Source organism: Pseudomonas sp. R9.37 (assembly GCF_963878885.1).
Classification (GTDB): Bacteria; Pseudomonadota; Gammaproteobacteria; order Pseudomonadales; family Pseudomonadaceae; genus Aquipseudomonas.
This window is the reverse complement of record NZ_CAWNZA010000011.1, coordinates 283,890-396,817: the sequence shown is the minus strand read 5'-3', so window position 1 is coordinate 396,817 and position 112,928 is coordinate 283,890. Positions and strand designations below refer to the sequence as shown.

The following is a 112,928-nucleotide window of genomic DNA, read 5'->3' as shown; positions in this document are numbered from 1 at the left end:
TCGCATAACATCCACGTGCGATCGATCATCGGGCGCTTCCTGGAGCACACGCGGGTGTTCTACTTCCTCAACGGCGGCGAAGAGCAGATGTTCCTCTCCAGTGCCGACTGGATGGAGCGAAACCTCGATAAGCGTGTAGAGACCTGCTTCCCGGTGGAAGGCAAGAAGCTGATCATGCGCGTCAAGAAAGAGCTGGAAAGCTACCTCACTGACAACACCCACAGCTGGAGCCTGCAGTCGGACGGCCGCTACGTGCGCAACACGCCGACCGGCAACCAGAACCCACGCAGTGCGCAGGCGACGTTGCTGGAAAAGCTGGGTAGCCCGATTCTTGCGGTGAACTAAAGCCAACGCGCTCTGAAAATGTGGGAGGGGGCTTGCCCCCGATGAAGGAGTGTCAGTCAACAGATTCATTGACTGGTCCACCGCCATCGGGGGCAAGCCCCCTCCCACATGTGTTTGTGCAGTGTTCTTTAGATCGGCTCAGCGCAGGTTCAGGCTGAACCCCACCCGCGTCAGCCATTCCGCTTCCTGGGCAAAATCCGCCTGGGTCAGCTGGTTTTCATCCAGCCAGCCTTTGGGGAACACCACATCCAGGCTGTCGCCGTGGGCGCGCAGGGTAACCTGGGGCATTTCCTGGGTGCCGCGAATGTGGTGGAACAGGATCGCAAAGCGCAGCAGCACGCACAGGCGAATCAGCTTGCTGCCTTCGCTGCCGAAGTCGGCAAACTTGTCCTTGGGAATGTTGCGGCGATGGCCACGCACCAGCAGGGCGAGCATCTGTTGGTCTTCGCGCGAGAAACCGGCGAGGTCCGAGTGCTCGATCAGGTAGGCGCCATGCTTGTGGTAATGGTAGTGGGCGATGTCCAGGCCCACTTCATGCACCTTGGCAGCCCAGCCGAGCAGCTCGCGCCACACGCCGTCTGCCAGGTCCCAGTCCTCGGCCACCTGGTCGAAGGCATGCAGGGCCTTGCGCTCCACGCGCGCGGCTTGTTCCAGGTCGACGTGATAACGCTCCATCAACGAGCTGAGGGTGCGCTCGCGCACGTCTTCATGGTGATGGCGGCCCAGCAGGTCATAGAGCACGCCTTCGCGCAGCGCGCCGTCGCAGTGGTCCATGCGTTGCAGTTCGAGGGCGTCGAAAATCGCCTCGAGAATCGCCAGGCCGGCCGGGAAAATGGTGCGCCGATCAGGCTTGATGCCGTCAAAGTCGATTTTCTCTGCGTCGCCCAGCTTGAACAGTTTGCGCTTGAGCCAGGCCAGGCCTTCGGCGTTGACCTCACCGGTGCCATGGCCGCCGGCTTTGAGGGCCAGGCCGATCGCGCGGATGGTGCCGGACGAGCCGATGGCTTCATCCCAGGTCAAGCGATGCAGGGCGTGTTCGATGCTCATGATTTCCAGACGCGCCGCGGTGTAGGCCTGGGCATAGCGCGCCGGGGTGATCTTGCCGTCCTTGAAATAACGCTGGGTATAACTGACGCAACCCATCTGCAGGCTTTCGCGCAGCAGCGGTTCGAAACGCTGGCCGATGATGAATTCGGTACTGCCGCCGCCGATGTCCGCCACCAGGCGTTTGCCCGGGGTGTCGGCCAGGGTGTGGGAGACGCCGAGGTAGATCAGGCGCGCTTCTTCGCGGCCCGAAATGACCTCTACCGGATGCCCGAGGATTGCTTCGGCGCGGCGGATGAACTCGCCGCGGTTGCGGGCTTCACGCAAGGCGTTGGTGCCAACGATTCGCACAGCGCCCAGGGGCATGCCGTTGATCAGTTGGGCAAAGCGCTTGAGGCAATCGAGCCCGCGCTGCATGGATTCTTCATTGAGCTGGCGCTCGTCGTCGATCCCGGCAGCCAGTTGCACTTTTTCGCCGAGCCGCTCAAGGATGCGGATTTCGCCGTTCTGGGCCTTGGCCACGACCATGTGAAAGCTGTTGGAGCCCAGGTCGATAGCGGCGATCAAGGACAGATTCTTGGCTTGGGATTGCGGCATGGTTTGGGGGTCTCGGTCGATAACCTGACCATCGTGCCACGATCGAACGCTGGCGCCAACGCGTTGTGCTTCAGTAATTTGCGTGATGCTGTCTGTGGGGAATTCATGTGGGAAATGTAGGCCGGCTTCGTAAGCATGCGACGAATAAGCCATTCAATGATGTAGGCATTTTGACGTTTGTGGTTTTCAAGGCGGATTCTGAATTTGCCTACAATGATTGAGTCGCTGTTCTCTTAGTTTGTTTTGTTATGGACTACCTTGTTATTAACTGAGAGCCACTATTTATTTTCATCACTCCGACAATAACTGATGTGTTGTCCGATTTTTTAATGAGGTACCAAAGCAGCAGACTGTCACTCGGCAATGTTGCCTGGGTGTTATTTATTTATCGTTATGTATGTCCGGGAAGATAAGTGGTTGGGCGATGGATTCGCCAGGACGCGAATAAACAATGCCTGTTAACTTCGTAGTGACAGGACAAAAATGAAAACAATTGTTGGTTTGACTCTCGGTATCGCCTGCCTGGCTGCAACCCTCAACGCTCAGGCGACCACCAGTGCCCAATTGGTCGTCAGGGGCACGATTACTCCCGCTGCCTGTAACCTCAGCCTCGCCGGCAGCGGCATCATCGACTACGGCACGATTCGCTCCGGCGAATTATCCCAGACCGCGTTCAACACCCGCGAAGAGAAGACCACTTCCCTGGTGGTCAATTGCGGCACGACGCCGGCGAGGTTCGGAATCTCCTTCACCGACCTGCAGGCGGGCAGCAAAGTGCCGGGTGTCCTGGGTCCAGGCTTTACCGAGGCGCAGAATTTTGGTCTGGGTTCTGTAGGGACTCGGCGAACCGGTGGCTATTCGGTCACGCTCAGGGACCTACGTTCTGCCGGCGTGGCGCTGTACCCCATCCTGCGTAATGGCACCGGCGTTTGGCTCACCAGCGATGGCAAAGTTGCTCAATCACCTGCCCAGTATTCGTGGCGCAATAGCACCACCTTTACGCCGGCCTCTATCAACCAGTTGACCGGCACTCTTGCGGTGAAGGCGGTCATCAACCGGGCGCAGGATCTGGACTTGAGTCGCGATGTCTCCCTTGATGGGCGCGCCACACTGGTATTGAGTTACATCTAAACAGCGCAAAACAGCCAATCAAGAAACTGACACTTTCTGGTTGGCTGTTTTTTTGTGGGCGTTTAACTGCCCAGGGTCAACTTTGTCGGTTGCGGGGAACGTCGAGTGCGTGGGTTTTCAATAATAAGTTTTATGTTGTTTTGGAGTGCAGGTGCCTGTGGTTTTTTTACCGATGTTGCCCTGGCGGACGGCATGCTGCCGGAAACAACGGTCGTGGTGCTTTATGAGGAAGAGGGCGAGGCCACAATAAACATCAAGAACACCGATGCCGGGCCGGCGTTGCTTCACTCGGTGGTGGAGAACGTGCCCGAGGACCCGCAACTGCTGTTGATCGTTACACCGCCCATCACACGAGTGGAGGCGGGCGACACGCAGTTGGTGCGTTTTATCAGCACCCAGGGTGAGCCGCTCAAGACCCAACGCCTCAAGCGTGTGTCGTTCGAGGGCATCCCCCAGGCGCGCACGGCGGGCGGTGCGACCATCGGTATCACCCTTCGGCAGAATTTGCCGCTGATCCTGCACCCCAAAGGTTTGCCTCGGCACACAACCCCCTGGGAGTTGTTGAAGTGGAAGCGGACCGGGCAGGGCCTCACGGTCCATAACGACAGTGCCTATGTGGTGCGCCTGGCGCCGGAGGTGCGCCTGCTTCCACAAGGCGCCTCGGCCACGTTGCCGCGCGCTTACCTTTTGCCGGGTGAAGCATTGACCGCAGAGGTCGATGGCCCACTGGACGGTGTGGCCGAGGTCGAGATCCAGCCCGCCACGGTCTATGGGTTTTCGGTAGAAAACTACCGCGCCCCGATCCTTACCGATGAGGGTTGATCGGCCGATGATTAACCCTTCGAGTCACCGCATTGCGGCATTTTTTGGGCCCGGCAGGCCCACCTTGATCATGGGTTTTGCAGCCCTCTGGAGCTTGCCCGGCGTTGTTTCTGCGCTGGAGCTGGGAGAGGGCTTTGACCTCGCGGCACTGACGACCCACGGTATTGACCCCAAGGTCTCCGACTACTTTCGCAGTGCAGCGCGCTTTCGTGAAGGCGTCCACGTGGTGGGCCTGCGGGTCAATGGAAACCCGCTTGGGCTGGTAGATGCACGTTTCGATCACGAGGGTCGATTGTGTTTTACGCCTGGGCTGCTGGAAAAAGCCGGGCTGGTAAAGCCGCGCGACATCCTCCACGAAGGCGCTACACCGGACGCGGCCTGTCATGACTTTCTCGCTGCGTTCCCGACCACAATGCTGAGGTTGCGCCCCGGTACCGAGGAAGTGACGCTGGTTGTGCCGACCCAGTCATTGCGTGCGCCGCAGTGGGAGGCCGGGCCCTTTTCCACGGGCGGCGCAGCCGCGCTGTTCAACTATGACGTGCTGGGTCTGGACAGTCATTCGCGCAGTGGGCCCAGCCGGTTCATCTCGGCCTACACCGAGGCAGGCTTCAACCTTGACGATTGGGTGGTCCGCAGCCGCCAGTTCTATGTGTCCGACAACGGCAAGACCCGCACCGAACACCTTTACGCGTTTGCCCAGCGGGATATTGCTGCGTTGCAGTCGACGTTCCAGGTCGGCCAGATCTCCAGCCATAACCCGTTGTTTGGCGGGGTCCAGTTGTCGGGGCTGCAGTTTTACCCCGATGGCCAATCGCGTGCCGCTGCGGGCGGCAACCATGCGGTGGTTGAAGGGCTCGCCCAGAGCCAGTCGCGGGTTGAAGTGCGCCAGTCCGGTGCGTTGATCTACAGCACGTTGGTGCCTGAAGGCCCGTTCAGGCTTGCGGGGTTGCCGCTGCTCAATGACACCAGTGACCTGGACGTCAGCGTGATCGATGTGCGCGGTGTCAGGCGCAGCTTCGTGGTGCCGGCGGCTTCGTTCGCGGGGGCTGGTCCGGCGGCGCCTGGTTATTATTTCTCGGTTGGCAAGTTGCGCAAAAACACCCTCGAAGAGGGGCCATCACCGCGGGTCGCCATGGCCAGCGGCACATGGGGGCTGGGGCGCGACTCGTCGGCGGGCTTTGGCTTGTTGAGCGCCGATGACTATGGGTCGGCGGGCGGCACCCTGAACAGCGTGTTTGTGCAGCGGGTTTCCGTGGGGGCGCGTCACAACTTGTCGCGAGACAGCAAAAACGCAGTGTCCGGGTCGCGCAGCAGCGTCTCCGTGAGCAGCCCGGTGCTGCCCAATGTTGACGTCAACCTCAGTGCGACCACCCAGACCCAGGGTTATCGTGAGGTCACTGAAGCCGGCCGCGTCTCCCGGCCCGACGAATTGGGTTCGCGCTTCAAGAACCAGTACACGGCAGGCATGAGCTGGGCCGACCCCACGCTGGGGGTGTTCTCGCTGGGTTATACCCGCAGCGCCCAATTTGACGGGCGAACGAGCGAGCATGTGTTCACCTCGTGGAACAAGTCATTCAGCCGCGCCGATGTCGCGTTCATTGCCGACTCGCAAGTGGGCGGCACTCGGTCTGATCGTGACGTCACGCGTGCCGGCAACCGGCGCGAACGGGCGCTGGACAACGATTTGTCCGTGCGGTTGCAGGTCAGCGTGCCATTGGGTGGGGAGCGTCGTGTGCACAGTTACACCAGTCGTCGCGGTGATCAGTTCACCGCCGGCACGTCGCTCAGCGAACGGGTCAACGAGTATGTGAATTACGAAGTGGGCGTCGAGCGCGACCTCAAGGCCCGGCAGGCATCGGTGCGCGGGCAGGTGGACCTGCTGCCTCGTTATACCCGGGTCGGCCTGGGTGTCAGCCGCGACCCGCAGGGCACCAGTTACACCGGGCAGCTGCAAGGCGGCGTGGTGGCTCACGCAGGCGGGCTGACCTTTTCGCCTTACCCCGTGCAGGACACCTTTGGCATCGTCTCTGTCGGGGATATCGGCGCGGCAAAAGTCCAGACCCCCCAAGGCCCGGTGTGGACCGATTTCAGCGGGCAAGCCGTGATCGCAGGCCTGCCGGCTTATACCAACAGCCGGGTCGAGGTGCAGACCCCGTCCTTGCCCAGGCGCGTCGACCTGAAAAACGGCACACAGGTGCTCACGGCGGGCCGTGGATCCTTCAATGCCGTGGATTTCGATGTGGTGAAAGTGCGCCGTATTTTGCTCACCGCAAAGGATCAGCATGGCCGGCCATTGCCTCAAGGTGCCTCGGTGTTCGGCACGGGCGATCGCTTCGTGACCAGCGTGGTGGGCGAGGGCATGGTGTTCCTCAATGACGTCAATGAGGCGCAAAGCCTGCGTGTTTCATTGCCGGACGCTTCTACCTGCCTGCTACGCATTGACCTCAAGAGCCGACCCGACAATGACAAGTTCTATGAAACCACCTCGGCGGTGTGCCATGGCCGTTAAGCTTAAAAGCGTGCCTTTGGTAATGCTCTGCGCACTGCTCGCGACGCCTGATGCCCGGGCTGAAAATTGCCGGTTATCGGTGAGTCAGCCGCGCATAGACTACGGCGCTATTCGCAGAGAGGCGCTTGTTGAAAGCACGTCCATGGCGCTCGGCACTCGCTCGTTGAGCGTGAATGTGCTGTGTGCTGAGCCCGCGGCAATTGCGTTGCGTTTTGTCGGCGTGGCGGCCGATGGCGAGAGCTTTCGTTTCGGGCGCCAGGGGCGTTTGCGCCTGAACCTCAAACACGCGCGTTTAGATGGGCAAGCCGTCGGCTGGGCGCCCGCGCACTCAGCCGGCGAGACGGTCAGCGGGCACTTGTTGCCCGGCCAGACGTTGATAGCGCGAGTGGCCGGGGGGCCGAGGGCGGGGCGTCAATTCACGGCTCAGGTCGATATCGACACCGACCTGGCTGCCGACGCCTTCCAGGTGCGTAGCGAGACGCACCTTGAAGGGCAGGGCAGTTTCGAATTGGTCAGCCCGGTTGTTCCACTGAGCCAATGAAGTTGGCGAATTCCGGCGTTTTTGGGTTGGCGAACAATGTCTTGGGGTCGCCCACCTCATGCACTTTGCCTTGGTGCATGAACACCAGTTTGTCGCCGACTTCCCGGGCGAAGCGCATTTCGTGGGTCACCATGATCAGGGTCATGCCGTCGTTGGCCAGTTGACGCACCACGCTGAGCACTTCATTGACCAGTTCAGGGTCCAGGGCCGAGGTGATTTCGTCGCACAGCAGCACCTTGGGTGACATGGCCAGTGCACGCGCAATGGCGACGCGCTGTTGCTGGCCACCGGACAGGCGATCCGGGAAGGCGTCGAACTTCTCGCCCAGCCCGACGCGCTCCAGCATCTGCCTGGCAAGCTGTGCGGCTTTGGCCTTGGGCACTTTCTGCACCACTTGCGGCGCGAGCATGACGTTTTCGCCCACCGTCAGGTGCGGGAACAGGTTGAACTGCTGGAACACCATGCCGACTTTCTGCCGCAGGCTGCGCAGGTCGGCGCGCGCGGCATCGAGGTATTCGCCATCGACTTCGATCACACCGTCGTTGATCGATTCCAGGCCATTGAGGGTACGCAGCAAGGTGGACTTGCCCGAGCCGCTACGGCCGATGATCGCCACCACCTGGCCCTCTTCCACGGTCAGGTCGATGCCTTTGAGTACGTGGTGATCGCCGTAATACTTATGCAGGGCGGAAATTCTAAGCAGAGGCATGCAGTCTCCTTTCCAGGTAGCGGGCACTGAGGGACAAGGGGTAGCAGAGCAGGAAGTAACCGAGGGCCACCAGTCCGTAGACCATAAAGGGTTCGAAGGTGGCGTTGGCGAGCATGCCGCCGGTCTTGGTCAGTTCGGTAAAGCCGATGATCGACGTCACGGCGGTGCCTTTGACCACCTGCACCGAGAACCCCACGGTGGGTGCCACGGCAATCCGCAGCGCTTGGGGCAGGATCACGTAGCGCAGTTGTTCAAGCGGGTTGAGCGCCAGGCTGGCCGACGCTTCCCATTGCCCATGGGCGATGGATTCGACGCAGCCGCGCCAGATCTCGGCCAGGTAGGCGCTGGTAAACAGGGTCAAGGCGATTGCCGCTGCCAGCCAGGGCGAAATATCCACACCCAGCAGGGCAATGCCGAAAAACACCAGGAACAGCTGCATCAACAGCGGCGTGCCCTGGAACAGTTCGATGTAGGTGCGCGCAACATTGCGCGCGAAGGCTTTGCGGCTGATGCGCATGGTCATCACCAGCAAACCGATCAGGCCGCCGCCGACAAACGCCACCAGCGACAGCAACAGAGTCCATTGCAGGCCAACAGCCAGGTTGCGCACGATGTCCCAGAACGAAAAATCACTCATCGGCTGTTCCTCATCACAAACCGCCGGCCAATCCAGTTGAGCAACTGGCGAATCATCAACGCCATGCACAGGTACACCAGCGTGGTCAGTGCGTAGGTTTCAAAGGCGCGGAAGTTGCGCGACTGAATAAAGTTGGCGGCAAAGCTCAGCTCTTCGGTGGCGATCTGCGAACACACGGCCGAGCCGAGCATCACGATGATGATCTGGCTGCTCAGGGCCGGCCACACCTTGCCCAGCGCCGGCAGCAGCACCACGTGGCGGAACGCTTCGAAACGCGTCATTGCCAGTGCGGCGGCGGCTTCCAGCTGGCCGCGAGGGATGGCCTGGATGCCGGCGCGAATGATCTCGGTCGAGTAGGCCCCCAGGTTGATCACCATCGCCAGCACGGCGGCTTGCCATTCGGTTATTTTCAGCCCCAGCGAGGGCAGGCCAAAGAAGATGAAGAACAGCTGCACCAGAAACGGCGTGTTGCGGATCAACTCGACATACACACCGAAGAACCACGCAAACGGCTGGATCTTCCACGCCCGCACCACGGCGCCGACGGTGCCCAGGGCCACCCCGAGGATCGCGCCGATGGCCGTCAGCTCAAGCGTGAACAGCGCACCGCGCAACAGCAGGTCGGTGTTGGCGAGCACAGGCATAAAGTCAAATTGATACGCCATGAATCAGCTCCGTCGCTTTAAAGGTCGGCGGGCAGCGGCTCTTTAAGCCACTGCATCGCATTTTTCTCCAGGCTGCCGTCGGCTTTGGCCGCTACCAGGATCTGGTTGACCTTCTCCAGCAGCGCCGGCTCGTTCTTGTTCACGCCCACGTAGACCGGCGAGTCCTTGAGTTTCACTTTCAGCGCCGGCACGCGTTTCGGGTTGCGCTCGCTGATGGCCACCATCACCACGTTGCCACTGGCGATCAGGTCGACCTGGCCGGCCAGGTAGGCGGCGATGGTCGAGTTGTTATCTTCGAAGCGCTTGATCGTGGCTTCCTTGGGCGCTACGGCGGTCAACTCGATGTCTTCGATGGCGCCGCGGGTCACGCTGATGGTCTTGCCCTTGAGGTCGTCAGTGGTGCTGATCGGCGCATCAGGCGGACCAAACACTGCCAGGTAGAAGGGCGCATAGGCCTTGGAGAAATCGATGACTTTTTCCCGCTCGGCGTTTTTGCCCAGGCTGGAAATCACCAGGTCGACCTTGCCGGTGGTGAGGAATGGAATGCGGTTGGTGCTGTTGACCGGCGTCAGCTCCAGCTTGACCTTGAGCTGGTCAGCCAGCAGCTTGGCGGTGTCGATGTCCAGGCCGCGGGGCTTCATGTCCGGACCGACCGAGCCGAATGGCGGGAAGTCTTGAGGCACGGCGACCTTGAGGGTGCCACGGGCGACGATGTCGTCCAGACCATTGGCCTGGGCGGGTGCCTGGCTCAGCATCAGGCTGGCAAACAGGGCAGTGAGCAGGGCGCTGTAGCGCTTGGTCATGGCGACTCTCCGAAAAGGGCGAAGGGATTTTCTGATTTTGCTCAGTGCACAGCCCATGCCATCACTGCTGGTATCGCCTGCAAGGCCGGGATTTGTTGAGGTGCGGTGGTCTTACTGGTCTGAACAGTGCGTGAGCTTTTCGCACCTTTTTCGAGCGCCGATAAAAGCCCGCGAGCCCCTTTGGGGCGTGGCTTGCCGCCGGCTGCGAATAGCTTTACAACTAGCCGCTCAGTTGTCTGGAACTATGAGTTTTATATGAATTCCATCGCCCAAGCCGTACCGGAAGCGGCCCTGCAGGCCATCCGCAAACTGATCAAGGAGCAGGGCTTTGCAGCGGGCGATGCGTTGCCCTCACAGCGCGACCTGGCGGTGCAGTTGGGCGTGAGTCGGGCATCGCTGCGCGAGGCGTTGTCGTCCTTGAGTGCGCTGGGCGTGGTCAGCGTGCAGCCGGGCAAGGGTGTGTTCGTGCAAGAGGTGCAGGAGGCGCCGGGTTTTGCCTGGCCCTTTGCCGCTCAGGCCACACCGCTGGATATCTTCCAGTTGCGCTATGCGCTGGAGGGTTTTGCCGCCGGGCTGGCGGCCGTAACGTTGAGCATCGATGAGTTGGACGGCCTGGAAGACAATGTCGAGGCGATGCGCAAGGTGCTCAAGGCCGGCGATTTTGAAGCCGCCGCCCGGCTCGACTTCGAATTTCACCAGCGGATTCTGCTGGCCAGTGGTAATCAGGCGATGGTGAGCATCCTGAGTGCCAGCGCCGAGGTGTTTCTGGAGAGCCAGAAACTACCGTTCATCCGGCCGGAACGGGCCATGGAAACTTGGCAGGAGCACCGCAAGATCCTGCGCGCACTGGCGCGGCGCGCCAGTGCGCAAGCCCAGAGAACCATGCAGGAACACGTACGCAATGCGGCATTGCGCACTGGCATTGCCTTCGTGACTCCCGTGACACCGTAAGTTGAGCTATACCCAAACTCATGCGTCACCATAGCAAGAGTCAATCAGAGGCGGCTTCCTGAACGGGGGAAGGGCGGCTATGATGGGCCACGTTTTTTTTGCTTACAATCCGGAGACATCCATGAGCAACGATCTTATCAAGCACGTCACCGACGCGAACTTTGAGGAACAAGTACTCAAGGCTCAAGGCCCGGTCCTGGTTGACTACTGGGCTGAATGGTGCGGCCCTTGCAAAATGATCGCCCCTGTTCTGGACGACATTGCAACCACCTACGACGGCAAGCTGACCATCGCCAAGCTGAACATCGACGATAACCAGGAGACTCCGGCCAAGCACGGCGTGCGTGGTATTCCGACCCTGATGCTGTTCAAGAACGGCAACGTCGAAGCCACTAAAGTAGGCGCGCTGTCCAAGTCCCAGCTGCAAGCTTTCCTCGACGCGAACATTTAAGCGTCGTCAAAAAAGCCCCGCAAATTGCGGGGCTTTTTCGTGAAACAGGGCTAGACGCTCCGAAACTCAGGTGGTACATTCGGCCCCGCACTGGTTTCTCCACTGCCCCCTGCAAGCCGTCGCCGACGCATTCCTTTTCGATTAGTACGCGATCCTGTCGCCTTCTCTGCGGCGCGGCCTCATTAAGCCAAAAGCTTAATTTCCCCCCTCCATAAATGATTACGTCATTCCTATATGAATCTGACTGAACTCAAGCAAAAGCCGATTACCGACCTGCTCCAATTGGCCGAAGAAATGGGCATAGAAAATATGGCCCGTTCGCGCAAGCAGGACGTGATTTTCTCCCTGCTCAAAAAGCACGCGAAAAGCGGCGAGGAAATCTCCGGTGATGGCGTGCTGGAGATTCTCCAGGACGGCTTCGGCTTCCTCCGCTCTGCAGACGCTTCCTATCTTGCCGGCCCAGACGACATCTATGTCTCGCCGAGCCAGATCCGTCGCTTCAACTTGCGCACCGGTGACACCATCGTTGGCAAGATCCGCCCTCCTAAGGAAGGCGAGCGTTATTTCGCCCTGCTCAAGGTCGACACGATCAACTTCGACCGTCCCGAGAACGCGAAAAACAAGATTCTCTTCGAGAACCTGACCCCGCTGTTCCCGACTGTGCGCATGAAGATGGAAGCCGGTAACGGTTCCACCGAAGACTTGACCGGTCGTGTCATCGACCTGTGCGCCCCGATCGGTAAAGGCCAGCGCGGTCTGATCGTCGCACCGCCGAAAGCCGGTAAGACCATCATGCTGCAGAACATTGCAGCGAACATCGCTCGTAACAACCCGGAAGTTCACCTGATCGTGTTGCTGATCGATGAGCGTCCGGAAGAAGTAACCGAAATGCAGCGCACTGTGCGCGGCGAAGTGGTTGCCTCCACGTTCGACGAGCCGCCAACCCGCCACGTGCAGGTTGCCGAAATGGTGATCGAGAAGGCCAAGCGCCTGGTCGAACACAAGAAAGACGTGGTGATCCTGCTCGACTCCATCACCCGTCTGGCCCGTGCCTACAACACCGTGATCCCAAGCTCCGGCAAAGTGCTCACCGGTGGTGTCGATGCCCACGCCCTGGAGAAACCAAAACGTTTCTTCGGTGCTGCGCGGAACATCGAAGAAGGCGGCTCGCTGACCATTATCGCCACCGCGCTGGTTGAAACCGGCTCGAAGATGGACGAAGTGATCTACGAAGAGTTCAAGGGTACCGGCAACATGGAACTGCCGCTTGACCGTCGTATCGCTGAGAAGCGTGTGTTCCCTGCGATCAACATCAACCGCTCCGGCACCCGCCGCGAAGAGTTGCTGACCGCCGACGACGAACTGCAGCGCATGTGGATCCTGCGCAAGCTGCTGCACCCGATGGACGAAGTCGCCGCCATCGAGTTCCTGATCGACAAGCTGAAAACCACCAAGACCAACGACGAGTTCTTCCTGTCGATGAAGCGTAAGTAACACGACGCTCCAGGTCCGAAAAAATGGCGCCCTTCGGGGCGCCATTTTTTTGTGTTGAGAAAGAGAGCTTTGCAGGACAATAGTGTCAGTTAAGAAACAAAAAAACTGAGTGCGGCTACGCTCATTCCCATTCGAATCAGGCTGACCTACGATTTATGACCGCTCTTGCTTACCGAAGGGACATTGACGGCCTGCGTGCCATCGCTGTCCTGGCTGTTGTGCTGTTCCATTTTGGAGTACCAGGCGTCACTGGCGGCTTTGTTGGCGTTGATGTGTTCTTTGTGATTTCAGGGTTTCTGATCACTTCGATTATCTGGCGCGAGCGTGAAGCCGGGCGTTTCAGTTTTCTCGATTTCTGGGCTCGCCGGGCCCGGCGCATCCTGCCGGCACTGGTCGTCATGATGTTCGTGTCATTGGTGGTTGGCTGGTTTTTGATGGCGCCCAAGGACTATTCAGAGCTGGGACGCTCGATTCACAACCAAGTGATCTTCATCTCCAACCTCTTCTTTATGCGTCAGGACGGCTATTTCGATACAGCCTCCGATATGAAGCCGATGCTGCACACCTGGTCGCTTTCGGTTGAAGAGCAGTTCTACATCGGTTTCCCACTCTTGCTGGCGCTGCTGTCGAGCCGGCTCAAGCAATGGCGTGGTGCCTTGTTTGTGCTGATGCTCGCCTCATTTGCTGCCAGCGTGTGGGCGGTGTCCCGAGAACCGGACAAGGCCTTTTTCCTGCTGCCGATGCGGGCCTGGGAGTTGTTGGCGGGCTCCATGCTGGCGGTAATGCCGGCGCGGGCGCAGCGCGCAAGCCCGATGCTGGCGCAGACCGTCAGCTTGATCGGCCTGGGAATGATTCTGGTGGCGGTACTGGGTTATGACGCCAGCACCGCCTTTCCAGGGGTTGCAGCGCTGTTGCCGGTAGTGGGTGTGGTGGGGCTTATTTGGGCCAACGGTCAGCACAGCACACTGGTAGGCCGGTTGTTGGGTAGCCGTGTGCTGGTGGGTGTAGGGCTGATTTCCTATTCCTGGTACCTGTGGCACTGGCCGGTGCTGGTGTTTGGCAAGTACGCCAGCATTTTCGGCCTGGCACCTGTGGAGGTTGCGGGCCTGTTTTTCCTGAGCCTGTTACTGGGCTATGGGTCCTGGCGATTCGTTGAGGGGCCCTTTCGCGAGCGGCGTCTGTTGGCGGGCAATCGGGCAATCCTGGCCGCGGGCGTCATGGCGCTCGTCAGCCTCGGCCTGATCGGCAAGAGCCTGGTGTGGTCGGATGGTTTTGCGTGGCGGCTGCCGCCTCAGGCGCTGCAATTTGCCCAGGCGTACACCTGGAGTCCCACGCTTATGAACTGTTTGTCGGACGACAAGAAAAACAAGCACCGTGAGTTATGCCATTTTGGTCCGCAGGCGGCCACGGCCAAGGCGCTGGTCTGGGGCGACAGCCATGCCTCGGCGTTGATTCCGGCATTGAGCGATGCTTCAAAACAGTACGACTTCAGCATCACCCAGGCGGGCTACGCCGGTTGCCTGCCGTTCTACCGCAAAGAAAACACCCCAGGGTGCGGGGCGTTCAACGAGCGCGTTACGCAGTTGCTCAAGCGCGAGCCCTTCAGTGATGTGGTGCTGGTGGCGCGCTGGAGCCTCTACGTGTATGGGCAGCGCTCCGGTGATACCGGTGCGTCGATCCATGACCCGGCGACGGGGAAATATGACCGCGCCGTGGCTGAGCAGCTATTCAGCGAGGGTTTGAATACCTTGGTGCAGCAATTACGCGCCGGTGGTCATCGTGTATGGCTGGTCAAGGAAGTGCCGCTGCAGGAATTCAATGTGCCGTACCGGCTTAGCCGTTTGGCCATGTTGGGGCGCCCGACCGACCGCGAAGGCTTGCCCCTGGCCGAACACCTGCAGCGCCAAACCTTCATCAGCGGTGTCTTTGAGCAGATCGCAGCGGCCGATCCAGGTGTTCAACTACTGGACCCGGCGCCGAAGCTGTGCGACACCAATGGGTGGTGTCGCGTCGAACTCGGCGGCCAGTCGCTGTATACCGATGACAACCACCTCTCAAGCGTGGGCACGCGGTATGTGGAAGGGTTCCTGGAGCCGTTCTTCCGCACCCTGCGCCAGGCCTCGGTGCAAACAGATGTAAGCCGCAATGATGTGCAATAAGCTGCCAGCGCTCGTAAGAGCAGGTAGGATGTACGCCTATTTTACGAGTGGCATGGTTAATGAAATTCAAGGATCTTCGGGATTTCGTGCAGCAACTTGAGCAGCGCGGAGAGTTGAAACGTATCCAGGTGCCGATTTCCCCGGTGCTGGAAATGACTGAGATTTGCGACCGTACCCTGCGTAACAAGGGCCCGGCGCTGCTGTTCGAAAACCCGACCGGCTTTGATATTCCGGTGCTCGGCAACCTGTTCGGCACGCCCGACCGTGTTGCCTTTGGCATGGGCGCCGAGTCGGTCAGCGAGCTGCGCGAGATCGGCAAGCTGCTGGCCTTCCTCAAGGAGCCCGAGCCACCCAAGGGCCTCAAGGATGCCTGGTCGAAGCTGCCGATCTTCCGCAAGATCATCGCCATGGCGCCCAAGGTGGTCAAAGACGCCGTGTGCCAGGAAGTGGTCATCGAAGGCGATGACGTCGACCTCGGCATGCTGCCTGTGCAGACCTGCTGGCCGGGCGACGTCGGCCCGCTGATCACATGGGGCCTGACCGTCACCAAAGGCCCGAACAAAGACCGCCAGAACCTCGGCATCTACCGTCAGCAGGTGATCGGCCGCAACAAGGTGATCATGCGCTGGCTGAGCCACCGTGGCGGCGCACTGGACTTTCGTGAGTGGTGCGAAAAACACCCAGGCAAGCCGTTCCCGGTTTCCGTGGCCCTGGGCGCTGACCCGGCGACCATTCTCGGCGCCGTCACGCCAGTGCCCGACAGCCTCTCTGAATATGCCTTCGCCGGCTTGCTGCGCGGTAACCGTACCGAACTGGTGAAGTGCCGCGGCAACGACCTGCAAGTGCCGGCCACCGCCGAAATCATCCTTGAAGGCGTGATTCATCCGGGCGAAATGGCCGATGAAGGCCCTTACGGCGACCATACCGGCTACTACAACGAAGTCGACAGCTTCCCGGTGTTCACCGTCGAGCGCATTACCCATCGGATCAAACCGATCTACCACAGCACCTACACCGGCCGTCCGCCGGATGAGCCGGCCATCCTGGGCGTGGCGCTCAACGAAGTGTTTGTGCCGATCCTGCAGAAGCAATTCCCGGAAATCACCGACTTCTACCTGCCGCCGGAAGGCTGCTCGTACCGCATGGCCATCGTGACGATGAAGAAGTCGTACCCGGGCCACGCCAAGCGGGTAATGCTCGGTGTGTGGTCGTTTTTGCGACAGTTCATGTACACCAAGTTCGTTATTGTCACCGACGACGACATCAATGCCCGGGACTGGAACGACGTGATCTGGGCCATCACCACGCGCATGGACCCCAAGCGCGACACGGTGATGATCGACAACACGCCGATCGACTACCTCGACTTCGCATCGCCAGTGTCAGGCCTGGGCTCGAAAATGGGCCTGGATGCCACCCACAAATGGCCGGGTGAAACGACCCGCGAATGGGGCCGGGTAATCGTCAAGGATGACGCCGTGACCGCGCGTGTCGATGCAATCTGGAAAGAATTGGGAATAGATTGATGCGTGTAACCCTGCAACCTTCCGGCGCTGTACTGGAACTGGTCCCTGGCGAGCGGATCCTCGAAGGTGCGCGCCGCCTGGGCTACGAGTGCCCGCAAGCCTGTCGCAATGGCGTGTGCCATGTGTGCGCGGCGCTGCTGGTAGAAGGGCGGGTACAGCAAGCCGGCGAGGTGCGCGACCATGGTGAGTTCTACACCTGCATCGCCGAGCCGCTGGAAGATTGCGTTGTGTTGTGGGATGGCGTGCTGGCGCCGGGAGAGTTGCCGTTGCGCAAGTTGTCGTGCCAATTGAGTGAGTGCGTGGAAGTCGGTGGCGATGTATGGCGCGTGCGCCTGCGGGCTCCGGCCGGCAAGCCGGTGCGTTACCACGCCGGGCAATACCTGATGATCGAGCGGGAGAATGGCGAGAAGTCGGCGTTTTCTTTGGCCTCGGCGCCCCACGCCGGGCGTGAGCTGGAATTGCATGTGCTGGCCCGTGAGGACAGCGCGCGTAACCTGCTCGAACAGTTGCAGCGTAATCAGATGGCTCGCATCGAATTGCCGTTTGGCGACACCCACCTGGCTGAACTGCCGGACGGGCCGCTGGTATTGATCGCCGCCGGCACCGGCATGGCGCAGATGCACAGCCTGATCGAGCATTGCCGCGCCTCTGGCTTCAAGCACCCGGTGCACCTGTACTGGGGCGTGCGCCGCCCGGAAGACTTCTACGAAATCGAGCACTGGGACCAGTGGCTGAAACTGCCCAACCTGTTCCTGCACAAAGTGGTCAGCGACCTCTGTGGTTGGGAAGGCCGTTGCGGCCTCCTGCATGAAGCGGTGTGTGAAGACATCAGCGACCTTAAAGCCGTGCATGTCTACGCCAGTGGCTCGCCGGCGATGATCTACGGCACGCTGGATGCGCTGGTTGAAGCGGGTATGGATGCGCACCAGATGCGCGCCGATGTGTTCGCCTACGCACCGCGCCCTTAAAAGCGCACGCCGGTGGTGACCATCGCGGCATTAAAGCCCAGTAACACCAGCTCTGCTGCTACCGGCCCATAGTGGGCACCCACGGACGGGATGATCACCGGCGCAACGCCGAAACGGTTCAACGGGATCTTGTCGCGGTACTCGCCGCGATAGCCCTGCAATAACCCGCCCGTGAGTTTCACATACACCGGATAGTCGGCCATGTCATAGCGCTTGCCTGCATAGGCGTAGTAAGCGCGTTGGCTGAACGAATTGCGAAATGTCGCCGCGCCATACACAAAACCTGACGCCTCATTGCGCTCCAGGCCGATCAGGTCCTGGTTGTTGTTGTGCTTAGGGTCGGGCGCGAAATGCCGGGTGTAGACGCTGGTCTGCGCGTACCAGAACCCCTTGTTTTCATCAGCCGGCGGTACTTCGGCCGCCAGTGCGGTGGTGGCCTGGGCCAGGAACAACAGGCTGGGCAATCGAAACTTCTTCATGGGTGCGACCTCGATAGGCGGTTGGACGGCTAAGTGGGTCGTGCTGTGCGCTATTTTGAGGGCTTGGCGCGTTGTCAGGCTGAACCGCGGCTGAAATTACCGGGATTGCTGGCCCCAATCCTGATGAACAGGTGCGGCGCTTATGCTTTTGCTTATGCTTTAAAGGTATTTAATTTGTTACATAAATATCATTAAGCTATATCTCAACGGACTACCGACTATCTGCCAATAACCAATAACTGACCGCCACCGCCCGCCAGCCGGATCGATCGTAGGAACTCAGAGCATGACGTTCTGATGTTTGATTCTGAGGGGAGCGGTATGGGGAGCTACAAGAAACACGCGCTGTACACAGCGATTTTGTCGGCCAATTTGCTGACTGCTGTGGGATTCAATCCCGTCATGGCTGCGCAGACAGCGACCACCGACGCACCAAAACTCGACACCGTCATCGTCACCGGCACTCGCGCCCAAGAGCGCACGGCCAGTGCTTCGCTGTCGCCCATTGATGTGATTTCCGGCGACAGCCTGCGCAGCACCGGCTCCGATGAGCTGGGCGCTGTGTTGGCGCGCCTGATTCCGTCGATCAACTTCCCGCGTCCGAGCCTGGTGGACGGCGCCGAACTGGTGCGCCCTGCGCAACTGCGCGGTCTGTCGCCGGATCAAGTGCTGGTGCTGGTCAATGGCAAACGCCGCCACACCAGCGCCTTCGTCAACCTTGGCGGGGCGGTGGGGCGTGGCTCGGCGCCGGCGGATTTGAATGCGATCCCGTTGTCGGCAGTCGACCACATCGAAGTGCTGCGTGACGGCGCGTCAGCGCGTTATGGCTCTGACGCGATCGCCGGCGTGATCAACGTGATCCTCAAGCACGACGACCACGGCGGTTCGATCTCGACCAAGTTCGGCGAATACAAAAAGGGTGATGGCATCCAGCGCAATGTCAGCGGCAATACCGGGTTTGCCTTGGGCGACAATGGCTTTATCAATGTCTCGGGCGAAAGTGCCGACAACGATTACACCAACCGCGCCGGCGACGACTTCCGTCCAGGCAGCATCGGTTCCACCACGTATGGCCAGCGCGTGTTCCGTCAGGGCGAACCGGCCACCAATGAAGGCAAATTCCAGTTCAACTCGGAATATTCCTTCAACGATGCAGCCGAGTTCTACACCTTCGGCGGCTACAGCAAGCGTCGCGGCGAGACGGCGGCGTTCTACCGGGCGAGCAATGCGTCCAATAACATCCCGGCGCTGAACCCTAATGGTTATCTGCCGTTGATCAAAGGCAACCTGGAAGACACCTCATTGGTCGTCGGCCTGCGCGGCTTGCTGGCTTACGACTGGCATTACGACCTGTCGGCCAACTACGGCAAGAACCAGTACGAGCTGAGCACCGAAACCATCAACACCTCACTGGGCCTGGCCACGCCGCGCAAGTTCGACAACGGCACCCTGAGCAATGACCAGAAGCAAGTCAGCCTGGACCTGTCGCGCGAATTCGACGTGGGCTTCCTGCCGTACCCGGTGTCGGTGGCGTTTGGCGGCGAGTACCTGCGCCAGGGCTATGAAATCGAAGCCGGAGAACCTGCGTCCTACTATCAAAGCGGCAGCTCGGGCCTGGGTGGTTTTCGTGATGCCGACGCCGGCAGCAGCGCGCGGCATAGCTGGGCGCAGTACCTGGACCTGGAAACCAACTTCACCGAAAAACTCAGCGCCTCGGCCGCCGTGCGTCATGAGGACTACAGCGACTTTGGGTCCAACGTCAGCGGTTCGCTGTCGGCCCGTTATGACTTCACCCCGCAAGTGGCCTTGCGTGGCAGCATCTCGAACGGCTTTCGCGCACCTTCCCTGGCCCAGCAGAACTTTGCCTACACCTCGTCCCAGTTGATCGGTAACACCATTCAGGAAGCCGGCACGTTCCCGGCCAACAGCCAGGTGGCCCGCCTGCTTGGCGCCGAAGACCTGAAAGCCGAGAAGTCGCGCAACTACAGCCTTGGCCTGGTGCTGGAGCCTGCCGATGACTTGACCGTGACGCTCGACGTGTACCGGATCGATATCCGCGATCGCATCAGCCTGTCGTCCAACCTCAATCTCAACCCGGCCACCATCGCCTACCTGCAAGCCAATGGGGTAGGCAATATCAACTACACCAGCGCCCGTTACTTCACCAACGCCACCGACACCAGCACCGACGGCGTCGATCTGGTGGCCAACTATCGCTACCCGTTCGATAACGGCATCCGCTGGAACAGCACCGTGGGCTACAACTACAACCACACCAAAGTGACCGACGTGAAGCCTAACCCGGCGATTCTGGACAGCCTGGGCGCCAACCTGGTGCGGGTGGACCGTCGTGAGCGCATCGGTTTGCTCGGCGACACCACGCCTCAGCACAAACTGAGCCTGGGTAACGATTTCACCTATGGCCATTGGGCGCTGCACAGCAACCTGGTTCGCTACGGTGAATTCACCAGTTATCAGGCGGACAAGGTCAACGACCAGACCTTCAAGGCCGCCTGGGTGTTGGACCTGTCGGCGGACTACAAGCTCAAGAACTGGACCTTCACCCTGGGCGGCGACAACGTCACCGATAAATACCCGGAAAAGGTCAACGCTTACGCCAGCAGTGGCGGCAACCTCGCCTATAGCACTTTTTCGCCGTACGGTTACAGCGGCGCGTTTTATTACGGTAAAGTTGCTTACAACTGGTAACAGCTTATTTGAGTGATAAAGGAGACCTAAGCGATCCGCCATGACCGTTATTGAAACCGATCTTTTGCAATTGGCTTACCCTCCGCGGCTCGATCTGGGGCCGCAACTGACTCACGAGCAATTAATGAGTTCGATGCAGGCCACCATGGCCAAGCACAAGGGTGGGCCGGTCTGGCTGTTCGCTTATGGTTCGCTGATCTGGCGCCCCGAATGCTCGTCGACCCAGCGCATGCGCGCACGGGTTCACGGCTATCACCGGGGTTTGTACCTGTGGTCACACGAGCATCGGGGTACGCCGGAGTTGCCGGGGTTGGTGTTCGGACTGGATCGCGGCGGCTCATGCAGCGGGTTTGCCTACCGCTTGCCGGAGGATCAGCTGGAGGCCTCGCTTTACGCCCTGTGGCAGCGCGAGATGCCGTATCCCTCATACCGGCCGCACTGGCTCAGCTGCCGTCTGGAAGATGGCAGTCAGGTACAAGCGTTGGGGTTTGTGTTGGAGCGGCATTTGCCCAGTTATGCCGGCAACTTGCCCGATATCGTGCTCAATCACGTACTGGAAAGCGCTTGCGGGCGTTACGGCACCACGCGCGATTATGTCGAGCAGACCGTTAACGCCCTGCGTAGCCACGCCATGCCAGATAAAAATCTGGAGGCGCGGCTCAAGCGTTGTGCAAGGGATTGCTCAGGCGGTTAACGCGCTGCGCTGACGCTGTTGGTGTGCCACAGCGTTGGGATCAGGAAGGCAATCGCCAACAGACACGCGCCTACCAGCAACACAAAACCGCCGTCCCAGCCGAAATGGTCCACGGTGTAGCCCATGGCCGCACTCGCTGCCACTGAACCGCCCAGGTAACCGAACAAGCCCGTGAAACCCGCAGCGGTGCCCGCAGCTTTTTTCGGCGCCAGTTCCAGCGCCTGCAGGCCGATCAGCATCACCGGGCCGTAAATCAGGAAGCCGATGGAGAACAGCGCGATCATGTCGATCATCGGGTTGCCTGGCGGGTTGAGCCAGTAAACCAGGGTCGCCACGGTGACCAATGCCATGAACACGATGCCGGTCAGGCCGCGGTTGCCACGGAAGATCTTGTCCGACATCCAGCCGCACAGCAGCGTGCCCGGAATACCCGCCCACTCGTAGAAGAAGTATGCCCACGAGGTTTTATCCACGTCGAAGTGCTTGGCTTCCTTGAGGTACGTTGGCGCCCAGTCCAATACGCCGTAGCGCAGCAGGTAGACGAAGACGTTGGCGAAGGCGATGTACCACAGCATTTTGTTGCGCAGCACGTACTTGACGAAGATTTCCTTGGCGCTGAATTCGTCTTCGTGGCTGGCGTCGTAGCCTTCCGGGTAGTCGTTTTTGTATGCCTCGATTGGCGGCAGGCCGACCGATTGCGGGGTGTCACGCATGGTGATGAAGGCAAACGCCGCCACCAGCAATGCCACGGTCGCCGGCACATAGAACGCTGCGTGCCAGTCGTTGAACCAGGCCATGCCCAGCAGGAACAGCGGGCCGATCAGGCCACCGCCGACGTTGTGCGCCACGTTCCATACCGACACCACGCCGCCGCGTTCTTTCTGCGACCACCAGTGCACCATGGTGCGTCCGCTCGGCGGCCAGCCCATGCCCTGAGCCCAGCCGTTGATGAACAGCAAAATGAACATCATGGTCACGCTGGACGTGGCCCAAGGCGCGAAACCGAAAATGAACATCACCCCGGCCGATATCAGCAGCCCGAAGGGCAGGAAATAGCGTGGGTTGGAGCGGTCGGACACCAGGCCCATGAGGAATTTGGACAAGCCGTAGGCAATCGCAATCGCCGACATCGCCAGGCCCAGCTCACCACGGGTGTAACCCTCGTCGATCAGGTACGGCATGGCCAGCGAGAAGTTTTTGCGCAGCAGGTAGTAACCGGCGTAACCAAAGAAAATACCGGCGAAGATCTGCCAGCGCAGCCGTCGGTAGGTACTGTCTATTTTTTCTTCAGGCAGAGGCGCCTGGTGTGCGGCAGGACGAAAGAAAGCAAACATTCAAGAGCTCCAAATTTCTTGTTTTGACTGCGGATGCGAATGTTACAGTTTCGTTACCGAAAATAGCATCGCCTCTTATCTGCAAACACAGGAAATCGGAGCTATTGCATGTTCTCTTATGAACATGTCGCTAATAGGTAAGTGTGGGTCGTGATTGCGTTCTGCAGAACGATGGGAATCCAAATGTGGGAGCGGGCTTGCCCGCGAAAGCGCTGGGTCAGTCAGAACATGTATCGCTGACAGACCGCCTTCGCGAGCAAGCCCGCTCCCACATTGACTGCGTTTCAGATCAGTCAGCGGGTCTGGACGACGACCTTGCCCACCGCCTTGCGCTGCCCCAGATCATTGATCGCCTGGGCAGCCTGCTCCAGCGGATACACCTGCGACACCAGCGGCTTCAACTTGCCCTCGGCGTACCAGGTGAACAGTTGCTGGAAATTCGCCGCATTGTCCTGCGGCTGGCGCTGGGCAAACGAACCCCAGAACACCCCGACCACCGACGCACCTTTGAGCAGCGCCAGGTTCACCGGCAGCTCGGGAATACGCCCACTGGCAAAACCCACCACCAACAGGCGGCCGTTCCAGGCGATGCCGCGAACGGCCTGGTCAAACAGATCGCCGCCCACCGGGTCGTAGATCACATCGACACCGTTGCCGTCGGTCAGGCGCTTGATCTCATCCTTGAGGCTGGCTTCGCTGTAGTTGATCAACTCGTCTGCACCGGCCGCCTTGGCCACGGCGAGTTTGTCGGCGCTGCTGGCGGCGGCGATCACGCGGGCACCCATGGCCTTGCCGATTTCCACGGCGGCCAGGCCCACGCCGCCAGACGCGCCGAGCACCAACAGGGTTTCGCCGGGCTGCAGGTTGGCCCGTTGTTTCAAGGCATGCATCGAGGTGCCGTAAGTCATGCTGAACGCGGCCGCGACGTTGAAATCCATGCTCGGCGGGATCGGCAGCACGTTGTAGCCGGGGACCGCGACCTGCTCGGCAAAGCTGCCCCAGCCGGTCAGCGCCATGACCCGGTCGCCGACTTTCAAATGGCTGACCTTCTCGCCCACTTCACTGATCACGCCCGCCGCTTCGCCACCCGGCGAGAACGGGAAGGGCGGCTTGAACTGGTATTTGCCCTCGATGATCAAGGTGTCCGGGAAATTGACCCCGGCCGCGTGCACGTCCAGCAGGATTTCGTTCTTCTTGATCGTGGGGCTTGCGATCTCTTCCAGCACCAGGGTTTCGGCGGGGCCGAAGGCTTTGCACAGCACAGCTTTCATCGGACTATTCCTTTTGGCGTCATGGCCGATAAGTGTAGGAGGGTACGCCCGTGGGTCAACGAGCATGCCCAGGCCTGATAAGTCGCCATAAGCTTGTGCTCAGCCTTGCTAGCGTTATGCTACCCGGCAACCGAATTTGAGGAATGAACTGTGAAAGCGTGGATCCTGTTGATGCTCGCCCTGACCTTGCCGATGGCAGCCCAGGCCGAAGAAGCGAAAGAAGGCGAGGCACCGAAGGTCAGCTACATCAGCCTGACGCCGCCGTTCGTGGGCAACTATGGCCTGGACGGCTCCGCAAAGCTCAAGGTGTTCAAGGCCGACATTGCCCTGCGCGTGACCGGGCCTGAAGCCGCCGCTGCGGTCAAAGCCAACGATGCGTTGATTCGTAACCAACTGGTGGCGTTGTTCACCCAGCAGACCAACGAGGCCATGAGCACCGTTGAGGGCAAGGAAAAGCTGCGCCAGGAAGCCCTCAAGCAAACCCAGCAAGTGATGAACGACGAGACCGGCAAACCGGTGGTGGAAGACCTGTTGTTCAACAACTTGATCATCCAGTAACGGTTCCATGTGGCGAGCGGGCGTGTCGTGGCAAGCAGGTTTGTCGTGGCGAGCGGGCTTGCCCCGCGTTGGGTGGCGAAGCCGCCCCCAACCATACGACTCGGTACACCTGAACCAATGCGCTGACTTTGAAGGGAGCTGCTGCGCAGCCCAACGCGGGGGCAAGCCCGCTCGCCACAACACGCCCGCTCGCCACAATTAAGAGGCCAGGCTCTTTCTGAACCGTGCCAGTGCCACTGCAAAAAACACTAACCCAATCCCCGCCAGCGCCAGCACATCCGGCCACACCACGCTCACGCCTGCGTCCCTGAACAGAATCGCCGCGCTCAAACTCACAAAGTGTGTCGACGGCGATCCCTGCATCACCCATTGCAACCACTCGGGCATGCTGTCCAACGGCGTACTGCCGCCCGACAGCAACAGCATCGGGATGATCACCGGAATCGCCAGCAGCCCGAACTGCGGCGTCGAACGGGCGAGAGTGGCGAGGAATATCCCCAGCGCGGTGCTCGCAAACAAATACAGCGCCGTCACAAACAGAAACAGGCTCAAGGAGCCGGCCAACGGCACGCCGAGCAGGCCTTTGACCACCAGCTCCAGCGACAGCCACGTGCACAGCACCACCACCAGCATGTTGCTCCAGATTTTTGCCAGCATGATTTCCAGCGCGGTCAGCGGCAGCACCAGCAAATGGTCGAGGGTGCCGTGCTCGCGTTCGCGCAGCAGCGCGGTGCCGGTCAGCACAATCGCGAGGATGGTGATGTTGTTGACGATCTGGATCACCGCCAGAAACCAGCCGCCTTCCAGGTTGGTATTGAAAAGCGCGCGGGTGGTCAGCAGTGCAGGCGCCTTTTGGCTGGCGTCGGTTTGGCCGCTGTAGTTGAGCAATTCGCGCTGAAAAATCCTGCCGATGTAACCTGCGCCCATAAACGCCTGGCTCATCGCCGTGGCATCCACGTTGACCTGCACACCTGGCTGGCGCCCGGCCAGCAGGTCGGCCTGGAAATTGGCCGGCACGTTGATCACGAATGTGTACTCGCCGCTGTCCATGACCTTGTCCAGCTGGTCGTAGGCCAGCGGCGCAGGCGGCTGGAATTCGGGCGGTTGCAACGCCTCGGCCATTCGCCGCGAGAGCGCACTGTGGTCTTCATCGACAAAGGCCACGCTGGCGTTGTGCACGCCAATCACCGAACCGGCGGCGGGCATGTAGATCGCGACTGTAAAGGCGTAGGCCAGAAACAGCAGCAATACGCTGTCATGGCGCAGGCTGGTCAATTCCTTGAAGCCCAGGCGCAGGATATGAGCGAGCTTGTGCATCAGGCCTCCTGCTTCTTGAGCATGATCAGGCTCAGGCCGGTGAACCCGACAAAAAACCCGAACAGCGCCAGGCATTGCGGCCACAACTGGCGCAGGTCGAGGGCCTTGGTGAAGGTGCCCACGGCGATATCCAGAAAGTGCCCGGCCGGAAACAGCATGCCCATCAGCGCGGCCGCGCCCTCCAGGGATGAGCGCGGCACGATCAGCCCGGAGAACTGGATGGTCGGCAGGCTGGTGATGATCATGGTGCCCAGGATTGCCGCGATCTGCGTGCGTGTGAACGCCGAAATCAGCAAGCCCATGCTGGTGGTGGCCAACACATACAACAGGCCGCCGAATGCCAGCGCCAGGCCGCTGCCCTTGAACGGCACGCCGAACAACCAACGGTTCATGGCCACCAGTAACGCCAGGTTGACCAGGCTAACGGCCAGGTACGGCGCCTGCTTGCCCAGCAGAAATTCCAGTCGGGTCAGGGGCGTGGCATAGAAATTGGTGATCGAGCCCAGCTCTTTTTCGCGCACGATGCCCAGCGCGGTGAGCATCGCCGGGATAAACGCCAGGATCAGCGCCATCACGCCGGGGCCAATGGCATTCACGCTGACCACGTCCTGGTTGTAGCGAAAGCGCGTTTCCAGCTTGGCCGCGGCTTGAGTGCTGCGGGGCAGGCTGCTCAGGTCGGCCAGTTGCTGGAGGTTGCCTTGGTGTACCGCTTCCACGTAATTACGGCTGGTTTCCGCGCGAAACGGCATGCCGCCGTCAATCCACGCCGCCACGGTGGGTTGGCGGCCGGCGTAGAGGTCACGGCCAAAGCCGGGCGGGATTTCCAGGGCGAGTTTGATTTCCGAACGTTGCAGGCGCCGATGCAGTTCGTTGGCATCGCGAATGGGCGCCTGTTCGGCGAAATAGCGCGAGCTGCGGAAGGCTTCCAGGTAGGCGCGGCTTTGCGGGGTCTGGTCCTGGTCATAGACGGCGAAGGCGAGGTTTTCCACGTCCAGGGAAATGCCGTAGCCGAAGATCACCATCATGAACATCGCCCCGAGCAGGGCAAAGGCCATGCGCACTTTGTCGCGCAGTAGCTCTTTGCCTTCGCGGCTGGCCACGGCCAACAGCCGAGAAAGACTGAAACCACGTTTGCTCACGGGCGGCGCACTGGTTTCGCTGACGGTGCTGCTGGGTGCTGCGCGTTCGGGAGCGCCTTGAGCTTGCTCCAGACAGGTGACGAACGCGGCTTCCAGGGTGTCGCCGTGAAATTGCTGTTGCAGGGCGTCGGGTGTGTCACATGCCAGCACTTTACCCGCGTGCATCAGAGAGATGCGGTCGCAGCGCTGGGCTTCGTTCATGAAATGGGTGGACAGGAAGATCGTCACGCCTTGTTCGCGGGACAGCTCGATGAGCAGTCGCCAGAAGTCATCCCGCGCCGCCGGGTCGACGCCCGAGGTGGGCTCATCGAGGATCAGCACTTCCGGGCGATGCAGCACCGCCACGGCCAATGACAAGCGCTGGCGCAGGCCAAGGGGCAATTCGCCGGAAGGCTGCTCGGCCACCTCGCCGAGGTCGAAGCGCTGAATCAACTCATCGATACGCGGGCCGCTGTCGGCCTTGGGCAAATCGAATAGCTGCGCGTGCAACACCAGGTTCTGGCGAACGCTGAGTTCGCCGTACAGCGAGAAACTTTGCGACATGAACCCAACGCGCTTGCGGGTCGCCAGGTCCTTGGCATTCACCGGGTTGCCGAGCAGCGTGGCACTGCCCTCGGTGGCCGGCATCAGCCCGGTGAGGACTTTCATGGTGGTGGTCTTGCCGCAGCCGTTGGAGCCGAGAAAGCCGAAAATCTCACCGCGACCAATCGCGAAGCTGACCTTGTTTACCGCCGTGAAATCACCAAAGCGCAGGGTCAGGTCGTGGGCTTCGATGGCGATATCGGTGTTGCCGCTTTCGCGCGGCGGGATCACCAACGGCTGATTGTTGTGGGCGCTGTCGCCCTGGAAATGGGTAAAGGCTTCATCGAGTTTGCCGCTGGGTGTCGCGGCTGCCAGTTCGCGGCTCAGGCCATCGGCGATGAGTTTGCCGCGGTCGAGCATCAGGCAATGTTCGAACTGCTCGGCTTCTTCCATGTAGGCCGTAGCCACCAGCAGCGTCAGTTGCGGGCGCTCGCTGCGCACGCTTTCGACCAGTTCCCAAAAGCGTCGGCGCGACAGCGGGTCGACGCCGGTGGTGGGCTCGTCGAGGATCAACAGGTCCGGGTCGTGGATCAGTGCACAGCACAGGCCGAGTTTCTGTTTCATGCCGCCGGACAACTTGCCGGCCGGGCGCTCGGCGAAGCGTGCAAGGTCGGTGGCCAGCAGCAGGTTGTGCATGCGCTGTTCGCAATCGCCTTTCGACAGGCCGAACAGTGTGGCGAAGAAGCGGATGTTCTCGCTGATGGACAATTCCGGATACAGGTTGCCACCCAGGCCTTGGGGCATGAAGGCAATACGCGGGTACAGGCTGTTGCGGTGGCGGCGATCCTCGATGGAGCCGCCGAGCACTTCGAGCTGCCCGTCTTGAAGTTTTTTAACCCCGGCGATCAACCCCAGCAAGCTCGATTTGCCCGCGCCGTCCGGACCGATCAACCCGCAGCGCGTGCCGGCGGGCAGGCTGAAGGCAATGTCGACCAGTGCCTGTTGCTTGCCGTAGCGATGGTTGATGCCCGTGGCGTGCAGCGCCAGGCCGGTCATTGCAGGTTGGCCGGCCAGTCGATATCCGCCGTGCGCACGTAGCCGGCGCCGGGCATGCCCGGTTTGGCTTGCGGTACGGCACTGGGTTGGGTCAGGCGCAGTTTGACGCGAAACACCAGCTTCTGGCGTTCGTCGCGGGTTTCCACTTCCTTGGGCGTGAACTGCGATTTAGCCGCGACAAAGCTGATTTTGGCCGGCAGCGGTTGTTGGGGCAGGGCGTCGAGCAGAATGCGCGCGTCACTGCCGACGGTCAGGCGACCGGTGACAGAGGCAGGCAGGTAGAGGTTCATGTACTGGTCATTCGGATCGATCAGCAGCAACACGCGACCGCCCGCGCCGAGCACTTCACCTGGCTCGGCCAGGCGCAATTGGATAATGCCGTCGATGGGCGCGCGCAGGCTGCTGTCGTCGATTTCGCTGGTGAGCTGCGCAACCTGGGCCTGTGCGGCGCCGATGGCAGCCTTCACCGAGTTGACCTGGGCTTGCGCGGCGATCACCGCGGCATTACCGGTGTTCTGGCGTGCTTGTTGTTGGTCAATCAACTGGCTGCTGGCGAAGCCGCGCTTGTACAGCTCCTGGGTGCGCTTGAGTTCCTGATTGGCCAGCAGTTGCTCGCTTTGGCGCAACTGCACGTTGGCCTGGGCGGCGGCGAAGTTTTCTTTGGTGCGCAGCACTTCGGCTTCGGCCTGGGCGCGCTGGGCTTCGAGGGTGCGTGTGTCCATGCGCGCGAGCAATTGGCCCTTGAGCACTTTGTCGCCTTCATCCACGCGCACTTCGGCCAGGCGCCCTGGGATCTTGGCGGCGATCTGTACTTCGGTGGACTCCAGGCGGCCATTGCCCATGCTCAAGCCTTCGGGCAGGCGGTCCTGGGTCGATCGCCAGTAACCGAAGCCGCCTGCGCCCAGTAACAGGACGATCAGGGCGATGGCGAAAAGGCGCGACATATGATGGTTCGTAGACATGGCTGCATCCTGCGGCATTAGCATCCTAGTTTGACCGATAGCGCCGGAGCGGCCGTTGATACCGGTCAAATGAAGCGCAAGCCTAACCCGCTTGGCACGCAGATGCATGCGCCAGAAGTGTGACCGCAGGGTTCTGCCCTTTCAGCGCAGCGCCAGCACCGCCGCCCACTGCTCGGCGGTCACCGGCATCACCGACAGTCGGCTGCTTTTTTGCACCAAGGGCAACTCGGCGAGGGCGCTTTGTTGTTTCAGATAGCCCAGGCCCAGCACCTTTGCGAAGGTTTCGACGTGGGCGACGTTGATTGCACTCCACGGATTTTTCTGCGGGCTGGCCTTGGCGTCGAAATAGTGGCTTTGCGGCTCCAGCGCTGTCGGGTCCGGGTAGGCTGCTTCGACGATCTTGCCGATGCCGGCAATGCCGGGCTCGGGGCAGCTGGAGTGGTAAAAGAAAAACTCGTCACCGACGGCCATGGCGCGCAGGAAATTGCGTGCCTGGTAATTGCGCACGCCGTCCCAGCGGGCTTCGCCGAGCGTTTCCAGGCCCTTGATGGAGAGTTCGTCGGGCTCGGATTTCATCAGCCAGTAGGCCATTGTTGGGCTCCTGAAAAAGGCATTGGGCAAGTTGTCGGGCAATCCCATGACAAACCGACAGTCGGTTGGCGCCAAGGTTTGCGTGTTGGTTCACGTTACCGCAGAATGCGCGCTTTTAAGCTTGACGCAGCTGCAACGGACTACTTTGGAACGTTGTTGTCATCGTGTACGAGGTGCCTGAAGGGGGGCAATCGATGCAACGTAAACCGGATTTACTATGGATTTTGGTTATTTTGTTTGGTCTGGGCGTCGTGACCACCGGGTATGCCCAGAGCTTGTGGTCGAACAAGACCGATGCGCCGGTTGAACTGGCTCAGCAGCAGCCACAACCGTTCAAGCGTTAACACCCTTCAAGGCGTCGCTGGTTCCAGCGACGTTTGTGCGACATACCACTGCTTATCCGTGACGGTGCCTGCCAGCGGCACATCCCAGCTTGCCTGCGCCAGGCGCTCGACTTTCTGACATTCATGGGCCAGCCCCAGCAGCGCGGGCGTGCGCCAACTCTGGCGCCTGGCGAGGTAGGCCAGGCTGCGGTCGTAAAACCCACCGCCCATGCCCAGACGCCCACCCACATCATCGAACCCCACCAGCGGCAGCAGCACCAGGTCGAGTGCCCAGACGGGGCGCTGGCGATTGGCATTCACGCGCGGCTCCAGGATACGAAAACGGTTGGGCGACAACTTGTCCCCAGGCCGCACCCGCTGGAACACCATCTTGGTTCGCGGCCAGGCGCTGAGCACTGGCAGGTAGGTGGCCTTGCCCCGGCGCTGAGCGGCGCGCAGCAGCAGGCGCGGATCGATTTCACCGTCCGTCGGTAGATATAAGGAAATATGTTTAGCCCGGCGAAACAGCGGGTGCTGCGCCAGTTGCCGATACAGGCCAAGGGCGGCCTTGCGCTGCTCGCTCGGCGTCAGTTCGCGGCGGGCTTTGCGCAACATGCGTCGAAGTTGCGGACGGGAAAGCGGCGCAGGTTCGGTCATGGTTTTTCGGCTCATAAAACAATGCCAGTCCGAGGACTGGCATTGAGTTTGGAATTCAGGCTCCCCGACAGAGCCGCTGTCGACTTAGCCCTTGAACCCGAAAGTTCAAGGTGGAAGATGCAGTAGGCTTTAAGGCTTTCCGTCTAGCGGACATGCACACCAGCCCAACGTGCAACTTCCAGGGTAGTGCGAATCGGCTCAGGGACATCGCCGACTGGCAAACACGCCAGGGAGTGGGGCGAGTATACCTTAAACAGACTCGGCAATCAGCCCTTGGGTGGCTCTGGATCGGTAGAAAGTACCAGATCAACCCGTTCCAGCAGGTCGCGCACTTGCTCGCGCGTCGAACCGCTGGCCTGCACGTCAGGCCGTTCCTGCTTATGCAGCAAATCGTGGGTAATGTTCAGCGCGGCCATCACGGCGATACGATCGGCGCCGATGACTTTGCCGCTGCTGCGGATTTCACGCATCTTGCCATCCAGGTAGCGGGCAGCACTCACCAGGTTGCTGCGTTCTTCCTGGGGGCAGATGATCGAATATTCTTTGTCGAGGATCTGCACGGTAACGCTATTGCTTGAACTCATGAGTCTTGCTCCAGGGCCTTCAGGCGCGAAATCATCGATTCGACCTTACGCCGGGCGATTTCGTTTTTTTCAATGAGGTGAGCGCGTTCCTCGCGCCAGGTCTTTTCCTGAGCTAATAGGAGTCCGTTTTGACTCTTAAGTTGCTCGACCCGATCAATTAGCAATTCGAGTCTGGCCATCAGCGCTTGCAGGTCGGTGTCTTCCATTGGGTTCCACTGGATTTGTCTGATGAATGGCAACTGCAGGATAAACGATCTGACGCCCTCGATAGTCTTGGTACGTCTGCCGGTGCTAGGATACAGCGCTTCATTCTAGACATTGCGCCGTCTGGCGCCTAGCTCACCATGCCTATTCAGAACTCCCCGTACGACGCTTTTTCCAAACTGCTGAGCACCAGCGGTCATCCTTGCTCGCCTGCCGAACTGCACGGCGTGTTGTTGGGCCGCAGCTGCACCGGTGTTGGCTTTGATGCCGACAATTGGCTGGCTGATGTGGCCGAGCTGCTGGAAACCGAGCCGACCGAGAACGTGCGTAACGCGCTGATCGGCCTGCAAGAGATGGTCAAAGGCGAGCTGACCGGTGATGACGTCACCGTGGTTCTGCTGCTGCCGACCGACGACGCGCCGCTGACCGAGCGCGCTGCCGCACTGGGCCAATGGTGCCAGGGTTTCCTCCACGGTTTCGGCGTGAACGCCGGCGGCCTGGAACTGAGCACCGACGCCAAGGAAGTGCTGCAGGACCTGGCGGCTATTTCCCAGGTGCAAGACGCCCTGGAAGAGTCCGAAGACGGCGAAGGCGATTACATGGAAGTCATGGAATACCTGCGCGTCGCGCCACTGCTGCTGTTCACCGAGACCAAAAAGGCCGCTGAGCCAGCCGCACCCAAGCCGTCGCTGCACTAAGAAAGGAAGCCCATCTGCCCATGATCCATATCCCGAAAGCGGAATACACCCGTCGCCGCAAGGCGCTCATGGCGCAGATGGAACCCAACAGCATCGCAATTCTGCCGGCCGCCGCCGTGGCGATCCGCAACCGTGATGTGGAGCATGTTTACCGCCAGGACAGCGACTTTCAATACCTGAGCGGCTTCCCTGAACCGGAAGCGGTGATCGTGCTGATGCCCGGTCGCCAGCACGGCGAGTACGTGCTGTTCTGCCGCGAGCGCAATGCCGAGCGCGAATTGTGGGACGGCCTGCGCGCTGGCACCGAAGGCGCGATCCGTGACTTTGGCGCCGACGACGCGTTTCCCATCACCGATATCGACGACATCCTGCCCGGCCTGATCGAAGGCCGTGACCGGGTGTATTCGGCCATGGGCAGCAACGCCGAATTCGACCGGCACGTGATGGAATGGATCAACGTGATCCGCTCTAAAGCGCACCTGGGCGCCCAGCCACCGAACGAGTTTGTTGCCCTGGATCACCTGCTTCACGACATGCGCCTGTATAAATCGGCGGCAGAAGTGAAGGTGATGCGCGAGGCCGCGCGAATTTCCTGCGCGGCGCACGTCAAGGCGATGCAGGCCAGCCGCGCCGGGTTATATGAGTTCAGCCTCGAAGCCGAGCTGGATTACGAATTCCGCAAGGGCGGCGCGAAGATGCCGGCCTATGGCTCCATCGTCGCTGCCGGGCGTAACAGCTGCATCCTGCATTACCAGCAGAATGACGCCGTGCTCAAGGACGGCGACCTGGTGCTGATCGACGCCGGTTGCGAGATCGACTGCTACGCCAGCGACATCACCCGCACCTGGCCGGTCAACGGCAGGTTTTCGCCCGAGCAAAAGGCGATCTACGAGATTGTGCTGGCCTCCCAGGAAGCCGCCTTTGCCGAGATCGCGCCGAACAAACATTGGAACCAGGCCCATGAGGCGACGGTGCGCGTCATCACCGCCGGGCTGGTAAAGCTGGGACTGCTGCAAGGCGATGTCGACGAGTTGATCGCCAGCGAAGCCTACCGCGCTTTTTATATGCACCGCGCCGGCCATTGGCTGGGCATGGACGTGCATGATGTGGGCGAATACAAGGTGGGCGGCGAATGGCGGGTGCTGGAAGTCGGCATGGCGTTGACCGTGGAACCCGGCATCTATATTTCGCCGGACAACCAGAACGTGGCGAAGAAATGGCGTGGCATTGGCGTACGCATCGAGGACGACGTGGTAGTGACCAAGCAAGGCTGTGAAATTCTGACCGGCGGCGTGCCCAAGACTGTCGCTGACATCGAAGCGCTGATGGCGGCTGCCCGATGAGCCGGGTCAACCTGGCCATCATCGGCGGCGGACTGGTAGGCGCCAGCCTGGCGTTGGCCTTGCAGGCGGGTGCCAAGGCACGGGGTTGGAAAATCGTGCTGATCGAACCGTTCGCGCCAGGCGACAGTTACCAACCGAGCTACGACGCGCGTTCTTCGGCGTTGTCCTACGGCGCCCGGCAGATTTATCAGCGCTTGGGTGTGTGGCAGGACATCTCCCGCCGCGCCGAGCCGATCAAACAGATTCACGTGTCGGACCGTGGCCGTTTCTCCACCGCACGCTTGTCTGCCATGGAGGAGGGCGTGCCGGCCCTCGGCTACGTGGTGGAAAATGCCTGGCTTGGCCAGTGCCTGTGGCAAGGTTTGGACAAACAAGTGGTCAGTTGGCGCTGCCCGGCGGAAGTCACCCGCATGGAGCCACTGCCCGACGGGTATCGCCTGACGCTCAACGACGAAACCGTGCTCGAATGCGACCTTGCGGTATTGGCCGATGGCGGCCGCTCCGGTTTGCGCGAGCAATTGGGCATCGGCGTGAAAACCCGGCCCTACAACCAGAGCGCGCTGATCGCCAACATCACTCCAAGCGAGGCGCACAATGGCGAGGCGTTCGAGCGCTTTACCGACGAAGGCCCAATGGCCTTGCTGCCGCTGCCGGACAACCGTTGCGCGCTGGTATGGACGCGCATCGGCATGGACGCCCAGCGCCTGGCCAACCTCGATGAGCGCAGTTTCCTGAGTGAATTGCAGGGCGTGTTCGGCTACCGCCTGGGCACGCTGAAACAAGTTGGCGCCCGCCATTTGTACCCGCTGACGCTGGTGGAGGCCGAAGAACAAGTGCGCTCGCACCTGGCGATCCTCGGTAATGCCGCCCACAGCCTGCACCCGATTGCCGGGCAGGGTTTCAACTTGTCCCTGCGCGACGCGAACGCCTTGGCCGAGGCCTTGCTGGCCGGGCCGGCAGTGCCCGGCGACCTGGCAACCTTGCAACGCTATCGCGAGCGCCAGCACCAGGACCAGCAACTGACCGTAGGTTTTTCCGATCAAGTGACCCGACTGTTTGGCAGCGCGCAACCGTTAGTGGCATTGGGCCGTAACATGGGCCTGCTGGGCCTGGATTTGTTGCCGCCCGCCAAACGCTGGTTCGCCCGTCAGGCCATGGGCCTGGGCACACGCCCTGATGCGTAACTGGCTGACCCGACGCCTGGGCAAGGCGCGGCTGTTGCGCTGGGTGCTGTCCCTGTACCCGCCGTACCTGGGCGCGGGAATTCGGGTGCAGGTCCTCAGCGCCGATTTTCGCCATGCCAAGGTGCGCATGGGCCTGGGCTGGTACAACCGCAATTACGTCGGTACGCAATTTGGCGGCAGCCTGTATTCGATGGTCGATCCGTTCTACATGTTGCTGTTGATGGAGAACCTGGGGCGCGACTACATCGTCTGGGATAAAGCTGCGAGCATCGACTTCGTGTCGCCGGGCAAAGGCTCGGTCTACGCTGAGTTTTCCATCGACGAGGCCTTGCTGGACGAGATTCGCCGGCAAACCGAAGGCGGCGAGAAGTATTTGCCCCTCCTCAAAGTACAGATTCATGACGGCTCCGGCACTCTGGTGGCGCGGGTCGACAAAACCCTTTACGTGCGGCGCAAGCCGCCAGCAAAGCAGGCTTAAAGCATGGACATGCGCGCAGATGTGCTGATTGTCGGGGCCGGAATGGTCGGAAGCGCCCTGGCGCTGGCGTTGCAAGGCAGTGGCCTGCAGGTGCTGCTGCTCGATGGCAGCCCGCTGAGCGTCAAACCGTTCGACCAGGATGCGGCCTTCGAGCCCCGCGTGAGTGCCTTGTCGGCCGCCAGCCAGCGCATTCTGGAGCGCCTGGGCGTGTGGGATGGCATTGTCGAACGGCGCGCCAGCCCTTACGGTGAAATGCAGGTATGGGACGGCAGCGGCACCGGGGAGATCCATTTTTCGGCGGCCAGTGTGCATGCCGAAGTGCTCGGGCATATCGTCGAGAACCGGGTGGTTCAGGATGCTTTGCTCGACCGCCTGCACGACTGCGACCTGGGCCTGCTGGCCAACGCGCGCCTGGAGCAGATGCGTCGCTCCGGCGATGACTGGTTGCTGACCCTGGCCGACGGTCGCAAATTGCGTGCGCCGCTGGTGGTGGCCGCCGACGGCGCCAATTCTGCCGTGCGCCGCTTGACCGGCACCGCCACGCGCGAATGGGATTACCTGCACAACGCCATCGTCACCAGCGTGCGCAGCAGCCAGCCGCACCAGCGCACGGCGTGGCAACGCTTTACCGATACCGGCCCGCTGGCATTTTTGCCGCTGGTGCGCGAGGGTCAAGAGGACTGGTGCTCGATCGTGTGGTCGACCACACCCGCTGAGTCCGAGCGCCTGATGGCGTTGGATGATGAACGCTTCTGCCGTGAGCTGGAGCGAGCCTTTGAAGGGCGACTCGGTACGGTCATCAGCGCCGATCCACGGGTCTGTGTGCCGTTGCGCCAGCGCCACGCCAAACGCTATGTGGCCGAAGGCCTGGCGTTGATCGGTGACGCGGCCCACGTCATCCACCCGTTGGCGGGGCAAGGTGTGAACCTGGGCTTTCTTGATGCGGCGGTGCTGGCCGAAGTGCTGTTGTCGGCGACCGAACGCGGCGAGCGCCTGGCGGATGTGAAGGTGCTGAGCCGTTACGAGCGTCGGCGCATGCCGCATAACCTCGCGTTGATGGCGGCAATGGAAGGCTTTGAACGGTTGTTCCAGGCGGACCGGCTGCCGTTGCGTTGGCTGCGTAATGCCGGATTGAAACTGGTCGACCAGATGCCCGAAGCCAAGGCAGTGTTTGTGCGCCAGGCCCTCGGGCTAACGGGCGACCTGCCAGACCTCGCAAAGCCCTGAGTCGAAATATGCCCCCTGTGGGAGGGGGCTTACCCCGATGAGGCCAGCCCATCCATCGCACATCCCAACTATGCAACATCTGGTAACGCCTCCAGCAAGCGCTACTAAATGTGAGTCCTTATCATTTGCCCTCTTTTTGCAAATGAGAGACCGCACCCATGTTGGCACCCAAGCGCCTCCTGACTGCCCTGGCACTCACCCTTATCGGCAGCACCACCGTGCAGGCAGCCGACGAAGTCGTGGTCTACTCCTCGCGCATCGACGAACTGATCAAACCGGTGTTTGACGCCTACACCCAGAAGACCGGCGTGCAGGTGAAGTTCATCACCGACAAGGAAGCCCCCTTGATGCAGCGGATCAAGGCCGAAGGCGAAAACGCCACGGCCGACCTGCTGCTCACCGTCGATGCCGGCAACCTCTGGCAAGCCGAACAGATGGGCATCCTGCAGCCGTTCACTTCTGCAGTGATCGACAAGAATATCCCCCTGCAATACCGCTCTTCCAACCATGCGTGGACCGGCTTGAGCCTGCGCGCGCGGACCATCGCCTATTCCACCGACCGGGTAAAGCCCGGTGACCTGACCACCTACGAAGCGCTGGCCGACAAGCAATGGGAAGGGCGTCTGTGCCTGCGCACGGCGAAGAAGGTCTACAACCAGTCGCTGACCGCTACGCTGATCGAAACCCATGGCGCGGCCAAGACCGAAGAAATCGTCAAGGGTTGGGTCAACAACCTGTCCACCGACGTGTTCTCCGATGACATCGCCGTGCTCGAAGCGATCAACGCCGGGCAGTGCGACGTAGGCATCGTCAACACCTACTACTACGGCCGCTTGCACAAGCAGAAACCGGACCTCGCGGTGAAGCTGTTCTGGCCGAACCAGGGCGACCGTGGGGTGCATGTGAACCTGTCGGGCATCGGGCTGACCAAACATGCGCCGCACCCGCAAGCCGCCAAGGCCTTGGTGGAATGGATGACCACGCCTGAGGCGCAGAAGATCTTTGCCGACGTGAACCAGGAGTTCCCGGCCAACCCCGCTGTGCCGCCATCGGCGGAAGTCGCAACCTGGGGCAAGTTCGTGGCCGATACCTTGCCGGTGGAAGTAGCCGGTAAACGTCAGGCTGAGGCCATTCGCCTGATGGATCGCGCGGGCTGGAACTGAATACCGATCTAAATGTGGGAGCGGCCTTGTGTGGGAGCTGGCTTGCCTGCGATAGCATCACCTCGGTGTGACTGACGCACCGAGGTGCCTGCATCGCGGGCCAGCCCGGCCCCACACAACCCGCTCCCACAGTGTTAGCCGCGACTTCAACACCATCATTTCCAGAGAGTTTTTCCTTGGCCCACCCCGCCCAAAGTCGCTGGTACCTGCCGGTTTTCACCGTCGCCGCACTGGTGCTGTTGCCGCTGAGCGTGTTGTTGTTGTCCTGGCAGAGCATCGATCAACAGATCTGGTCGCACCTGTGGGAAACCCAGATGCCCCGCCTGCTGGGCAACACCCTGACATTGGTGTTGGGCGTTGGCGTTGGCGTGACGCTGTTGGGCGTAAGCCTGGCCTGGCTGACCAGCCTCTGCGAATTTCCGGGGCGGCGCTGGCTCGACTGGGCGTTGATGCTGCCCTTCGCGATTCCGGCCTACGTGTTGGCTTTTGTGTTTGTCGGCCTACTGGATTTCGCGGGGCCGGTGCAAACCCTGCTGCGCGAATGGTTCGGCAACGGCCTGCGCCTGCCACGCGTGCGCTCTACCAGCGGCGTGATCATCGTGCTGGTGCTGGTGTTCTATCCCTACGTCTACCTGTTGGCGCGCACTGCATTTTTGGCGCAGGGCAAAGGCCTGATGGAAGCGGCGCGGGTGCTCGGTCAATCGCCATGGCAAGCGTTCTGGCGTGTCGCATTACCCATGGCGCGGCCGGCGATTGGTGCCGGCGTCGCCTTGGCATTGATGGAAACCCTGGCGGACTTCGGCGCGGTTTCGGTGTTCAACTTCGACACCTTCACTACGGCCATCTACAAGACCTGGTACGGCTTTTTCAGCCTTTCCAGCGCCGCCCAGCTCGCCAGCCTGTTGCTTCTGGTGGTGATGCTGGTGCTGTACGGCGAACGACGTGCCCGAGGCGCCAGCCGCCCGACTAATGAGCGACCCCGTGGCAAGGCGTTGTATCACCTGCGCGGTTTCAAAGCGGCGGCAGCCAGCATGTGGTGCGGCTTGGTGTTCGCCTGCGCTTTTGTCATCCCCATGCTGCAACTGGTCGCCTGGTTCTGGCAACGTGGCCGTTTCGACCTGGATGAGCGTTACAGCGGCTTGATCATCCATACCCTTTACCTGGGTGGCATCGCGGCACTGATTACGGTCAGCGTGGCGTTGATATTGGCCTTTGCCAATCGCCTGGCGCCTACGCGGGCGATTCGCTCCGGGATCAGTCTGGGTAATGTCGGCTATGCCTTGCCGGGCTCGGTGCTTGCGGTGTCGATCATGCTGGCGTTCAGCTACTTGGACCGTGAGCTGGTGGTGCCATTGTCGAGTTGGCTCGGCGGCGCGGGCAAGCCTCTGTTGCTGGGCAGCCTGTCGGCGCTGGTGCTGGCGTATCTGGTGCGTTTCCTGGCAGTGGCCTACGGGCCGTTGGAAAACAGCCTGGCGCGAATCCGCCCTTCGTTGCCGGAAGCAGCGCGCAGCCTCGGCGTGAGCGGACCGCGACTGTTTTGCAAAGTGTATCTGCCGCTGTTGCTGCCGGGGACGTTGAGCGCGGCGCTGCTGGTGTTTGTCGATGTGCTCAAGGAAATGCCTGCGACCCTGCTGATGCGCCCGTTTGGCTGGGACACCCTGGCTGTACGAATTTTTGAAATGACCAGTGAAGGGGAGTGGGCGCGAGCCTCATTACCCGCACTCACGTTGGTGTTGGTGGGCCTGTTGCCGGTGATCGGCCTGATTCGACGCTCCGCCCGGCAAATCGGTTAGGTGCCAGTCCTACGGCTTGCGGCTACAATGCGCGGCATTCGGTGCGCTCCGTCCTTCGGATCGAGTCGCTGTGTGTCGCTGCAGGCCTTGTAGTCAGAGGTATTGAGCGCAAACAGCAGCTCTGTGCATCTTCGCCAATCCCGGAAGGAGAAACCCATGGGACAGCGTACGCCTCTGTATGACCTGCATCTCGCCCTCGGCGCGAAAATGGTCGATTTTGGCGGTTGGGATATGCCTCTGCACTACGGCTCGCAAGTTGAAGAGCACCATCAGGTGCGACGCGACTGCGGGGTGTTTGACGTATCTCATATGACCGTGATCGATGTCACAGGCCTTCAGGCCAAGGAATGGCTCCAGCACCTGCTGGCCAATGATGTCGATCGTTTGCATGGCTGCGGCCGTGCGCTTTATAGCGCCATGCTCAATGAGCAGGGCGGCGTGGTGGACGACATGATCGTTTACCGTACCGAGACCGGTTACCGGCTGGTGGTCAACGCCGCTACGCGTGATCAGGACATGGCCTGGATGCAGGCACAGCTGGGCGACTACGCGGCTCAGCTGCATGAGCGGCCAGAGTTGGCGATGCTCGCCATTCAAGGCCCGCACGCCCGGCAGAAAATCGCCGAGCTGGTCACGCAGGCCCGCGGCACACTTATCCACCAGCTCAAGCCCTTTGAAGGCCAGGCCGATGGCGATTGGTTTATCGCCCGCACGGGTTACACCGGCGAAGACGGCCTGGAAATTGTCCTGCCGGCCGAGCAGGCTCCGGGCTTTTTCAACGATCTGGTAGGGGCCGGTATCTCACCTATCGGCCTTGGCGCCCGCGATACGCTGCGCCTCGAAGCCGGCATGAACCTGTACGGCCAGGATATTCACCAGAATGTATCGCCTCTGGCGGCCAATATGGCCTGGAGCATCGCCTGGGAACCGGCTGAGCGTCAGTTCATCGGCCGCACTGCCCTTGAGGCGGAAAAGGCCGCAGGTGTGCAGTTCAAATTGGTCGGGCTGGTACTGGAAGAGCGTGGTGTTTTACGCGCTCATCAGGTGGTTCGTATCGCCAATGTTGGCGAAGGGGAGATAACCAGTGGTAGTTTCTCTCCTACGCTGAGCAAATCCATTGCCCTGGCGCGCGTACCGACGGCCACCGCCGATCGGGCCGAAGTGGAAATCCGCGGCAAGTGGTACCCGGTTCGAGTGGTCAAACCGACCTTCGTGCGCCATGGCAAAACCTTGATCTAACTATTTCCGGCAGGCCTGAGGCCGCTGACATTTCTTCTTGAGGACACAGACTATGAGCGATATCCCTGCCGACCTGCGTTTTGCCGAAAGTCACGAGTGGGCCCGTCTGGAAGCCGACGGCACCGTGACCGTCGGTATCTCCGACCATGCTCAGGAAGCTTTGGGTGATGTGGTGTTCGTTGAGCTGGCTGAGGTGGGTGCCAACTTTGATGCTCAAGGCCAGGCTGGCGTCGTTGAGTCGGTGAAAGCTGCGTCAGATATCTACTCACCGGTTGCTGGCGAAGTGATCGCCGTCAACGAGGAACTGAGCGGCAGCCCTGAACTGTTGAACTCCGACCCGTATGGCGCCTGGATCTTCAAGCTCAAGCCAAGCAACCCGGCTGACTTGGAAAAACTGCTTGATGCCGCTGGCTACAAAGCGGCCATCGGCGAGTAAACGCAAGCCGTTGGAACAGCAAAAATCAAGGTGGGAGCTGGCTTGCCTGCGATAGCATCACTGCGGTGTGATTGAATCACCGCGGTGCCGGCATCGCAGGCAAGCCAGCTCCCACAGTTGATTGCGGATAGCTGGCAGTTTGTTTTCAGCTCGCTTTCAGTACCGCTTTTACCGCCGCTACAGACCGCTCTACGTCCGCTTCTGTCATCGCCGTGAACATCGGCAACGATACGATCAAACGCCCAACACGCTCCGCTACCGGGAACATGCCTTCCTTGAAACCCTGCGCCCGATACAAGCTCAGCAGGTGGATGGGCGGGTAGTGATAGCCAATGCCGACGCCGTGGGCCTGCATTTGCTCCATGAACGTAGCGCGGGCGGGCAGACCGTCCTGACGCTCCGGCAGTACCAGCTGGAACAGGTGCCAGTTGCTGTTTTCGAAATCAGCTGGCGGCAGTTGTGCGCCATATTGCGCTTCAAAGTCGCTGCCGAAGCACTTGAAGTAATGGCGTGCGAGGTTCTGGCGATGCGCAGTGATTTTCTCGATATGCGCAAACTGGCCCAGGCCGATAGCGGCGGCGATATCGGTCATGTTGAACTTGCCGCCCAGCACATCCACGTCCAGGCCGTCGAAGCCGGTGCGGGTAACACCTTGCAGGCGATACTTTTCAGCCAGACGGGCTTCCTCGGCATTGTTCAACACCAGGCAACCGCCTTCGGAAGACGTGATGTTCTTGTTCGCCTGGAAGCTGAACGACACGAAGTCGCCGGTCGCGCCGATACGCTCGCCATCCCAGCTGGAACCCAATGCCTGGGCGGCGTCTTCGACAATGCGCAGGTTGTACTTGTTGGCCAGCGCGTAGAGCATCGGCATATCCAGGGGCAGGCCTGCCAGGTACACAGGAATGATCGCCTTGGTGCGCGGGGTGATCGCGGCTTCTACCTGAGCCAGGTCGATATTGCGGGTGACCGGGTCGATATCCGCAAATACCGGCGTGGCACCTACTTCCAGAATCACGTTGGCCGTGGCGACCCAGGAAATCGGCGTGGTGATCACTTCATCCCCAGGCCCGATGCCGGCGATGCGCAACGCGATCTCCATGGTGCAGGTGCCGGAATTGAAGGTACGCACCGGACGGCCGCCAAAGTATTCCGAGAGCTGCGCTTCGAACGCCTGCACTTTCGGCCCGCTGGTGATCCAGCCCGAGCGCAGTACATCGCCGACCGCCGAGATGGTCGCTTCGTCAATGGTAGGTTTGGAAAACGGCAGAAAGGGCTGTTGGCTCATAACGACGAAGGCATCCGTTTCAGATAGGCGATGAGTAAGAGAGGTATCAGTACCGCATGGTTGCACGGCTCGACTGAATATAGCCTGTCGTCGGTGAACGAATTGTCATGTGGCGCATAAAAATGCCGCTTGTCAGCGGCATTTTCTGTTGCAGGTCAGAATGAAACGCGAGCTTCAAGAAACACATTCTGCTCCTTGAGTTTGCCCTTGAGCTGTTCATCGCGGGCGTTTATCCGGTTAGCGAAGGTGTTGTAGCCGGTTTCGACCTTGCCCATGTCCACGTAACGCCAGCCTGTGCCCAGAGTGACTTTTTCGCTGACCTTGGCCTCCAGGCCCAAGCCTGCGCTGTAGGCAAAGTTGTAGTGGCGGTTACTGGCGAACTGGCGGGTGGCATTGCTCTGGTACCCCGCGGCATCAATTTGCGCCATGCCGATACCGGCCATGGCGTAGAACGACAGCCAGTCATTGACCGCGATATTTTTATAGCCGTTGAGCATCACGCGCTGGCTGTCGACCTCCAGGCGGTTGACGTTGGCATTGAAGGGCGCCCAATAGGAGTCGAACGTCGAGCTGCTGCGCGTGGTGTATTCCCCTTCCAGGCGCCAGCCATCAGCAAAGGCGTAGCCTAGAGCCAGTGACCCAGTGAACGCCTTGTTACTGTCAGGGGCCTGCACGCGATCAGTGACGCGTGGGCTGGTCAATTGCGCACTGGAGAGGTTCTGACGGGCACTGTTGAGTTTTGCCGACCCGTACCAATTTTCTGCCTGAGCCAAAGGTGCAGCTAACGCAGAGAGCGCCAAAGCGTAAGCAAGTTTTTGCATGGGAGATGATTCACTTTAAATAAGAGAATCTCAGTGTGGCGCTTGGTACTTTTGGGTTCGGCAGGAGTTTTCCGCTTTCAACGGGAAAAAGCAGAAGGCCTGGGCGGCGGCGGAGATCGTAGAGAAACGGGCATAAAAAATGCCGCTTAAAAGCGGCATTTTTTACGGGCAGGTATTACTCGGTCACAGCATTTTTCGCGAGGATGGCGTTGGCCAACTCCATGTCCGTGGCTTGCAGGCCAGGGTTGTCGGCGCGAACTTTTTGCATGGCAGCTTCCAAGTAGGGGCCGCGGATGCCGCCGTCGCTGGCGACAAAGCTACCAGCGTCGTCTTGGGCGGCGACTACCAGCTTGTGGTCCTTGAAGGTCAGGTACGTCGAGCCGGTCGTGGCACCCGACGAGATGACATTGCGCCAGAAGCTGTCGGCCATGGCTGAACCGACAGGTAGGGAAAGCACAGCGAGGGTTGCGACAGCATATTTGAGACGCATGGTGGGTGACTCCGGGTGGGTTATCTGAACAGTTTGATTGTAGATAACCCAGGCGAGTTCCATCACTGACTAAACAGTTTCGACCTGTAAAACCACGCCATCCTGACCAATGACACGTACTTGAGCGCCGACGGGGCTGTCCGGCCCGGTTGCCATCCACACGCCATCGCCGACTTTTATCTTGCCTCGACCATCGACGATGGCTTGATGCACCACAAAGGTGCGGCCTACTAATTCCGAGCCGCGCATGTTCAGCCCCGGCTGGTCGCTCACCTTCGCGCTGCTGCGCTGGCGTTTCCACCAGTACACCGCAGTGAGGATCGACAACACGGCAAACAGCAGCAGTTGCCATTCCAGCCCGAGCGGTGGGATCAAAAACTTGATCACGCCCACAGCAGCGGCAGCGATCCCCATCCACAGCAGGTAGCCACCGGCGCCAAACACTTCAAGAATCAACAGCACCGTACCCAGCGCCAACCAATCCCAGAACGACAGATGCTGCAGGAAATCCCACATGGCGATTGCCTCAGCCTTTCTTATTGTCGAAGGTTGCCTTGACGATCTCGCCGATACCACCGACGGCGCCAATCACCTGGCTGGCCTCCAGCGGCATCAGGATGACCTTGCTGTTGTTGGCCGACGCCAGCTTACCCAGGGCATCGATGTATTTTTGCGCGACAAAGTAGTTGATGGCCTGCACGTTACCGGTGGCGATTGCTTCTGAAACCACCTGGGTTGCACGGGCCTCTGCTTCTGCCTGGCGTTCACGGGCTTCGGATTCGAGGAAGGCTGCCTGGCGTCCGCCTTCGGCCTCAAGGATCTGCGCCTGCTTCTTGCCTTCGGCGGTCAGGATTGCCGATGCCCGCAGGCCTTCGGCTTCCAGGATCTGCGCGCGCTTGATTCGCTCGGCCTTCATCTGGCCGGACATGGCGGCCATCAGGTCGGCGGGCGGGCTGATGTCCTTGATCTCGATACGGGTGATCTTGATGCCCCACGGCGCCGTGGCTTCGTCCACGGTGCGCAGTAGTTTTTCGTTGATGCCGTCACGCTGGCTAAGCATCGCGTCCAGCTCCATGGAGCCGAGCACGGTACGGATATTGGTTTGCAGCAGGTTACGGATGGCATGCTCGAGGTTATTGACCTCGTAGGCGGCCTGGGCGGTGTTGACCACCTGGAAGAAGCACACGGCGTCGATCTGCACGGTGGCGTTGTCGGCGGTGATCACTTCCTGGGGCGGAATATCCAGCACGCTTTCCATCACGTTGATCTTGCGACCGATGCGGTCCATGACCGGGATGATGATGTTGAGGCCGGGTTTAAGGGTGTTGGTGTAGCGGCCGAAACGCTCGACCGTCCACTGGTAACCCTGAGGCACCACCTTGAAACCCATGAAAAGGATGGCCACGGCCAACCCCACGAAAAGAAGCAGTACGGTTCCGATCTGCATAGCGATTCCCTATCTGATGGTGTCAGTGAAGCGACGTGCGGCCGATTGTAACGGTCTGGTCACTGATAAGGACGGTTTCAGGGTGCAACAAGCAAATCATTTGTTTCTGAATCCCCAGGCGTTACCCGTAATACTTCTGCCATCGTTGTCAGCCCGGCATTCACTTTGTCGATGCCACTCATCCGCAGGCTGCGCATGCCTTGGCTGCGCGATGCCCGACGTAAAGCCTGCACGTCGGCGCCGGGTGTAATCAGCGCCTTGAGCTTCTCGTCTATCACCATGATTTCGTAGAGCCCGGCCCGGCCTCGATAACCACTATCACGACAGTCCGCGCAGCCGACCGCTTCATGGGTATTGCCCTGCCCAGTCACCCCACGTTTGCAGTGAGGGCATAAAAGCCGCACCAAGCGCTGCGCCATCACGCCTATCAGCGTAGCTTTGATCAAATAATGAGCAATGCCTAGTTCCTGCAAACGGCTGATAGCGCTGGGTGCGTCGTTGGTGTGCAGGGTCGATAGCACCAGGTGCCCGGTGAGCGCGGCCTGGATGGCCATTTCTGCAGTTTCCTGATCGCGAATCTCGCCGATCATGATGATGTCCGGGTCCTGGCGCAGCAGTGCGCGAACACCGCTGGCGAAGGTCAGGTCGATATTGTGCTGCACTTGCATCTGGTTAAAGGCGGGTTCCACCATTTCTATCGGGTCTTCTACCGTGCACAGGTTGACCTCGCGGGTCGCCAGTTGCTTGAGCGTGGCGTAGAGCGTGCTGGTCTTGCCTGAGCCGGTAGGCCCGGTGACCAGGATGATGCCGTTGGCCTGGCCGGCCATGGCATGCCAGCGTTGCTGATCATCGGCAGACAAACCCAACTGGTCAAAATCCTTGAGCAGGACGTGCGGGTCGAAAATTCGCATCACCAGTTTTTCGCCAAACGCTGTCGGCAGTGTCGAGAGGCGCAACTCCACTTCGATGCCCGCCGGGCTCTTGGTCTTGACCCGGCCGTCCTGGGGTTTGCGTTTTTCCGCCACATTCATTCGGCCCAGACTTTTCAGGCGGCTGACCACCGCCATGGTGACCTGGGGTGGAAACTGATAGACGTCATGCAGCAGCCCGTCGATGCGAAAACGCACGCGGCCCTGATCGCGGCAGGGTTCGATATGGATATCACTGGCTCGCTGGCCGAAGGCGTACTGCAACAGCCAGTCGACGATGTTGACGATATGCGCGTCATTGGCGTCCGGCTCCTGATCATCGGTGCCGAGGTTGAGCAGTTCGAAGTTGCCAGCTACTGCGACTTTTTGATCGGCGCCGCTGACGGACTTGGCCAGCCGGTAAAAGTCACCGATACAGCGCTGAATCTCTCGGGGGTTGGCGACTACGCGCCTGATCGAGCGCTTGAGCACCTGTGCCAAACCGGCCTCCCATCCACGGATATGCGGCTGGGCGCTGGCGACGGTGACGGTCTGCGCATCCACCGCCACCGCAAGGATGGCGTGGCGCTGCGCGAACGCGTGGGACATCAACGGCACCACCGCCGCCACGTCGATCTTCAGCGGGTCGATACGCAGATAAGGTTGCCCGACATGCCCGGCAAGCCATTGAGTCAACGTTTCGAGGCAAGGCCCTTCAGCCGCGATGCTTTCCAACGGATGTTGAGTGGCGGGTGCTGCCGCTGACCTTTGCGCCTCGTGCGCTGTAATCAGCCCCTGCTCGACCAATGCAGGTAACAGTTGATGCAGTTCCAATCGCTGATCGTGCAAGGCGGCGAGCATGAAGATTTCCTGAGTGACGTCGGGCGTAATCTCAGGCTAGCCATCCTTTGAACACTCACCGCTCAGGGTGTGTTGCAGGCTTTTACTGATTGGCTGCCGCCGCCGCTTGGGGCCGCATGGAATCGGCCTGCCACACCTCCAGCGAGCACACGCTGATCAGGTTTCGAATCTTTTCACCGATCACCTGGGCGCGGTGCCAGCTCAGACCGTTCATCACGATATCAATGCTCAGCAGATCGTCGTCACGGCTCACATTGACCTGTTGCGGCGTCAGGAACTGCAGCGCGAAGTGATTGAGTACCCGGCACAGCAGGTCCGGTTCTGCCTCGGCGGTGATCTGATAATGCGCTTGGCAGTGGGCGCTGTTGACGGCCCATGCATCGATACGCGTAGCGGGGCAGGTGGTTTCGACGGCGTGCATGCTGACTCTCCAGATTCGACTGGAGAAATTTTTACATTCGCGTGCGGAGATTTCTTATCTAAGATGCGGCTTATTGGTGAGAAAAAGACTCACGTAATTCAGGCTTAGCGCCTTCAGAGGTGTTTTTATGCACAGTGAGTTGGACGTCTACGACCGCCGCATTCTGGCCCTGCTGCAAGAGGACGCCTCGCTTTCCAGCGCGCAGATCGCCGAGCAGGTGGGTCTCTCGCAGTCGCCATGCTGGCGGCGTATTCAACGGCTTAAAGAGGAGGGTGTTATTCGCGGCCAGGTCACGCTGCTGGACCGCAAGAAGATCGGTCTCAACACGCAGATTTTCGCCGAGGTCAAACTCAATGCTCATGGACGGTCCAACTTCACCGAATTCACCGAAGCGATTCGCGGGTTTCCGGAAGTCCTGGAGTGCTATGTGCTGATGGGGGCGGTGGATTTTCTGCTGCGCATCGTTACCTCTGACATCGAGGCGTATGAGCGGTTTTTCTTCGAGAAGCTGTCGATGGTGCCGGGGATTCAGGAGGTGAATTCGATTGTGGCCCTGTCGGAGATCAAGTCCACCACCAGCCTGCCAGTGCTGCGCTGACGGTGGGAGCGCGCTTGTTCGCGAATGCGGTGTGTCAGCTACTAAAGAAGTCGACTGATCCAGCGCTTTCGCGAGCAAGCCCGCGCCCACATTTGACCCAGCTGCCTGGTATTACAGGCGCAGCAAAGTCTTCCACGCACGGTTCTGATACACCGCAATCGCCTGATGCATACGCGCATCCAGCGACTCGTCGGTAATCGGCTGATTAGCCAGTACCGCCAGCTTGTTCAGCTCACCGTACAAACGGTCCAGTTCCGGAATGTCTACCACCTGACGCGCGTGGTGCAGCCAGGCCTGGATGCGTTCGATGCGCGGCAGCTGCTCGGCCAGGTCTTCCGGTTGTTGCTGGTAACGCGACAGTTGCAGGGCAACGGCGTCGTCAGCCAGCAGGCGCGGCAGCCAGTTGGTGATTTGCGCGGCGCCCTGGCGGTTGCCACGTACGTTACGGTCGGCGGTCCAGGCGCGGGCCAGCAGCCAGCGCGAGGTGTTCAGCGAGAACAAGCCCCAGCGCACGTCTTGCAGCTCTTCAACAAACTGTTCAGGTGCGGCTTTGCGGATGTCTTCATCGTCGTCACCGGCCTGCACCAGTGGGCGCCAGTCTTCCAGCAATGCATCGAGTGCGCTGCGCAGCTCGCTGGTGGATTGACGCGGAGCGGCCTGGCCGAGGCTGCCGATCAGCGCGCGCAGTTCACCGAGGTTTTCGACCCAGTCCTGCAGTAAGCGCCAGTGACCATTGAAGCGATATTGCTCGGCCAGGCGCTGGCTGCTGCCCAACAGGTGCCACATGATCGCGGCGAAGGCGTCGTCCAGCGGCATTTCGGCGTGGGTCTGCGGCGCAGGCAGGCTCAGCGAGTAGCTGCTGGCGTCGTATAGACGGTAGCCGCGCTCGGCCTTGCTGATATCACACGGCATCAGCGCCAGGGTGGCGGCCAGTTCGGCAGCCAGTTCCAGCAGGGCCGCCGGTTCACCTTCGCGCAGTTCCAGTTCCAGCTCGCAGATTTCTTCTTTCTGCTTGCCGACCACCACGTGGCCCAGGTCCAGGGCGGCTTCGATCACGACCTTGGCCTTGCCACGACCCCAGGCGATTTCGGCACGTTCGCGCACAAAATCGGTGGTGAAAATCGGCTTGAGGGTCTTTTTGTCCAACTCGGCCAGTTGCTCGGGCCAGCATTCGCCGTCGAGCTTTTTCACGTCGAGCTTGGCTTTGGGCAGGTCCCAGTTGTACTCATTGCGTTCCGACAAGCCGGCGACGCTTTGGCCACGGGTCTTGAGGGTCTGGATGATTTCGTCACCGTCCTTGCGCAAACGCAGGGCGACTTTGGCCTGGGCCAGGTCGCGCTCGGGGGTGTCGAAATACTGGTTCATCAACTCACGGCGTTCCCAGCCACTTTTGTTGCGTTTTTTCAGTAGCGGGTGCTCACGCAGCGCGGCGAGTGTTTCGCGGCTGACGCGGAGCTTGATTTCGGTTTCTTTCTGCATGGCCGGAAAATCCAGGATCGGGAGCGCAGCCGGGGAAAAGAGTGGCTGCCAAGGTCGTGCAGTGTACAGGACTGAGCCCGGCAACGCGCCGCAACGGTTTATTGTGGCGTGCAGATGGTTCTATAGTGGGGCTCATCCGGGAAGTTGAGAGGCCGCGCATGCCGTTACCGTCCATGAAAGAGCAATTCGCCGCATTGATTGCCGCGCCGTCGGTCAGTTGCACCCAAGCGTCTCTCGACCAGACCAACCGTCCGGTGATCGACCTGCTCGCCGGGTGGCTGGGCGACCTGGGTTTTGCCATCGACATCCAGCAAGTCAGCCCGGGCAAATTCAACCTGCTCGCCAGTTTCGGCAGTGGCCCCGGCGGCCTGGTGTTGGCTGGCCATAGCGATACCGTTCCCTACGACGCCGCGCTGTGGAAGACCGATCCGCTCAAGTTGACGGAAGTTGACGGCCGCTGGGTAGGACTGGGCAGTTGTGACATGAAGGGCTTTTTTGCGCTGGCCATTGAAGCCGTGCTGCCGTTGCTGGACCAGCCGTTCAAACAACCGCTGCTGATCCTCGCGACCTGCGATGAAGAAAGCTCGATGTCCGGTGCCCGCGCACTGGCCGAGGCCGGGCGCCCTCTGGGCCGCGCGGCGGTGATTGGCGAACCGACGGGCCTCAAACCCATCCGCCTGCACAAAGGCGTGATGATGGAACGCATCGACATCCTTGGCCAAAGCGGCCATTCGTCAGACCCAAGCCTGGGCCACAGTGCTCTGGAAGCCATGCACGATGCCATTGGCGAGCTGCGCGGCCTGCGCCTGGCCTGGCAGCGCGAGTACCGCAATCCGCAATTCAGCGTGCCGCAGCCGACGATGAATTTTGGTTGCATCCACGGCGGCGACAACCCCAACCGTATCTGCGGCCAATGTTCCCTGGAGTTCGACCTGCGGCCCCTGCCGGGCATGGACCCCAAGGTGCTGCGCGACGCTATCCGGCAAAAGCTCGAACCCCTGGCCGAGCGCCATAAGGTCAAGATCGACTACGCGCCGTTGTTCCCCGAAGTGCCGCCGTTCGAGCAGGCCGAAGACGCCGAGCTGGTGCGGGTGGCGGAACGATTGACCGGTCATCGTGCCGAAGCAGTAGCGTTCGGCACCGAAGCGCCTTATCTTCAGCGCCTTGGGTGCGAAACCCTGGTGCTCGGCCCTGGCGATATCGCCTGCGCCCACCAGCCGGGCGAGTACCTCGAAATGTCACGCTTGACGCCTACAGTGCGTCTATTGCGGGAACTGATCGACCATTACTGCCTGAAACCTGCATAAATTAACCCCCGCCCATTCGTACATAAGGAGAGCGAGCGTGTCGCCAAGCCTGTTCCGACGATAATCATCAGCCCGCTGTGCGCTTTTATGTTTCATCCTTTTTTGGCTGCTTTTTATTACAGGCCCAGGTTTTATGCCCGAATACGTCAATTGGCTTCGTCACGCTTCGCCCTACATCAACGCCCACCGCGACTGCACCTTTGTGGTCATGCTGCCCGGCGATGGTGTGGAACACCCCAACTTCGGCAATATCGTCCACGACCTGGTGCTGCTCCATAGCCTGGGTGTGCGGCTGGTATTGGTTCATGGGTCGCGCCCACAAATCGAAGCGCGCCTTGAAGCGCGCGGCCTCACCCCGGCTTACCACGACGGCCTGCGCATCACGGATGCCGCGACGCTGGAGTGCGTAATCGACGCGGTCGGCCACCTGCGTATTGCTATCGAAGCACGCCTGTCGATGGACATGGCCTCCTCGCCGATGCAGGGCTCGCGCCTGCGCGTCGCCAGCGGCAACCTGGTTACGGCGCGGCCGATCGGAGTGCTTGAAGGCGTGGATTACCACCACACCGGCGAAGTGCGCCGGGTCGACCGCAAGGGCATCAACCGCCTGCTGGACGAGCGCTCCATCGTGTTGCTGTCGCCGTTGGGTTACTCGCCGACCGGGGAAATCTTCAACCTGGCCTGCGAAGACGTCGCCACCCGCGCCGCCATCGACCTGGGCGCCGACAAGCTGCTGCTGTTTGGCGCCGATCTGGGCCTGATCGACGAACATGGTCGCCTGGTCCGCGAGCTGCGTCCGCAGCAAGTGCCGGCGCACCTGCAGCGCCTGGGCAGCAACTATCAAGCTGAACTGTTGGACGCTGCCGCCGAAGCGTGCCGTGGCGGAGTAGGGCGCAGCCATATCGTCAGCTACGCCGAAGATGGCGCGTTGCTCACCGAGCTGTTCACCCGGGACGGCGGCGGTACGCTGGTGGCCCAGGAGCAATTCGAACAAGTGCGCGAGGCGGCGATTGAGGATGTGGGCGGTCTGCTCGACCTGATCAGCCCGCTGGAAGAGCAGGGCATTCTGGTGCGGCGTTCGCGGGAAGTGCTGGAGCGTGAGATCGAGCAGTTCAGCGTGGTTGAGCGCGAAGGCATGATCATCGCCTGTGCGGCGCTGTATCAGATCGCGGATTCGGATGCAGGGGAGCTGGCGTGTCTGGCGGTCAACCCGGAGTATCGTCACGGCGCACGCGGTGACGTGTTGCTGGAGCGCATCGAGACCCGTGCGCGGGCGCAGGGTTTGAAGACGCTGTTTGTGCTTACCACGCGAACCGCACACTGGTTTCGCGAGCGCGGGTTTGTGCCGAGCAGCGTTGACCGCCTGCCGTCAGCGCGGGCGTCGCTGTACAACTATCAGCGTAACTCGAAGATTTTCGAGAAGGCCCTGTAAGCCCGATTTTGGAACTCAAGCAGGTCCAAGTGTGGGAGCGGACTTGCTCGCGAAGGCGGAGTGTCAGTCACCGAATGTGTTGACTGATCCAGCGCTTTCGCGAGCAAGCCCGCTCCCGTATTTGATCGCGTTCAGTCCTTGATGAATTTGTCGGTCACGAAAGCCGAGTAGTCCGGCAACACCGTTTCAACCTTCCCCTGTTCCTTCAAAAACTTTGCCGTTTCCCCAATCGCCTTCGCCGTGCCCCCTTTAAGCAGGGCATCGGTTTGCTGCGCCTGCGCATCCGGGAAAGTGCTGCCGGCCAACAGCTCGGGAATATCGGCGGCATTCGAACCTGTCAGTTTGGCGATTTTCTGCACCGGTTCCGAATCCACCGTCCAGCTGTCTTTATGGGCGGCGTAGTCGGCGAATGCGTCCAGCGTGACCTTGGCAAACTTGGCCACTGTGTCAGGATGTTTTTCCGCGAAATCCTTGCGTGCCACCCACACCTCAAACGTCGGTGCACCCCACTGACCCACCTGGGCGGCGTCTGTCAGGGTTTCTCCGGTCTTGCGGATTTCCCCCAGCGCCGGTGACCACACGAACGCGCCGTCGATATCGCCACGTTTCCACGCGGCCGCAATTTCGGCGGGCTGCAGGTTCACTACTTTGACTTGTTTGGTGTCCAGCCCCCAATGCTTCAGCGCGCCGAGCAGGCTGTAATGAGAGGTTGAGACGAAGGGCGTAGCGATGGTTTTACCGATCAGGTCCTGCGGTTTGTCGATACCACTGCCATTGCGCACCACCAGGGCTTCAGAAGCATTGATCTGCGCCGATACGATAAAGGCCACGATGGGTAGATTGCGTGAAGCCGCCGCTGCGAGGGGGCTGGAACCGAGGTTGCCGATTTGCACATCGCCCGATGCAATCGCGGTTACGACGTCGGGCCCACTGTTGAAACGGCGCCAGGCAATCTTCTCGCCGAGGGCTTTTTCATAGAGGCCGTCGGCCTGTGGGACTTTGCTGGGGTCGATGCCGGTCTGGTAGCCGATGGTTAAATCGGCCGCTTTGACACCAAAAGAAAGTATTAGTGACACAAAAACTGTAACAAATTGACGGGAGGATGTGCGTTTGGCCATGATGGCGTCGCCTTTTTGATCGTGGGTGACGTATGCAACTGAACGTCCACACTAATCGATCTAAAAAAAGGCTAGTAAATACCCTTTAGGAATTAGCTTATGGAGCGGTTGATCTATGCTGATCGGCTCGCGTCATGAAAGGGCTTATTCCTGGATGGTATGAAAAAGAATGAAACAATTCTTTTTGGGTGTATGAAAAACTCATTACCCTGCAGGGACCAAATTAACTGCGGCTAGACGAAGGTAGTAGACACACAAGGTTACGATTGACTTGTCGGTCACTATCTTGCGCTAATCGCGCATCTGTGGATCGAGGGCGTCAGACCCGAGACCAAAGAAATACAAAAATTAGAAATGAGAGGAGCGGTACATGAAGAAGTCAACATTGGCGTTGGCCGTGGCTGTCGCTGCGATTGCCCAACAGGTAAACGCCGCCGGTTTCATCGACGACAGCAAAGTAACACTGGGTCTGCGTAACTTTTACATCAACACCGACAACCGTGATTTGAAGCCTTCGGCGACCTCGAATACCCGCAGCAAGAACGCTGAATGGGGCCAAGGTTTTGACCTGCGTTTCATCTCCGGCTTCACCGAAGGGACCGTTGGTTTCGGCCTTGATGCGATCGGCCTGTACGGTGTGCGTCTGGATTCCAGCCGTGCCGACCACGGTAACTACACGGGCACCGCGTCTGGCGGCACCGTGTTCCCAAGCGATGGCAACAAAGCTGTCAACGATTTCGCCAGCCTGGGTGTGACCGGTAAGGTCAAGGTTTCCCAGACCGTGCTGAAAATCGGCACCCTGCAGCCAAACAACCCGGTCATCAAGACCAACGACGGTCGTTTGCTGCCGCAAACATTCCAGGGTGGCGAGATCTCCTCGAACGAGATCAAGGACCTGACCCTGACTGCTGGTCAGATCGAGCACTCCAAGGGCCGTAACTCCAGCAACAACGAAGGCCTGTCGCTGGCGGGTGCCAACGGTAGCTCGAACTATGACGCTGGCAACTTCGTCAACAAGTTCTACTACGCCGGTGCTGACTACAAAATCACCAAGGATCTGACCGCTTCGTACTACTACGGCGAGCTGAAAGACTTCTACGCGCAGAACTTCCTGGGCTTGGTCCACAACTGGGCTATCGGTCCTGGTGTGCTGAAAAGTGACCTGCGTTACTACCGCAGCCGCGACAACGGCGCCAACGGCAACGAAGCGGGCTACTACACCTCGGGTTACTACTCGGATCACCCGACCAACGCCACCAAGGTTAAAGGCAAGGTCGACAACGATCTGTACAGCTACCTGGCGTTGTACTCGGTTGCCGGTCACACCTTCGGCGGTGGCTACCAGTACACCAAGGGCGACAGCGACTTCCCTTGGCTGAACCAGGGTGATGGTTCTTCGAACAGCACCACCACCGACATGCAAATCCAGAAGTTTGCCCGTGCTGGCGAACGCACCTGGCAAGCTCGCTACGCGTATGACTTCGCCAAGGTTGGCCTGCCAGGCCTGACTGCGGGTGTTGTGTACCTCAAAGGCAGCAACATCCAGACCACCGCCGGTGATAAAACCGAGTGGGAACGCGACCTGACTCTGGCATACGTTGTTCCAGAAGGTCCGCTGAAAAACCTCGGCGTCGCCTGGAAAAACGCTATGTGGCGTACCGACCTGGTCAATACCCGTGCCCAGGACGAAAACCGTGTAATCGTTAGCTATAGCTACGCGTTCAAGTAAGAGCGTAAAACCTTGCCCGGCGCAACGCCGGGCAGGGTGACTTACTGTTCAAGTCGGGCTCAACCCCCGCAAGCCCTTCCTGAATCCCCTCTTTGTACAGCGTCTCAAGGCCTTCTCGAACCTTGTGATGGATGTTGATCCTCGGCCTTTGCCGCGTCCAATGAATTGATTTTTAATATTCGTTTATCGTCTAAATAAATCGATATTTATTCTTTTTAAATAATCTTCAACCCATGCACAGTGGCTCCATAAGCACTCACCAGGAGCCACACCATGAGCCTAAGACTGGGCGACATCGCCCCCGACTTCGAACAGGATTCCAGCGCCGGCAAGATTCGTTTCCACGAATGGTTGGGCGATAGCTGGGGCGTGCTGTTTTCCCATCCGGCGGACTTCACTCCGGTGTGCACCACCGAGCTTGGCTTTACCGCCAAGCTCAAGGACGAATTCGCCCAGCGCGGCGTCAAGGCCATTGCCCTGTCGGTCGACCCGGTGGACTCGCACCACAAGTGGATCGAAGACATCAATGAAACCCAGAACACCGTCGTCAACTTCCCGATCCTGGCCGATGCCGATCGTAAAGTGTCGGACCTGTATGACCTGATCCACCCGAACGCCAGTGACACCCTCACCGTGCGCTCCTTGTTCGTGATCGACCCGAACAAGAAAATCCGCCTGACAATTACCTACCCGGCCAGCACCGGCCGCAATTTCCACGAAATCCTGCGGGTCATCGACTCGCTGCAGCTGACTGACAACTACAAGGTGGCCACGCCCGCCAACTGGCAGGACGGCGATGAGGTGGTGATTGTGCCGTCGCTCAAGGACGAAGAAGAGATCAAGAAACGCTTTCCCAAGGGCTATCGCGCAGTGAAGCCGTACCTGCGCCTCACCCCACAGCCCAACCGTTAACACGCAACCCAATGTGGGAGCGGGCTTGCCCGCGAATGCTGGCTTTCAGTTAATGCATCTTCGAATGACACACCGCCTTCGCGAGCAAGCCTGCTCCCACATTTGAACGCATTTGCAGTCTCACATAGCAGGGGTTTTCAGGCCGTTTCGACGGCCTTTTTTTTCGCCCCAGGATTTCTAAAGTACATATGCATTTATAGAATAAACAAATGAAAAAATAAGATTTAAAGATATATAAATATGCTGATAGGGTCTGTCCCATCTTGGCGCCATCGCCACACAGCGAACCGCCGACACTTGCTCAAGGAATACCTGCATGCTGGTCGTAACACTTGGAGGCAGTCCCAGCCAGCGTTCCCGCTCCGGGGTCTTGCTGGAAAAAACCCGTCAGTGGCTGCAAGACAAAGGCGTGGAAGTGGTGAGTTATCAGATACGGGACTTCCCGGCCGAAGACTTGCTGCATGCACGCTTCGACAGCCCCAAGGTCATCGACCTGCTGCAACAGGTCGCCAACGCCGACGGCCTGGTCATTGCCACCCCGGTGTACAAAGCCTCGTTCTCCGGCGCGTTGAAAACCGTGCTGGATCTGCTGCCCGAACGCGCCCTGGCCCACAAGATCGTATTGCCCATGGCCACGGGCGGCAGCATCGCGCACATGCTGGCGGTGGACTACGCGCTGAAGCCCGTGCTGTCAGCCCTCAAGGCCCAGGAATTGCTCCACGGCATTTTTGCCGAGGACAGCCAGATCGCTTATGCCGAAGGCAGCGCCCAGGCGCAGCTGGTGCCCGTGCTTGAACAGCGTTTGCACGAGGCCCTGGAGACCTTCTATAGCGCCATGGCCCGTCGCCCCAAACCGCTGGACCCCAATGTGTTGAATGAACGTTTGTTGAGTGCTCGCTGGAGCATTTAAGCCTGACCCGATTGTTGTAGTACTCACCTTACTCAGCCGCCAACGGCCAAGCAGGTGCAGCCAACCCCCTCATCGCATTTTTGGAGAGAGCGCCATGCGCACTGTCATCTTGCGTCGTGGTCTGGTCGCACTGTTTGTTGCGGCTGTGTCCTTCGGCGCCATGGTTCAAGCCCAAGCCGCCGAAACCCTGCGGATCGGCTATCAGAAGTACGGCACGCTGGTGCTGCTCAAAGCCAAGGGCACCCTGGAAAAACGCCTGGCCGCCCAAGGCGTGCAGGTGCAATGGACTGAGTTCCCCGGTGGCCCGCAACTGCTCGAAGGCCTGAACGTCGGCTCCATCGACTTCGGCGTCACCGGCGAAACCCCGCCGGTCTTCGCCCAGGCGGCCGGTGCCGATCTGCTCTACGTGGCTTACGAGCCGCCAGCGCCGACCAGTGAGGCGATACTGGTGCCGAAAGACTCGCCGATCAAATCCGTGGCCGAGCTCAAGGGCAAGAAAATCGTGCTCAATAAAGGCTCCAACGTGCACTACCTGCTGGTGCGTGCGCTGGAAGATGCCGGCCTGAAATACACCGACGTGCAGACCGTGTTCCTGCCGCCCGCCGATGCCCGCGCCGCGTTCGAGCGTGGCAGCGTCGACGCCTGGGTGATCTGGGACCCGTACCAGGCTGCTGCCGAGAAACAACTGCAGGCACGCACCCTGCGTGACGGCACCGGCATTGCCGACAACCACCAGTTCTACCTGGCGACCAAGCCCTATGCCACGCAGCACCCTGAAGTGATCAAGGCGCTGGTGGAGGAAGTGCGCGCAGTGGGCGAATGGTCCAAGGCCAACCCGCAGGAAGTCACCGAACAAGTCGCACCGCTGCTTGGCCTGCCGGCTGAAATCACCCTGACCTCGGTGAAGCGCCAAGGCTACGGCGCGCTGTTCCTGACCCCGGACGTGGTCGCCGCTCAGCAGAAAATCGCCGACAGCTTCTACCAGCTCAAACTGATCCCCAAACCCTTGAACATCAAGGACGTGATCTGGACGCCACCCGCCGCCGTTGCCACAGCGCCGTAATCCGATTTCTTCAGGAGACAACTCCATGAGCCTCAATATTTTCTGGTTCCTGCCTACCCACGGCGACGGCCATTACCTTGGCACCGCCGAAGGCGCTCGCGCCGTCGATCACGGTTATCTGCAGCAAGTGGCCCAGGCCGCTGACCGCCTGGGGTTTGGCGGTGTGCTGATTCCCACCGGTCGTTCCTGCGAAGACTCGTGGCTGGTGGCCGCCTCGCTGATCCCGGTGACCCAGCGTTTGAAATTCCTTGTGGCTCTGCGCCCCGGGATCATTTCTCCGACGGTGGCCGCACGTCAGGCCGCGACCCTGGATCGCCTGTCTGGCGGCCGTGCGCTGTTCAACCTGGTCACCGGTGGTGATCCGGAAGAACTGGCCGGCGACGGCTTGTTCCTCAGCCACGAAGAGCGCTACCAGGCCTCGGTCGAATTCACGCGCATCTGGCGCCGTGTGCTCGAAGGCGAAACCGTGGACTACGACGGCGAGCACATCAGCGTCAAAGGCGCCAAATTGCTCTACCCGCCGATCCAGCAACCGCGTCCGCCGCTGTACTTCGGCGGTTCTTCCGAAGCGGCGCAGGACCTGGCAGCCGAACAGGTGGAAATGGTCCTGACCTGGGGCGAACCGCCGGCTGCGGTCGCGGAAAAAATCGAACAGGTGCGCGCCAAGGCCGCGAAGCTCGGGCGTACCGTGCGCTTTGGCATTCGCCTGCATGTAATCGTGCGCGAGACCAATGACGAAGCGTGGAAGGCCGCGGACAAGCTGATCTCCCATTTGGATGACGACACCATCGCGCGTGCCCAGGCGTCCCTGGCGCGCTTCGATTCCGTCGGCCAGCAACGCATGGCCGCCTTGCACGGCGGCAACCGCGACAACCTCGAGGTCAGCCCCAACCTGTGGGCCGGCGTTGGGCTGGTGCGCGGCGGGGCGGGCACTGCGCTGGTGGGCGATGGCCCAACTGTGGCAGCGCGCGTCAATGAATACGCAGCGCTGGGCATCGACACCTTTATCTTTTCCGGCTACCCACACCTGGAAGAGTCGTATCGCGTGGCTGAGCTGCTGTTCCCGCACTTGGATATCGAACGTCCCGAGCTGCCCAAAAGCGCCGGTTACGTCAGCCCGTTCGGCGAGATGGTTGCCAACGATATCCTTCCCAAAGCGGCGTCGCAGAGCTGAGGCGTAGTCATGAACTATGAAAAATTAAGCCATCGTGTCGCGCCTTGGGTGCTGCCGATCCTGTTGCTGGCGGTGTGGCAGCTGTCGGTGTCGGCGGGCTGGTTGTCGACCCGCATTCTGCCGGCGCCGAGTGCGGTGATCGAGGCTGGGGTCAACCTGGTTCGCACGGGCGAAATCTGGACGCACCTGGCTATCAGCGGCTGGCGTGCCGGCCTGGGTTTTGTGATCGGTGGCAGCATCGGTTTGGCCCTGGGCTTTATCACCGGCCTGTCGAAATGGGGCGAGCGCCTGTTGGACAGTTCGGTGCAGATGATCCGCAACGTGCCGCACCTGGCACTGATTCCGCTGGTGATCCTGTGGTTCGGCATTGACGAGACCGCGAAGATTTTCCTGGTCGCCCTCGGCACACTGTTCCCGATTTACCTGAACACCTATCACGGCATCCGCAACGTCGACCCGGCGCTGGTAGAAATGTCGCGCAGCTACGGCTTGTCCGGCTTCAGCCTGTTCCGTCAGGTGATCCTGCCGGGTGCGCTGCCGTCGATCCTGGTCGGCGTGCGCTTTGCCCTGGGCTTTATGTGGCTGACGCTGATCGTGGCGGAGACCATCTCGGCCAGCTCCGGCATCGGTTACCTGGCGATGAATGCGCGTGAATTTCTGCAAACCGACGTGGTGGTATTGGCCATCGTCATGTACGCCATCCTCGGCAAGCTGGCCGACCTGGCCGCGCGCGGTCTGGAGCGTGTGTGGCTGCGCTGGCACCCGGCGTATCAAGTGAATAAAGGCGGTGCAGCATGACGGCTCAACAACCTCCGCGCCTGCTCAAGGGTATCCCGCTGGCGGTGCGCAAATTGCGCAAGGCCTTTGGTGCGCGGGAAGTCCTCAAAGAGATTGATCTGCACATTCCCGCCGGCCAGTTTGTGGCGGTGGTGGGGCGCAGCGGCTGCGGCAAAAGTACCTTGCTGCGTTTGTTGGCTGGCCTGGACAAAGCCAGCGGCGGCGAGCTGCTGGCGGGCTCTGCGCCGCTTGGCGATGCGATTGAAGACACGCGGTTGATGTTTCAGGAAGCGCGCCTGCTGCCGTGGAAAAAGATCATCGACAACGTGGGTCTGGGTCTGAAGGGCAACTGGCGTCCCAAGGCGCTTGAAGCGCTGGAAGCGGTTGGCCTGGCCGAGCGTGCCAACGAGTGGCCCGCGGCCTTGTCCGGTGGCCAGAAGCAGCGCGTGGCCCTGGCCCGCGCGCTGATTCATCAGCCGCGCCTGCTGCTGCTGGATGAGCCGCTGGGCGCGCTGGATGCCCTGACCCGTATCGAAATGCAGCAACTGATCGAAAACCTCTGGCAGAAGCACGGCTTTACCGTGTTGCTGGTGACCCACGACGTCAGTGAAGCCGTGGCGATTGCCGACCGGGTGATTCTGATCGAGGACGGCGAGATCGGTCTGGACTTGATTGTCGACCTGCCGCGCCCACGCGCCCGGGGCTCACATCGCCTGGCGGCGCTGGAAGCCGAAGTGCTTAACCGCGTGCTGTCGTTGCCCGGCACGCCGCCTGAACCCGAACCTGTTTCACCGCTGCCTACGCAATTGCGTTGGGCTCAATAACTTACTTGTCCCACGAAGGAAAAACACCATGACTATTAAAGCCATCAACGTGCGTAACCAGTTCAAGGGCACCATCAAGGAAATCGTCGAAGGCGACGTGCTTTCCGAAATCGATGTTCAGACAGCGTCTGGCATCGTGACTTCTGTGATCACCACGCGCTCGGTGAAAGAGCTGGAATTGGTGATTGGCAGCGAAGTGATTGCCTTTGTGAAGTCCACTGAGGTGTCGATCGCCAAGTTGTGATTGCCGTCGCCCTGGAGGCCGCCTTCGCGAGCAAGCCCGCTCCCACACTTGACCGAGTTCCAACGCTGGAATGCATTCAAATGTGGGAGCGGGCTTGCTCGCGAAGAGGCCGGCCCAGTCACCACGAGCCTTACCGCTTGGGCAAATACGCCGGCAAATAAAGCCCCACATACGCATCAAACACCCGCATCCCTTCTTCTGCCATGCGCGGCGTGATCTGCCCGTGCTGATGCACCGAGCGTGCGTAAACGCGGTCGCTGAGTTCCAGCGCCAGGGCGAACACATCCACATCAGCGGGCAACGTCGGCACTTCGAAGTGACGATTGAACACCTCCAGCATCAAATCCCCCAGTTCCAGATCATGCTGACGGTCCGCCTGGGTCACTTCGGTCAGCCCATGCTGGGCCAGGATCAATTGGCGTGCGGCGGCGTCACGGTCGTAGATGCTGAGCATGCGTTGCTCGACGACGCAGGACAGGTCACGCCAATGCTTGAGTGGCTCGTGCTCGATGGGCGCCTGGATCGCCGCCCGGAACGCCGCGTGCACATCGGCGGTCAGGGCTTCCAGCAACGCCGGCACACTGGCAAAAAAGTGATACACCGACGACGGTGGAATCTGCGCGCGCTCGGCCACGCTGTAGATCGACAGACTGGCCACGCCTTCGGTTGCCAGCAAGGTGCGGGCGGCGTCGAGGATCGCATCAATCCGGGCCTGGCTGCGGGCACGGGGTTTGCGAGGAGCGGCGGGGCGAGTCGTCATGGAAGTCTCCTACAAGGCAGCGGGCATTGTATGAGCACACAACTGTGTTGTCTGCCGCGCCGCCTTCGCAGGCAAGCCAGCGCCCACATTTGACTGCGTTCCGAAGTGGGAACTCGGTTAAATGTGGGTGCTGGCTTGCCTGCGAATGAACCAACCCGGTCCTCATGAATAAACCCATAAAAAAACGCCACCGACCAAAAGCCTGTGGCGTTTTTTCAATCCAGCAACCGCTTACACGGTATGCAGGTACCAGTTGTACTCAAGGTCGGAGATGGAGTGTTCAAACTCCTCCAGCTCACTTTCCTTACAGGCGACGAAGATATCGATGTACTTAGGATCGATGTACTTGGCCATCACCTCGCTGTCGTCCAACTCGCGCAGGGCATCGCGCAGGTTGTTCGGCAGGCTTTGTTCGTTCTGCTCGTAGCTGTTGCCTTCCACTGGAGCGCCCGGTTCGATCTTGTTGGTCAGACCGTGGTGCACGCCTGCCAGGACCGAAGCCATCAGCAGGTAAGGGTTGGCGTCGGCGCCGGCCACACGGTGTTCGATACGTACGGCATCGGACGAGCCGGTCGGTACGCGAATCGCCACGGTGCGGTTATCCAGGCCCCAGCACGGCGAGTTCGGCACGTAGAACTGTGCGCCGAAACGACGGTAGGAGTTGACGTTGGGGCACAGGAACGCCATTTGGGCGGGTAGGGTCTCGAGCACACCGCCGATCGCGTGACGCAATGCGGCGTTCTGCTCGGGATCCTCGCTGGCAAAGATGTTCTTGCCGTCCTTGTCCAAAATCGAAATGTGTACGTGCAAACCGTTGCCTGCCTGGCCTGGGTAAGGCTTGGCCATGAAGGTGGTGTCCATCTCATGGTCGTAGGCGATGTTCTTGATCAGGCGCTTGAGCAGTACCGCGTAGTCGCAGGCCTTGATCGGGTCGGCCACGTGGTGCAGGTTCACTTCGAACTGCGCCGGGGCACTTTCCTTGACGATGGCGTCGGCAGGGATGCCTTGCTCTTTGGCCCCTTCCAGAATGTCCTGGAGGCAGTCGACGTATTCGTCGAGGTCGTCGATCAGGTAGACCTGTGTCGAGTGCGGGCGTTTGCCGGAGATCGGCGAGCGGGGCGGTTGGGGGCGGCCGTTCACGTTCTCCTGGTCGATCAGGTAGAACTCAAGCTCGAAGGCGGCGCAGATGGTCAGACCGAGGTCGTCGAATTTGCTGACAACTTGGCGGAGCACTTCGCGAGGATCGGCGAAGAAAGGTTCACCTTCAAGTTCGTGCATGGTCATCAGCAGTTGCGCGGTGGGGCGCTTTTGCCAGGGTTCATTGCACAGGGTGTCGGGGATCGGATAACAGATTCGGTCAGCATCACCGATGTCCAGACCCAGGCCGGTGCTTTCCACCGTCGAGCCGTTGATATCCAGGGCAAATAAAGAGGCAGGCAGGTTAATGCCCTTCTCGTAAACCTTGTGGAGGCTGGTGCGTTCGATGCGCTTGCCGCGCACCACACCATTCATATCCGCAATTAGAAGGTCTACGTACAGAACCTCAGGATGATCCTTAAGGAACGCGTTCGCTTCGTTAAGCTGAACGGCACGCGGGGGTACCGACATGATGCAACACCTTTGTTGTTAAAAATATCAATCATTGATCTTTTCTGGTTTCAGTCAACCCGAACGGCATGCCGAAGTCAAGCGAGGCCTTTTTTGCCCTAAAAAAGCGCCTTGAGGCCTTTTTTGGGGCTTTTTGGGGCGGTTTTTTGGGTTTGGAGGGCTTGGGACTAGCAGGCTTGAGCGGGCCGTGTTGTATTTTTTACGGGGGTGTTGTGTAAAAAAATGAACAAGGCTAAGCTCGATTCAAACCCATAACAGCAATAATACCGGGGTGCTTCATGTCTCGCCTGCCGTTAATCGGCGTCACCGCCTGCTCCAAACAGGTCGGTCTGCATGCTTATCACATCAGTGGCGACAAATACGTCCGTGCAGTGGCCACCGCTGCCAAGGGCTTGCCATTGATCATTCCATCCTTGGGCGATCTGCTCGACCCGGCCAATATTTTTGACGGCCTGGATGGCATTCTATTTACCGGCTCTCCTTCCAATATCGAACCCTTCCATTACGACGGTCCGGCCAGCGCGCCCGGGACTGCTCATGATTCTGCACGCGACCAGACCACCTTGCCGTTGCTGCGTGCCGCGATTGCGGCAGGCGTGCCGGTGCTGGGCATCTGCCGTGGCTTCCAGGAAATGAACGTGGCGTTTGGCGGCAGCCTGCACCAGAAGGTTCATGAAGTGCCGGGCATGATGGATCACCGCGAAGACGACACTCAGCCGCTGGAGGTCCAGTACGGCCCGGCGCACGCCGTGGCGATCTCCCCGAATGGGGTATTGGCAAGCCTGGGTTTGCCGCAGACGATCCAGGTCAATTCGATTCACAGCCAGGGCGTTGACCGCCTGGCGCCCGGTTTGCAGGTCGAAGCCACCGCGCCTGATGGGCTGATCGAAGCTTTTTCTTACACCGCGGGCAAGGCTTTTGCTTTAGGAGTGCAATGGCACCCCGAATGGCAGGTAAGCTCTAACCCGCACTACCTCGCGATCTTCCAGGCCTTTGGTTCGGCCTGTCGACAGCGGGCGATGCAACGCGACGCGGATGCTGCGTCAACTTACGCCTGACCTTTAATGGATGTCAGGAAACACAGCCCAGAGGCATTTATGAGTAACAACCTCGACCAGCTCACCGATTGGTTGAAAGACCACAAGATCACAGAAGTCGAATGCATGATTGGCGACCTCACCGGCATCACCCGGGGCAAGATCTCGCCGACCAACAAGTTCATCGCCGAAAAAGGCATGCGCCTGCCCGAGAGCGTTCTGTTGCAGACCGTGACCGGCGACTATGTCGAAGATGACATCTATTACGAATTGCTCGACCCGGCCGACATCGACATGATCTGCCGCCCGGACCAGAACGCCGTATTCCTGGTGCCCTGGGCCATCGAGCCCACCGCCCAGGTGATTCACGACACCTACGACAAGCAAGGCAACCCGATTGAGCTGTCGCCGCGCAACGTGCTCAAGAAAGTCCTCAAGTTGTACTCCGACAGAGGCTGGCAGCCCATCGTGGCGCCGGAGATGGAGTTCTACCTGACCAAACGCTGCGAAGACCCGGACTTCCCGCTGCAACCGCCGATCGGCCGTTCCGGGCGCCCGGAGACCGGTCGCCAATCCTTCTCTATAGAAGCGGCCAACGAATTCGACCCATTGTTCGAAGACGTCTACGACTGGTGCGAGCTGCAGGAGCTGGACCTCGACACGCTGATCCACGAGGACGGCACGGCGCAGATGGAAATCAACTTCCGTCACGGCGATGCCCTGTCCCTGGCCGACCAGATCCTGGTGTTCAAGCGCACCATGCGTGAAGCCGCGCTCAAGCACAACGTGGCCGCCACCTTCATGGCCAAGCCGATGACCGGCGAGCCCGGCAGCGCGATGCACTTGCACCAGAGCATCATCGACATCGCCACTGGCAAGAACGTCTTCTCCAATGAAGACGGGACCATGAGCCAACTGTTCCTCAACCACATTGGCGGCCTGCAGAAATTCATCCCTGAATTGCTGCCGCTGTTTGCCCCCAACGTGAACTCGTTCCGCCGCTTCCTGCCCGACACCTCGGCGCCGGTGAATGTGGAGTGGGGCGAAGAGAACCGCACCGTGGGCCTGCGCGTACCGGATGCCGGCCCGCAGAACCGTCGCGTCGAAAACCGCCTGCCGGGCGCCGACGCCAACCCGTACCTGGCGATTGCCGCCAGCCTGTTGTGCGGCTACATCGGCATGGTCGAAGGCCATAACCCGAGCGCGCCCGTGGTGGGTCGTGGCTACGAGCGGCGCAACCTGCGCCTGCCGTTGACCATCGAAGACGCCCTGGAACGCATGGAAAACAGCAAGACCATCGAGAAATACCTGGGTCAAAAATTCATCACAGGCTACGTCGCGGTCAAGCGGGCCGAGCATGAAAACTTCAAGCGCGTGATCAGTTCATGGGAGCGGGAATTCCTGCTCTTCGCCGTCTGATGCGCCGGGCGCGCCGCAGGATTGGCGCGCCCTCACCTGAAAAAGTCTAGGAGATTGGTATGTCCAGCAACAACCCGCAAACCCGTGAATGGCAAGCCTTGAGCAACGATCACCACCTGGCGCCGTTCAGTGACTTCAAGCAATTGAAAGTGAAAGGCCCACGGATCATCACCAAAGCCCACGGCGTTTACCTGTGGGACAGCGAAGGCAACAAGATCCTCGACGGCATGGCCGGCCTGTGGTGCGTGGCGATCGGTTACGGTCGCGATGAACTGGCTGACGCCGCCGCCAAGCAGATGAAAGAACTGCCGTACTACAACCTGTTTTTCCAGACCGCTCACCCGCCGGTGCTGGAGTTGGCCAAGGTTATTTCCGACATCGCACCGGCCGGCATGAACCACGTGTTCTTCACCGGTTCAGGCTCCGAAGGCAACGACACCATGTTGCGCATGGTCCGCCACTACTGGGCGGTCAAAGGCCAGCCGAACAAGAAAACCATCATCAGCCGCAAGAATGGCTACCACGGCTCTACCGTGGCCGGCGCCAGCCTGGGCGGCATGACCTATATGCATGAACAGGGCGACTTGCCGATCCCGGGCATCACCCACATCGCCCAGCCGTACTGGTATGGCGAAGGCGGCGACATGAGCCCGGAAGAGTTCGGGGTGTGGGCCGCCAACCAGTTGGAAGAGAAGATTCTGGAACTGGGCGTGGACAACGTCGGTGCCTTTATTGCCGAGCCGATCCAGGGCGCCGGTGGTGTGATCGTGCCGCCAGAAACCTACTGGCCGCGCATCAAGGAAATCCTCGCCAAGTACGACATCCTGTTTGTTGCTGATGAAGTGATCTGCGGTTTCGGCCGGACCGGTGAGTGGTTCGGCAGCGACTTCTACGACCTCAAGCCGCACATGATGACCATCGCCAAAGGCCTGACCTCGGGTTACATCCCCATGGGCGGCCTGATCGTGCACGACGACGTGGTCGCCGTGCTCAATGAAGGCGGCGATTTCAACCACGGCTTCACCTATTCCGGTCACCCGGTAGCGGCAGCCGTGGCGCTGGAAAACATCCGCATCCTGCGCGATGAAAAAATCGTTAACCGTGTGCACGACGAAACGGCACCGTATTTGCAGAAACGTCTGAGGGAACTGGCTGATCACCCGTTGGTGGGTGAAGTTCGCGGAGTCGGCATGCTCGGGGCGATTGAGCTGGTGCAGGACAAGGCCACGCGCAAACGTTACGAAGGCCGTGGAGTGGGCATGATCTGCCGCACGTTCTGCTTCGAGAACGGCCTGATCATGCGCGCCGTGGGCGACACCATGATCATTTCGCCGTCGCTGGTGATCAGCAAGGCGGAAATCGACGAGCTGGTGACCAAGGCTCGCCAGTGCCTGGACCTGACTTTGGCGGCATTGCAGGGCTAAGTGCTAGGCTCAGGGCGCAGCGGCTTCGGGTGCTGCGTCCGGGCAGTTACAAAAACGCAGTAATAAGGGCGCTTTGGTTGAAAGCCGGCCCCTGAACTTGCCAGACTGTCGCCCTGTTTTGTTGCCCTTTGGAAGGGCCGCTGAACGTGTAAAAAATGTGGCCCAAAAAAGAAAAATTGGAGCATCACCAAATGAAGGCATTAGGTTTGAAGAACGCTGGCAAGACCCTCCTCGCCTTGTCCCTGTTGGGCGCAATGGCGGGCGCGGCCCAGGCAGACGATAAAGTGCTGCACGTCTATAACTGGTCCGACTACATTGCACCGGACACCATCGCCAACTTTGAAAAAGAGTCGGGCATTAAAGTGGTGTACGACGTTTTCGACAGCAACGAGACGCTGGAAGCCAAGTTGCTGGCAGGCAAGTCCGGTTACGACATTGTCGTACCGTCGAACAACTTCCTCGCCAAGCAGATCAAGGCCGGTGTCTATCAGGAGTTGGACAAGTCCAAGCTGTCCAACTACGACAACCTGAACAAATCCCTGCTCAAGGCCGTGTCGGTCAGCGACCCGGACAACAAGCACGCCTTCCCGTACATGTGGGGCTCGATCGGTATCGGCTACAACCCGGAGAAGGTCAAGGCTGCACTGGGCATCGACAAGATCGAATCCTGGGACACCATCCTCAAGCCGGAAAACCTCGCCAAGCTGAAAGGCTGCGGCGTGAGCTTCCTCGATTCGCCAACCGAAATGCTGCCGGTGGCGCTGCATTACCTGGGGCTGCCGACCGACACCCAGAAAAAGGCCGACCTCAAGCAAGCCGAGGACCTGTTCCTCAAGCTGCGCCCTTCGATCGGCTACTTCCACTCGTCCAAGTACATCTCGGACCTGGCCAACGGCAACATCTGCGTAGCCGTGGGCTACTCGGGTGACATTCAACAGGCCAAATCCCGCGCGGCTGAAGCCGGTGGCAAGGTCAAGGTGGCCTACGACATTCCGAAAGAAGGCGCCGGCAGTTTCTATGACATGGTCGCCATCCCTAAAGATGCCGAAAACGTCGACGCTGCCTACAAGTTCATGAACTACCTGCTGGAGCCGAAAGTCATGGCTGCCATCACCAACAGCGTACGTTTCCCGAACGGTAACGAGAAAGCGACCCCACTGGTCGACAAAGACATCACCAGCGACCCGGGCATCTACCCGTCCGCCGATGTGCAAGCCAAGCTCTACGCCATTGCTGACTTGCCGGCTGCAACTCAGCGTGAAATGACCCGCAGCTGGACCAAAATCAAATCGGGTAAATAAGCCTTAAACCCTGTGGGAACGGGCTTGTGTGGGAGCGGCGGTTCGACGATTCGATTTGCTCGCCAAAGCGGTGTATCAGTTGATGCACCTGCTGGCTGACACATCGCCTTCGCGAGCAAGCCCGCTCCTCCTAAACCGACTCCCACAAATTAAATGACAGAAAGTTTTGCCGGATCGGTTTATCGAGGGTAAGTTGCGCGCCGGTTTTGTTGCCGGGCAACAACTTTAAGGCCCAACTATTTAAGAGGACCTCCACTTGCCAATTTCTTTATTTCGCAAAGCCGTGCTGGTAGGTGCAGGTATCACGCTGGCTGTCAGCGTGCAGGCCGCGCCGACTGTGCATATTTATAACTGGTCGGACTACATCGGCCCCGACACCCTGGCCAACTTCGAAAAGGCCAGCGGCATCAAGCCCGTGTATGACGTGTTTGATTCCAATGAAACCCTGGAAGGCAAATTGCTCGCCGGGCGCACCGGTTACGACGTGGTCGTGCCGTCGAACCACTTCCTCGGCAAGCAGATCAAGGCCGGGGCGTTCCAGAAGCTCGACAAGTCATTGCTGACCCATTATGCAAACCTCGACCCGGCGCTGCTCAAGCGTCTGGAAAAGAACGATCCGGGTAACCAGTACGCCGTGCCGTATCTGTGGGGCACCAACGGGATCGGTTACAACGTCGATAAAGTCAAAGAAGTACTGGGCGTCGACCATATCGATTCCTGGGCCGTGCTGTTCGAGCCGGAGAACATGAAAAAGCTGGCCACCTGTGGCGTCTCGTTCATGGACTCGGCCGATGAAATGCTGCCGGCGGTGCTCAACTACATGGGTCTGAACCCCAACAGCACCAACCCGGCCGACTATAAAAAGGCCGAAGAGAAACTGCTGAAAGTGCGTCCTTACGTGACTTACTTCCACTCGTCCAAGTACATCTCGGACCTGGCCAACGGCAACATCTGCGTGGCGGCAGGCTTCTCTGGTGATGTGTTCCAGGCCAAGGCCCGCGCGGCCGAGGCGGGCAAGGGCGTGAAGATCGCCTACGCGATTCCGAAAGAAGGCGGCAACCTGTGGTTTGACGTGCTGGCGATCCCGGCGGATGCCACCAACGTTAAAGAGGCCCACGCCTACATCAACTATTTACTGCAACCTGAGGTGATCGCTCAGGTCAGTGATTACGTCGGTTACGCCAACCCTAACCCCGGGGCGGACAAACTGATGGAGCAATCGATACGCACCGACGCAGCGGTTTACCCACCGCAGGCGGTTCTCGACCGGACGTTTGTCAACTTCGAGTTACCCCCGAACGTGCAGCGTTTAATGACCCGTAGCTGGACCAAGGTCAAGACGGGCAAGTAAGGCTTAAAGCTCAAACTATCCAAGGTTTCGCCCGTATTGGGTGAACCTCAAATTTTGTTGGGAGTTTCGTAAATGGCAGTTGCCTCCGGCGCCTATAAGAAAGCCCTCGAGGGCGACCAGACACCGAAAAAGGTGTTGGTCAAAATCGACCGGGTCACGAAGAAGTTCGACGAGACGATTGCCGTGGACGATGTGTCCCTGGAAATCAAGAAAGGCGAGATCTTCGCCTTGCTCGGCGGTTCGGGTTCGGGCAAATCCACCTTGCTGCGCATGCTCGCAGGCTTCGAGCGCCCAACCGAAGGTCGCATTTACCTCGACGGTGTGGACATCACCGACATGCCGCCGTATGAGCGGCCGATCAACATGATGTTCCAGTCCTACGCCTTGTTCCCGCACATGACGGTAGCGCAGAACATCGCGTTCGGCCTGCAGCAGGACAAGATTCCCAAGGCTGAAGTCGACGCACGCGTGGCCGAGATGCTCAAGCTGGTGCAGATGAGCCAGTACGCCAAGCGCAAGCCGCATCAACTGTCGGGTGGTCAGCGTCAGCGTGTGGCCCTTGCGCGTTCGCTGGCCAAGCGCCCGAAACTGCTGCTGCTCGATGAGCCGATGGGCGCCCTCGACAAGAAACTGCGTTCGCAAATGCAGCTGGAGCTGGTTGAGATCATCGAGCGCGTGGGCGTGACCTGCGTGATGGTGACCCACGACCAGGAAGAGGCCATGACCATGGCCGAGCGCATCGCGATCATGCACCTGGGCTGGATCGCGCAGATCGGCAGCCCGATCGACATCTACGAAACGCCTACCAGCCGGCTGGTGTGCGAGTTCATCGGCAACGTGAACATCTTCGACACCCAAGTGGTGGACGACGCCGAAGGCCACGCGGTGCTCAAGTGCCCGGACCTGGACCGCGACATCTACGTGGGCTACGGCATCGCCACGGCGGTGGAAGACAAGTCGGTGACCTACGCCATCCGCCCTGAAAAGCTGCTGGTGACCACCGAAATGCCGACCTGTGAGCACAACTGGTCCAGCGGCAAGGTGCACGACATCGCCTACCTGGGCGGCCACTCGGTGTTCTACGTCGAGCTGCCGAGCGGCAAGCTGGTGCAGTCCTTTGTCGCCAACGCCGAACGCCGTGGCCAGCGCCCAACCTGGGGCGACCAGGTGTATGTGTGGTGGGAAGACGACAGCGGCGTGGTGCTTCGCTCATGAATATGAAGAAGTTCAAACGCCAGCTGCAACGAATAACACCCGGTGGCCGGCATGTGGTCATCGGGATCCCTTTCCTCTGGCTGTTCCTGTTTTTCGCGCTGCCGTTCTTCATCGTCTTGAAGATCAGCTTTGCCGAAGCCGACGTAGCGATCCCGCCTTACACCGAGATCTACACCTTCGTTGAGCAAAAGCTGCAATTGGTGCTCAACCTGGGCAACTACGCGATGCTGGGTGACGACGAGTTGTACATCGCCGCGTACCTGGGCTCGCTGAAGATGGCGTTTTTCAGCACGATTTTGTGCCTGTTGATCGGCTATCCGATGGCCTACGCCATTGCCAGCGCACGTAAAGAGATGCAGACCGTGCTGGTGCTGCTGATCATGATGCCGACCTGGACCGCGATTCTGATCCGCGTGTATGCGTGGATGGGCATCCTCAGCAACAACGGTTTGCTCAACGGCTTCCTGATGTCCATCGGGTTGATCAACGAACCGCTGCAGATCCTCAACACCAACATCGCGGTGTACATCGGCGTGGTCTATTCGTACCTGCCGTTCATGATCCTGCCGCTGTACGCCAACCTCGTCAAACACGACCAGAGCCTGCTGGAAGCCGCGTCCGACCTGGGCTCGAGTACCTTCAACAGCTTCTGGAAAATCACCGTGCCGCTGTCCAAGAACGGCATCATCGCCGGCTGCATGCTGGTGTTCATTCCGGTGGTGGGCGAGTTCGTGATCCCGGAACTGCTGGGCGGCCCGGAAACGCTGATGATCGGTAAAGTGCTGTGGCAAGAATTCTTCAACAACCGTGACTGGCCGGTGGCGTCTGCCCTGGCGGTGGTGATGCTGGCGATCCTGATTGTGCCGATCATCCTGTTTAACCGCAGCCAAGCCAAAGAGATGGAGGGCAAGATATGAAGCGCTTCAGTTTCTCGAGTTTCATGCTGGTGGCGGGGTTGCTGTTCATCTACCTGCCGATGCTGATCCTGGTGATCTACTCGTTCAACGAATCCAAGCTGGTGACGGTGTGGGGCGGTTGGTCGATCAAGTGGTACGTGGGCCTGCTGGACAACACCCAGTTGATGGGCTCGGTGGCACGCTCCCTGGAAATCGCCTGCTACACGGCGGTGGCCGCCGTGGCGCTGGGGACGTTGGCGGCGTTCGTGCTGACGCGCATCAGCCACTTCAAGGGCCGCACGCTGTTCGGCGGCCTGGTAACGGCGCCACTGGTCATGCCCGAGGTGATCACCGGTCTGTCGCTGTTGCTGCTGTTCGTGGCCATGGCGCAGATGATCGGTTGGCCCCAGGAGCGTGGCATCGTCACCATCTGGATCGCCCACACCACGTTCTGTGCGGCGTATGTGGCGGTGGTGGTGTCGGCGCGCTTGCGTGAGCTGGACCTGTCGATTGAAGAAGCGGCGATGGACCTGGGCGCGCGGCCGTGGAAGGTGTTCTTCCTGATCACCATCCCGATGATTGCGCCGTCGTTGGCGGCGGGCGGCATGATGTCGTTCGCGCTGTCGCTGGATGACCTGGTACTGGCCAGCTTCGTGTCGGGCCCTGGTTCGACCACCTTGCCGATGGAAGTATTCTCGGCCGTGCGTCTTGGGGTTAAGCCCGAGATCAACGCCGTGGCCAGCCTGATCCTGTTGGCGGTGTCGCTGGTGACCTTCCTGGTGTGGTTCTTCAGCCGCCGTGCCGAAGAGCACCGCAAGAAAGCCATTCAGCAAGCGATTGAAGAAGCGGCTGCGGATGGCTGGCAGCAGCCGGACAAGCGCCGGGCGCCTGCGCCGGTCTAACCCGCGCAGCCTGGCGGAACCGGCTCAAAAATGTGGGAGCGGGCTTGCTCGCGAATGCGGAGTGTCAGTCACCAGATGTACTGACTGATCCACCGCATTCGCGAGCAAGCCCGCTCCCACAGTTGGTTGTGTTTCAAGTCAACTATGCCGCCCAGGGCGACTTGCGAATCACCTCGACAAAGTTCATCGGCTTGAACCCCGGCTCCTGATCGACCAGCACGTCGGTCTTCACGTTGCCAAACGTGGTCTGCGGGCGATGGCGCAAGCCGTCGGCAAACGCGCAGATAATGCATTCCTTGAACCCTTCACCGCGTGGATGCGCATGCACCACGGCTTCGCGCTGCACGCTGGAAAACGCGGCGTAGTCCATGCCCAGCACGTCCATCTCGACACCGGCAGTCACCAGCGCCACGGTCGGGCGCAAATGCTGCGGCACGCCCGGCGTGGTGTGCAGGGCGATGGACAGCCACACCTGCTCGATATCGTCATCGCTCAGACCGTAAGGCTTGAGGAACGCCGCCGCTGCATTGGCGCCGTCCACTTCAAAGCGCTCGTTGTCGCTGCGATGGCCTTCAACCAGGCCGAGGTCATGGAACATGGCGCCGACGTAAAGCAGCTCCGGGTTGTAGGCCAGTTGCTTGCGCTCACCGCTCAGCGCGCCGAACAGGAATACGCGGCGGGAGTGGTGGTAGAGCAGGTCGGATTCGACGTCGCGGATGTACTCGGTGGTGGCCTTGGCCAAGGCGCTGTCCGGGATCTGGATGCCGGCGATGGTGGTGCTCATGGTCGTTCTCCTCAACAAAGCGCCGGGGGTGGCGCCGATGAGTCCAGTCTGGGCGCGCGCCCGCGACGGGGCCATCGCGGCGAGGATGCGATGTCGGCCAATGTGGCGCGATATCGCGCCAGCGGGAATAGTCTCTTGAAGCCTAAGAGGATCAAATGTGGGAGCGGCGGTGCGACGATTCGACTTGCTCGCGAAAGCGGTATGCCAGTTAATGCATGTGTCAACTGAACTACCGCATTCGCGAGCAAGCCCCCTCCCACAGGGGTTTTGCATTTATTCAGTTAGAAAAGGTGTTTGCAGCATGGGCAAAACTGTCGCCATCCTGATCTTCCCCGGCGTCCAGTCACTGGACGTGACCGGTCCCATGGATGTGTTCTGCGAGGCCAACCGTTTTCTGCCGCCGCAAGACCACTACCAGCTTGAAGTGCTTGGCCTGGGCCACGGCACACTGGCCGCCTCCAATGGCTTGTCGCTGCAGGCCCACCGGCATTACAGCGAAGCCCTGCAAGCCTACGACCTGCTGCTGGTTGCCGGTGGCCCGCAATTGCCCTTCGAGGATTTCGGCGCGCCGTTTGATGACTGGCTACGTGCCGCCGCCGCGCGGGCGCAGCGCTTCGGTTCGATCTGCAACGGCGCCTTCATGCTGGCGCGAGCCGGATTGCTGGACGGCAAAACCGTCACCACCCACTGGAACGATGCCGCCGACCTGGCGCGCCTGTGCCCCTCGGCCCAGGTCGACGCCGACCGCCTCTACGTGCAGGACGGCAACCTCTACACCTCGGCCGGGGTCACGGCCGGCATCGACTTGTCGCTGTTTCTGCTGGCCCAGGACCACGGTCCGGAAGTCGCGCTGAGCGTGGCCAAACGCCTGGTGGTGTTTACCCAGCGCTCGGGCGGGCAGTCGCAGTTCAGTCCGTTCCTGACGCCCCACGCCGAAAGCACTTCGGCGGTGGCGTTGGTGCAGTTGTACGTGTTGGCGAACCTGACCGGTGATTTGACCATCGCCGACCTGGCCAAGGCGGCGAATATGAGCGCGCGCAATTTCTCCCGGGTGTTTGCCCGTGAGGCGCGCATCACCCCGGCGGAGTTTGTCGAGCGGGCGCGGGTGGATGCGGCGCGGGTGATGCTCGAAAGCAGCCCTGCGCCGCTCAAGACCGTGGCCTATCAATGCGGGTTTCGCGACGCCCAGCACATGCGCAGCGTATTCAACCGCCGGCTGGGCGTGACGCCGCAGCAGTTCCGGCTTAACTTTGCGGCGCCGGTTTGAGCGTGTCGTAGGCTTCCAGCGCACGCAGCGAGTAGATGTACGCGGCGCCGGCATTCAGCGAGATCGCGGTGGCAAGCGTGGCGGCCACTTCTTCGCGGGTCGCGCCGGCCTTGATCGCCGCGTCGGCATGCACGCCGATGCAGCCGTCGCAGCGTGTGGTGATGGCCACGGCGATGGAAATCAGCTCGCGGGTCTTGGCGTCGAGCACATTGTTTTCCTCGGCAGCCTCGCCCAGCGCCATGTAGGCTTTGACCATCTTCGGGTTGCTCTTGCCCAGCGCGCCAAAGGCTTTCTTCACGGTAGGCAGCAAGTCGGACCAGTTATTGAACATTGCGGTAACTCCTGAACAGGTGGGGTGTGAAGCCAGTTTCTGCTGTTCGGCGTTGGCGTTATTGTTCGATCCGCTCATCTTTTTGACCGATGCTCGCAAATGAATTCGATCGACACGCTTATTGCGCTGGCCAACCTGCGCGGCAGTCTGGATTTGCGTTGCCAGTTCCAGGGCGACTGGGCGCTGGATCATCCGCCTGAAAAATTCGGCGTGGCGCCGTACCACATCGTGCTCAGCGGAACATGCCGTGCGGAGCTCTCGGGTGGGCAGCAGGTGACGCTGGAGGAGGGCGACATCCTGCTGATGCCCGGCGGTGCCACCCATTTATTGCGCAGCCAGGGCGCGCGTATCCGACCGATGCAGCCGCAGGTCATCGAAGGGGGCGTGCTGCCGGTGCATCGCTTGGGCGGCGCGCGGCCAGAGGTCGACATGCTGTGCGGTAGCTTTCACTACAACCGCCAGTCTTTGCTGTTCAGTGCGTTGCCGGAGTATTTGGTGGTGTCCAGCCGGCAGTGGCAGGGCGACGAGCAGTTGGCGGCGCTGATCGCGCTGCTGCGCAGCGAAGCGGACGGCGAGCAACTGGGCGCGCGCTCGTTTATCGATGCGCTGTCGTTGGCGTTATTTACCCTGGTTCTGCGCACCTGGCTGACCCGTCAGGCGCCCGTGGCCGGCACCTTCGCCCTGCTCGCCGACAAGCGCCTGAGCAAGGCCTGGCAGGCGATGCTGGCCGAGCCCGGCCATGAATGGACCATCGACAGCCTGGCCGCTGCGGCGACGATGTCGCGGGCCACCTTCATGCGTGCGTTTGTGAAAGTGGCAGGTGTGTCGCCGTGGGTGCTGCTGACTCAGCTACGCATGGAACTGGCGTTCAACCTGCTGCGCCAGTCGCGCTTGAGCCTGCTGGACATCGCCGCCCAGGTGGGTTACCAGTCCCAGGCGGCGTTCAGCAAGAAGTTCAAGGACACCTATGGCGAGGCGCCGGGGCGAATGCGCACACGATAGTCGCTACAACACAAAGCAAATGTGGGAGCGGGCTTGCTCGCGAATGCAGGGAGTCAGTCGATACATCTGGTGACTGATACTGCGCATTCGCGAGCAGGCCCGCTCCCACATTGAACCGCATGCCTTCAGCGCTATTGCCTGGCTGGCAACAGCTTCAACGTACCCCGGGTATTCGCCGTCACTTCCTCATCGCTGAAATGCGCCTGCTCATACCCGCCTTCGATGTAGGTTTGCGCCTGGTCGTCATAGTGCGAGTCAAACGGCACGCCGCTTTGCCCCACCGGGTTGATGGTCAGGGCGTGGGCGGGGTCGGCGAAGTCGATCAGGCGGCGCGTCGATGGGCCGTATGTCACTGGCCAGGGTGCCGGGCCGATCATGGCGGATTGGTTGTTCGGCACTTCGTGGGTGCCGGGGGCGGGGAAGGGGCCGACGTTGAAGAGCTTGTCCAACGGCTTCTGCATGCCCAGCGGGTGGCCGTGGGTCAGGGTGTGCGCCTTGCCCCACTGCCACTGGGTCGGGTCGTCGCCGAACGTGGCTTTCAGATGCGCCAGGCTGTTGTCCCACGCCAGTTTGACCGTGTTGGCGCGCTTGCCGTCCCACCAGGGCGAGTCCGCCGAGGCGGCCAGGCGCGGCAGCGCCGCATCGATCACCCGCGTGGTGAGCAGGGACTTGAACATCGCGTCGCCCAGTTTGGGGTGAAATGCCGCGTCGGTGAGGTTGAACAGGAACTGGTTGAACAGCGTGGCGCTGGTGGAGTCCAGTGGGTAGTCACCCTTCCAGCTCGCAAGCTGCTCCACCAGTTTCAACTGCGCCGGGTCTTTGACCACCTCACGCAGCACCGGCAACAGCGGCGCCAGCAAGCGTGGGCCATAAGCGGTGGTCGTGCCCAGTTGCAGGGCCTGGCTGTTGTTGACGTCCCACTTGACGCTTTTGTCGCTCAACTGCGTGTTCAACTGCTGGCCACGGTCGGCCAGGTTGTAATAGCCCGGGATTTCCATGCCAGTGGGCGACACCGGCTGGGCATTTGCCGACACCACATAACCACGCGCCGGGTTTTCTTCCTGGGGGTTGGCGCTGAACGGGTAGAAGCCCAGTTTGTCGGCCTGGGCGGTGCTGCCGTCGAGGATAAAGCCGGGGTTGACCCCCGTCGGGCGGATGGGCAACTGCGCCGCCGCCCACCAGCCGATATCACCCTTGGCGTTCGCCCACACGATATTCAGCCCCGGCGCCGACACCATCGCCGCTGCCGCGCGTGCCTTGGCCAGCGTGTCGGCGCGGTTAAGTTGGTAGAAGCCTTCGAGGATCGGGTTTTCGGTGTCGAGGAATGCCCACCACATCGCGATCGGTGTGTTGCCGGCGTTCTCGCCGAGTACGTCATTGATGATCGGGCCGTGGGGCGAGCGACGCAGGGTGAGTATCACCGGGTCTTGGCCCTTGACCGCAATCTGCTGCTCGCTGCTGGTCATGTCGACCCATTGGCCGTGATACCAGACCTGGTTGGGGTTGTCCGGGTTGACCTTTTCGGCGATCAAGTCGAGGTCATCGTTCTGGAACATGGTCAGGCTCCAGCCGAAATCCAGGTTGTGGCCCAGGAACGCCACCGGCACCAGCGCGTTGTGATAACCGTAGAGCTCAAAGCCCGGCGCCGAGAGCTGCGCTTCGTACCATACCGACGGCACCGAGAAGCGGATATGCGGGTCGCCCGCCAGTAACGGCTTGCCACTTTGGGTGCGGCTGCCGCTGATGGCCCAGGCGTTGCTGCCTTCGAACTGCGGCAAACCGTTGTCGGCCAAGGCCTGATCGCTCAGAGAGGCGATGGCACCGAGGGTGTTCCAGTCGCTGGCGGCCAGGTTCAGCGCGCCTTTGGGTTGCCAGTCCAGGTCAAAGACTTTCAGGTAATCGCTGCCCAACTGGTCGCGGACGTACGTCAGCAGCGGCTCGGTACGAAACGCGGCGGCAAAACTGTAGGCCATGTACCCGGCGACGCTGATGGTGTCCTCGGCGGTAAACGGCCGCTTGGGGATGCCCAGTACGTCGAATTCCATGGGGCTGGCGTGGCTGTCCTGATATTGGTTGATGCCGTCCAGATAGGCTTGCAAGGCCTTCCACGCCTTGGAGTCGTGGTCAATGTGTTCCACGTAACTCAAGGCCCGTTCACGGATGCGCAGGCTGCGGAACAGCTTGTCGGTCTCCAGCACTTTTGGCCCCAGCACCTCGGCCAGTTCGCCTCGTGCCAGGCGCCGCATGATCTCCATCTGGAACAGCCGGTCCTGAGCGTGCACGTAGCCTAAGGCGCGATACAGGTCGGTCTCGTTCTCGGCGCGGATGTGCGGCACGCCACGGTCGTCGTAACGCACCGTGACCGTGCCTTGCAGGTTGGCCAGTGTTTCGGTGCCCTGGCGAGTGGGCTGCTTGCTGTAGACATACCAGCCGGCGCCGGCCATGAGGGCGGCAATCAGGATGGCGAGTACGGTCAGGCTGCGTTTCATGGACGGTCCTTGGTCATTCACCTTTCAGGTGAGCGGAGTCTAATAGGTTTGGCGCGGGCTGCGGGAAATGCTGATGTGCCCTGCCGACAGCCGAGGTTCAAGTGGAGAACACCCCGAAGAGGCTATTATTCCACCTGTCATCTTTGAGCTTTTTGTCATGACTTGCGCCACGCAACCACTGCCAGACTCCAGCCGCCCCGAGGCTACGTACGCGTGCTGCCTGGAAGGGCAATCGCTGATCGGGCGCTTTTTGCAGCACCCGCCAGTGGGTTTCGACGTGCGCTTGTCCGAACAGGGCCTGCCGTACTTCTTCACGCCTTTTGACCTGCTGACCACCGCCGACGATGAGTTCGTGAACCGTGTGCGGGGTTGGCCGGGGTATCGTTTCTGGCAGTCGTGGCTGCGTATCGACAGCTGTTTTGTCGGCACCACGGTCAGCGAATACTCACCGTTCCCCCAAGGCGTGTCGCCGCAGAAACTTGCGCAGTGGCTGCAACATGAGTGTGCGCCGCAGCGCAAACTCACCGTGATCAAAGACGTGCCGTGCAATTCCCCGCTGCTCAGCGACGCGGACAACCGCTACGCGCACGACTTGATCGATGACTGCACCCGGCGCGGCTTCATCAGCCTGGAAGGCCAGGCGCTGGCATATGTACCGATCAACTTCACCACCATCGATGAATACCTGGCGCGTTTGTCCCACAGCCGTCGGCGCAATATCCGACGCAAATTGCGCAGTCGTGAAGCGCTGCGCGTGGAAGTCCTGGACACCGGCGATGCGCGCTTCAACGATGAAGCCTGGCTGGCGCACTTATACGCGCTGTACAGGGCGGTCTACGACCAGAGCGAGATCCATTTTGACCTGCTCACGCCGGAGTTTTTCAGCAGCCTATTGAAGGACGCCGCCAGCAACGGGCGGGTGTTCTGCTACTGGCACTGCGACGAACTGATCGGCTACAACCTCTGCTACGTGGAGGGCGACAAGCTGCTCGACAAGTACATCGGCCTCAACTACCCGCAGGCGCTGGAGTTCAACCTGTACTTCGTCAGTTGGTTTGTAAACCTGGAGTACGCAGTCGCCAACGGCCTGAAGTTTTACGTGGCCGGCTGGACCGACCCGCAGGTCAAGGCCAGCCTCGGCGCCGACTTCACCTTCACCCGCCATCTGGTCTGGGTGCGCAACCCGCTGTTGCGCAAGCTGGGTAATCGATTCCGCCATCACTTTGAAAGCGATGCCCAGTGGCAACAGGAGCACACCTCATGAGCCAGGATCGACCACCGCTGATTCTGGATTTCGATGGCGCCGTTAGTGACATACCCGGCGCGATCACCTTGCCGTTGCAGGCCTGGCAGGAAAAAATCCGCTTTGGCTGCCGGTGGGCGCAGTTCAAAGAGCTGGAGACCGCTCTGCACGCGCAGATGCCCGGCGACTACGGCTGTGTGTTTACCGGCAGTGGCGATTATCACCACCTCAGCCAATTACTGTTGAACCGACTGCCCACGCAGCAGAAGTTTCAACTGATCATCTGCGACAACCACCCGGACAACATGCGTTACCCGTTCGGCATCCATTGCGGTTCGTGGGTCTATTGGGCCAGCCGTTTGCCGCAAATCGAGCATGTGCATGTGCTGGGCATCGGCTCGCAGGACATCGGCCTGGGCCACGCCTGGGAGAATCACTGGTCGCCGCTGCTCAAGCGCAAATTGACCTACTGGAACGTCAACGTCGACACGCGCTGGATGAACTGGGTCGGCGCTGGCCGCAGCAATCGCGCGTTCAGCCACCCGGATGAGTTGATGCGCGCATTCCTGGCGCAGTTTGACCGTTCGCTGCCGGTGTACCTGTCCATCGACAAAGACGTGTTGAGCCCCGAGGTGGTGAACACCAACTGGGACCAGGGTGAATTCCTCGAGCAGCATTTGAATGACCTGATCAGCGCCTGCCAGGGCCAGATCATCGGCGCGGACGTCACCGGCGATGTGTCGGCCTACCACTATGAAAGCAAGTTCAAGCGCTGGTTGAGTGCCTCCGATGGCCAGGAAGAACTGCCCGAAGCGCAAGTGCAGATCTGGCAACAGCAGCAGAACGAGCTGAACAGCCGTTTGGTCGCGCGTATCAATCAGGGCTGGCGACGATAGCTTTTAGCTGGGCCAATACGTGCTCGAAGAGAGCGTCCGTCAGCCAGTGGCTGTTGCTGATCGACAGCGTGCGAGTGGCGAAGGCTTGGGCCTGGGTCATGTCGCTGCCAGGCTGTAACAGCGGGGCCACCGCCGGGTAGTCCGGCAAGGTGTGGATAAACAGGCGGGTCACACCCAGCCCTGAGGTCCACAGCTGCGTCATCGCCGCATCACGCATGTGTGCCGACGGCATCATCACCATCAGAAACGGCCAGGTGCCTTGCTGCCCCGGCCGGTCCATCACCACTGATACACCAGGCAAGGCATTCAAGCGTGCGGCGCGGTGCAGTGCCCGGTTACGGCCTTGTTGCAGGTGATCGGGCAAACGAGCCAGCGCGGCGGCGCCGACTTTCTGGCGATAGGCGCCCAGGCGGTGTAGCGGGATGTCATCGACCGAAAAGTCGTCGCCCACGGCGGCCACTTCATCGCCTTGCGCCAGCGCCGCGCGCAACCCTTTGCCGTACACGTAGTACAAACCGCGCGGCTGATAGGCCAGGGCATAACCCCACAGTTCGGCGGTGCGTTGCAGCTCCCAGCGCAGGCTGAACGGCAGGTCCTGCTGGCATTGCCGGTGCAGCGCCTGATGCAGCACCGGGTTGCGGCTGAACAGCACGCCGCCTTCGGCCGTGGTCAGGCCTTTACCCAGCGCCATGCTGAAAAAGCCCACGTCGCCTTTGAGCCCGACGCTGTGGCCATCGTCGAGTGCGCCCATCGCTTGCGCGGCGTCTTCGATGACCGCCGCACCGACTGAGTCAGCAATACGTTTGGCGGTGTCGACATCTGCCACGCGCCCCGCCAAGTGGGTGACCACCACGGCCAGTGTGCTTTCATCGCACAGCTGCTGAAGTTGTTGTTCGTCCAGGTCAATGCCGCCCGGTTGCAAATCACAGGGCACCACCCGCAACGGCGGGCAGTAATGCGCAGCCAGTGCCACCAACGGGCAGGTGTAGGCGGGCACGATGAGCCGGGTGCGGCCGGGCATGCGCTGCTGCAAGGTGCGCAGCGCGATGATCAACGCCGCCGTGCCGGAGCAGGGCAGCGCCGGCTTTGGAATCGAGAATTGGCGGGCCAGCGAATCGGCCAGGTCTGCTGAGCAACCGAGCAAATCCCACCAGCGCAAAGGGAGCCCTGCGGTCGGCGGAATTTCCCATCGGCGTGTCATGACACCGGGGCCTGCACCGGCTCGACCTCGACCGGTTTGCTCTCTTTGTCTTCGCTGCGCGCCAGGCACAGAATGCCCGCAATAATCAGCGCACCGCCGATGATTTTAGGCAGGGTCAAGGTGTCATCGAACAGCCAGACAGAGATCAGCGTCACACTGATCAGCTCCAAGTGCGAGGCCGCAAACGCCGGGCCCACCGGTGCGTATTTGAGCAAGGTCATCCAGGTGAAGAACGCGCCGATATAGCCAACAAAGGCGCCGTAGATCCACGGCGCGCCGAACACACGAACCAGCCAGGCGGCGTCCATGGTCAGCGGCTCGGCATGCACCGAGGCGAACTTGAAGCTGACCTGCGCCAAGGTGTCGAAAATGATCAGCGCGAGAAAACCCAGGATATAAAAGCGTTTCATCATTCAAACCCTACGACTGTCACACCACAGGCGATCAGCATGATGCCGATCAGGCGCCATTTGCTCAGGCTCTCTTTGAACAGGAACCGTCCGGCAATCATGATCACGACAATATTGATCGAGCCCAGCATCACGCCCACCGACAGCGGCACCAGGGTCAGGAACGCCAGCCACAACACGAATTCGAAGACGTAGCAGATCACCCCCAGCCAGATCCACGGCCGCTTGAGCATGTGCTTCCAGTGGGCCATGCCATCATGCTCGGCGCTGGCCGAGGCGGCGGCTTTGAAAGCCAACTGGCCAGACGTATCAACGATAACGTTGAGCATCCAGAGGATGATGGTTAACTGGCTCATGTATTCCTACGCTTACAATCTCACTGAAAACGTACGATACAGCAGCCGATTGATCGGGTGATTGGAGTTTGCTGGTTGAACAGGCTGTGTTCAGTTTGGTGCCTTGCTCCACTCGCAATAGCAGCCCACCGCCAGCGTGTGAGTGGCATCGACCTCGCGCCCGGCCTCGAGGGCTTGCAGGATCGGCTCGATGAAGCTGTTGCTGGAATTGCACGTAAGCCCTTCGCTGTACGGCCCGAAATACGCAAGTTTGCCGCTTCGATCCCAGATTCCGACGGCAGGCGTGGCCGGTATCTGCTCGGCCCCGGACAGGGCGTGGAGGGTTTTCATTTTGCGCAGGTTGTCGGGCAGTTGGCCGTGGCTGCCGGCCTTTTGCAGGGCGTAGAACTCTACGCCCTGGGGCGCGTAGTGCTCGATCAACTCGCCCAGGTGTTGCTGGTTGCCGACATTGCACGGGCAGGCCGGGTCCCAGAAGTGCACCAGGCGGATCGGGCCGGGGCCTGAGAGTTCGGCGGGCAGGCGCAGCGCGTCGCCGGAGAACACCGCCGTGTGTTCGCTGAATGCACGCAGGTAGCGGCCCTGGAACCAGTCATACGCCGCCCACAGCACGCCGGCGCAGATGACCAGGATCAGGCTGGCGAACAGGGCGGAACGGTAGGGCTGTCGCATTCAGATCAATCCTCGAAGGTCGCGTAGCTTGCCATGCTTGTCCTGACAGATGAATATCACCGCTCGATATTCATCTTCACCGTTAGTCTGGAACCCTTTATGCCTGTGAGCTTTGACCCCGATCATCTGCGCGAAAGCTTGCGGCCACTTGTGGATGCGCAACCGCTCAGCGCCGAGGCGCGGGTCTACCAGCGTTTCTACGGGCTGGACCTGGCCGCGCGCAAGGTACCGGCGGTGAGCCGCCTGGGGCGTTTCGATGTGGATGGCTTCCAAGTGGTGGCGCAGGTGTGGTGGCCACCCCAGCCCGTGGCGACGATGTTCATGTTCCACGGCTTCTACGACCATATGGGGCTGTACCGCCATGTGGTGGACTGGGCGCTGGATCAGGGCTGTGTGGTGATTGCCTGCGATCTGCCCGGCCATGGCCTGTCCAGCGGCGCGCGCGCCAGCATCGATGATTTTGCGGTGTATCAGAACGTGGTGCAGGCGCTGTTTGCCCAGGCCACGGCGCTGCAACTGCCGCAGCCCTGGCATCTGTTCGGGCAAAGCACCGGCGGTGCAGTGGTGGTGGACCATGTGCTCCATCACGGCGCCGACAGCCCGGCGCAGGGCAAGACCTTCCTGCTGTCACCCTTGGTGCGTCCGCGTGCGTGGGGTTGGTCGCAGGTCAGTTATTACTTGCTGCGGCCCTTCGTCAAAGGCATCGCGCGGCGGTTCAGCGAGAACACCCACGACCCTGCGTTCAAACCGTTCCTGGAAGCTGATCCGCTGCAGCCGCGCCACTTGCCGACCGCCTGGGTGGGCGCACTGGCACGGTGGATCAAGCGCATCGAAGCCGCACCGCGCAGTTCGCGGCGGCCGGTGATTGTGCAGGGTGAGGAAGACATGACGGTGGACTGGCAGCACAACCTGCAAGTGCTGCGGGGCAAGTTTGATCAGCCTGAAGTGTTGATGATCCCGCGTGGCAGGCATCATTTGGCGAATGAGATTCCGGAGATTCGTGAGGAATACTTCCGTTATTTGACGGACCACCTGAAGTAACACCATCCAAATGTGGGAGCGGGCTTGCTCGCGAATGCGGAGTGTCAGTCAACTAATTTGCTAACTGACACACTGCATTCGCGAGCAAGCCCGCTCCCACATTGGTTACTGCGACAGGCTGGAAGTGCTCTGGCCGACGGCAAGTCCTGCGCGAATGGCTGCCAGCGCCGCCTTGTAATACGCCCGACCCTCCGGCGACTCCGCGAACGTCGCGAATTCCTCCAGCTCCGGATCAGACAAATCTCGATAGACATACAACAGCGTGTTGTTCAGGTCGTTGCCGATCTGCTGCATCAGCCGCTCACGCTGACCATTCAACATGCCTTGAGCCTGACCGCCGCCCAACAGGCCCGGAATCATCTGGCTCAAGCTGTCGGCGGCCACACCGGCAATCGCCAGGCTGACTTCCGCCCCGGCTTCACGGGCAGGCAGGGCCTGGGCCAAGTGGCCGATGATCAGGCTGCGGGTGGCATCGGCCTCAATGTGCGGCAGGCCTTGGGCGTTTTTCGCCAACTGGTCGCGGCGCGTGGCCAGCAACTCGGCGGCGACAATTTTGCGGCCCAATGGTGATTGGAAAAACGCCAGGGCGGGCTTCGGGTCCGCCAGGTTCTTGCGCAATTGCGCCTCGGCACGCTGGTCCACGGCCTGGGCGGCAAAGCGTTTATTGCTGTTGTCCACCAGTGCCTGGTACACCGCCGGCGGCAGGCTGTTGCGGTAGCGTTGCTGAGCGGCACTCAGAGCGTCATTGAAATGCGCACGCTGTTCAGCCCAGCCGGCGACCTTGTACAACTGGTCATGGCCGTCTGCCCAAGCGGGCAAAACGCAGAACATCAGCACGGAAAAAAACAAACGACGCATATGGACTCCTGTCAGTCGGCCACTATTGTCCGTGTCGGGCGTAGGATTTGTCGAGAAATCCTATCGGTCACCTGACTAAAGTGTATTCAGACGCTCGGCGGCTCTGTCGGATTCACAGGCGTATGGATACTATGCGCGCCATGCAAATACCCCTCGATCATCCCCTGCTGCAACGCATTGTCGACGACCTGGCCGAAAAAGGCTGGTCGCAGCAGAACGGCTTCCTGCCCCAGGCTCTGACCCTGGAACTGGCGGCTGAGTGCCGTAAACGTGCGGCGGAGGGGGAATTGGCACCTGCTGCTGTAGGACGCGGGCCGGCCCAGGAGATTCGCGAGGGCATTCGCGGTGACCATATCCAGTGGTTGGAAGAGGGTGATGCAGCGGTCTGCGAGACCTACATGGGCGTAATGGACAGCCTGCGGTCGGCCATGAACCGCGGGCTGTTCCTGGGCCTGGAAGATTTCGAAAGCCACTTTGCGATGTACCCGCCGGGTGCGTTTTACCTCAAGCACCTGGACCGTTTTCGTGACGATGACCGGCGCATGGTCTCGGCGGTGGTCTACTTGAACGACGCCTGGCTGCCCGAGCATGGCGGCCAGCTGCGCATGTACCTCAAGGGCGGCGTCGAATACGACGTGGTGCCCACCGGCGGTAGCCTGGTGGTGTTCCTGTCCGGGGAGGTGCCCCACGAAGTCCTGCCCGCCACGCGCGAACGCCTGTCCCTGACCGGCTGGTTTCGCCGGCGGGGTAACGAGCCGTTTTAAACATGGAAAAGATTCTGATCAGTCGCTGCCTGCTCGGGCACAAAGTGCGCTACGACGGCGGCGCCAGCGGCCCGTTCGATCAATTGGCGGCGTGGCAGGCGCAAGGCCGTGTGGTTGCGATCTGCCCGGAAGTGTCTGGCGGTTTGCCGACGCCCCGGCCCTCTGCCGAAATCCCGGGCGGGCAGGGCATCGATGTGTGGGAGGGCCGTGCCCAGGTGCTGACCGCTGAAGGTGAAGACTTCAGCGCCGCCTTTCTCGATGGCGCCCTCCAAGCCCTGGCGCTGGTGCAACGCCACAATATCCGTGTCGCCGTTCTCAAGGCCAATAGCCCGTCCTGCGGCAACGTGCTGACCTATGACGGCACGTTCAGTGGCGTAAAGGTCAGCGGCGAAGGCGTGACGGCGGCGTTGCTCAAGCGCCACGGGGTGTTGGTGTTCAGCGAGCTGGAGTTGCCTGAGGCAGCTGTCGCCTTGGCCCATCTCTCAAGCCTTACCTAAATCAAAATGTGGGAGCGGGCTTGCTCGCGAAAGCGCAGTGTCAGTCAACTGATTTGCCGGCTGACAGTCCGTATTCGCGAGCAAGCCCGCTCCCACAGTTGATCTAGGGTGCTTTGACGACCGGTGTGTCGCCTTCAAACCACTTCTGCGTCAGCGCCTTCAAACGACCATCCGCCTTCACCTGCTGCAGCGCCTTGTCCAGGCTATTTTTGAACGCCGGGTTGCCCTTTTGGAATGGAATGGCCAGCTCAGGTGTTTCCTTGTAGGGATCGCTGAAATCGAAACGATCCTGCAGCTCGGCAGTCATAGCGATATGGTTGATGGCTACGTCGTACTTGCCGGTTTCAACGCCTGGCAGCATGTCGGCGTCATCGGTGGTGATGAATGAGGGGCGTACATCCATTTCCTTCGCCAGCTGCTCGCCCAGTTCCACTTCAAAGCCGGTGAGCTTGTCGCCGTCCTTGAAGTTGAACGGCGGCGTGTTGGCCTCCAGGGCGATGCGCAGTTCGCCACGATCAAACACATCATCAATCAATTCGGCGTGAGCCAATGGGCTCAGAAGGGGCAGCAAAAGTACAAGGCCAGGCGAAAAGCGCATGGTCGCTCCTGATGAATTCGTCTACGCGAGGGGCCGTTCAGCATCGCTTTGCTATGGTGTTGAGTGCCTTGGACAGCAATTTGTCGCGAAGTTGTCATAACCCTACAGATTTCATAGAAAAACTGGAGAAGCGAATGAAAGCCTTTTTGTCCCGTGCCACCCTGGCCAGCGTTCTGCTGGGTGCTTCGATGTTGGCTACCGCTGCTGACGGTATCCCACGCAGCGCGCCGCCTGAAGGCGCCAAAGTCTTTATCGTGTCGCCAAAAGACGGCGCCACTGTCGATAAAACCTTCACCGTCAAATTCGGCATGGAAGGCCTGAAACTGGCCCCGGCCACCAGCCAGGACCCAGGCACCGGCCACCACCACCTGCTGATTGACCAGAAAGAGCTGCCTGACGCCAGCGTGCCGATCCCGGCCACCGACACCGTGATCCACTACGGCAAGGCCCAGACCGAAACCGAGCTGACCCTCACTCCTGGCAAGCACACCTTGCAGCTGGTAGCCGGCGACAAACTGCACATGCAGTTCAACCCGACTGTAGCCTCGAAAGTCATCACGGTTAACGTCAAGTAAGATTTGTTCAGATGTGAAAAAGGGAGCCCCGAGGGGCTCCCTTTTTTGTGCTGCGTTGAAACCTTAGAACAACACGCGGCTACGAATCGTGCCGTTGATGTGCTGCAGCTTCTCTTGCGCCAGGTCCGAGTACTCGGCGTCGACGTCGATGACCACGTAGCCGACTTTCTCGTTGGTCTGCAGGAACTGACCGGAAATGTTGATGCCGTTTTCTGCGAAGACCTTGTTGATCTCCATCATCACGCCAGGGATGTTCTGGTGGATGTGCAGCAGACGGTGCTTGCCAGGGTGAGCGGGCAGCGCCACTTCCGGGAAGTTGACCGAGGACACCGAGGTGCCGTTGTCGCTGTACTTGACCAGCTTCTCCGACACTTCCAGGCCGATGTTGGCTTGGGCTTCAGCGGTGGAACCGCCGATGTGCGGGGTCAGGATCACGTTGTCCAGGCCACGCAGCGGGCTTTCGAAGATGTCGTCGTTGGAGCGTGGCTCCACCGGGAACACGTCGATCGCGGCGCCGATCAGGTGCTTGTCCTTGATCGCGTCAGCCAGGGCGTCCAGCTCAACCACGGTGCCGCGTGCAGCGTTGATCAGGATGCCGCCTTTCTTGATGGCGCGGATTTCCTTCTCGCCGATCATCCACTGGGTCTCAGCGGTTTCCGGTACGTGCAGGGTGACGATGTCGGACATGCCCAGCAGCTCGGTCAGGCTCGACACCTGAGTGGCGTTGCCCAATGGCAGCTTGGTCAGGGTGTCGTAGAAGAACACCTGCATGCCCAGGCCTTCGGCCAGAACCGACAGCTGCGTGCCGATCGAGCCGTAACCGACGATACCCAGCTTCTTGCCGCGGATTTCGAAGGAGTTGGCCGCGCTTTTGATCCAGCCGCCACGGTGGCAGGAAGCGTTCTTCTCAGGGATGCCGCGCAGCAACAGGATGGCCTCGGCCAATACCAGCTCCGCAACGGAACGGGTGTTGGAGTACGGTGCGTTGAACACCGCGATGCCGCGCTCGCGCGCTGCGTTGAGGTCGACCTGGTTGGTGCCGATGCAGAAACAGCCGACAGCCACGAGTTTCTTGGCGTGGTCGAAGATCTCTTCGGTCAGCTGAGTGCGGGAGCGAATGCCGATAAAGTGCGCGTCGGCGATCTTTTCCTTTAACTGGGCTTCCGGCAGAGAACTGGTGATGTACTCAATGCTGGAGTACCCAGCGGCCTTCAGTACGTCGACAGCCGATGGGTGGACGCCTTCCAGAAGAAGGAACTTGATCTTGCTCTTATCGAGAGAAGTCTTGCTCATCTGCGTAAACCTGTATCCCGGAGAAAAATGGCAGGGAATCGAGCAGTTAGTGCCTTGAATCAGTGCACAAGAGCTGACCCGGACGGCAGGAAAGCCGTCACCGCAGAAACGCCCTTGGGCTCTGTCCTGCGGGGGCGGTATGCTAGCATACGTGCCCCGCTAAACACCCATTCCTGCGACGTGAAGCGTTCTCAGGATGACCATGAATTGTTCGAGAGTTCTGTCGATGACCCATCCTGCCCTGATTGATGAGCTGAAGACCCTGGTTGAGCCTGGCAAAGTGCTGACCGATGCAGACTCCCTGGAGGCTTACGGCAAGGATTGGACCAAGCACTTCGCACCCGCGCCTTGCGCCATTGTGTTTCCCAAGACCACCGAGCAGGTGCAAGCCATCGTGCGTTGGGCCAACGAGCACAAGGTTGCGCTGGTGCCTTCCGGCGGCCGCACAGGCCTGTCGGCTGCGGCGGTGGCGGCGAATGGCGAAGTGGTGGTGTCGTTTGACTACATGAACCAGATTCTCGAGGTGAACCTCACCGACCGCACCGCCGTGTGCCAGCCGGGCGTGGTCACCAAGCAATTGCAGAACGTCGCTGAAGAAAAAGGCCTTTATTACCCGGTGGATTTCGCGTCGTCCGGTTCGAGCCAGATTGGCGGCAATATCGGCACCAATGCCGGCGGGATCAAGGTCATTCGCTACGGCATGACCCGTAACTGGGTGGCCGGCATGAAAGTGGTCACCGGTAAAGGTGATGTGCTGGAACTGAACCGCGACCTGATCAAGAACGCCACCGGCTACGACATGCGCCAGCTGTTTATCGGCGCTGAAGGCACTTTGGGCTTTGTGGTCGAAGCCACCATGCGCCTGGACCGTGCGCCGAAAAACCTCACCGCCATGGTGCTCGGTACCACGGATTTCGACTCGATCATGCCGGTGCTGCACGCGTTCCAGAGCAAGCTGGACCTGACCGCCTTCGAATTCTTCTCCGACAAAGCCTTGGCCAAGGTCATGGGCCGTGGCGACGTGCCGGCACCGTTCGACACCGAGTGCCCGTTCTACGCGCTGCTGGAATTCGAAGCCACCACCGAAGAAGTCGCCAACCACGCCCTGGAAACCTTTGAGCATTGCGTCGAGCAGGGCTGGGTGCTGGACGGCGTGATGAGCCAGAGCGAAACCCAGCTGCACAACCTGTGGAAGCTGCGTGAGTACATCTCCGAGACCATTTCCCACTGGACGCCCTACAAGAACGACATCTCGGTGACTGTCTCCAAGGTGCCGGCGTTCTTGAAGGAAATCGACGCGATCGTCGGCGAACACTATCCGGACTTCGAAATCGTCTGGTTCGGCCACATTGGCGACGGCAACCTGCACCTGAACATCCTCAAGCCGGAAAACCTGAGCAAGGACGAGTTCTTCGCCAAGTGCGCGACCGTCAACAAGTGGGTGTTCGAAACCGTCGAGAAGTACAACGGCTCGATCTCCGCCGAACACGGCGTGGGCATGACCAAGCGCGATTACCTGACGTACAGCCGCTCGCCGGTTGAAATCGAATACATGAAGGCAGTCAAAGCGGTGTTCGACCCTAACGGGATCATGAACCCTGGAAAGATTTTCGCTGTTTAATCGCCCCTGTAGGAGTCGTTTCATGAGCTACCAGCACAAGTACGTCGACGGCACCAACATCCACTTTCCCCTGGGCAAAGTGGTGTGCATCGGGCGTAACTACGCCGAACATGCCAAGGAACTGGACAACCCGGTGCCCACCGAGCCGTTGCTGTTCATCAAGCCGGGCAGCTGCGTGGTCGCGCTGGAAGGCGGCTTCGCCATTCCGACCGAACGCGGTTCGGTGCACTACGAGGCGGAAATCGCGGTGTTGATCGGCAAGCCCCTGTCGAACAAACCCAGCCGTGAAGAAGTGCTGGACGCCATCTCCGGCTTCGCGCCGGCCCTGGATTTGACCCTGCGCGACAAACAGGCCGAGCTCAAAGCCAAAGGCCTGCCGTGGGAAATCGCCAAGTCGTTCGATGGCGCGGCAGTGATTGCACCGTTCGTGGTCGGCAGCACCTTTGCGGACGTGACCGATATCGGTATTCGCCTGACCATCAACGGCGAAGTGCGCCAGGACGGCAACAGCTCGCAGATGCTCAACCCGATTATCCCGATGATCCAGCACATGGCTGGCTGCTTCTCGCTGCAGGCCGGTGACGTGATTCTCACGGGCACCCCGGCGGGCGTAGGTCCGTTGAACGTGTGTGACGAGCTGGTGCTGGAGTTGACGGGTGTGAGCCGTTTCGAAAGCAGCGTTCGCTGACTCCTGGCCAAACGCAGTAAAAAATGTGGCAGCGGGCTTGCTCGCGAATGCGGTGTACCAGTCAATACATTCGGTGACTGACACTGCGCATTCGCGAGCAAGCCCGCTCCCACATTGGATCTTCATACATTCTGAATCCCTGCTTTTGCATTTTTTTCACACGCCATCCGGATAATCCACATCCTCCTGCGCGCGGGCCCGCTGATCCTGTGCTATCACCTAACGCTGACTTTCCGGAAAAGCGCTCAATGGCCGTGACTTTGCCCTCCGCTGCACCCAAGCCCCGTTCACGCTTTGCCCTGCGCTGGTATTCCTGGCTGTTCCTCGCCGGGGCGATTGTGTATGGCGTTGCCTGGCTCATGCATTGGGATGACCGTGGCGTACTGTGGGTGGCGGAACGCTTTGAGACGCCGGCTGAGCAGCAGGCCAGCGTCTGGCTGCCGGACTACCATGCGGTCATTGACGGCAAGTTGCTGCCCGGCATGGAGAAGGATGAGGCTTCGGATCTTTCCTACAATCCGCAGACCAAAACCCTGTTTTCCGTGATGGGCAAAAACCCGTTCCTGGTTGAGTTGAGCCTGCAAGGCGATGTACTGCGCAAGATGCCACTCAACGGCTGGAACAACCCGGAAGGCCTGACGATGATGGAGAACGGCTTGATGGCCATTGTCGATGAGCGCATGCACACGCTCACCGTGGTGAAAGTCGATGCCGGCACCCAGCAACTGAATATCGCTGACTTCAAGAGCTACGACCTGGGCCCGTCCAAGGATCAGAACAAAGCCTTCGAAGGCATCACGTGGGACAAGCGCAATCAACAGCTCGTGCTGGGCGAGGAGCGCCCACCGGCGCTGTTTACCTGGAAAAGCGATGGCGCCACGCTGACAGGCGACAAGCAAAAACTCGCCAGCACCGAGCTGGACATGCGCAACCTTTCGGCCCTTGCCGTGGACCCGCGTACCGGCCACTTGCTGGCATTGTCGGCCGACTCCCACCTGTTGCTGGAGCTGGATGAAAAGGGCGAGCAAGTCAGCTTCATGACCTTGCTCGGCGGCTTCAACGGCCTCAAGCGCACCATTCCGCGTGCCGAAGGCGTGACCATGGACGAGCGCGGCACCTTGTACATGGTCAGTGAGCCGAACCTGTTCTACCGTTTCGAAAAACAGAAATAACCCACCATTACGTCGGGCATTTCTCCAATAGCGGCATTCCCCAGACATCCGGCAGCGTTTAAGTTTAAATTCAGACAGGCGTGATATTCATTCGCCACTTTTTGACTTCGAGCTGCCCTGATGCGTCGATTCGCCCGCCCCAAACCCGCATTTTTTACTGTGCTGCTGATCGCCCTGGTGGCCGCCGGTGTGGTCGCACAGCAATTGCGTCTGTTCGAGCGCGCATGGTTTAACTGGCAGGCCTGGCGCCAGCCGGCCGATGAGCGCTCCATCGGCCTGGCCGATTATCGCGTCAGCCTGGAAGCCAAGGTGATCGAAGGCCTCGACGATGATGTCTCGGCCCTCACCTATGACCCGGTGCGCAAAAGCCTGTTTACCGTCACCAATAAAAACGCCGAGCTGGTCGAGCTGTCCCTGGACGGCAAGATTTTGCGGCGCATTCCATTGGTGGGCTTTGGCGATGCCGAGGCCGTGGAGTTCATCAGCGACAACATCTACGTGATCAGCGATGAGCATCAGCAGCGGCTGATCAAAGTACACGTGAACGATGACACCCAGTTCCTCGACGCCGCCGATGCGGAGCAGATGACATTGGGTTTACACATGGGCGGCAACAAGGGTTTCGAGGGCCTGGCCTACGATTCGGTCGGCAAGCGCCTGTTTGTGGCCAAGGAACGTGACCCGATGCTGATTTACGAGGTGCACGGTTTCCCTCATTTCAAGCCGGAAAAAACCTACTCGGTGCACGTCATCAACAACCCCAAGCGCGATGCCGGACTGTTTGTACGCGATCTGTCGAGTTTGCAATACGACGAGCGCAGCGGCCATCTGCTGGCGCTGTCGGATGAGTCGTTTCTGGTGCTGGAGCTGGACATCGACGGTCGCCCGCTCAGCAGCCTTTCTCTGCTCAACGGGCGCCATGGCCTGCAAAAACGTGTGCCTCAGGCTGAGGGCATCGCCATGGACGACGAAGGCAGCTTGTACCTCGTCAGCGAGCCGAACCTGTTTTACGTGTTCAAGAAACCCTGATCAAAACATCCACTGCACACCCAGCGAATAGCCGGTCTGGCTGCCTTCGGCATGCCCCAGGCGGCTGTTTACCTCGGCGTAAACGCCCAGCTGCGGGGTGATCGCCAGCTGGCTGCCGACTTGGGCGCGGCCAAAGCTTTTGTCCACGGCACCCAGTTTGGCGGTGCGCGCCTGGCCGTCGGCGCGGGCGGTCAATTGCAAGTCGTCGAGACGCCCGTCAGCCAATTCCTTGACCCAGGCGATGTCGCCGTAAGGCAGCAGGCTCACGCCATAGGGCAGGGCGACGGCACCGCGCACGCGCCAACCGAAGCTGGCTTCCAGGGAGTCGAAAGATTGCTCCTGGTACTCAAGCGCCGTGCGCAGGTTCTGTTTTTCGTGGAATTTATCGATGCGCGAGTGACTGTAATCCAGACCGGCAAACGGACCACTCTTGACCGCGCCGACGTCGAAGTCATAGCCGCCCAGGACGCGCGCGCCCAAGGACAATGCGTCGGTGTTGCCGCTCAGTTGCTGATTGAGCAAGACCGGGCCGCCATTGGCCTGGATCAACAAGTTGCGCTTGGCATCAAAGCGCGTACGACCCACGCTCAGGTCGCCGGCCAGCCAGCTCGGCCCGCCGTCGTTGAGCAAGGCGTAGGCCGCGGCCTGCCAGGTGTCGCTGTCGAGTTTGCCGCGGTGCTCGAGTTTGTCGCGACCGTTGAGGTAGCTCAGGCTGGCGCCGATGTTCAGGCTGGGCGTGAGTTGGTAGTCGCCGAGCGCATGCACGCCCAAACGCCGCGCTTGAGGGTTGAGCGGGCTGTCGAAGCCGCTGTCCGGGGTGTATTCACCGTCCACGCCAACCTCGCCGTCAAAGCTGCCAACCTCGCGACTGACTGCTTGCAAGCTCAGCCAGCGGCGATCATGCAGGCGCACCATGGCTTGGTGCTGGCGCTGTAGGTTGTCCTGCATGTTGCGTGCAACGGCGCCGCCGGAGGCAGTCGAGGCCATCAGGTCGGCGTTGGTCAGCTCCAGCACCAGGCGGCTGAGCAGGCGCGAATAGTCGCGCAGGCGCTGGTCGATGCGCGCCTGGCCGAAGGCGTCGGTGAGCACGGCTTTGTTGTCCTCGGCCGGGTCATGCCAGGTGGAGCCGCCGGGGATTTTCGGGTTGTTGGTTTGGGTGTAGCCGTCCAGGTCGCCCAACTCCCAGTGGGTGGCTTCGATATACAGAATCGGAATTTTCAGCGGCTCGAACGGCTCGCCATCGCTGCAACAGCCGGTACCCTTGGGGTATTGCGGGTCCAGGCCAGGGTTGGTGAACAGGGGGATGTTCAATTCCTTGGCGATCTGGAAAGTGTGTTCGCGCAGCGAGGCCAGGGCGGGGTTGGCCGTGCTGTTCTGGCCGGCGTGGGCGTACATCATGTCGCCGGTGATCAGGCTGTCGAGGTTGATCATTGCCAGCATGTTCGCGCGCTGGCTGGCGCTGAGTGAGTCGACAAACGCCTTGGAGCCGCGCAGGCCTTCCTCTTCCGCGCCGAAGCCGACGATTTGCAGGCCGTTTTCCAGTTGCAGACCGCCGAGGTTCTTCGCCACTTCGGTCAGCACGCTGGCGCCGGAGCCATTGTCGTCCAGGCCTTGCAGGGTCGGGCGGCCGAAGTAGGTGTCAAAATGCGCGCCAATCACCACGTACCGCGGCGTGGTGCCGGCGGCGTAGGCCACCACGTTTTGCGAGGCGCGAGTGCCGTTGTTCCAGGTGAAGTTCTGGCGACTGAGGCTGTAGGCCGAGCCCATCTGGCTTTGCATCCAATCTGCTGCGCCGGCGAAATTGGCGGTGCCGCGATACCGGCCGGGATAATCGTTGATCAGCTTTTCCAGGGTGGTGTTGGCGTGCTGGCCGTAATCATAGGCCTGGGTATGTGTCGACAGCAGGCTGCCGACCACGCTGATCGCGAGGGCTAGGGGCTTTATCACAAGGTCGTCCTTGAGGTGATGGGGAAGGTCAAGCCCAGACCCATTGCACAATGCGCGCCTCATTCCTTGAGCGATTGCAAAGTGGCGCATTGTTAAACGCGTGAGTCGCCTGGCTGTAATTTGTAACGGATTTGATACTGAGTGAGGTGTGACATGCCGCGAGGTGGAGCACGATGTTGGCGAGGGGATGCAGCGAAAAGTAGCGTTTTTGTTACATAACTATCGAGGCCAGCCCATCGCAAATGTGGGAGCGGGCTTGCTCGCGAAGACGGTGTGTCAGGCCACTGATCCAGCGACTGACACACCGCATTCGCGAGCAAGCCCGCTCCCACACAAACCCGGCTCCCACAGGGGGATTCGCAGTTTTTAAGCCTTCAGGGTTTTCACGCCTTCAGAGGTGCCCAGCAGCAACACATCAGCCGGACGCGCGGCGAACAACCCATTGGTCACCACGCCGACGATCGCATTGATCTGCGTCTCCAGCTCCACCGGGTTGGTGATCTGCATGTTGAACACATCAATGATGATGTTGCCGTTGTCGGTCAACACGCCTTCGCGGTACACCGGGTCGCCGCCCAGCTTCACCAGCTCGCGGGCTACGTGGCTGCGGGCCATCGGGATGACTTCCACTGGCAGTGGGAACGCGCCGAGTACCGGCACCAGCTTGCTGGCGTCGGCGATGCAGATAAAGGTCTTGGCCACGGCCGCGACGATCTTCTCGCGGGTCAAGGCTGCGCCACCGCCTTTGATCAGGTTCAGGTGTTCGTCGCTTTCATCGGCGCCGTCGACGTAGAACTCCAGGTCGCTCACGGTGTTGAGCTCGTACACCGGAATGCCATGGCCCTTGAGGCGTGCGGCGGTGGCTTCGGAACTGGCCACGGCGCCGTCAAAGGCACCTTTGTGCTGGGCCAGTGCATCGATAAAGCAGTTGGCGGTGGAGCCGGTGCCGACACCGACGATGCTCTTGTCGTCGAGTTTAGGAAGGATTAAATCGACGGCGGCCTGGGCCACTGCCTGTTTGAGTTGATCCTGGGTCATGCGGGCTCCGGAACGGGCGGGGAGTTATCGAGGGCGGCGAGTATAACCCAACAAAACCTCGGTATTCGTGTGGTCGCCCGGCCAAAAGCCGGGTTAGACTCCTTGGCCCTGCCCAACCTGCTCAGTGATTCCCGCCGATGCTTGAACAGTACGTCAAAAAGATCCTCACCTCGCGCGTTTACGACGTTGCCGTAGAAACCCCCTTGCAGACCGCGCGCCAGCTCTCCGAGCGGCTGGGCAACACGGTCTGGCTCAAGCGTGAAGACTTGCAGCCGGTGTTCTCGTTCAAGATTCGCGGCGCCTACAACAAGCTGACCCAACTGAGCAGCGAGGAACGTGCGCGCGGCGTGGTCACCGCGTCTGCCGGCAACCACGCCCAGGGCCTGGCCCTGGCGGCGAAGGTGCTGGGGGTCAAGGCCACCATCGTGATGCCCAAGACCACCCCGGAAATCAAAGTGGAAGGCGTGCGTTCGCGTGGCGGCAAAGTGGTGCTGCACGGTGATTCTTTCCCGGAAGCGCTGGCGTATTCGCTGAAACTGGTCGACGAAAAAGGCTACGTTTACATTCACCCCTACGATGATCCGCACACCATTGCCGGGCAGGGCACCGTGGCGATGGAGATTCTGCGTCAGCACCCTGGGCCGCTGGACGCGATTTTCGTACCGGTGGGCGGCGGCGGACTGATCGCCGGTATCGCGGCGTACGTGAAATACCTGCGCCCTGAAATCAAGATCATCGGTGTCGAACCGGATGACTCCAACTGCCTGCAGGCCGCCATGGCGGCGGGCGAGCGTGTGGTGCTGCCAACCGTCGGCATCTTCGCCGATGGCGTGGCGGTGGCGCAGATCGGCCAGCACACCTTCGATATCTGCAAAGACTATGTGGACGAAGTGATCACCGTCAGCACCGATGAAATCTGCGCGGCGATCAAGGACATCTACGACGACACGCGCTCCATCACCGAGCCTGCTGGCGCACTTGGCGTGGCGGGTATCAAGAAATACGTGGAAACGCGGGGCATCACCGGTCAAACCCTCGTGGCCATCGACTCCGGCGCCAACGTCAACTTCGACCGCCTGCGCCACGTGGCCGAGCGCGCCGAGTTGGGTGAAGGCCGCGAAGCCATCATCGCCGTGACCATTCCCGAGCAGCCGGGCAGCTTCAAGGCGTTCTGCGAGGCTGTGGGCAAGCGCCAGATCACCGAATTCAACTACCGTTATCACTCCGGCCGCGAGGCGCACATCTTCGTCGGCGTGCAGACGCACCCGGAAAACGACCCGCGCAGCGCGCTGATCGCCAGCCTCACCAGTCAGGGTTTCCCGGTGCTGGACCTGACCGAGAACGAGCTGGCCAAGTTGCATATCCGCCACATGGTCGGCGGGCACGCAGCCAAAGTCAGCGATGAGCTGGTGTTGCGTTTCGAGTTCCCGGAGCGTCCGGGCGCGCTGTTCAACTTTCTTAACAAACTGGGCGGGCGCTGGAACATCTCGATGTTCCACTACCGCAACCACGGCGCGGCCGATGGCCGTGTGGTCGCAGGCCTGCAAGTGCCGGCGGACGAGCGCCATCTGGTGCCGGCGGCGTTGGCGCAAATCGGCTACCCGTACTGGGATGAAAGCGAAAACCCGGCCTACCAGCTGTTCCTCGGTTAAGCGACTACGCTGACTGAGCGGCCTTCAAGGAATCAAGACCATGGAAACGCTGACCACCCTCAAGGTGATCCACATCACCGCCACTGTGTTACTGCTGCTCAGCGGCCTGGGCCTGGCGGTACTGGCCTGGCGCAAACGCAGCGCCGGTCCGACCGCTACCGTGCAACGTCCGTGGGCGTTTGTGTGGTTGCTGATGGGGGTGTGCATGGTCAGCATGCCGTTTACCGGCTGGTGGCTGGTGCACCTGATCGGCTGGCCGCTGGGGCAAACCTGGATTCTGGGCTCCAGCATCCTCTACACCGTGGCGGCGCTGGCCTGGTTCTGGCTGGTGGCGCGGCTTAATCGCCTGCGTAAAGGCGAGGGCGGTAGCCTGAATTTCACGTTGGTGCTGGCGGTGGTCAGCCTGGTGGGGTTTGTGGCGATTGCCGGGTTGATGGGCGCCAAGCCGGTTTAAGGCTTTAAATCGCGTCGGCTGCATCGGGGCAAGCCCCCTCCCACACTCGACCGCGTTCCAAAGGATCTACTCGGTTAAAGGTGGGAGGGGGCTTGCCCCGATAGGGCCATCAGCTACGCAGCGTGATTACCGGCCAGCCACGCTTCTGGGCCTCAGCCCGCAAATTCGGATCCGGGTCCACCGCCACCGGGTGGGTCACTTGCTCCAGCAACGGCAGATCATTCATCGAGTCGCTATAGAAGTAGCTGTCTTCCAAGCTATAGCCGGTCTCTTCCAGCCAACGATTCAAACGCGTCACCTTGCCTTCTCGGAAGCACGGCACGTCGGTGCTGCGCCCGGTGTAGCGGCCATTTTCCATCTCGCACTCAGTGGCGATCAGGGTTTCAACGCCCAGGCGTGCGGCAATCGGCGCGGTGACGAAGCGGTTGGTGGCGGTGATGATCACCAGCTTGTCGCCCGCAGCGCGGTGCCTGGCCAGCAGTTCCATGGCCTTGGGCAGCATGATCGGCTCGATGCAGTCGCGCATGTAGTCGTTGTGCCACTCGTTCAACTGGGCCATCTCGGTGCGGCCGAGGATTTCCAGGCAGAAGTTCAGGTACTCGGCGTTATCCAGCGTGCCGGCCAGGTAGTCCTGGTAAAACTCGTCGTTGCGGGCCTTGTAGGCCACCGCGTCGAGAATCCCGCGTTCGCAGAGGTAATCGCCCCAGGCGTGATCGCTGTCACCGCCCAGAAGCGTGTTGTCCAAGTCGAATAAAGCCAGGCGCATTGCAGTTACTCGCTGAAAAGTCTGTAAAAAGGCGTCCAGAATACGGTCTTTTCACAAGAGTGCACATAAGGTAAGAAGCCTCGTTGCCGCTGGAACAACGTTTGTGGAACAATGCGGTGACATGCGTTTGCGAGGTTGTTGCCGTGATCGACCCCGATGGTTTCCGTCCTAATGTCGGGATTATTCTTACGAATGATGCCGGACAGGTGCTATGGGCTCGCCGAATCAACCAAGATGCCTGGCAGTTTCCTCAAGGCGGAATCAACCCCGACGAAACCCCTGAAGACGCCTTGTACCGTGAGTTGAATGAAGAAGTCGGCCTTGAGCGCGAAGATGTGCAAATTCTGGCCTGTACCCGTGGCTGGTTGCGCTATCGTTTGCCGCAACGCCTGGTGCGTACCCACAGCCAACCGCTGTGCATCGGCCAGAAGCAGAAATGGTTTCTCCTGCGCCTGATCTCCAACGAGCAGCGGGTGCGGATGGATTTGACCGGTAAACCGGAGTTCGATGGCTGGCGTTGGGTCAGTTATTGGTACCCGTTGGGCCAGGTGGTGACATTCAAGCGCGAGGTTTATCGTCGCGCTCTCAAAGAGCTTGCCCCGCGCCTTTTAGCGCGCGACTGACGACGGAGTTCGACCCCGAGCCATGCTCAATACGCTGCGCAAGATCGTCCAGGAAGTTAACTCCGCCAAGGATCTCAAGGCGGCGTTGGGGATTATTGTGTTGCGCGTCAAGGAAGCCATGGGCAGCCAGGTCTGCTCGGTTTACCTGCTGGACCCCGAGACCAACCGTTTTGTGCTGATGGCCACCGAGGGCCTGAACAAGCGCTCCATCGGCAAGGTCAGCATGGCGCCCAATGAAGGTCTGGTGGGCCTGGTGGGGACGCGTGAAGAACCCCTGAACCTTGAAAACGCGGCCGATCACCCGCGTTACCGCTACTTTGCCGAAACCGGCGAAGAGCGCTACGCCTCGTTCCTCGGCGCACCGATCATTCACCACCGCCGCGTTGTCGGCGTGTTGGTCATCCAGCAAAAAGAACGCCGCCAGTTCGACGAAGGTGAAGAAGCCTTCCTCGTGACGATGAGCGCGCAGCTCGCCGGGGTTATTGCCCACGCCGAGGCGACGGGCTCGATTCGCGGCCTGGGCCGTCAGGGCAAGGGCATCCAGGAAGCCAAGTTCGTCGGCGTGCCGGGTTCGCCGGGGGCTGCCGTCGGTACGGCGGTGGTCATGCTGCCACCGGCCGACCTCGATGTGGTGCCGGACAAGACTGTCCACGACATCGACGCCGAAATCAAACTGTTCAAGACCGCCCTGGAAGGCGTGCGCGCCGACATGCGCAACCTGTCGACCAAGCTGGCCACGCAACTGCGCCCCGAAGAGCGCGCGCTGTTCGACGTGTACCAGATGATGCTCGACGACGCGTCGCTGGGTAATGAAGTCAAAACCGTGATCAAGACCGGCCAGTGGGCCCAGGGCGCGCTGCGCCAAGTGGTCACCGATCACGTCAACCGTTTCGAGTTGATGGACGACGCCTACCTGCGCGAGCGTGCCTCGGATGTGCGTGACCTTGGTCGCCGTCTGCTGGCCTACCTGCAGGAAGACCGCACCACCAACCTGGTCTACCCCGACAACACCATCCTGATCAGTGAAGAGCTGACCGCCACCATGCTCGGCGAAGTGCCGGAAGGCAAACTGGTGGGCCTGGTCTCGGTTCTGGGTTCGGGGAACTCCCACGTCGCGATCCTGGCCCGGGCCATGGGTATCCCGACGGTCATGGGCCTGGTAGACCTTCCGTATTCCAAGGTTGACGGCATCGACATGATCGTCGATGGGCATCGCGGCGAAGTTTTTACCAACCCCAGCGAGCTGTTGCGCAAGCAATACGCCGAAGTGGTGGAGGAAGAGAAACAACTGGCGCTGGGCCTCGATTCGCTGCGCGAACTGCCGTGCGTGACCCTAGACGGCCACCGCGTGCCGCTGCTGGTCAACACCGGCCTGCTCGCCGATGTGGCCCGCGCGCAACAGCGCGGCGCCGAAGGGGTAGGGCTGTACCGCACCGAAGTGCCGTTCATGATCAACCAACGGTTCCCGAGCGAGAAGGAGCAGCTGGCGATTTATCGCGAGCAACTGTCTGCCTTCCACCCGTTGCCGGTGACGATGCGCAGCCTGGACATCGGCGGCGATAAGTCACTGTCTTACTTCCCGATCAAGGAAGACAACCCCTTCCTTGGCTGGCGCGGCATTCGCGTGACCCTCGACCATCCTGAAATTTTCCTCGTGCAGACCCGTGCCATGCTCAAGGCCAGCGAAGGCCTGAACAACCTGCGCATCCTGTTGCCGATGATCTCCGGCACCCATGAGCTGGAAGAGGCTCTGCATTTGATTCACCGCGCCTGGGGCGAAGTGCGCGACGAAGGTGCCGACGTGCCGATGCCGCCGATTGGCGTGATGATCGAAATTCCAGCGGCGGTGTACCAGGCTAAAGAGCTGGCGCGGCAGGTGGACTTCCTTTCGGTCGGCTCCAACGACTTGACCCAGTACTTGCTGGCCGTGGACCGCAACAACCCACGGGTGGCCGACCTCTACGACTACCTGCATCCGGCGGTGTTGCAAGCCTTGCAACATGTGGTGCGCGACGCCCATGCCGAAGGCAAACCGGTGAGCATCTGCGGTGAAATGGCCGGCGACCCGGCCGCAGCGGTGCTGTTGATGGCGATGGGCTTTGACAGCCTGTCGATGAACGCCACCAACTTGCCGAAGGTGAAGTGGATGCTGCGCCAGGTTGAGCTGAGCATGGCCAAGGATTTGCTGGCCGAGCTGATGACCATCGACAACCCGCAAGTTATCCACAGCTCGCTGCAGTTGGCGCTGAAGAACCTGGGGCTGACGCGGATGATCAACCCGGCCTCGGCGAAAACCCTCTAGACCGAGGCGCGGCCATCGCAGGCAAGCCAGCTCCCACAGGGGAATGTATTCCAACTGTGGGAGCTGGCTTGCCTGCGATGGTGCCAGTCCAGTCACCGCTAAATGTTGAGTTCGACTTCACCCAGTCGGCCACCCAGCGGCCCGAAGCTACGCTCCACCATCCGCCGTGACCCATCCGCATTCACAATCAACGCCGTACTCGCCCGGGTCCCATAACTGGGACTGGCAATAAACACACTCGACAATAAACTCTCGGTCGCCAACCCCACGCCGGTGTCCGGCAAGTCGGCAAACGGCGCGGTCTGCGGGTCGCTCAGTATGTCCAGCAAAGCCTGCGGCTGCGGATTTTCCAATAATTCGCCAAATGCCGCCTTGGCCTTGAGCAGCTTTGGCCATGGCGTATCCAGCCCGGCGTTGGACAACCCATAAACCCCGGCCTTCAGTTGTGTCGGCGTAGTCTCATTGGCGTTGTAATGCCACAGCTCATTCTGCGTACCCACTAACAGGTTGAATCCGGCGTATTCAATCGAACGGCCGTTAACGTCGGCCAAGTAGTCGTCAATTGACAGCGAACCGGCGAGGAATCGCGCCACCAGTTCCCCGCGCGACTTACGCGACGGCGGCTGGTGCGGGTCGCGGATATTGGTCAGGGCCGCAAAGCGCCCTTCGGCGCTGACCCCAAGCCAGGTGCCACCGGCTTCCTGGTCGCGGCCGGCGTAAATGTGCGGCGCATCCGGCCACTGGGCCAGCGGCAGGCTGGGGCGGGCGTAGAACTCATCACGGTTGGCCGCGACGATCAGCGGATGGGCGTGGCCCGGTCGCCAGGCGAAAACAATCAGGCACATAAGGCGTTCCCCTTTGTGTTTTGCTCCACTCTACCCAGACAAACGCGGGCGTTCCATCGTATCGAGGTTGGGCCGCACGCCTTCCATCCGTTAACATGCGGGGCTATTGGGCGCGTGTGAACTTCTTAATTTGAAATAGCGGCTGTAACGCAGGCTTAATCGCACACCGGCATGGTCCGGTGCGCCATGACTAATGATTTAACGAGGAGTCGCAATGCTGCCTTACCCGCAGATCAACCCGGTGGCCGTGGCCATCGGTCCGCTGCAAATCCACTGGTACGGGTTGATGTACCTGATCGGCATCGGCGGTGCCTGGCTGCTGGCTTCCCGGCGCCTGAACCGTTTCGACCCGACCTGGACCAAGGAGAAGCTCTCCGACATGGTGTTCTGGATGTCGATGGGCGTAATCGTCGGCGGGCGTCTGGGGTATGTGCTGTTTTACGACCTGCCAGCCTATATCGCCAACCCGACGCTGATTTTTGAGGTGTGGAAGGGCGGCATGGCGTTCCACGGCGGCTTTGTCGGCGTGATGATCGCCGCGTGGTGGTTCGGCCGCCGTAACGGCAAGTCGTTCTTCCAGCTGATGGACTTCGTCGCGCCGTTCGTGCCGATTGGCCTGGGTGCCGGGCGTATCGGTAACTTCATCAACGCCGAGTTGTGGGGCAAGCCGACCGACGTGCCGTGGGCCATGGTGTTCCCGCCATTCAGCGACCCGGCGCAGTTGCCGCGCCATCCGTCGCAGCTCTACCAGTTCGCCCTGGAAGGTGTGGCACTGTTCCTGATTCTGTACATCTTCTCGCGCAAGCCACGCCCAACCATGGCCGTGTCGGGGATGTTCGCGCTGTTCTACGGGATCTTCCGCTTTATCGTCGAGTTCGTGCGCGTGCCGGACGCACAGCTGGGCTACCTGGCGTGGGGCTGGTTGACCATGGGGCAGATTCTCAGCATGCCGATGATTCTGGCGGGCCTGGGCCTGCTGTGGTGGGCTTACAACCGTCCGCAGGGCATCAAGAACGCCGCGCTTTAAATTCGAATGCCGAGGCTTTTGCAGAGCCTCGGCTTCTACGCTACGGGTACTTACATGAAGCAATATCTCGAACTACTGAACGACGTCGTGACCAATGGATTGACCAAGGGCGATCGCACCGGCACCGGCACCAAAGCCGTGTTTGCCCGTCAGTATCGGCATAACTTGGCCGACGGCTTCCCGCTGCTGACCACCAAGAAGCTTCACTTCAAAAGCATCGCCAATGAATTGATCTGGATGTTGAGTGGCAACACCAACATCAAGTGGCTGAACGAAAACGGCGTGAAAATCTGGGACGAGTGGGCCACCGAAGACGGTGACCTGGGCCCGGTGTACGGCGAGCAGTGGACCGCCTGGCCGACCAAGGACGGCGGCAAGATCAACCAGATCGACTACATGGTCGACACGCTGAAGAACAACCCCAACAGCCGTCGCATCCTGTTCCACGGCTGGAACGTCGAATACCTGCCGGACGAAACCAAGAGCCCGCAGGAAAACGCGCGCAACGGCAAGCAAGCGCTGCCGCCGTGCCACCTGCTGTACCAGGCGTTTGTGCATGACGGCCATCTGTCGATGCAGTTGTACATCCGCAGCTCCGACGTCTTCCTCGGCCTGCCATACAACACCGCCGCGCTGGCGTTGCTGACCCACATGCTGGCCCAGCAATGCGACCTGATCCCGCACGAGATCATCGTCACCACTGGCGACACCCACGCGTACAGCAACCACATGGAACAAATCCGCACCCAGCTGGCGCGCACGCCGAAGAAGCTGCCGGAGCTGGTGATCAAGCGCAAACCGGCGTCGATCTACGACTACAAGTTCGAAGACTTTGAAATCGTCGGCTACGACGCGGACCCAAGCATCAAGGCTGACGTGGCCATCTAAAGACTGTCTTAATGGATGGGCTTGTGTGGGAGGGGGCTTGCCCCCGATAGCAGTGGTTCAGTCACCCGGTTAGTGACTGACAGACTGCCATCGGGGGCAAGCCCCCTCCCACACATTAGAACCCTGTTCACTTGAGTTAATGGCCGTGGCTTCTGCCCACGTGCGAAGGCTCAGCCTCGCTGGCCGCCACACTGCCGCTGACCTCCAGTCGCTGCAAAATCGCGCATTGATCCAATCCCGGCCCACCGCCGCAGCGTTGGCGCAGGTCCAGCAACTGTTCCTGTAACGCCAGCAGTCCATCGATCCGCGCTTTCACGTGGTGGATATGCTCATCAATCAACGCATTCACGCTTTCGCATTGGTCCTGAGGACTGTCGCGCAGCCCGAGCAGGCTGCGGATTTCTTCGAGGGTCATGTCGAGGCTGCGGCAGTTGCGGATAAAGATCAGCCGCTCGGTGTGCGCCTGGGTGTACACCCGGTAGTTGGCGTCAGTGCGCGCAGGTGGCAGCAGCAGGCCTTCCTTCTCGTAATAACGGATGGTTTCCACCTGACAGTCGGTCAGTTTGGCCAATTCACCGATCTTCATCGCAGCAATCTCCAACTGGGTGCTTGACCCTATAGTGGCTACAGGGTCTTTACTTGGCAACAGGCACCTTTACGGACGCGACAGAATGAGCGATTCCATCCACACCCCCAAAAAGCATGATCACAAGCACGATCATGACCATGACCATGACCATGACCATGACCATAGCCACGATCACGGCGCCAAACTGACGCCGGTCAAAAAGCACGACCACGCCAGCCACGGCGACACGTGCTGCTCCAGCAAGGCAGCGCCTGCCGTGGTCACGTTGAGCGAAGCGCCGACTGCGGGCTCGCGCTTGAGCACTTTTCGCATCGACGCCATGGACTGCCCCACCGAGCAGACGCTGATCCAGAACAAACTGGGCAAGCTCGCCGGCGTGCAGCGGCTGGAATTCAACCTGATCAACCGTATCCTCGGCGTCACCCATGACCTGCCGAGCACTGCGCCGATCATCGATGCGATCAAATCCATCGGCATGCAGGCCGACCCCATCGAAGAAGGCGCCCCCGCCGCCGCGCCGCCGGCCAAGAAACACTGGTGGCCGTTGGCGCTGTCCGGCGTCGGTGCGCTGGGCGCTGAAGTGCTGCATTTCACCGGCGTAGCCCCGACGTGGGTGATTGCACTGGTGGCGTTGGTGTCGATCCTCAGCGGCGGTCTCACCACCTACAAAAAAGGCTGGATCGCGCTCAAGAACCTCAATCTGAACATCAACGCGCTGATGAGCATCGCAGTCACCGGCGCGATCCTGATCGGCCAATGGCCGGAAGCAGCGATGGTGATGTTCCTGTTTACCGTCGCCGAGCTGATCGAAGCCAAGTCCCTGGACCGAGCGCGCAATGCCATCAGTGGCCTGATGCAGATGACCCCGGAACAAGCCACGGTGCAGCAAGCCGACGGCGGGTGGATCGAACAAGAAGTCAAAAGCATCGAGCTTGGCGCCATCGTGCGGGTTAAGCCCGGCGAGCGCATCGGCCTGGACGGTGAAGTCACCGCCGGCCAATCCACCATCGACCAAGCGCCGATCACGGGTGAAAGCCTGCCGATTGAAAAGGGCGTGGGCGATAAAGTCTTCGCCGGCACCATCAACCAGGCCGGTTCGCTGGAATACAAAGTCAGCGCAGCGGCGAACAACTCAACGCTGGCGCGCATCATTCACGCCGTGGAACAGGCCCAAGGCGCTCGGGCGCCGACCCAGCGCTTTGTCGACACCTTCGCCAAGGTTTACACCCCGGCGGTGTTCTTGTTTGCCCTGGGTGTGGCGATTATCCCGCCGCTGTTCATGGCGGGCGTGTGGTTCGACTGGATCTACCGCGCCCTGGTGCTGCTGGTCGTCGCGTGCCCCTGCGCGTTGGTGATCTCCACCCCGGTGACCATCGTCAGCGGCCTGGCCGCGGCCGCGCGTAAAGGCATCCTGATCAAAGGCGGTGTGTACCTGGAAGGCGGTTACAAGCTCGACTACCTGGCCCTCGACAAAACCGGCACGATCACCCACGGCAAACCGGTGCAAACCGATTACCTGGCGCTGTTTCCCAATATCGAAGACAGTGCGCCGGCCCTGGCTGCCAGCCTGGCCGGGCGCTCCGACCACCCGGTGTCGCTGGCCATCGCCAATGCGGCTGTGGATAAAAACCTGCAGAGCCACGTTGTGGATAACTTCGAGGCCCTGGCCGGGCGTGGTGTGCGCGGCGATATCAACGGTGAAACCTATCACTTGGGTAACCACCGCCTGGTGGAAGACCTTGGCCTGTGTTCACCCGAGCTTGAAGAAAAGCTCTTCGCGCTGGAGAAACAAGGCAAGTCCGTGGTGTTGCTGCTCGACAAGTCCGGGCCGCTGGCGTTGTTCGCCGTGGCCGACACGGTCAAGGACAGCAGCCGCGAAGCCATCCAGCAACTGCACGACCTGGGCATCAAGACCCTGATGCTCACGGGCGACAACACCCACACCGCCCAGGCGATTGCGGCCCAGGTTGGTATCGACCAGGCCCAGGGCGACCTGTTGCCCACCGACAAACTGCAAGCCATCGAGACCCTCTACGGCCAAGGCCACCGCGTGGGCATGGTCGGCGACGGCATCAACGATGCCCCGGCGCTGGCCCGCGCCGAAATCGGTTTTGCCATGGCCGCCGCCGGTACCGACACCGCGATCGAGACCGCCGACGTGGCCTTGATGGACGATGATTTGCGCAAGATCCCGGCTTTCATTCGGCTCTCCCGGCAAACGTCGAGTATCCTCAAGCAGAACATCGCCCTGGCGCTGGTGATCAAGGCGATCTTCCTTGCAGTCACCTTCCTCGGCATGGCGACCATGTGGATGGCGGTGTTCGCCGACATGGGCGTAAGCCTGCTGGTGGTGTTCAATGGCCTGCGCCTGTTGCGCAAATAATTGATGTGAGGGTGGTGTGCTGAGTGCCGAGTTGAAGGCGTTTTTTATGGTCGCCCGCCTGGGCAGCATTACCCAGGCGGCGAAAAAACTCGGGCTGAGCCAGCCCACGGTGACTACCCAGATTCGCAACCTGGAAAGCCAATACGGCGTTGAGCTGTTCTACCGTGGCGGGCGCCGCCTCACCGTCAGCGACGACGGCGCGCGCCTGCTGCCGATGGTCAAGGCGCTGTTGCAGCAGGAAGCCGACATCGAGTTCTTCCTGCGCAACAACGGACAGGTCCAGGGCACGTTACGGATTGCCGCAACGGCGCCGTATTACATCCTCGACTTGGTCAAAGCCTTTCGCGAACGCCTGCCGCAAGTGGAAGTGTCGGTGGAAATCGGCAACTCCCAGCAGGTGCTCGAAGCGCTGGACGATTACCGCGTCGATGTCGCCGCGTCCTCCCAACTGCTGGAAGACCCCCGCTTGATTCGCCGCGTGCTCGGCACCGATCCTTTGGTGTTGGCGGTGCACCGCAACCATCCCTTGGCCAAGCTCGATCACGTGCCGCTCAATGCGTTGGCCGGGCATACCTTGCTGATGCGTGAGGCAGGCTCCACCACGCGGCGGCTGACCGAAGAAATGCTGCAGGGCGCCGGCGTGAGTTACGGGCCGCTGCTGGAGATTGGCAGCCGTGAGTCGATTCGCGAGGCGGTGCTGCGCAATATCGGCATCAGCATCATCGCTCGTCAGGAAGTGCCTCATGACCCGCAGTTGCGCGTGCTGACCATCGAGAACGCGCCGCAGATTCCGGAGTATTTGTACTGCCTCAAGGAACGAAAGTCGGCGCGTCTGCCGGCTGCGTTTCTTGGGTTGGCGCAGGAAATGTCGCCACTCTGAGATTTGCTGTGGCATTGCAATCGCCATCGCAGGCAAGCCAGCTCCCACCTTTGAATGCGTTCACAAATCAAAATGTGGGAGCGGGCTTGTCCGCGATGGCGTCAGCCCTTACGACACAGTCTCCAAATCCTACCCAAATCCACCAATACCACTATCACCGCGTTTTGCCTTCCTGCCACACCAGGTACGCATTGCCCACCTAGCATGGCCTTCATCAGTTTGATGAGGTGCCTCCATGAACACAGCCCTGACCCACCCCGGCGCGCCAATGACGGTGCGCGGTATCCAGAAACGCTTCGGTGCCTTCACTGCGCTGGACAATGTGTCCCTGGACGTCGCCGCCGGCGAGCTGGTGTGCCTGCTGGGCCCGTCCGGTTGCGGCAAGACCACCTTGCTGCGCTGCATCGCCGGCCTGGAACGCCAGGACAGCGGTGAGCTGCGCCTGGGCAACCGCGACGTTTCCCTGCTGCCACCGCAGGCGCGGGACTACGGCATTCTGTTTCAGTCCTACGCACTGTTTCCCAACCTTACCGTCGAGGCGAATATCGGCTACGGCCTCACCGGCAGCGGCCGCGATGAGGTGCGCACGCGTGTCGGCCAGATGCTCGAACTGGTCGGCCTGCTGGGCAGCGAAAAGAAATACCCCGGCCAACTTTCCGGCGGCCAGCAACAACGCGTCGCCCTGGCCCGTGCCCTGGCACCGGCGCCATCGCTGTTGCTGCTCGACGAGCCCATGTCGGCCCTCGATGCCCGTGTGCGCGAGCATTTGTGCACCGAGCTGCGCCAGCTGCAGCGGCGTCTGGGTATCACCACACTGATGGTCACCCACAATCAGGACGAGGCCATGCTGATGGCCGACCGCATTGCCGTGATGAACAATGGCAAGGTCGAGCAATACGCCACGCCCCAGGAAATCTACGACCGCCCGGCCACGCCGTTTGTGGCCGAGTTTGTCGGCCAGGGTAACTGGCTGCCGTTCAGCCGCAACAGTGCGAGCCATGCCCAGGTTGGCGGGATGAACATGCGCCTGGCCGACGATGCTGGCATGGCGAAATCCGGGCGCTTGTTCTGCCGCCCGGAAGCCATCAGCGTCAACCCGCCGGTGCATGAAGAAAACCTGTTCCCGGCCAAGGTTCGCGAGATCACGTTTCTTGGCAATCGCTGCCGCATGCGGTTTGAGCTGGAACAATTGCCCGGCCACGCGCTGCTGGCTGAGTTGGCCCCGGAAGCCATGCCACGCCTGGGAGCCCAGGACATCTGGGTCGCCTTGCCGCCGCGCAGCCTGCAGGTGTTTGCCTGAGATGGCGGCTGTGATGACACTGCCGCGCCCGGTATCGCGCGCCGAAAACGGCGACCGTATTTTTGTGCTCGGCGGCAAACTGCTGTGGCTGGTGCTGCTGGGTGTCGCCGTATTGCTGCCATTGCTGGCGATCTTCTGGCGCGGTTTCAGCAGTGAAGCCGGGCAGGGCGGCGGTCTTGCTGCGGCGCGGGAAATGCTGACGAGCACTAACTTCCACTGGCTGCTGGGCAATAGCCTGAAAGTCTCCCTGAGCGTGGCGGCCATCGTCGTACCGCTGGCCTACCTCTTTGCCTACGCCCTGCAACGCACGTTGATTCCCGGCAAAGCGATGTGGCGTGGTCTGTCACTGCTGCCGTTGATGGCGCCGTCGATGCTGCCGGGAATTGCGCTGGTGTACCTGTTCGGCAACCAAGGCCTGTTGCGCGGTGTGCTCTCGGACAATATCTACGGCTTCTGGGGCATTGTTCTGGGTGAGGTGATCTACACCTTCCCACACGCTTTGATGATCCTGCTGTCAGCTCTGTCGCTGGCGGATGCGCGGCTTTTCGATGCGGCATCGAGCATGGGCGCCAGCCCCGCGCGGGCGTTTCGCAGCATCACCTGGCCGGCCACGCGCCAAGCGGTGTTCGCCGCGTTTTGTCTGGTGTTCACCCTGACCATCACCGACTTCGGAGTACCCGTTGTAGTCGGCGGCGATTATCAGGTGCTGGCGCTGGAAGCTTACAAGGCGGTGGTCGGCCAGCAACAGTTTGGTCGCGGCGCGTTGATCGGCATGGTGTTGCTGCTACCGGCGCTGTTCAGCTTTGGCGTCGATGCCTGGCTGCGCCGTCGGCAGGGCGATGCCATGAGCGGCCGCGCCCAGGTGTTCCAGCCGGCACCGTCGCGGCTGCGCGATGGTTGCTACCTGGCCATTGTGTTGCTGATCTGCGCGGTGTTGCTGCTGGTATTCGGCATGGCGGTGTATTCCTCGCTGGTGAAGTTCTGGCCGTACAACCTGTCGTTGTCGCTCAACCACTACCAGTTCGAAGACACGGCCGGCGGCGGTTGGCTGGCCTACCGCAACAGCCTGACCATGGCGCTGTGCACGGCGCTAATCGGCAGCGTGTTGATCTTCACCGGCGCCTACCTGATGGAAAAGACCAAAAGCCAGAAGGGCCTGAACCTGGCGCTGCGCATGCTCAGCTTTGTGCCGATGGCCGTGCCGGGCTTGGTGTTGGGCCTGGGCTACGTGTTCTTTTTCAATCTGGGCGGCAACCCGCTGCATGTGTTTTACGGGACTATGACCCTGTTGGTGGTGTGCACCATTGCGCACTATCTGACCACCGCGCAGATGACCGCGACCACGGCCTTGCGCCAGCTGGACAGCGAATTCGAAGCCGCCGCGCTGTCCCTCAAGGCGCCGTTGTACCGCCACTATCTGCGTGTCACCGTGCCGATTTGTCTGCCGGCGCTGCTGGACATCGTGCGCTACCTGTTTGTGTCGGCGATGACCACCGTGTCGGCCGCAATCTTCCTCTACAGCCCCGACACCATCCTCGCCGCCGTCGCCGTATTGAACATGGACGACGCCGGCAACGTGGGCGGTGCGGCGGCCATGTCGACCTTGATTCTGTTCACCTCGGCCGGCGTCTCGCTGCTGCTGGCGTGGGCCTCACGTGGCGCGCTGCGTCGCTCACAAGCCTGGCGCCAGACCGCGCCCGGCCAATAAATATCCTTGAAGGAGGTGCTCCATGTTCAAACCCCTGGCGCTGGTCGCTGCCGTACTCACCGCATTCAGCCTGAATGCCTTCGCCAAGACCGAGCTGACTGTGTACACGGCCCTCGAAGCCGAGCAGTTGAAGACCTACAAACAGGCCTTCGAAAAGGCCAATCCCGACGTCGAGATCAAATGGGTGCGCGACTCCACCGGCATCATCACCGCCAAACTTTTGGCCGAGAAAGACCGCCCGCAAGCCGACGTGGTCTGGGGCCTGGCTGCCTCTAGCCTGGCGATTCTCGATCAGCAAGGCATGCTGGATAACTATGCGCCGAAGGGCCTGGACAAGATCGGCAAAAACTACCGCGACGCTGCCAACCCGCCGGCGTGGGTCGGCATGGACGTGTGGGCCGCAACCATCTGCTTCAATACCATCGAAGCCGAGAAGCAGGGCCTGACCAAGCCGGTGAGTTGGCAAGACCTGACCAAGCCTGAGTACAAGGGCAAAATCGTGATGCCCAACCCGGCCTCTTCCGGTACCGGCTTTTTGGATGTCAGTGCCTGGCTGCAAACCTTCGGCGAGAAGCAGGGCTGGCAGTACATGGACGATTTGCACCAGAACATCGGCCAGTACGTTCACTCCGGTTCCAAGCCGTGCAAGCTGGCGGCTTCGGGTGAGTTCCCGATTGGTATTTCCTTCGAATACCCCGCCGTTCAACTGAAAC

107 protein-coding genes and 1 other RNA gene (2 of these 108 cut by a window edge) are annotated in these 112,928 nt (G+C 60.6%); 66 read left to right on the top strand and 42 right to left on the bottom strand.

Going from position 1 to position 112,928, the window contains the following annotated elements; translation table 11 throughout:
- Positions 1–345, top strand: the 3' portion of a protein-coding gene (gene ppk1, locus AACU78_RS08505; protein WP_106575798.1) for a polyphosphate kinase 1. The gene continues 1,878 nt to the left of window position 1, outside the view; the window shows 345 of its 2,223 coding nt (coding positions 1,879–2,223); the start codon falls outside the window, past its left edge; it ends in the stop codon at positions 343–345.
- A 138-nt stretch (positions 346–483) separates the two neighbouring features.
- Here ppk1 and ppx read toward each other — a convergent pair whose 3' ends face one another.
- Positions 484–1,986 carry an exopolyphosphatase gene (gene ppx, locus AACU78_RS08500; protein ID WP_106576072.1) on the bottom strand — a complete coding sequence of 501 codons (1,503 nt, stop codon included), beginning with the start codon at positions 1,984–1,986 and terminating at the stop codon, positions 484–486.
- A 483-nt stretch (positions 1,987–2,469) separates the two neighbouring features.
- Here ppx and AACU78_RS08495 point away from each other — a divergent pair, with 483 nt between their 5' ends.
- The 4 genes from AACU78_RS08495 (at position 2,470) to AACU78_RS08480 (ending at position 6,989) form a co-directional block, all read left to right on the top strand.
- Positions 2,470–3,117 (top strand): DUF1120 domain-containing protein, encoded by a 648-nt coding sequence (locus AACU78_RS08495; protein ID WP_106575797.1) that lies wholly within the window; start codon positions 2,470–2,472, stop codon positions 3,115–3,117.
- Between the two features lie 132 nt (positions 3,118–3,249).
- Entirely contained in the window at positions 3,250–3,939 is a 690-nt protein-coding gene (locus AACU78_RS08490) for a fimbria/pilus chaperone family protein (RefSeq protein ID WP_106575796.1), read from the top strand.
- Between the two features lie 70 nt (positions 3,940–4,009).
- A complete protein-coding gene (locus AACU78_RS08485; protein WP_256586887.1) occupies positions 4,010–6,448 on the top strand; it encodes a fimbria/pilus outer membrane usher protein in 2,439 nt (812 codons plus the stop codon).
- 142 nt (positions 6,449–6,590) lie between these two features.
- Positions 6,591–6,989 (top strand): hypothetical protein, encoded by a 399-nt coding sequence (locus AACU78_RS08480; protein WP_339382646.1) that lies wholly within the window; start codon positions 6,591–6,593, stop codon positions 6,987–6,989.
- On the opposite strand, the gene AACU78_RS08475 is transcribed toward AACU78_RS08480, so the two are convergent.
- Genes AACU78_RS08475 through AACU78_RS08460 form a run of 4 tightly spaced genes read right to left on the bottom strand, consistent with a single transcriptional unit; the run spans position 6,961 to position 9,803 of the window.
- Positions 6,961–7,698, bottom strand: a complete 738-nt coding sequence (locus tag AACU78_RS08475; RefSeq protein ID WP_106575793.1) for an amino acid ABC transporter ATP-binding protein — start codon at positions 7,696–7,698, stop codon at positions 6,961–6,963. The genes AACU78_RS08480 and AACU78_RS08475 overlap by 29 nt on opposite strands.
- Entirely contained in the window at positions 7,685–8,335 is a 651-nt protein-coding gene (locus AACU78_RS08470; RefSeq protein ID WP_106575792.1) for an amino acid ABC transporter permease, read from the bottom strand. Before AACU78_RS08470 ends, AACU78_RS08475 begins: the two co-directional genes overlap by 14 nt.
- Positions 8,332–9,000: an amino acid ABC transporter permease gene (locus AACU78_RS08465; RefSeq protein ID WP_064454658.1), complete on the bottom strand. Its 669-nt coding sequence runs from the start codon at positions 8,998–9,000 to the stop codon at positions 8,332–8,334. The genes AACU78_RS08470 and AACU78_RS08465 overlap by 4 nt, the downstream gene beginning before the upstream one ends.
- 17 nt (positions 9,001–9,017) lie before the next feature.
- On the bottom strand, positions 9,018–9,803 hold the full coding sequence (locus AACU78_RS08460; protein ID WP_106575791.1) for a transporter substrate-binding domain-containing protein: 786 nt from the start codon (positions 9,801–9,803) through the stop codon (positions 9,018–9,020).
- Positions 9,804–10,058: 255 nt separating this feature from the next.
- Here AACU78_RS08460 and AACU78_RS08455 point away from each other — a divergent pair, with 255 nt between their 5' ends.
- The 6 genes from AACU78_RS08455 to AACU78_RS08430 all read left to right on the top strand — a co-directional run bounded on the left by AACU78_RS08455 (position 10,059) and on the right by AACU78_RS08430 (position 17,352).
- Entirely contained in the window at positions 10,059–10,754 is a 696-nt protein-coding gene (locus tag AACU78_RS08455) for a FadR/GntR family transcriptional regulator (RefSeq protein ID WP_106575790.1), read from the top strand.
- Positions 10,755–10,875: 121 nt separating this feature from the next.
- Positions 10,876–11,205, top strand: a complete 330-nt coding sequence (trxA, locus tag AACU78_RS08450; RefSeq protein ID WP_106575789.1) for a thioredoxin TrxA — start codon at positions 10,876–10,878, stop codon at positions 11,203–11,205.
- Between the two features lie 234 nt (positions 11,206–11,439).
- Positions 11,440–12,699: a transcription termination factor Rho gene (rho, locus tag AACU78_RS08445; protein ID WP_003176825.1), complete on the top strand. Its 1,260-nt coding sequence runs from the start codon at positions 11,440–11,442 to the stop codon at positions 12,697–12,699.
- Positions 12,700–12,854: 155 nt separating this feature from the next.
- Positions 12,855–14,858 carry an acyltransferase family protein gene (locus AACU78_RS08440; protein WP_106575788.1) on the top strand — a complete coding sequence of 668 codons (2,004 nt, stop codon included), beginning with the start codon at positions 12,855–12,857 and terminating at the stop codon, positions 14,856–14,858.
- Positions 14,859–14,917: 59 nt separating this feature from the next.
- Positions 14,918–16,384 carry a 4-hydroxy-3-polyprenylbenzoate decarboxylase gene (gene ubiD / locus AACU78_RS08435; protein ID WP_106575787.1) on the top strand — a complete coding sequence of 489 codons (1,467 nt, stop codon included), beginning with the start codon at positions 14,918–14,920 and terminating at the stop codon, positions 16,382–16,384.
- Positions 16,384–17,352 (top strand): CDP-6-deoxy-delta-3,4-glucoseen reductase, encoded by a 969-nt coding sequence (locus tag AACU78_RS08430; RefSeq protein WP_106575786.1) that lies wholly within the window; start codon positions 16,384–16,386, stop codon positions 17,350–17,352. Before ubiD ends, AACU78_RS08430 begins: the two co-directional genes overlap by 1 nt.
- On the opposite strand, the gene AACU78_RS08425 is transcribed toward AACU78_RS08430, so the two are convergent.
- The gene (locus tag AACU78_RS08425; RefSeq protein WP_106575785.1) at positions 17,349–17,831 is read right to left on the bottom strand and encodes a sn-glycerol-3-phosphate transporter; all 483 of its coding nucleotides are present in this window, start codon (positions 17,829–17,831) and stop codon (positions 17,349–17,351) included. The two genes, AACU78_RS08430 and AACU78_RS08425, sit on opposite strands and share 4 nt — an antisense overlap.
- 321 nt (positions 17,832–18,152) lie before the next feature.
- On the opposite strand from AACU78_RS08425, the gene AACU78_RS08420 reads away from it, so the two are divergent.
- A complete protein-coding gene (locus AACU78_RS08420) occupies positions 18,153–20,540 on the top strand; it encodes a TonB-dependent receptor plug domain-containing protein (protein WP_106575784.1) in 2,388 nt (795 codons plus the stop codon).
- Between the two features lie 40 nt (positions 20,541–20,580).
- Positions 20,581–21,234, top strand: a complete 654-nt coding sequence (locus tag AACU78_RS08415; protein ID WP_106575783.1) for a gamma-glutamylcyclotransferase — start codon at positions 20,581–20,583, stop codon at positions 21,232–21,234.
- On the opposite strand, the gene glpT is transcribed toward AACU78_RS08415, so the two are convergent.
- Together glpT and AACU78_RS08405 are read right to left on the bottom strand one after the other, a co-directional pair.
- Positions 21,231–22,568, bottom strand: a complete 1,338-nt coding sequence (glpT, locus tag AACU78_RS08410; RefSeq protein WP_106575782.1) for a glycerol-3-phosphate transporter — start codon at positions 22,566–22,568, stop codon at positions 21,231–21,233. The genes AACU78_RS08415 and glpT overlap by 4 nt on opposite strands.
- A gap of 293 nt (positions 22,569–22,861) precedes the next feature.
- On the bottom strand, positions 22,862–23,839 hold the full coding sequence (locus AACU78_RS08405) for an NADPH:quinone oxidoreductase family protein (protein ID WP_106575781.1): 978 nt from the start codon (positions 23,837–23,839) through the stop codon (positions 22,862–22,864).
- A gap of 150 nt (positions 23,840–23,989) precedes the next feature.
- Here AACU78_RS08405 and AACU78_RS08400 point away from each other — a divergent pair, with 150 nt between their 5' ends.
- A complete protein-coding gene (locus tag AACU78_RS08400) occupies positions 23,990–24,397 on the top strand; it encodes a flagellar basal body-associated protein FliL (protein ID WP_106575780.1) in 408 nt (135 codons plus the stop codon).
- 198 nt (positions 24,398–24,595) lie between these two features.
- Here the strand turns inward: AACU78_RS08400 and AACU78_RS08395 are convergent, their stop codons facing one another.
- The 4 genes from AACU78_RS08395 to AACU78_RS08380 all read right to left on the bottom strand — a co-directional run bounded on the left by AACU78_RS08395 (position 24,596) and on the right by AACU78_RS08380 (position 29,984).
- Entirely contained in the window at positions 24,596–25,714 is a 1,119-nt protein-coding gene (locus tag AACU78_RS08395; RefSeq protein ID WP_106575779.1) for an ABC transporter permease, read from the bottom strand.
- The gene (rbbA, locus tag AACU78_RS08390) at positions 25,714–28,431 is read right to left on the bottom strand and encodes a ribosome-associated ATPase/putative transporter RbbA (protein ID WP_106575778.1); all 2,718 of its coding nucleotides are present in this window, start codon (positions 28,429–28,431) and stop codon (positions 25,714–25,716) included. The genes AACU78_RS08395 and rbbA overlap by 1 nt, the downstream gene beginning before the upstream one ends.
- Positions 28,428–29,393 carry an HlyD family secretion protein gene (locus AACU78_RS08385; protein WP_106575777.1) on the bottom strand — a complete coding sequence of 322 codons (966 nt, stop codon included), beginning with the start codon at positions 29,391–29,393 and terminating at the stop codon, positions 28,428–28,430. The genes rbbA and AACU78_RS08385 overlap by 4 nt, the downstream gene beginning before the upstream one ends.
- 141 nt (positions 29,394–29,534) lie before the next feature.
- On the bottom strand, positions 29,535–29,984 hold the full coding sequence (locus AACU78_RS08380) for an EVE domain-containing protein (RefSeq protein ID WP_106575776.1): 450 nt from the start codon (positions 29,982–29,984) through the stop codon (positions 29,535–29,537).
- A gap of 194 nt (positions 29,985–30,178) precedes the next feature.
- On the opposite strand from AACU78_RS08380, the gene AACU78_RS08375 reads away from it, so the two are divergent.
- Positions 30,179–30,328, top strand: coding sequence for a hypothetical protein (locus AACU78_RS08375; protein WP_010207387.1), 150 nt, complete (start codon positions 30,179–30,181; stop codon positions 30,326–30,328).
- 6 nt (positions 30,329–30,334) lie between these two features.
- Here AACU78_RS08375 and AACU78_RS08370 read toward each other — a convergent pair whose 3' ends face one another.
- From AACU78_RS08370 to AACU78_RS08355, 4 genes are all read right to left on the bottom strand, one after another.
- Positions 30,335–30,964: a 5-formyltetrahydrofolate cyclo-ligase gene (locus AACU78_RS08370; protein WP_106575775.1), complete on the bottom strand. Its 630-nt coding sequence runs from the start codon at positions 30,962–30,964 to the stop codon at positions 30,335–30,337.
- A gap of 57 nt (positions 30,965–31,021) precedes the next feature.
- Positions 31,022–31,200: non-coding RNA, 6S RNA (ssrS, locus tag AACU78_RS08365), on the bottom strand.
- Positions 31,201–31,230: 30 nt separating this feature from the next.
- A complete protein-coding gene (locus AACU78_RS08360; protein WP_003213956.1) occupies positions 31,231–31,548 on the bottom strand; it encodes a cell division protein ZapA in 318 nt (105 codons plus the stop codon).
- On the bottom strand, positions 31,545–31,754 hold the full coding sequence (locus AACU78_RS08355) for a TIGR02449 family protein (protein WP_003177365.1): 210 nt from the start codon (positions 31,752–31,754) through the stop codon (positions 31,545–31,547). The genes AACU78_RS08360 and AACU78_RS08355 overlap by 4 nt, the downstream gene beginning before the upstream one ends.
- A 138-nt stretch (positions 31,755–31,892) precedes the next feature.
- Here AACU78_RS08355 and AACU78_RS08350 point away from each other — a divergent pair, with 138 nt between their 5' ends.
- The 9 genes from AACU78_RS08350 to gcvH all read left to right on the top strand — a co-directional run bounded on the left by AACU78_RS08350 (position 31,893) and on the right by gcvH (position 41,313).
- The gene (locus AACU78_RS08350; RefSeq protein WP_106575774.1) at positions 31,893–32,450 is read left to right on the top strand and encodes a YecA/YgfB family protein; all 558 of its coding nucleotides are present in this window, start codon (positions 31,893–31,895) and stop codon (positions 32,448–32,450) included.
- A gap of 20 nt (positions 32,451–32,470) precedes the next feature.
- The gene (gene pepP, locus AACU78_RS08345; RefSeq protein WP_106575773.1) at positions 32,471–33,793 is read left to right on the top strand and encodes a Xaa-Pro aminopeptidase; all 1,323 of its coding nucleotides are present in this window, start codon (positions 32,471–32,473) and stop codon (positions 33,791–33,793) included.
- Positions 33,790–34,977: a 2-octaprenyl-6-methoxyphenyl hydroxylase gene (ubiH, locus tag AACU78_RS08340; protein WP_106575772.1), complete on the top strand. Its 1,188-nt coding sequence runs from the start codon at positions 33,790–33,792 to the stop codon at positions 34,975–34,977. The genes pepP and ubiH overlap by 4 nt, the downstream gene beginning before the upstream one ends.
- Complete coding sequence (locus tag AACU78_RS08335; RefSeq protein ID WP_106575771.1) at positions 34,970–35,455, top strand: DUF4442 domain-containing protein; 486 nt, start codon at positions 34,970–34,972, stop codon at positions 35,453–35,455. Before ubiH ends, AACU78_RS08335 begins: the two co-directional genes overlap by 8 nt.
- A gap of 9 nt (positions 35,456–35,464) precedes the next feature.
- Positions 35,465–36,682 carry a 2-octaprenyl-3-methyl-6-methoxy-1,4-benzoquinol hydroxylase gene (locus tag AACU78_RS08330; RefSeq protein WP_177410059.1) on the top strand — a complete coding sequence of 406 codons (1,218 nt, stop codon included), beginning with the start codon at positions 35,465–35,467 and terminating at the stop codon, positions 36,680–36,682.
- 158 nt (positions 36,683–36,840) lie between these two features.
- Positions 36,841–37,845, top strand: coding sequence for an extracellular solute-binding protein (locus AACU78_RS08325; protein WP_106575769.1), 1,005 nt, complete (start codon positions 36,841–36,843; stop codon positions 37,843–37,845).
- Between the two features lie 176 nt (positions 37,846–38,021).
- Positions 38,022–39,638: an ABC transporter permease gene (locus tag AACU78_RS08320; RefSeq protein ID WP_106575768.1), complete on the top strand. Its 1,617-nt coding sequence runs from the start codon at positions 38,022–38,024 to the stop codon at positions 39,636–39,638.
- Positions 39,639–39,794: 156 nt separating this feature from the next.
- Positions 39,795–40,877, top strand: coding sequence for a glycine cleavage system aminomethyltransferase GcvT (gcvT, locus tag AACU78_RS08315; RefSeq protein ID WP_106575767.1), 1,083 nt, complete (start codon positions 39,795–39,797; stop codon positions 40,875–40,877).
- 52 nt (positions 40,878–40,929) lie between these two features.
- Complete coding sequence (gene gcvH, locus AACU78_RS08310) at positions 40,930–41,313, top strand: glycine cleavage system protein GcvH (protein ID WP_106575766.1); 384 nt, start codon at positions 40,930–40,932, stop codon at positions 41,311–41,313.
- A gap of 145 nt (positions 41,314–41,458) precedes the next feature.
- On the opposite strand, the gene AACU78_RS08305 is transcribed toward gcvH, so the two are convergent.
- The 7 genes from AACU78_RS08305 to AACU78_RS08275 form a co-directional block, all read right to left on the bottom strand.
- Positions 41,459–42,601 (bottom strand): DegT/DnrJ/EryC1/StrS family aminotransferase, encoded by a 1,143-nt coding sequence (locus AACU78_RS08305; RefSeq protein ID WP_106575765.1) that lies wholly within the window; start codon positions 42,599–42,601, stop codon positions 41,459–41,461.
- 155 nt (positions 42,602–42,756) lie between these two features.
- Complete coding sequence (locus AACU78_RS08300; protein ID WP_106575764.1) at positions 42,757–43,422, bottom strand: outer membrane protein; 666 nt, start codon at positions 43,420–43,422, stop codon at positions 42,757–42,759.
- Between the two features lie 175 nt (positions 43,423–43,597).
- Positions 43,598–43,912 (bottom strand): DUF2388 domain-containing protein, encoded by a 315-nt coding sequence (locus AACU78_RS08295; protein WP_003176799.1) that lies wholly within the window; start codon positions 43,910–43,912, stop codon positions 43,598–43,600.
- Between the two features lie 69 nt (positions 43,913–43,981).
- Positions 43,982–44,428, bottom strand: coding sequence for an NfeD family protein (locus AACU78_RS08290; protein WP_106575763.1), 447 nt, complete (start codon positions 44,426–44,428; stop codon positions 43,982–43,984).
- Positions 44,429–44,438: 10 nt separating this feature from the next.
- Positions 44,439–45,359, bottom strand: coding sequence for an SPFH domain-containing protein (locus AACU78_RS08285; protein WP_024077991.1), 921 nt, complete (start codon positions 45,357–45,359; stop codon positions 44,439–44,441).
- Positions 45,360–45,436: 77 nt separating this feature from the next.
- Entirely contained in the window at positions 45,437–47,128 is a 1,692-nt protein-coding gene (locus tag AACU78_RS08280; protein WP_106575762.1) for a GspE/PulE family protein, read from the bottom strand.
- Positions 47,129–47,210: 82 nt separating this feature from the next.
- A complete protein-coding gene (locus AACU78_RS08275; protein WP_106575761.1) occupies positions 47,211–47,549 on the bottom strand; it encodes a hypothetical protein in 339 nt (112 codons plus the stop codon).
- 127 nt (positions 47,550–47,676) lie between these two features.
- Here AACU78_RS08275 and AACU78_RS08270 point away from each other — a divergent pair, with 127 nt between their 5' ends.
- Positions 47,677–48,147, top strand: a complete 471-nt coding sequence (locus AACU78_RS08270) for an Lrp/AsnC family transcriptional regulator (RefSeq protein ID WP_010167872.1) — start codon at positions 47,677–47,679, stop codon at positions 48,145–48,147.
- A gap of 111 nt (positions 48,148–48,258) precedes the next feature.
- On the opposite strand, the gene AACU78_RS08265 is transcribed toward AACU78_RS08270, so the two are convergent.
- Entirely contained in the window at positions 48,259–49,626 is a 1,368-nt protein-coding gene (locus tag AACU78_RS08265; RefSeq protein ID WP_106575760.1) for a CYTH domain-containing protein, read from the bottom strand.
- A 158-nt stretch (positions 49,627–49,784) separates the two neighbouring features.
- Between AACU78_RS08265 and argE the strand changes: the two genes are divergently transcribed.
- On the top strand, positions 49,785–50,933 hold the full coding sequence (gene argE, locus AACU78_RS08260; RefSeq protein ID WP_106575759.1) for an acetylornithine deacetylase: 1,149 nt from the start codon (positions 49,785–49,787) through the stop codon (positions 50,931–50,933).
- A gap of 133 nt (positions 50,934–51,066) precedes the next feature.
- Positions 51,067–52,365 carry an amino-acid N-acetyltransferase gene (gene argA, locus AACU78_RS08255; RefSeq protein ID WP_106575758.1) on the top strand — a complete coding sequence of 433 codons (1,299 nt, stop codon included), beginning with the start codon at positions 51,067–51,069 and terminating at the stop codon, positions 52,363–52,365.
- A gap of 131 nt (positions 52,366–52,496) precedes the next feature.
- Here argA and tauA read toward each other — a convergent pair whose 3' ends face one another.
- Complete coding sequence (gene tauA, locus AACU78_RS08250; protein WP_106575757.1) at positions 52,497–53,483, bottom strand: taurine ABC transporter substrate-binding protein; 987 nt, start codon at positions 53,481–53,483, stop codon at positions 52,497–52,499.
- Between the two features lie 370 nt (positions 53,484–53,853).
- Here tauA and AACU78_RS08245 point away from each other — a divergent pair, with 370 nt between their 5' ends.
- The 8 genes from AACU78_RS08245 to AACU78_RS08210 all read left to right on the top strand — a co-directional run bounded on the left by AACU78_RS08245 (position 53,854) and on the right by AACU78_RS08210 (position 61,116).
- Positions 53,854–55,212: an OprD family porin gene (locus AACU78_RS08245; protein WP_106575756.1), complete on the top strand. Its 1,359-nt coding sequence runs from the start codon at positions 53,854–53,856 to the stop codon at positions 55,210–55,212.
- A 273-nt stretch (positions 55,213–55,485) separates the two neighbouring features.
- Positions 55,486–56,124, top strand: coding sequence for a peroxiredoxin (locus AACU78_RS08240; RefSeq protein WP_106575755.1), 639 nt, complete (start codon positions 55,486–55,488; stop codon positions 56,122–56,124).
- A gap of 316 nt (positions 56,125–56,440) precedes the next feature.
- A complete protein-coding gene (gene ssuE / locus AACU78_RS08235) occupies positions 56,441–57,034 on the top strand; it encodes an NADPH-dependent FMN reductase (RefSeq protein WP_106575754.1) in 594 nt (197 codons plus the stop codon).
- A 94-nt stretch (positions 57,035–57,128) separates the two neighbouring features.
- The gene (locus tag AACU78_RS08230; protein WP_106575753.1) at positions 57,129–58,097 is read left to right on the top strand and encodes a sulfonate ABC transporter substrate-binding protein; all 969 of its coding nucleotides are present in this window, start codon (positions 57,129–57,131) and stop codon (positions 58,095–58,097) included.
- A gap of 25 nt (positions 58,098–58,122) precedes the next feature.
- Complete coding sequence (gene ssuD, locus AACU78_RS08225) at positions 58,123–59,271, top strand: FMNH2-dependent alkanesulfonate monooxygenase (RefSeq protein WP_106575752.1); 1,149 nt, start codon at positions 58,123–58,125, stop codon at positions 59,269–59,271.
- Between the two features lie 9 nt (positions 59,272–59,280).
- Positions 59,281–60,069 (top strand): aliphatic sulfonate ABC transporter permease SsuC, encoded by a 789-nt coding sequence (ssuC, locus tag AACU78_RS08220; protein ID WP_106575751.1) that lies wholly within the window; start codon positions 59,281–59,283, stop codon positions 60,067–60,069.
- On the top strand, positions 60,066–60,872 hold the full coding sequence (gene ssuB / locus AACU78_RS08215; RefSeq protein ID WP_106575750.1) for an aliphatic sulfonates ABC transporter ATP-binding protein: 807 nt from the start codon (positions 60,066–60,068) through the stop codon (positions 60,870–60,872). Before ssuC ends, ssuB begins: the two co-directional genes overlap by 4 nt.
- A 28-nt stretch (positions 60,873–60,900) precedes the next feature.
- Positions 60,901–61,116, top strand: a complete 216-nt coding sequence (locus tag AACU78_RS08210) for a TOBE domain-containing protein (protein ID WP_003213899.1) — start codon at positions 60,901–60,903, stop codon at positions 61,114–61,116.
- A 130-nt stretch (positions 61,117–61,246) separates the two neighbouring features.
- Here AACU78_RS08210 and AACU78_RS08205 read toward each other — a convergent pair whose 3' ends face one another.
- Both AACU78_RS08205 and AACU78_RS08200 read right to left on the bottom strand, forming a co-directional pair.
- A complete protein-coding gene (locus AACU78_RS08205) occupies positions 61,247–61,876 on the bottom strand; it encodes a TetR/AcrR family transcriptional regulator (protein WP_106575749.1) in 630 nt (209 codons plus the stop codon).
- A gap of 231 nt (positions 61,877–62,107) precedes the next feature.
- Positions 62,108–63,484, bottom strand: a complete 1,377-nt coding sequence (locus AACU78_RS08200) for a glutamine synthetase family protein (RefSeq protein WP_003213894.1) — start codon at positions 63,482–63,484, stop codon at positions 62,108–62,110.
- Positions 63,485–63,762: 278 nt separating this feature from the next.
- On the opposite strand from AACU78_RS08200, the gene AACU78_RS08195 reads away from it, so the two are divergent.
- The 8 genes from AACU78_RS08195 to AACU78_RS08160 all read left to right on the top strand — a co-directional run bounded on the left by AACU78_RS08195 (position 63,763) and on the right by AACU78_RS08160 (position 73,029).
- Positions 63,763–64,542 carry a gamma-glutamyl-gamma-aminobutyrate hydrolase family protein gene (locus AACU78_RS08195; protein WP_106575748.1) on the top strand — a complete coding sequence of 260 codons (780 nt, stop codon included), beginning with the start codon at positions 63,763–63,765 and terminating at the stop codon, positions 64,540–64,542.
- A 39-nt stretch (positions 64,543–64,581) separates the two neighbouring features.
- Positions 64,582–65,940, top strand: coding sequence for a glutamine synthetase family protein (locus AACU78_RS08190; protein WP_017139534.1), 1,359 nt, complete (start codon positions 64,582–64,584; stop codon positions 65,938–65,940).
- 59 nt (positions 65,941–65,999) lie between these two features.
- Positions 66,000–67,364, top strand: a complete 1,365-nt coding sequence (locus tag AACU78_RS08185) for an aspartate aminotransferase family protein (protein ID WP_106575747.1) — start codon at positions 66,000–66,002, stop codon at positions 67,362–67,364.
- A gap of 206 nt (positions 67,365–67,570) precedes the next feature.
- Positions 67,571–68,665, top strand: coding sequence for a polyamine ABC transporter substrate-binding protein (locus tag AACU78_RS08180; protein ID WP_106576071.1), 1,095 nt, complete (start codon positions 67,571–67,573; stop codon positions 68,663–68,665).
- Positions 68,666–68,921: 256 nt separating this feature from the next.
- Positions 68,922–70,016 carry a polyamine ABC transporter substrate-binding protein gene (locus AACU78_RS08175; RefSeq protein WP_106575746.1) on the top strand — a complete coding sequence of 365 codons (1,095 nt, stop codon included), beginning with the start codon at positions 68,922–68,924 and terminating at the stop codon, positions 70,014–70,016.
- Between the two features lie 72 nt (positions 70,017–70,088).
- On the top strand, positions 70,089–71,231 hold the full coding sequence (locus AACU78_RS08170; protein WP_003176776.1) for an ABC transporter ATP-binding protein: 1,143 nt from the start codon (positions 70,089–70,091) through the stop codon (positions 71,229–71,231).
- Entirely contained in the window at positions 71,228–72,148 is a 921-nt protein-coding gene (locus tag AACU78_RS08165; protein WP_017139530.1) for an ABC transporter permease subunit, read from the top strand. Before AACU78_RS08170 ends, AACU78_RS08165 begins: the two co-directional genes overlap by 4 nt.
- Entirely contained in the window at positions 72,145–73,029 is an 885-nt protein-coding gene (locus AACU78_RS08160; RefSeq protein WP_106575745.1) for an ABC transporter permease subunit, read from the top strand. The genes AACU78_RS08165 and AACU78_RS08160 overlap by 4 nt, the downstream gene beginning before the upstream one ends.
- 142 nt (positions 73,030–73,171) lie before the next feature.
- Here AACU78_RS08160 and AACU78_RS08155 read toward each other — a convergent pair whose 3' ends face one another.
- Positions 73,172–73,813, bottom strand: coding sequence for an HD domain-containing protein (locus tag AACU78_RS08155; protein WP_106575744.1), 642 nt, complete (start codon positions 73,811–73,813; stop codon positions 73,172–73,174).
- Positions 73,814–74,114: 301 nt separating this feature from the next.
- Here AACU78_RS08155 and AACU78_RS08150 point away from each other — a divergent pair, with 301 nt between their 5' ends.
- Complete coding sequence (locus AACU78_RS08150; protein ID WP_106575743.1) at positions 74,115–75,080, top strand: GlxA family transcriptional regulator; 966 nt, start codon at positions 74,115–74,117, stop codon at positions 75,078–75,080.
- Here AACU78_RS08150 and AACU78_RS08145 read toward each other — a convergent pair.
- Entirely contained in the window at positions 75,058–75,411 is a 354-nt protein-coding gene (locus tag AACU78_RS08145; RefSeq protein WP_016973032.1) for a carboxymuconolactone decarboxylase family protein, read from the bottom strand. The genes AACU78_RS08150 and AACU78_RS08145 overlap by 23 nt on opposite strands.
- A 99-nt stretch (positions 75,412–75,510) precedes the next feature.
- On the opposite strand from AACU78_RS08145, the gene AACU78_RS08140 reads away from it, so the two are divergent.
- A complete protein-coding gene (locus AACU78_RS08140; protein ID WP_106575742.1) occupies positions 75,511–76,413 on the top strand; it encodes an AraC family transcriptional regulator in 903 nt (300 codons plus the stop codon).
- A gap of 131 nt (positions 76,414–76,544) precedes the next feature.
- Here the strand turns inward: AACU78_RS08140 and AACU78_RS08135 are convergent, their stop codons facing one another.
- Positions 76,545–78,902 carry a penicillin acylase family protein gene (locus AACU78_RS08135; RefSeq protein ID WP_106575741.1) on the bottom strand — a complete coding sequence of 786 codons (2,358 nt, stop codon included), beginning with the start codon at positions 78,900–78,902 and terminating at the stop codon, positions 76,545–76,547.
- A gap of 157 nt (positions 78,903–79,059) precedes the next feature.
- Here AACU78_RS08135 and AACU78_RS08130 point away from each other — a divergent pair, with 157 nt between their 5' ends.
- Positions 79,060–80,166, top strand: coding sequence for a GNAT family N-acetyltransferase (locus AACU78_RS08130; protein WP_106575740.1), 1,107 nt, complete (start codon positions 79,060–79,062; stop codon positions 80,164–80,166).
- Positions 80,163–81,041, top strand: a complete 879-nt coding sequence (locus AACU78_RS08125; protein ID WP_106575739.1) for a hypothetical protein — start codon at positions 80,163–80,165, stop codon at positions 81,039–81,041. The genes AACU78_RS08130 and AACU78_RS08125 overlap by 4 nt, the downstream gene beginning before the upstream one ends.
- Here AACU78_RS08125 and AACU78_RS08120 read toward each other — a convergent pair.
- From AACU78_RS08120 to AACU78_RS08105, 4 genes are all read right to left on the bottom strand, one after another.
- Positions 81,019–82,242 carry a DegT/DnrJ/EryC1/StrS family aminotransferase gene (locus tag AACU78_RS08120; protein WP_106575738.1) on the bottom strand — a complete coding sequence of 408 codons (1,224 nt, stop codon included), beginning with the start codon at positions 82,240–82,242 and terminating at the stop codon, positions 81,019–81,021. The two genes, AACU78_RS08125 and AACU78_RS08120, sit on opposite strands and share 23 nt — an antisense overlap.
- Positions 82,239–82,652, bottom strand: coding sequence for a DMT family transporter (locus AACU78_RS08115; protein WP_106575737.1), 414 nt, complete (start codon positions 82,650–82,652; stop codon positions 82,239–82,241). The genes AACU78_RS08120 and AACU78_RS08115 overlap by 4 nt, the downstream gene beginning before the upstream one ends.
- On the bottom strand, positions 82,652–83,008 hold the full coding sequence (locus tag AACU78_RS08110; RefSeq protein WP_053258538.1) for an EamA family transporter: 357 nt from the start codon (positions 83,006–83,008) through the stop codon (positions 82,652–82,654). Before AACU78_RS08110 ends, AACU78_RS08115 begins: the two co-directional genes overlap by 1 nt.
- A gap of 90 nt (positions 83,009–83,098) precedes the next feature.
- Positions 83,099–83,677: a DUF6436 domain-containing protein gene (locus tag AACU78_RS08105; RefSeq protein ID WP_106575736.1), complete on the bottom strand. Its 579-nt coding sequence runs from the start codon at positions 83,675–83,677 to the stop codon at positions 83,099–83,101.
- Positions 83,678–83,776: 99 nt separating this feature from the next.
- Here AACU78_RS08105 and AACU78_RS08100 point away from each other — a divergent pair, with 99 nt between their 5' ends.
- On the top strand, positions 83,777–84,718 hold the full coding sequence (locus tag AACU78_RS08100) for an alpha/beta hydrolase (RefSeq protein ID WP_106575735.1): 942 nt from the start codon (positions 83,777–83,779) through the stop codon (positions 84,716–84,718).
- 105 nt (positions 84,719–84,823) lie between these two features.
- On the opposite strand, the gene AACU78_RS08095 is transcribed toward AACU78_RS08100, so the two are convergent.
- The gene (locus AACU78_RS08095; RefSeq protein WP_106575734.1) at positions 84,824–85,576 is read right to left on the bottom strand and encodes a DUF2059 domain-containing protein; all 753 of its coding nucleotides are present in this window, start codon (positions 85,574–85,576) and stop codon (positions 84,824–84,826) included.
- A gap of 131 nt (positions 85,577–85,707) precedes the next feature.
- On the opposite strand from AACU78_RS08095, the gene AACU78_RS08090 reads away from it, so the two are divergent.
- Both AACU78_RS08090 and AACU78_RS08085 read left to right on the top strand, forming a co-directional pair.
- Positions 85,708–86,340 (top strand): 2OG-Fe(II) oxygenase, encoded by a 633-nt coding sequence (locus AACU78_RS08090; protein ID WP_106575733.1) that lies wholly within the window; start codon positions 85,708–85,710, stop codon positions 86,338–86,340.
- A gap of 2 nt (positions 86,341–86,342) precedes the next feature.
- On the top strand, positions 86,343–86,837 hold the full coding sequence (locus AACU78_RS08085) for a DUF523 domain-containing protein (protein WP_106575732.1): 495 nt from the start codon (positions 86,343–86,345) through the stop codon (positions 86,835–86,837).
- 103 nt (positions 86,838–86,940) lie between these two features.
- On the opposite strand, the gene AACU78_RS08080 is transcribed toward AACU78_RS08085, so the two are convergent.
- Entirely contained in the window at positions 86,941–87,435 is a 495-nt protein-coding gene (locus AACU78_RS08080; protein ID WP_106575731.1) for a transporter substrate-binding domain-containing protein, read from the bottom strand.
- A gap of 134 nt (positions 87,436–87,569) precedes the next feature.
- Between AACU78_RS08080 and AACU78_RS08075 the strand changes: the two genes are divergently transcribed.
- The gene (locus tag AACU78_RS08075; RefSeq protein WP_106575730.1) at positions 87,570–88,010 is read left to right on the top strand and encodes a DUF4399 domain-containing protein; all 441 of its coding nucleotides are present in this window, start codon (positions 87,570–87,572) and stop codon (positions 88,008–88,010) included.
- A 63-nt stretch (positions 88,011–88,073) separates the two neighbouring features.
- Here AACU78_RS08075 and serA read toward each other — a convergent pair whose 3' ends face one another.
- Positions 88,074–89,303: a phosphoglycerate dehydrogenase gene (gene serA / locus AACU78_RS08070; protein ID WP_010167810.1), complete on the bottom strand. Its 1,230-nt coding sequence runs from the start codon at positions 89,301–89,303 to the stop codon at positions 88,074–88,076.
- A 226-nt stretch (positions 89,304–89,529) separates the two neighbouring features.
- On the opposite strand from serA, the gene AACU78_RS08065 reads away from it, so the two are divergent.
- The 4 genes from AACU78_RS08065 to AACU78_RS08050 all read left to right on the top strand — a co-directional run bounded on the left by AACU78_RS08065 (position 89,530) and on the right by AACU78_RS08050 (position 93,813).
- Positions 89,530–90,924, top strand: coding sequence for an FAD-binding oxidoreductase (locus AACU78_RS08065; RefSeq protein ID WP_106575729.1), 1,395 nt, complete (start codon positions 89,530–89,532; stop codon positions 90,922–90,924).
- 22 nt (positions 90,925–90,946) lie between these two features.
- Positions 90,947–91,612 (top strand): fumarylacetoacetate hydrolase family protein, encoded by a 666-nt coding sequence (locus AACU78_RS08060; protein ID WP_106575728.1) that lies wholly within the window; start codon positions 90,947–90,949, stop codon positions 91,610–91,612.
- A 248-nt stretch (positions 91,613–91,860) separates the two neighbouring features.
- On the top strand, positions 91,861–92,784 hold the full coding sequence (locus AACU78_RS08055) for an SdiA-regulated domain-containing protein (protein WP_106575727.1): 924 nt from the start codon (positions 91,861–91,863) through the stop codon (positions 92,782–92,784).
- 120 nt (positions 92,785–92,904) lie between these two features.
- On the top strand, positions 92,905–93,813 hold the full coding sequence (locus AACU78_RS08050) for an SdiA-regulated domain-containing protein (protein ID WP_106575726.1): 909 nt from the start codon (positions 92,905–92,907) through the stop codon (positions 93,811–93,813).
- On the opposite strand, the gene AACU78_RS08045 is transcribed toward AACU78_RS08050, so the two are convergent.
- Both AACU78_RS08045 and rpiA read right to left on the bottom strand, forming a co-directional pair.
- A complete protein-coding gene (locus tag AACU78_RS08045) occupies positions 93,814–95,760 on the bottom strand; it encodes an autotransporter domain-containing protein (protein WP_106575725.1) in 1,947 nt (648 codons plus the stop codon).
- A gap of 366 nt (positions 95,761–96,126) precedes the next feature.
- Positions 96,127–96,798: a ribose-5-phosphate isomerase RpiA gene (gene rpiA, locus AACU78_RS08040; protein WP_005792336.1), complete on the bottom strand. Its 672-nt coding sequence runs from the start codon at positions 96,796–96,798 to the stop codon at positions 96,127–96,129.
- A 137-nt stretch (positions 96,799–96,935) separates the two neighbouring features.
- Between rpiA and ilvA the strand changes: the two genes are divergently transcribed.
- The gene (gene ilvA, locus AACU78_RS08035; protein WP_106575723.1) at positions 96,936–98,450 is read left to right on the top strand and encodes a threonine ammonia-lyase, biosynthetic; all 1,515 of its coding nucleotides are present in this window, start codon (positions 96,936–96,938) and stop codon (positions 98,448–98,450) included.
- 40 nt (positions 98,451–98,490) lie between these two features.
- Positions 98,491–98,904, top strand: a complete 414-nt coding sequence (locus AACU78_RS08030; RefSeq protein WP_106575722.1) for a DUF2269 family protein — start codon at positions 98,491–98,493, stop codon at positions 98,902–98,904.
- A gap of 109 nt (positions 98,905–99,013) precedes the next feature.
- Here AACU78_RS08030 and AACU78_RS08025 read toward each other — a convergent pair whose 3' ends face one another.
- Positions 99,014–99,670, bottom strand: coding sequence for an HAD family hydrolase (locus AACU78_RS08025; RefSeq protein ID WP_106575721.1), 657 nt, complete (start codon positions 99,668–99,670; stop codon positions 99,014–99,016).
- A gap of 143 nt (positions 99,671–99,813) precedes the next feature.
- Here AACU78_RS08025 and AACU78_RS08020 point away from each other — a divergent pair, with 143 nt between their 5' ends.
- A complete protein-coding gene (locus AACU78_RS08020) occupies positions 99,814–100,293 on the top strand; it encodes an RNA pyrophosphohydrolase (protein ID WP_003176750.1) in 480 nt (159 codons plus the stop codon).
- A 22-nt stretch (positions 100,294–100,315) separates the two neighbouring features.
- Positions 100,316–102,595, top strand: coding sequence for a phosphoenolpyruvate--protein phosphotransferase (gene ptsP / locus AACU78_RS08015; RefSeq protein ID WP_056857662.1), 2,280 nt, complete (start codon positions 100,316–100,318; stop codon positions 102,593–102,595).
- Positions 102,596–102,693: 98 nt separating this feature from the next.
- On the opposite strand, the gene AACU78_RS08010 is transcribed toward ptsP, so the two are convergent.
- Positions 102,694–103,440 carry an NRDE family protein gene (locus AACU78_RS08010; protein ID WP_106575720.1) on the bottom strand — a complete coding sequence of 249 codons (747 nt, stop codon included), beginning with the start codon at positions 103,438–103,440 and terminating at the stop codon, positions 102,694–102,696.
- Between the two features lie 214 nt (positions 103,441–103,654).
- Here AACU78_RS08010 and lgt point away from each other — a divergent pair, with 214 nt between their 5' ends.
- Together lgt and AACU78_RS08000 are read left to right on the top strand one after the other, a co-directional pair.
- Positions 103,655–104,467: a prolipoprotein diacylglyceryl transferase gene (gene lgt, locus AACU78_RS08005; protein ID WP_056857664.1), complete on the top strand. Its 813-nt coding sequence runs from the start codon at positions 103,655–103,657 to the stop codon at positions 104,465–104,467.
- Positions 104,468–104,521: 54 nt separating this feature from the next.
- The gene (locus tag AACU78_RS08000) at positions 104,522–105,355 is read left to right on the top strand and encodes a thymidylate synthase (RefSeq protein WP_106575719.1); all 834 of its coding nucleotides are present in this window, start codon (positions 104,522–104,524) and stop codon (positions 105,353–105,355) included.
- Between the two features lie 136 nt (positions 105,356–105,491).
- On the opposite strand, the gene cadR is transcribed toward AACU78_RS08000, so the two are convergent.
- Positions 105,492–105,941 (bottom strand): Cd(II)/Pb(II)-responsive transcriptional regulator, encoded by a 450-nt coding sequence (gene cadR / locus AACU78_RS07995; RefSeq protein ID WP_106575718.1) that lies wholly within the window; start codon positions 105,939–105,941, stop codon positions 105,492–105,494.
- An 85-nt stretch (positions 105,942–106,026) separates the two neighbouring features.
- Between cadR and AACU78_RS07990 the strand changes: the two genes are divergently transcribed.
- The 5 genes from AACU78_RS07990 to AACU78_RS07970 form a co-directional block, all read left to right on the top strand.
- Positions 106,027–108,327, top strand: a complete 2,301-nt coding sequence (locus tag AACU78_RS07990) for a heavy metal translocating P-type ATPase (protein WP_106575717.1) — start codon at positions 106,027–106,029, stop codon at positions 108,325–108,327.
- A gap of 16 nt (positions 108,328–108,343) precedes the next feature.
- The gene (locus tag AACU78_RS07985) at positions 108,344–109,207 is read left to right on the top strand and encodes a LysR family transcriptional regulator (RefSeq protein ID WP_106575716.1); all 864 of its coding nucleotides are present in this window, start codon (positions 108,344–108,346) and stop codon (positions 109,205–109,207) included.
- Positions 109,208–109,442: 235 nt separating this feature from the next.
- The gene (locus AACU78_RS07980; protein ID WP_106575715.1) at positions 109,443–110,507 is read left to right on the top strand and encodes a putative 2-aminoethylphosphonate ABC transporter ATP-binding protein; all 1,065 of its coding nucleotides are present in this window, start codon (positions 109,443–109,445) and stop codon (positions 110,505–110,507) included.
- A gap of 1 nt (position 110,508) precedes the next feature.
- Entirely contained in the window at positions 110,509–112,215 is a 1,707-nt protein-coding gene (locus AACU78_RS07975) for a putative 2-aminoethylphosphonate ABC transporter permease subunit (protein ID WP_106575714.1), read from the top strand.
- A 22-nt stretch (positions 112,216–112,237) separates the two neighbouring features.
- Positions 112,238–112,928: the 5' portion of a putative 2-aminoethylphosphonate ABC transporter substrate-binding protein gene (locus tag AACU78_RS07970; RefSeq protein ID WP_106575713.1), read on the top strand. The gene runs 332 nt beyond the window's last position; the window shows 691 of its 1,023 coding nt (coding positions 1–691); its start codon is at positions 112,238–112,240; the stop codon falls past the right edge of the window.

Coding starts and splice junctions, on each gene's coding strand:
- AACU78_RS08405 (WP_106575781.1), bottom strand. CDS start 23,839: ATGAAAGCTGTGCTGTGCAAAGCCTTCGGCCCCGCCGAAACCCTGGTG.
- AACU78_RS08300 (WP_106575764.1), bottom strand. CDS start 43,422: ATGCAAAAACTTGCTTACGCTTTGGCGCTCTCTGCGTTAGCTGCACCT.
- AACU78_RS07980 (WP_106575715.1), top strand. CDS start 109,443: ATGAACACAGCCCTGACCCACCCCGGCGCGCCAATGACGGTGCGCGGT.
- AACU78_RS08375 (WP_010207387.1), top strand. CDS start 30,179: ATGCAACGTAAACCGGATTTACTATGGATTTTGGTTATTTTGTTTGGT.
- AACU78_RS08030 (WP_106575722.1), top strand. CDS start 98,491: ATGGAAACGCTGACCACCCTCAAGGTGATCCACATCACCGCCACTGTG.
- ptsP (WP_056857662.1), top strand. CDS start 100,316: ATGCTCAATACGCTGCGCAAGATCGTCCAGGAAGTTAACTCCGCCAAG.
- AACU78_RS08330 (WP_177410059.1), top strand. CDS start 35,465: ATGCGCGCAGATGTGCTGATTGTCGGGGCCGGAATGGTCGGAAGCGCC.
- trxA (WP_106575789.1), top strand. CDS start 10,876: ATGAGCAACGATCTTATCAAGCACGTCACCGACGCGAACTTTGAGGAA.
- AACU78_RS08455 (WP_106575790.1), top strand. CDS start 10,059: ATGAATTCCATCGCCCAAGCCGTACCGGAAGCGGCCCTGCAGGCCATC.
- AACU78_RS08460 (WP_106575791.1), bottom strand. CDS start 9,803: ATGACCAAGCGCTACAGCGCCCTGCTCACTGCCCTGTTTGCCAGCCTG.
- AACU78_RS07990 (WP_106575717.1), top strand. CDS start 106,027: ATGAGCGATTCCATCCACACCCCCAAAAAGCATGATCACAAGCACGAT.
- AACU78_RS08130 (WP_106575740.1), top strand. CDS start 79,060: ATGACTTGCGCCACGCAACCACTGCCAGACTCCAGCCGCCCCGAGGCT.
- ssuB (WP_106575750.1), top strand. CDS start 60,066: ATGACGGCTCAACAACCTCCGCGCCTGCTCAAGGGTATCCCGCTGGCG.
- AACU78_RS08230 (WP_106575753.1), top strand. CDS start 57,129: ATGCGCACTGTCATCTTGCGTCGTGGTCTGGTCGCACTGTTTGTTGCG.
- AACU78_RS08485 (WP_256586887.1), top strand. CDS start 4,010: ATGGGTTTTGCAGCCCTCTGGAGCTTGCCCGGCGTTGTTTCTGCGCTG.
- glpT (WP_106575782.1), bottom strand. CDS start 22,568: ATGTTTGCTTTCTTTCGTCCTGCCGCACACCAGGCGCCTCTGCCTGAA.
- AACU78_RS08115 (WP_106575737.1), bottom strand. CDS start 82,652: ATGAAACGCTTTTATATCCTGGGTTTTCTCGCGCTGATCATTTTCGAC.
- AACU78_RS08000 (WP_106575719.1), top strand. CDS start 104,522: ATGAAGCAATATCTCGAACTACTGAACGACGTCGTGACCAATGGATTG.
- AACU78_RS08100 (WP_106575735.1), top strand. CDS start 83,777: ATGCCTGTGAGCTTTGACCCCGATCATCTGCGCGAAAGCTTGCGGCCA.
- AACU78_RS08095 (WP_106575734.1), bottom strand. CDS start 85,576: ATGCGTCGTTTGTTTTTTTCCGTGCTGATGTTCTGCGTTTTGCCCGCT.
- AACU78_RS08475 (WP_106575793.1), bottom strand. CDS start 7,698: ATGCCTCTGCTTAGAATTTCCGCCCTGCATAAGTATTACGGCGATCAC.
- gcvT (WP_106575767.1), top strand. CDS start 39,795: ATGGGACAGCGTACGCCTCTGTATGACCTGCATCTCGCCCTCGGCGCG.
- AACU78_RS08275 (WP_106575761.1), bottom strand. CDS start 47,549: ATGCACGCCGTCGAAACCACCTGCCCCGCTACGCGTATCGATGCATGG.
- AACU78_RS08425 (WP_106575785.1), bottom strand. CDS start 17,831: ATGAAGAAGTTTCGATTGCCCAGCCTGTTGTTCCTGGCCCAGGCCACC.
- AACU78_RS08110 (WP_053258538.1), bottom strand. CDS start 83,008: ATGAGCCAGTTAACCATCATCCTCTGGATGCTCAACGTTATCGTTGAT.
- AACU78_RS08135 (WP_106575741.1), bottom strand. CDS start 78,902: ATGAAACGCAGCCTGACCGTACTCGCCATCCTGATTGCCGCCCTCATG.
- AACU78_RS08200 (WP_003213894.1), bottom strand. CDS start 63,484: ATGTCGGTACCCCCGCGTGCCGTTCAGCTTAACGAAGCGAACGCGTTC.
- AACU78_RS08270 (WP_010167872.1), top strand. CDS start 47,677: ATGCACAGTGAGTTGGACGTCTACGACCGCCGCATTCTGGCCCTGCTG.
- AACU78_RS08325 (WP_106575769.1), top strand. CDS start 36,841: ATGTTGGCACCCAAGCGCCTCCTGACTGCCCTGGCACTCACCCTTATC.
- AACU78_RS08205 (WP_106575749.1), bottom strand. CDS start 61,876: ATGACGACTCGCCCCGCCGCTCCTCGCAAACCCCGTGCCCGCAGCCAG.
- AACU78_RS08465 (WP_064454658.1), bottom strand. CDS start 9,000: ATGGCGTATCAATTTGACTTTATGCCTGTGCTCGCCAACACCGACCTG.
- cadR (WP_106575718.1), bottom strand. CDS start 105,941: ATGAAGATCGGTGAATTGGCCAAACTGACCGACTGTCAGGTGGAAACC.
- AACU78_RS08285 (WP_024077991.1), bottom strand. CDS start 45,359: ATGCAGATCGGAACCGTACTGCTTCTTTTCGTGGGGTTGGCCGTGGCC.
- AACU78_RS08360 (WP_003213956.1), bottom strand. CDS start 31,548: ATGAGTTCAAGCAATAGCGTTACCGTGCAGATCCTCGACAAAGAATAT.
- AACU78_RS08305 (WP_106575765.1), bottom strand. CDS start 42,601: ATGAGCCAACAGCCCTTTCTGCCGTTTTCCAAACCTACCATTGACGAA.
- AACU78_RS08085 (WP_106575732.1), top strand. CDS start 86,343: ATGGAAAAGATTCTGATCAGTCGCTGCCTGCTCGGGCACAAAGTGCGC.
- AACU78_RS08025 (WP_106575721.1), bottom strand. CDS start 99,670: ATGCGCCTGGCTTTATTCGACTTGGACAACACGCTTCTGGGCGGTGAC.
- argE (WP_106575759.1), top strand. CDS start 49,785: ATGCCGTTACCGTCCATGAAAGAGCAATTCGCCGCATTGATTGCCGCG.
- serA (WP_010167810.1), bottom strand. CDS start 89,303: ATGAGCAAGACTTCTCTCGATAAGAGCAAGATCAAGTTCCTTCTTCTG.
- AACU78_RS08190 (WP_017139534.1), top strand. CDS start 64,582: ATGAGTAACAACCTCGACCAGCTCACCGATTGGTTGAAAGACCACAAG.
- lgt (WP_056857664.1), top strand. CDS start 103,655: ATGCTGCCTTACCCGCAGATCAACCCGGTGGCCGTGGCCATCGGTCCG.
- AACU78_RS08165 (WP_017139530.1), top strand. CDS start 71,228: ATGAATATGAAGAAGTTCAAACGCCAGCTGCAACGAATAACACCCGGT.
- AACU78_RS08125 (WP_106575739.1), top strand. CDS start 80,163: ATGAGCCAGGATCGACCACCGCTGATTCTGGATTTCGATGGCGCCGTT.
- AACU78_RS08295 (WP_003176799.1), bottom strand. CDS start 43,912: ATGCGTCTCAAATATGCTGTCGCAACCCTCGCTGTGCTTTCCCTACCT.
- AACU78_RS08440 (WP_106575788.1), top strand. CDS start 12,855: ATGACCGCTCTTGCTTACCGAAGGGACATTGACGGCCTGCGTGCCATC.
- tauA (WP_106575757.1), bottom strand. CDS start 53,483: ATGGCCAAACGCACATCCTCCCGTCAATTTGTTACAGTTTTTGTGTCA.
- ppx (WP_106576072.1), bottom strand. CDS start 1,986: ATGCCGCAATCCCAAGCCAAGAATCTGTCCTTGATCGCCGCTATCGAC.
- AACU78_RS08240 (WP_106575755.1), top strand. CDS start 55,486: ATGAGCCTAAGACTGGGCGACATCGCCCCCGACTTCGAACAGGATTCC.
- AACU78_RS08290 (WP_106575763.1), bottom strand. CDS start 44,428: ATGTGGGATTTCCTGCAGCATCTGTCGTTCTGGGATTGGTTGGCGCTG.
- AACU78_RS08050 (WP_106575726.1), top strand. CDS start 92,905: ATGCGTCGATTCGCCCGCCCCAAACCCGCATTTTTTACTGTGCTGCTG.
- AACU78_RS08080 (WP_106575731.1), bottom strand. CDS start 87,435: ATGCGCTTTTCGCCTGGCCTTGTACTTTTGCTGCCCCTTCTGAGCCCA.
- AACU78_RS08160 (WP_106575745.1), top strand. CDS start 72,145: ATGAAGCGCTTCAGTTTCTCGAGTTTCATGCTGGTGGCGGGGTTGCTG.
- AACU78_RS08010 (WP_106575720.1), bottom strand. CDS start 103,440: ATGTGCCTGATTGTTTTCGCCTGGCGACCGGGCCACGCCCATCCGCTG.
- AACU78_RS08185 (WP_106575747.1), top strand. CDS start 66,000: ATGTCCAGCAACAACCCGCAAACCCGTGAATGGCAAGCCTTGAGCAAC.
- gcvH (WP_106575766.1), top strand. CDS start 40,930: ATGAGCGATATCCCTGCCGACCTGCGTTTTGCCGAAAGTCACGAGTGG.
- rbbA (WP_106575778.1), bottom strand. CDS start 28,431: ATGACCGGCCTGGCGCTGCACGCCACGGGCATCAACCATCGCTACGGC.
- AACU78_RS08265 (WP_106575760.1), bottom strand. CDS start 49,626: ATGCAGAAAGAAACCGAAATCAAGCTCCGCGTCAGCCGCGAAACACTC.
- ssuC (WP_106575751.1), top strand. CDS start 59,281: ATGAACTATGAAAAATTAAGCCATCGTGTCGCGCCTTGGGTGCTGCCG.
- AACU78_RS08395 (WP_106575779.1), bottom strand. CDS start 25,714: ATGCACAAGCTCGCTCATATCCTGCGCCTGGGCTTCAAGGAATTGACC.
- AACU78_RS08145 (WP_016973032.1), bottom strand. CDS start 75,411: ATGTTCAATAACTGGTCCGACTTGCTGCCTACCGTGAAGAAAGCCTTT.
- ilvA (WP_106575723.1), top strand. CDS start 96,936: ATGCTTGAACAGTACGTCAAAAAGATCCTCACCTCGCGCGTTTACGAC.
- AACU78_RS08155 (WP_106575744.1), bottom strand. CDS start 73,813: ATGAGCACCACCATCGCCGGCATCCAGATCCCGGACAGCGCCTTGGCC.
- ubiH (WP_106575772.1), top strand. CDS start 33,790: ATGAGCCGGGTCAACCTGGCCATCATCGGCGGCGGACTGGTAGGCGCC.
- AACU78_RS08355 (WP_003177365.1), bottom strand. CDS start 31,754: ATGGAAGACACCGACCTGCAAGCGCTGATGGCCAGACTCGAATTGCTA.
- AACU78_RS08245 (WP_106575756.1), top strand. CDS start 53,854: ATGAAGAAGTCAACATTGGCGTTGGCCGTGGCTGTCGCTGCGATTGCC.
- AACU78_RS08420 (WP_106575784.1), top strand. CDS start 18,153: ATGGGGAGCTACAAGAAACACGCGCTGTACACAGCGATTTTGTCGGCC.
- AACU78_RS08370 (WP_106575775.1), bottom strand. CDS start 30,964: ATGACCGAACCTGCGCCGCTTTCCCGTCCGCAACTTCGACGCATGTTG.
- AACU78_RS08430 (WP_106575786.1), top strand. CDS start 16,384: ATGCGTGTAACCCTGCAACCTTCCGGCGCTGTACTGGAACTGGTCCCT.
- AACU78_RS08060 (WP_106575728.1), top strand. CDS start 90,947: ATGAGCTACCAGCACAAGTACGTCGACGGCACCAACATCCACTTTCCC.
- AACU78_RS08335 (WP_106575771.1), top strand. CDS start 34,970: ATGCGTAACTGGCTGACCCGACGCCTGGGCAAGGCGCGGCTGTTGCGC.
- AACU78_RS08170 (WP_003176776.1), top strand. CDS start 70,089: ATGGCAGTTGCCTCCGGCGCCTATAAGAAAGCCCTCGAGGGCGACCAG.
- AACU78_RS08105 (WP_106575736.1), bottom strand. CDS start 83,677: ATGCGACAGCCCTACCGTTCCGCCCTGTTCGCCAGCCTGATCCTGGTC.
- AACU78_RS08495 (WP_106575797.1), top strand. CDS start 2,470: ATGAAAACAATTGTTGGTTTGACTCTCGGTATCGCCTGCCTGGCTGCA.
- AACU78_RS08280 (WP_106575762.1), bottom strand. CDS start 47,128: ATGCTCGCCGCCTTGCACGATCAGCGATTGGAACTGCATCAACTGTTA.
- AACU78_RS08140 (WP_106575742.1), top strand. CDS start 75,511: ATGAATTCGATCGACACGCTTATTGCGCTGGCCAACCTGCGCGGCAGT.
- AACU78_RS08490 (WP_106575796.1), top strand. CDS start 3,250: ATGTTGTTTTGGAGTGCAGGTGCCTGTGGTTTTTTTACCGATGTTGCC.
- ssuE (WP_106575754.1), top strand. CDS start 56,441: ATGCTGGTCGTAACACTTGGAGGCAGTCCCAGCCAGCGTTCCCGCTCC.
- pepP (WP_106575773.1), top strand. CDS start 32,471: ATGATCCATATCCCGAAAGCGGAATACACCCGTCGCCGCAAGGCGCTC.
- AACU78_RS08415 (WP_106575783.1), top strand. CDS start 20,581: ATGACCGTTATTGAAACCGATCTTTTGCAATTGGCTTACCCTCCGCGG.
- AACU78_RS08150 (WP_106575743.1), top strand. CDS start 74,115: ATGGGCAAAACTGTCGCCATCCTGATCTTCCCCGGCGTCCAGTCACTG.
- AACU78_RS08350 (WP_106575774.1), top strand. CDS start 31,893: ATGCCTATTCAGAACTCCCCGTACGACGCTTTTTCCAAACTGCTGAGC.
- AACU78_RS08120 (WP_106575738.1), bottom strand. CDS start 82,242: ATGACACGCCGATGGGAAATTCCGCCGACCGCAGGGCTCCCTTTGCGC.
- rpiA (WP_005792336.1), bottom strand. CDS start 96,798: ATGACCCAGGATCAACTCAAACAGGCAGTGGCCCAGGCCGCCGTCGAT.
- AACU78_RS08385 (WP_106575777.1), bottom strand. CDS start 29,393: ATGTCTACGAACCATCATATGTCGCGCCTTTTCGCCATCGCCCTGATC.
- AACU78_RS07975 (WP_106575714.1), top strand. CDS start 110,509: ATGGCGGCTGTGATGACACTGCCGCGCCCGGTATCGCGCGCCGAAAAC.
- rho (WP_003176825.1), top strand. CDS start 11,440: ATGAATCTGACTGAACTCAAGCAAAAGCCGATTACCGACCTGCTCCAA.
- argA (WP_106575758.1), top strand. CDS start 51,067: ATGCCCGAATACGTCAATTGGCTTCGTCACGCTTCGCCCTACATCAAC.
- AACU78_RS08075 (WP_106575730.1), top strand. CDS start 87,570: ATGAAAGCCTTTTTGTCCCGTGCCACCCTGGCCAGCGTTCTGCTGGGT.
- AACU78_RS08210 (WP_003213899.1), top strand. CDS start 60,901: ATGACTATTAAAGCCATCAACGTGCGTAACCAGTTCAAGGGCACCATC.
- AACU78_RS08195 (WP_106575748.1), top strand. CDS start 63,763: ATGTCTCGCCTGCCGTTAATCGGCGTCACCGCCTGCTCCAAACAGGTC.
- AACU78_RS08065 (WP_106575729.1), top strand. CDS start 89,530: ATGACCCATCCTGCCCTGATTGATGAGCTGAAGACCCTGGTTGAGCCT.
- ubiD (WP_106575787.1), top strand. CDS start 14,918: ATGAAATTCAAGGATCTTCGGGATTTCGTGCAGCAACTTGAGCAGCGC.
- AACU78_RS08055 (WP_106575727.1), top strand. CDS start 91,861: ATGGCCGTGACTTTGCCCTCCGCTGCACCCAAGCCCCGTTCACGCTTT.
- AACU78_RS08090 (WP_106575733.1), top strand. CDS start 85,708: ATGCGCGCCATGCAAATACCCCTCGATCATCCCCTGCTGCAACGCATT.
- AACU78_RS08480 (WP_339382646.1), top strand. CDS start 6,591: ATGGCGCTCGGCACTCGCTCGTTGAGCGTGAATGTGCTGTGTGCTGAG.
- ssuD (WP_106575752.1), top strand. CDS start 58,123: ATGAGCCTCAATATTTTCTGGTTCCTGCCTACCCACGGCGACGGCCAT.
- AACU78_RS08470 (WP_106575792.1), bottom strand. CDS start 8,335: ATGAGTGATTTTTCGTTCTGGGACATCGTGCGCAACCTGGCTGTTGGC.
- AACU78_RS08380 (WP_106575776.1), bottom strand. CDS start 29,984: ATGGCCTACTGGCTGATGAAATCCGAGCCCGACGAACTCTCCATCAAG.